The sequence below is a fragment of the Azospirillum brasilense genome (genome assembly GCF_005222205.1).
GTDB classification, from domain to species: Bacteria; Pseudomonadota; Alphaproteobacteria; order Azospirillales; family Azospirillaceae; genus Azospirillum; species Azospirillum brasilense_G.
This window is the reverse complement of the sequence record NZ_CP032346.1, coordinates 112,537-225,227: the sequence shown is the minus strand read 5'-3', so window position 1 is coordinate 225,227 and position 112,691 is coordinate 112,537. Positions and strand designations below refer to the sequence as shown.

The following is a 112,691-nucleotide window of genomic DNA, read 5'->3' as shown; positions in this document are numbered from 1 at the left end:
TGCGCGCCGTCCTTCAGCGGCATCAGCTGCACCGGCCACAGCAGGATTTCGCGAAACCGGCGCACGCGGATCGGGCTCTCGTCCATGGCGCCCCTCCCCCTTGTCCTTCTTTTCCCACATCCTAGCAGAGTCCAATCCGGCGAGAACGCGGCACCAAGGGGGCAGTGCCGGGCGTTCGCGCCATCCCCATCGGCCCTGACCATTAACCAGGACGAAAGCCCGGCCCTGTTAGCGTCCCCCGTTCAGACCATGCGCCGGAGGAGGATTCATTTGCCGATGACGCGCCGGATCGGGCTGTTCCTGCTTGTGGCCGGGCTGGGAACCGCCACACCCGCCCTGGCCGTGGATGCCCCCGTCTCCGATGCCGTCTGCGCCGGGGAAGGCCCCGGGCAGCGCTGCACCGTGTCGGCCGTCCAGCCCTTCGCCGACAACCGCGGCGGACTCGGCGAGCTGAGCATCAGCGCGGTGCGCGACGCCGCCTGCACCTCCCTCTACATCGTGTTCGACGAGCCCATCGCGCTTGCCCACCCCGTCACCCTGGCGGTGGACGGCGCCCCGCCGCAGCGCTTCTACACGCCGCGCCAGCTATCCGACCTCGCCGACGCGCTCGACGCGGGACCGCAGGCCGGCGCCGCACCGGAGGCGGCTCCGCCCGAATTCGCCCGCTTCCTGGCCCAGGTTGCCGCAGGCGCCATCGCCGACGAGGACGCCGGGACGGAGATGCTGAGCCGCTTCGCCGCCATCAAGGAGCCGCGGCGCATCGGCCTGACCTGCGGCCCGATGGAGCGCCTGATGCCGCTGATCCGCTCCAACCGCCCAGTGAGGCTGGAATTCCAGAGGCAGGCCAACGGCGCGACCCAGGTCTATCACTGGCCGCGGCTTGATCGGCGGACCGTGGAGTTCCGGCTCGGCGGCCTTCTGGAGGCGCTGGACCGCGCCATGCCCGGCTCCTGATGGCGCCATACGGGTTAACCATTCCGGCCGCTTGACGGCACCCCCTCTTTCCAGTCCGACTCGACCCATGTGGATGAATGGGCGAACCCGGGCCGGGCAAGCGGGTGTGCGACTTGAGTGCGCGCGCCGTCATCCCCATCCTGTCAAGGCAGGACCCACCCATCGAGAACGGAGGAGAGCGGAGCGTGTTCGGCTTTGCGCGCAAACTGTGGTCGGACCCGGAACCCGTCGCGAGCCATGTGCCGCGGGGTATGCGCGTCTACGCGGTGGGCGACATCCACGGACGCCTGGATCTGCTCGACCAGTTGCTGGCGCAGATCGACCGCGACGCGGCGAGCGGCGCCGACCTCGTCAAGTATCTGGTCTTTCTCGGCGACTATGTGGACCGCGGTCCGGACTCCGCGATGGTCATCGAGCGGCTGTGCCGGGAACCGCTGCCCGGCTTCGGCGCCATCCACCTGCGCGGCAACCACGAAGCCGCGATGATGGACTTCATCGAGAAGCCCGAGGCCGGGCCGGACTGGCTGGAGTATGGCGGGCGGGCAACGCTGGCCAGCTACGGCGTTCCGGCACCCGTCGAGGGCGCTCCACCGGAGCATGTGGAGGAAGCCCGCCAGCGCTTCGCTGCGGCCCTGCCGCCCCATCACCGGGCCTTCCTGGCCGGGCTGCGCTCCAGCGTGGCCATCGGCGACTATCTGTTCGTCCACGCCGGAATCCGCCCCGGCCTGCCGCTGCATCGCCAGCGGGACGAGGATCTGCTGTGGATCCGGCGGGAGTTCCTGACCTCCCACCTCGACCACGGCAAGCTCGTCGTGCATGGGCACACCATCGTCGAGCAGCCGGACGTCCGCTCCAACCGCATCGGCATCGACACCGGAGCCTACGCCTCCAACCGGCTGACCGCGTTGGTCCTGGAGGGCGGGGAGCGCCGCTTCCTCTGCACCGTCTGACTCCCTACGGAGCGGCCTGACGGCGCCAGTCCTTGAGGAAGTCGAGGAAGGCGCGCAGCGCCGCCGGGGGCTGGCGGCGCGACGGGTAGTAGAGGAAGGGGCCGGGGAAGCTCTGGCTCCAGTCCTCCAGCACGGCGACGAGGCGGCCGGCGGCGATGTGCTCGCGCACATACTCGTCGAAGGTCATCAGGAACCCCAGCCCGTCCAGTGCCGCCCGCAATTGGATGCCGGTGTGGCCGGCGTGGAAGGGGCCGCCGGGCTGGATGCGCACGATGCGCCCCTCCTTCTCGAATTCCCAGGGCGGGTGGGCGCCGCTGGCGTAGACGGTTGAGACGCTCGGCTTGCCCAGGAGATCCTCGGGCCGCTCCGGCACGCCGAAGCGGTCCAGAACGGCGGGCGCCGCGCACAGCACGAAGCGCTGCGGCGGGCCGAGCGGCACCGCGATCATGTCCTGCGCCAGATGTTCCTCGTAGCGCACGCCCGCGTCATAGCCCTGCGCCACGATGTCGATCAGGGCGATGTCCACGGTGATTTCCAGCTCCACATCCGGAAAGCGGGTCAGGAAGGGCGTGACCATCGGGGCCAGCACGAGATCGACCGCCGGGGCCGGCGCGTTGATGCGCAGCCGCCCCGCCGGCCGCCCCTGGCGTTCCCGCAGGTCGGACAGGGCGCCGGCCACCTCGCCCAGCGCCGGTTCCAACCGGCGGAGAAGCTGCTCCCCGGCCTCGGTCGGGGCGACGCTGCGGGTCGTGCGGTTCAGCAGGCGGACGCCAAGATGCTCCTCCAATTCCCGCATCCGCTGGCTGAGGCTTGAGACGGACACCCGCTGCTCCAGCGCCGCGCGGCGGAAGCTGCGGTGGCGGGCGACGGCGGCGAAGGCTTGCAGGTCGCGCAGGTCGGTGTCGTCCATTCCCCCGGTTCCGATTGTTCGATGCAGTGAACAGCCCGTTCGGCATTGTCCAGCTTATCGGATCAATGGCGCCGGGTCATCATCCAGGGCGAGGCGGCGCTGGAACGGCGCCGCGACGGACGGAGAGGATCAGGAACATGGAACAGCGCACGCTGGGGGCCGCCGGCCCCGTCAGCTCGGTCATCGGTCTCGGCTGCATGGGCATGTCGGACTTCTACGGCCCCGCCGACCAGGAGGAGAGCATCGCCACGATCCACGCGGCGCTCGACGCCGGGATCACCCTGCTCGACACCGGCGACTTCTACGGCATGGGGCACAACGAGCTGCTCATCCGCGACGCCCTGCGCGGGCGCGAGCGCGACGGGCTGCTCATCAGCGTGAAGTTCGGCGCCCTGCGCGACCCGCAGATGGGCTGGAACGGCTACGACTCCCGCCCGGCGGCGGTGAAGAACTTCCTGACCTACTCGCTGCGCCGGCTGGGGGTGGACCACATCGACATCTACCGCCCGGCGCGGCTCGACCCGAGCGTCCCCATCGAGGACACGGTGGGCGCCATGGCCGACATGGTGAAGGCCGGCTACATCCGCCACATCGGCCTGTCGGAGGTCGGCCCGGACACCATCCGCCGCGCCGCCGCGGTGCACCCGATCAGCGACCTGCAGATCGAATATTCCCTGATCTCCCGCGGGATCGAGGAGGCCATCCTGCCCACCTGCCGGGAGCTTGGCATCGGGGTCACCGCCTACGGCGTGCTGTCGCGCGGCCTGATCAGCGGCCACTGGAGCAAGGGCCGGACGGGCCAGGACTTCCGCAGCCGCAGCCCGCGCTTCCAGGGTGAGAATCTGGACCGGAACCTGGCGCTGGTGGAGCGTCTGCGGGAGATCGCCCAGCGCATCGGCGGTTCGGTCGCCCAGGTCGCCATCGCCTGGGTGGCGGCACAGGGCCACGACATCGTCCCGCTGGTCGGCGCCCGCCGCCGCGACCGTCTGGCCGAGGCGCTGGGTGCCCTGGACCTCGCCCTGTCGACGGAGGATCTGGCGCAGCTCGCCGAAGCCCTGCCACCCGGCGCCGCGGCGGGCGAGCGCTACCCGGCGGCGCAGCTCGCCCATATGGACAGCGAGACGTACAAGAAGCGCTGACCCTAGCCCCCACCCCGGCCCTCCCCCGCTTCGCAGGGGAGGGAGAAACAAGTCCCCTCCCCTGCGTCAGCGGGGGAGGGTTAGGGAGGGGGCACCGGGGCACCGTTGCCCGCGCCTTACCCCTCGACCTGCACCACGCGCAGGTTGTTGGTGGTCCCGGCCTGCGCGAACGGAATGCCGGCCACCACGACCATCTGGTCGTTGGCCTTCGCGAAGCCCTGCTCCCTGGCGAAGGCCAGCGCCCGCTCGACCATCTCCTCGTAGGTGTGGATGTCGGCGGACAGGACGCTGTGCGCGCCCCACAGCAGGGACAGGCGGCGCGACACCGCGGCGTGCGGGGTGATCGCCAGGATCGGCACCGCCGGGCGGCGGCGGGCGATGCGGGCGGCCGTGGTGCCGCTGGAGGTGTAGGCGACGATGGTCGATGCGTGGATCACCTCGGCCAGATCGGCGGCGGCGGCGGCCACCGCGTGGGGCGCGGTCTGCTCCTCGCCGGGGTCCGAGGCGTCGATGATCGAGCGGTAGAGCTTGTGCTGCTCGGTGCTGCGGATGATGCGGTCCATCATCTCCACGGCCTCCACCGGGAAGGCGCCGCTGGCGGATTCCGCCGACAGCATCACCGCGTCGGCGCCGTCATAGATGGCGGTCGCCACGTCCGACGCCTCGGCCCGCGTCGGGGTCGGGGCGTTGACCATGGAATCGAGCATCTGCGTCGCCACGATCACCGGCTTCACGGCGAGGCGGCAGGCGCGCACCAGCTCCTTCTGGCGGCCCGGCACCTCCTCGTGCGGGATCTCGACGCCCAGGTCGCCGCGGGCGACCATGACCGAGTCCGACAGGCGGATGATGTCGTCGATGCGGTCGAGCGCCGCCGGCTTCTCGATCTTCGACATCAGCCCGGCGCGGTCGCCGATCAGCCCGCGGGCCTCCAGCAGGTCCGCCGGCTTCTGCACGAAGGACATCGCCACCCAGTCGACGCCCAGCTCCAGCCCGAAGGCGAGGTCGACGCGGTCCTTGGCGGTCAGGGGCGACAGCTCCAGCACCGTGTCGGGCAGGTTGACGCCCTTGCGGTTCGAGATGGCCCCGCCGATCACCACCTTGGCGTCGATGTAATCGTCGCCCAGCCCGGTCACGGCGACGCGCACGCGCCCGTCGTCGATCAGCAGATTGTGGCCCGGCATCACCGCGGCGAAGATTTCCGGATGGGGCAGCGGGATCGCGGTCTTGTCGCCGTCGGCGCCGGACAGGACGAAGCGGATCGATTCGCCGGCGGCGACGGTGATCTTGCCGTCACGGATGGTGCCGACGCGGATCTTCGGTCCCTGCAGGTCCTGAAGGATGCCGATGGGGCGGCCCATCTCGGCCTCCAGCGCGCGGATGGCGGCGTGGACCTTGGCATGATCCTCGTGCGTCCCATGGCTGAAATTCAGGCGGAAGGTATCGACGCCGGCCAGGAACAGCCGCTTCAGCATCTCGGGGGTGTTGCTGGCGGGACCGACCGTGGCAACGATCTTCGCGCGGCGGTGACGACGCATATAATTTCGGCCTCTTGGGGCCGCCTCCTTGATGGAGTGTCGAACGGCGGGCATGCCGGGTGGGAAGCGGGCGGTCCTGGAACCGCCCGGCTGCCGTTCACATTGGTGGATGAGCGCCCGCTGACAACCACCAGGGCCGCAATAATGCCCGTCTGTGGCACAGCCGCCGCCGGCGGAAAGGTCGCCGCGCCCGTTCGTACACCCAATCATCACCGATCCGTCACCGAACGGTCACGCAAGGACGCTATCACTCGCGCCGGCTGAGCACGCGCCGTGGATTCGACCACCGCGCGCGGCTTCCCGCCCTTCGTAAGACACCCTCGACATCGACCGCATCATCATCTCAGGGAGCGTGACCATGCCGACCCGCCAAGGGCTGTTGGCAACCACGGCGCTGCACGGCTGCGTGGGCCTTCTGCTGTTCGTGTCCAGCCCGGCGCTGGCCCAGTTCGCGGTGACGGGGGGAAGCACGGTCACGGGGTCCCAAACGCTGTCCGGCAGCCAGACGGGCACCGTCGCCGTCGGCGGCACGCTGCAGACCACCGGCGCCGCGGTCACGCAGAGCGGGACGGCCAGCAACGTGGTGCTGGACAACGCCGGCACCATCCGCTCGACCGGCGGGCGCGGCTTCGACACGTCGGGCGGCAACACGGTGCGGACGCTGACCCTGACCAACCGGGCCGGCGCGCTGATCCAGTCCGACGCCAACGACGCGGTCCGCATCAACACCAACATCATCAGCGGCGGAGTCACCATCGACAACGCCGGCGCCATCCGCGCCGCCGCCCCCACCGATCCGGCGAGCGCGGTGCAGGGCCAGGCGCTCGATCTGCGCACGATGAACACGGCGGGGGTGCCGCTGACCGTCGTCAACCGCGCCACCGGCGTGATCGAGGCGCTGAACGACGACGCGCTGCGGCCGGGCCTGAACGCGGCCATCGACAACGCGGGCGTCATCCGCAGCTATGGCGCCAACACCAGCGGCGGCGCCAACGGCACCGCCGACGCGATCGACGCCGGCGGGCGGACCGGCGTGACCGTGACCAACCGATCGGGCGGTCTGATCTCCGGCGCGCGGCACGGCATCACCGCTGACACCGACATCACCGTCGTCAACGAGGCCGGCGGCACCATCGTCGGGCGCAACGGCTCGGGCGTCGGGTCGGACGGCAACGGCACGGTCATCAACCGCGGCCTGATCTCCGGTGACTATGCCGGGGTGGGCAGCATTTTCAACAGCAGCGGCGTCGCCTCGACCAACGGCGATGGCGACGGCGTGGACATCGATTACATCGGCACCATCGTCAACGAGGGGACGATCCGCGGCACCGGGGCCGGCGGAGTCGATTCCGGCGGGCGCCCGAACGGCGCCGACGGCATCGCCATGGGCGGCGGAACCATCACCAACAGCGCCAGCGGCGTCATCTCCGGCACCGGCCACGGCATCATGGTGGACGACGGGGCGGAGGGGGCGGCCTATGGCGCCACCACCATCACCAACGCCGGGCGGATCGAGAGCCGCGACGGCCCGGCGATTACCCTGATCGGCCCCTACGCCAACACCATCACCAACTCGGGCACCATCGCGGGCGGCGGCGGCGATCCCGTCGCCATCGCCTTCGGCGCGGGCAACGACCGGCTGGTGATCCGGGGCGGCGCAATCACCGGCAAGGTGCTGGGCGGCGGCGGCACCGACGCGCTGGAGGTCCAGCTCGGCAGCGGCGGGCGATACGTCATCGGCGCGCGGGACGTCTACCGCGGCTTCGCCACCGCGACGGTCGGCAGCGGCACGCTGGTGGTCGACGGCCCGCTGGCGCTCGGCAGCGCCCTGACGGTCGCCAGCGGCGCCACGCTGTCGGGCACCGGCACCATCACCGTCCCGGCGGCCACCGTGGCGGGCACCGTGATGCCGGGCGACGGCGCGTCCGGAACGCTGGCGGTGGCGGGCAACCTCGCCTTCGCCGCCGGCTCCCGCCTCCAGGTCGGCATCGACCCCGCCGGCAACGCCACGAAGCTGGCGGTCGGCGGGGCGGCCACGCTGTCGAACGGCGCCACCGTCCAGGTGACGGCGGCCGACGGGCTGTACCTGACCGGGCGCAGCTACGAGATCCTGACCGCGTCGGGCGGCGTGACCGGCCAGTTCGGCGCCGTCGAGCGGCTGAACCCGGCACCGCTCGGCGGCGGCACGCTGGCGCTGAGCCAGACCGGCACCGCCGTCCTGCTCCAGCTCAATCCCGGCAACCCGTTCAACGGGCTGCGCAACAGCGTCAACATCGCCAACATGGACGTCGGCTTCGCCATCGCCGGGGCGGGCAGCACCGACAGCCTGACGCTGGAAGGAACCTCCACCGTCCGCGCCGACGTCACGAACCTCGCCCAGTTCCAGATCGGCACGAGCACCGGCACGGCGACGGGCGTGACGCTGGCCTCCGGCACGCAGTCGGTCGCCGCAACGACGGTGAAGGCGAACGCCCAGCTTGCCGTCAACACGCGCCTTGCCAGCCCGACCGTCACCGTGGAGCGTGGCGGCCTGTTGTCGGGCGGCGGGCGGATCATCGGCGCGCTGAGCAACGCCGGCACGCTCAGCCCCGGCACCTCGCCGGGCGTCCTGACCGTCGAGGGCGCCGTCACCAACGCCACCGGATCGACCCTGCGCGTTGAGATCGACGGGCCGACCGCCGGAACCGGCGCCGGCTTCCACGATCAGGTGGTGGTCTCCGGCACGCCCGGCACCTTCGCCGCCGGCGGCACGCTGGCACCGGTCATCCGCGGCATCAGCGGCGACGCCACCAACGCCTTCACGCCGCGCCTCGGCCAGGGCTTCACCATCGTCACCGCCAGCGGGGGCGTGACCGGCGCCTTCGCCGGCATCGCGCAGCCCGCCAGCGGCCTGCCCGCCGGAACGCGGTTCGACACCGTCTACGGCACCAACGCCATCACCCTCGCCGCCACACCGGTCCGCTACGGCCGGCTGGCGGCGGCGGGCGTGTCGGCCACGGCGAACCAGTCGGCGGTCGGCGCCGCGCTGGACGCCGTCCGCCCGGCCGCCGGCACCCGGCCGTCGGACGCGGCCAAGCCGCTGTTCGATGCCCTCTACCCGCTGTCCGGCCAAGCCATCCCCGCGGCGCTCGACAGCCTGGGCGGCGCCGTCCATGCGGAGGCCGTAACCGCTGCCCGCGATTCCGCCCGCCTGTTCGGAGACGCGGTGCAGGGCCGCATGGCCGCGCTGCGCGCGGACGGCCTCGCCAAGTCCATCGCCCCCCTCGCCCCCCTGGAGGCGGAGCGCGGGACGGCGCTCGGCCTGTGGGCGCGGGCGTTGGGCCGCTTCGCCAATTCCGACGGCGACGGCAACGCCGCCGGCTACCGGCAGCGCGGCGGCGGCATCGCGCTTGGCGCCGACCGCGACCTCTCCGATGATCTGACCGCCGGCGCCGCCTTCGGCTACCAGCGCACGGCGGTTGATGTGCGGGGCAGCGGCGACCGAACGGACATCGACGGCTACAGCGCGGCGCTCTACGGCACCTACCGCGTCGGCGCGTGGTTCGTCGATGCCCAGGCCATGTACGGCTTTGGCCAGTACGACAGCCGCCGCGTCCTTCAGTTCGGTTCTCCGAATGCCGTGAACCGCAGCGCCCAGGGCGACAGCGATGGCCACGGGTTCGGGGCCGCCGTCGGCACCGGCTACGCCGTCACCTGGAACGGCGCCCGCATCGAGCCCTTCGCCGGGCTCCGCTTCGACCGGGTGACCCGCGACGGCTTCACCGAAACCGGCGCCGGCGCGCTGGGCCTGTCGGTGGACGACACCGACCTGAGCACGCTGCGGACCAGCCTGGGCCTGCGGACGAGCTGGCGCCTGAAGGCCGGCGAAGTGGCGCTGGAGCCCGAGTTGCGTGCCCGCTGGGACCACGACTTCCTCGACGTCGCCGCGCGCAGCGGCGCCCGACTGCTCGGCGCCTCCTACACGGTGTCGGGCACCCAGCCGGGGCGCGACGCCGCGGTGCTGGGGGCAGGCCTGACGGCCGATCTGGGCAACCGCTTCCAGGCCTATGGCAGCTACGACGCCGACTTGCGCCGCGACGCCACCGGTCACGCGCTGAGCGCCGGCCTGAGCTACCGCTGGTGACCGGTCAGGCGTTGAGGTGGCGGCGCAGCGCCAGCGCGGCCTGCAGGACGGCGTCCTGCGCGCGATCGACCAGCCGGGTCGCGGTGGCGAAGGAATGGGGCAGCCCGTCATAGACGGCGAGCCGGTGCGGAACCCCCGCCTCGGCCAGCCGCTCCGCCAGGCGGAGCGTGTCGTCACGCAGGCAGTCGAGGTCCGCGGCCAGAAGGAGCAGCGGCGGCAGGCCACGCAGGTCTGCCAGTAGCGGAGCGGCGCGCGGATCGTCGGGGGTGGCGTCGCCGAGATACTGCCGCCAGTACCAGCGCATCCGCTCCGTGGTCAGCCCGTACCGCCCGTCGCCGAATCGGCGGTGCGACAGGGTGTCGAAGTCATGGGCGAACATGCCGTAGAACAGCAGCCCGAAGGACACCCGCGGCGCTCCCGGCGCGCGGGCGGCCAGGGCGAGGCCGAGCGCGAGGTTGGCGCCGGCGGAATCGCCGCCCACCGCGATCCGCTCCGGGTCGATGCCCTGCGCCGCCCCGGCCGTGGCCACCCAGCGCAGGGCGGCCAGCGCCTCCTCATGCTGGTGCGGGAAGCGGCGCTCCGGCGCCAGGCTGTAGCGCACCGCGCAGACCACGGCGCCGGCGTGCCGGGCGAGCAGCCGCAGCAGTCCGTCGTGGGTGTCCACGCTGTTCACGACGAAGCCGCCGCCGTGGAAATAGACCAGGACAGGCAGGCGCTCCGTCCCGCGGCCCGCCGGGCGGTAGAGCCGCAACGCCAAGGGACCGGCGGGGCCCTCCGCCGTCACCTCCATGACGTCCGCGGGAAGCGGCGCGGGTCCGTTCAGAAAGGCGTGGTAACGCTCCGCCGCCGCGCGGGCCTCGGCGAGCGGAAGGCTCAAGGGATCGGCGGGGGCGGCGCCGAGGCGGACCGCCGCCTCGTTCATGGCGATCACCTGCGGATCCAGGCGGTCCGCAGCGGACCGCAAGATCGTGTCCGGCATGACATCCTCCTTCTCGACCGAAGCGACGGCGAACGGCCGCGCGGACCGGGAGCGGTGCCGGTCAACCGGAGACGGCTCCGGATGCCGGGCGGAAATCAACACTGGACAGCATGATAGACGCTATAAATCTATCATGCAAATATGTTTTATATTCATGAATAACATTTATTTGTCGTTTTATACAGAAAGCCGGTTTTCTACGCTGCGACGGGCGAGGGCCAGCGCGGCGTCCGCGCACTGGCTGCGCAGTTCCGGAACCGCCGTCATTTCCCAGAAGGGCGCGCGGCTGACCGGGCCGAGCGCGAAGAGGCGCTCGGACACCGCCCCGCCCTCCCCGATCAGCGCCCCCTCCTCGGTGACGTCGAGGCCGAGGCGCAGCGGGTCGGGACGGGCCAGACCCTGCTGGAGCAAGGCGCGCATCAGCGGATGGCGGATGCGCCCGAAGTCGCACTCGGTGCCGGTCGCGTTGACGATGGCGCCCACCGTGCGTGTCCAGAGCGCGTCTTCGGCGCCCCGCGCGCGGACCGTCGCCTCCACCCCCTCGGGGGTCAAGGCCAGAGCCTGAAGACGCCCGGCCCGGACGGTCAGCCGCCCGCTCTCGCGCAGCGCCTCGATCCGGGCGGCCACCTCCGGCGCCATGCGGTGGCGGTGCACCTCCCAATAGGGCCGGGCGTGGCGCAGGAAGCGCTGCCGCTCCTCCAGCGGCAAGTGCTTCCAGATCAGCGGGTGGAAGGGCCGCAGGGAATCGAAGGCGGCCCGCCAGTCCAATCCCTCCTCCCGCGCGCGACGGACGTCGGCCTTCAAGGCGATCAGCACGTCCAGCACCGTGCCGGGCATCGTCTGGGGATGGACGAAGCTCTTGAAGGGGCGCGTCTCCAGATGGGTGGTGGGCAGCAGCCCGCGGCGCGACAGCGCCAGGATCGGGCCGCGATGGCCCTGGTTCTCCAGGGACAGCACCACATCGACCATCGTCAGCCCGGTGCCGAGGATCAGCACCGGCGCGTCCGGATCGATGGCGGCGACGGCCTCCCGGTTCCAAGGATCGCCGATGAAGCGCTCCGACGCGAAGACCTCCGGCGCCGCGACGCGCGGCGGCGAAGGCGGAAAATGCCCGACGCAAAGCACCGCCCGGTCCACCGTGAGGCTCGTCCCGTCGGCAAGGCGCAACCGGACTTCGCCCTCCACCGCCGCATCCACCACCTCTGCCCGCACCGTGTCGAGCGTCACATGGGCGGGAGCTTCCGCCTGGGCCTCGCGCAGCACGTCCTGGATATACTCGCCGTAGAGCCGGCGCGACACGAAGGCGTGGCCGCTGGGCGGCACGTCGCCGCCGAGGTCCTTCGCCCACAGCCAGCGCAGGAAATGGCGCGGGTCGTCGGGATAGGCGCTCATGTTGTAGGCGCGCACGTTCAGCAGATGCGCGGCGCTGTCGGTGGAATAGGCCAGCCCGGTGCCCAGAGTGCCGGCGCGTTCGATCAGATGGATGCGCGTCGGCTCCTCCGCCTTGCGCAGAAGGTGGGCCGCCAGGATACTGCCGGTGAAGCCGGCGCCGACGATGGCGATGCTGTGCGCGGTGTCGTGGGACGGCATGCTCATCGTTCCTCTCCCTGTGTCCAGCACCCCGCAGGGCGCCCCCGAATTGCCATCATTAGAGCACCATGAATCCCTATTTAACAAGTTGGCATTTGCCGTATCGTGTGTGCTTTCATACCCCACACGTCGCAAACCACTCGTTAAATTTGTTGATTTTCCGCTCGACCATCAGGACCCGGACCGCAGAATGACCATGGGCAAGCGTGCATCTTTCGTCGTCGGAATCACCGACCACATGATCCCCCCGCCGGACCTCGAGGCGGCGGTTCTGGACGGCTGCGCCGAGGTGGATTTCCTCGACACGCGCCGCGAAGAGGATCTGGACCCGGAGCGTCTGGCCCGGCTGGACGCGCTGCTGGTGTGGAGCACCCGCATCGGTCCGGCGACGGTCGCCAAACTGCCGCGCTGCCGCGTCGTCGTGCGGTTCGGTGTCGGCTACGACAAGGTCGACGTGGCGGCGCTGGACGCCGCGGGCATTCCCTTCTGCAACAACCCGGATTACGGGACGGAGGAGGTGGCCGACCACGCCGTCTCCCTGCTGCTCTCCCTGCAGCGCCGCCTGTGGGAGCATGACGCCCGCGCCCGCGGCTACAGCACGACGTGGCAGGCCAACACGCTGACGCCGCTGCGGCGCTCCAGCGCGGCGACGGTCGGCGTCGTCGGCGTGGGGCGGATCGGCACTGCGGTGGTGAACCGGCTGAAGCCCTTCGGCTACCGCATCCTCGGCTACGATCCGCAGCAGCCCGCCGGGCACGAGAAGGCGGTCGGCTACCGCCGCGTTCGCCGGCTCGACGAGCTGCTGGCCGAATCCGACATCGTGACCTTCCATTGCCCGCTGACGCCGGAAACCCGCGGCCTGATCGACGCGGACTTCCTGGCGAAGCTGAAGCCCGGCGCCCTTCTGGTGAACACGGCGCGCGGCGAGATGTTCGCCGGGCTGGACCCGCTGGAGGCGGCGCTGCGCAGCGGGCAGGTCGCCGCGGTGGGGACGGACGTGCTGCCGACCGAACCGCCCGCCCCTCACCCGCTGCTGGACGCTTGGCGCCGGCGGGAGCCCTGGCTGGAAGGCCGTCTCGTGGTCACGCCGCACAACGCCTTCCATTCCGACGAGGCCGCGATCGAGATGCGCCGCAACGCCGCCGAGACCGCCCGTTTGTTCCTGGAGGACGGGGTCCTGCGCAACCGCATCCTGCCCTGACCCCACCCGGTCAGCCCCCCAGGAAGACCGGAACGTCGAGGCCGAGCGCGCCCCCGATGTCGTGCAGGGCGCGCACGGTGTCGGGGTCGAGCGTGATGCCGCGCTCCGCGGCCAGAGCCCGGCTCCGCCGCTCCGGCCCGCCGGGCACCAGCACGCCGTCACCGCCTGGGACCGGCGGGGTGTCCTGGATGTGGTCCAGCACCGCGTCGGTCAGCGCCTGCCAGCCACCGTTCTCCGTGTCGGATACCCGCGCCGGGTCGATCAGGAAGGCCAGCGCGTTGTTCACCACCCGGCCCGGACGGAGGTTTTCCGGCAGGGCCGGCAGCCCGCCGGCCAGCGCCCCGGCGAGGATCTCGCAGGCCAGCGCCAGCCCGTAACCCTTATGCCCGCCAAAGGGCAGGATGGCGCCGGTCGGGTCGCGGAACATCACGCCGGGGTCGCGCGTCGGCGCGCCCCGCTCATCGATCAGCAGGCCGTCGGCGACCTCCTTCCCGGTGGCCGCGGCGACGCGGCACTTGTTGGCCGCCACCGCGCTGGTCGCGAAGTCCAGCAGGAAAGGCGGATGGCCCGGTGTGGCGGGAACGGCAATGCAGATCGGGTTGGTGCCCAGCCGCGGCCGCCCGCCGCCATGGGGGGCCGCCAGCGGCCGGCTGACCACGTTGACGAAGAAGACCCCGATCAACCCCGCGTCGATGCACTGCTCGCCGTAGGAACCGACGCGCCCGATGTGGTGGGCGTTGCGCAGGGCGAGCACGCAGGCCCCGCCCGCCTTGGCCCGCGCGATGGCGAGGTCCGTCGCCTCCCGCGCGATCACCTGCCCATAACCGACCTCCCCGTCCACCACCAGGAACGGCGCCTCGTCGCGGACGACGCGGGCGTGGCGGTTGGGTTGCAGATGGCCCAGCTCCAGGCTCTTCGCGTAGACGGCGATCTGGCACACCCCGTGGCTGGCGTGGCCGGTGGCGTCGGAGTCCACGAGGTTGGCGGCGACGATGGCCGCCTCCTCCGGGCTGCTGCCGGACCGCTGCAGGATGGCGTCGAGCAGAGCCACCAGACGGTCCGCCGCGTAAGGACCACTCATCCTCAGAACACCGAGTAGTCGATGGGCTGGTGGCGGTCGAGCGTCCGGTGGACGGGCGGCAGCGGGTATTTCAGCCCGGTCGCGCAGTTGAACAGCACGGCGCGCTCGTCGCGGCCCACCCGCCCGTCGGCCAGCGCCTGCTTGTAGGCGGCGTAGGTGGCGGCGCCCTCCGGGCAGAGCAGGAAGCCTTCCTCCCGCGCCGCCTCGTCCAGGGCCGCCTGGATGGCCTCGTCGGGCACGGCGACGGCGAAACCGCCGCTCTCCCGCACCGCGCGCAGGATCAGGAAGTCGCCGACCGCCTGCGGCACGCGGATGCCGGACGCGATGGTGTGGGCGTCCTGCCAGCGCGGCGCGTGCTCCTCGCCCGCCTCGTAGGCGCGGACCATCGGGGCGCAGCCGGCGGCCTGCACGGCGACCATGCGCGGGCGTTTGGAGCCGATGAAGCCGATGGCCTCCAGCTCGGCAAAGGCCTTCCACATGCCGATCAGCCCGGTGCCGCCACCGGTCGGGTAGAAGATGACGTCCGGCACTTCCCAGCCGAGCTGCTCAGCCAATTCCAGACCCATGGTCTTCTTGCCTTCGATCCGGTAGGGCTCCTTCAGGGTGGAGACGTCGAACCAGCCGGCCTTGGCCTTGCCCTCCCCCACGATCTTGCCGCAGTCGTCGATCAGCCCGTTGACCCGGTAGACCGTGGCGCCCTGGAGTTCGATCTCCGAGACGTTGACCTCCGGCGTGTCCTCCGGGCAGAAGATCGTCGTCTTGATGCCCGCCCGCGTCGCGTAGGCGGCCAGCGCCGCGCCGGCGTTGCCGTTGGTCGGCATGGCCATGTGCGTGATGCCGAAGGCCTTCGCCATGGACACCGCCATGACCAGCCCGCGCGCCTTGAAGGAACCGGTGGGCAGACGCCCCTCGTCCTTGACCAGCAGTTCCGCCGCCCCCAGCTTCGCGGCGAGCTTGGGCAGCGCGACCAGCGGGGTCACCGCCTCGCCCAGGCTGACGATGTCCTGCACCCGGCGCACCGGCAGCAGCTCGCGATAGCGCCACAGGTCCTGCGGGCGTTCGGACAGCGCGTCCTTGGTCAGCGCGCCGCGCACCCCCTCCAGGTCATAGCGGACCAGCAACGGCTTGCCGGCCTTGGACAGGTTGTGGACGGTGTCGGCCTCGTACCGCTCGCCGGTGTAGGCGCATTCCAGATGCGTGACGAAGGTCGGGCGCTCGGTGGTCAGGTTGCTGTCGAAAGGCACGGATGGATTTCCTTGCTGAAGAATCCCCTCTCCCGCCCTGGGAGAGGGTGCCCGCAAAGCGGGAGGGTGAGGGTCGCGCAAGGATCGAACCACCGATCCTCGCCGATACCCTCACCCTCCCGCCACGGAGCGGCGGGTCCCTCCCTCTCCCGGGGCGGGAGAGGGGATTTGGTTGCTAGCGGACCATGCCCCACTTGCGGACGGTGTGGGTCTCGATCCAGCGGAAGACGACGTTCTCGACGACGAGGCCGATCAGGATGACGGTGACGAGGCCGGCGAACACCTTGTCGATGTACAGCTCGTTGCGGTTCTGGAAGATGAACCAGCCCAGCCCGCCCTTGCCCGACGAGACGCCGAACACCAGCTCCGCCGCGATCAGCGTGCGCCAGGCGAAGGCCCAGCCGACCTTCAGCCCGGTCAGGATGGCCGGAAAGGCCGCCGGAATCAGCATGGTGACGACGTAGCGGATGCCGGTCAGCCCGTAATTCCGCCCGGCCATGCGCAGCGTCTCCGACACCGAGGTGAAGCCGGCGTGGGTGTTCAGCGCCAGCGGCCACAGCACCGCGTGGACCAGAACGAAGGTCAGGCTGACCGCGCCCAGCCCGAACCACAGCATGGCGATGGGCAGCAGCGCGATGGCCGGCAAGGGGTTGAACATCGAGGTCAGCGTGGACAGCACGTCGTTGCCGATGCGCGTGGACACCGCGAAGCTGGTCAGCAGCACGGCCAGCACGACGGCGATGGCATAGCCCTTCAGCAGGACCGACAGCGACACCCAGGCCATCGACAGCAGGTTCTCCCGCCAGATGCCGTCCCACAGCGCCGTGACGGTGGCGGTGAAGGTGGGGAACATCAGCGGGTTGTTCTGCCACGTCGCGGCGACCTGCCAAAGCAGCGCCACCGCGGCCAGCACGGCGAAGCGGCGGAGCGCGGTGATGTTGCCGATCCGCTCCCACAGGGACAGCGGGCGGGCCACGTCGCCGATGGGGCCGGTGGTGGCGACCGTCCGTTCATACTCCGGGCGGACGGGGGGCACGCGGCGGCCTCGCGGCGCCAGGGACAGGCCGGTCATGACGGCACCCCCTTCACCGTTTCCACCTCGTCGGCGAACAGCATAGTGTGGATGCGCTGGGCGGTGTCCTGGAAGGCCGGGCTGCCCACCGCGAAATGGTCGTAGCCGTCGCAGTTCAGCTCCGCCTTCACCTGTCCGGGGTGCGGCGACAGCACCAGGATGCGCGAGCCGACGACCAGCGCCTCCTCGATGGAGTGGGTGACGAACAGCACGGTGAAGCGCAGATCGTCCCAGAGCTGAAGCAGCTCCTCCTGCATCTTGCGGCGGGTCAGCGCGTCCAGCGCCGCGAAGGGCTCGTCCATCAGCAGGATGTCCGGCTCCATGGCCATGGCACGGGCGATGGCGACGCGCTGCTTCATCCCGCCCGACAGCATGTGCGGATGCACGTCGGCGAACTTGGACAGGTTCACCCGCGCGATGCAGTCCAGCGCCTTCTCCTCGGCCTCCCGCCGCGTGGCCTTGCCGCTGGCGAGCAGGGGGAACATCACGTTCTGCTTCACAGTCTTCCAGGGCGGAAGCTGGTCGAACTCCTGGAAGACCATCATGCGATCCGGCCCCGGCCCGCTCACCGCCCGCCCGTTCAGACGGATGGCGCCATCCACCGGCGCCAGGAAGCCGCCCACCGCTTTCAGCAAGGAGGACTTGCCGCAGCCGGACGGCCCCAGCAGGACGTAGCGCTCCGCCTGGAACACCTGGAAATCGACGCGGTAGGTCGCGGTCACCAGATGGCGGCGCGTCTTGTACTGGAGCGTCACGCCGGACACGTCCAGCAGAGGGCGCTCGGACACGCCGGCGCTGCCCACACCGGCCAAGTCGAGGCTGGAGGTGTCCAGGCTGGCGGGATGGGTGAAGGCGTTCATCGGCTCAGCTCCCGGTTTCGCCGTGCAGGTCTTCGAAGAACAGGTCCTTCCAGGAGGCCGGCTTGTTCTTCATGGCGCCGACCTTGTGCATGAAGTCGGCGAAGGCCCCGACGCCGGCGGGGGCGACGGTGAACTGGTTGTCCGGGTCGTCGAGGATGCTGACCACGAAAGCCTTGTCGAGGTCGCCCCGGTTCTGCGCCAGATAGATGTCCGCCGCCACGGAATGGTCGGCGTTGATGACGTCCATCGCCTCCTTCAGCGCGCCGAGGAAGGCCTGATAGGTCTTGGGATTCTTGGTCCGGAAGGCTTCCTTCGCCCAGATCAGGTTGAAGGTGTGCGGCCCGCCCAGCACGTCGTAGGAGCTGAAGACCTTGTGGATCTTCGGGTCGCGGAGCTGCTGGTACTGGAAGGGCGGGCTGGAGATGTGCCCGGTGATCTCCGACGAGCCGGACAGCAGGGCGGCGGTGGCGTCGGGATGCGGCAGCGAGACGGTCAGCTTGTCGAGCGCGTCGAACTTGCCCTCCCCGAACTCCTTCTCCACGGCCATCTGGAGCACGCGGGCCTGGACGCCGACCTTCACCGCCGGCAGGGCGATCTTGTCCTTGTCGGTGAAGTCCTTGAGCGTCTTGACGTTCGGGTTGGTGGTGGTCAGGAACAGCGGCATGCTGTTCAGGGCGGCGATGGCCTTGACGTTGGCGTTGCCCTTGGTGCGGTCCCAGATGGTCAGCAGCGGACCGACGCCCGCCGAGCCGAGATCGATGCTGTCCGACAGCAGCGCGTCGTTCATCGCCGCGCCGCCGGAGAGCTGCACCCACTCCACAGTGACGTCGAGCCCCAGCTCCTTGCCGTGCTTCTCGATCAGCTTCTGGTGGCGCAGCACATGCAGCGGCAGATAGCCCAGCCCATACTGTTCGGCGATCCGTATCCGGCCTTCCGCCGCCGCCGGACCGGCCAGCGCTGCGGCGGCGAGCCCCAGACCGGCCAAGGCGCAGAGCGCGTGGCGGATGACACGTCCAGGATGGAACATACGAACCTCCGAAAATTTTACCTAATCTCTAGTAGGAAAATGACACCATGATTCCACGAATGATTCAACAGGGAAAATAGGCATTAATCACAGTATATATATGTTATTTATGGCCGCAAAAAGATGCGAAGCCGGCAGGCTCGTCTGCCGGCTTCGCGACAATCCGGTGCGACACGGGGGGCGTGGACCGCCCATGCCGCACCAGACGACCGTCAGGCGGCGAGGCTCGGCTTGCGGCCGAGCACGCGGGTCACGCTGGGACGGCCATCGACGCCGACCACCACATTGCCGGCCACCGTCGTGCGGCGGACGACGCGGGGACGGTCGCCGTAATCGTCCACGGCCCGGTGGATGGTGGCTCGGTTGTCCCAGATCGCCACGTCGCCCGGCGACCAGTGCCAGCGCACCGTGTTTTCCGGACGGGTGGCGTGGTCGGTGAAGATGCCGATCAGCCGGTTGGAATCGGAGGTGCCGAAGCCGACCAGCCGTTGCAGGAAATGCCCGACCAGCAGCGTGCGCTCGCCGGTGACCGGATGCACGGACACCAGCGGATGCTCCGTCTCGTAGACGGTGGAGGTGAAGACCTCGTTGAAGCGCTTCAGCCCGTCCTCGCGGACGTTTCCGCGGTCGCCCACGTAATCGTACTGGTTGGTGTGGATCGCCCGCAGCTTGTCGGCCAGTTCGCGCAGCGGCTCCGGCAGTTCAGCGTAGGCCGCCGCCGTGTTGCCCCACAGCGTGTCGCCGCCGCGGTCCGGCAGTTCATGCGGGCGCAGGATGGTGATGCTGGGATAATCGCCGAGGAAGGTGATGTCGGCGTGCCAGGAACTGGCGCGTTCCCCGCGGGAGCCGTCCACGTCCAGGATGCCTTCGGTCCCGCTGAGCGACGGGACGGTCGGATGGCCGACCAGGCTGCCCCACAGCCGCCCGAACGCCTCCTGCCGGGCGTCGTCGATGTGGTGCTGATCGCGGACGAAGATCACCTTGTACTCGTGGACGGCGTCCTGGATCGCCTTCAGCACCGCCGGGTGCAGATCGCCGGACAGGGTGACGCCGCGCAGTTCGGCGCCGATGTTGCCGTTGATGGGCTTGATGTCGAAACCGCTGGGAAGGCTCATCGGACAGGCTCCTTTGGGAAGACGGAAGGAACGGACACGCGGAAAGGCGGGTGGAAAGGCGAACGGGAAGCGGCTGGCCTCAGGCGGCGCGCAACCAAGCGAGCAGCGCGACGGCGCCGAAGGCCAGCAGCACGAAGGCCACCGACAGGCTGTGGAGACGCCGCAGATCAAGCGACGGGTCGGTCTCGCCGGTGTCGGACATCAGCAGCCACAGCGCCATCGCCTCGGGAAACGGCAGGCAGACCAACTCCTCCGGCGGCTCACGGTCGTTGGCCATGGATCAACTCCCCGTTTCGCTGTGCAGGATCGGGAGGGTGTAGTCCTTCCACGAGGCCGGCTTGGTCTTGATCGAGCCGACGCGGTGCATGTAGTCGGCGATCACGCCCGTGTTGTGCGGGATCTGGGAATAGCTGATGTCGGGGTTGTTCAGCAGCGCCACGACCTCGTCCTGGGTCAGTTTGCTGCGCTCCTCCGCCAGATAGATGCGGGCGGCCTCGGCCTTGTCGCGCTCGATCAGCGCGAAGCCGTCGCCCATCGCCTTCACCACGGCGGCGGTGAGCTTCGGGTTCTCGTCGTAGAATTTCTGCGTGGTGTAGCTCAGCACCAGCGTCGCCTCGCCGATCACGTCGCGCGAATTGAAGATGCGGTGGACGTTCGGGTGGGCGAGTTGGAGGGTGCCGTAGGTCGGCGTGGTGACGTGGCCGGTGATCTCCGTCTTGCCGGAAACCAGCGCCGCTGTGGCGTCCGGCGGGCTCAGCGGCGTGGTCAGCGCTTCGAAATCGTAATGATGCCCCGGCCCGAACTCCTTCTCCGCGGCGATCTGAAGAACGACCGAGTTGATCGAGACCTTCACCGCCGGCACCGCGATGCGGTCCTTGTCGGTCAGGTCGCGGATGCTGCGGACGTTGGGGTTGTTGCTGTTGATCCAGAAGGCGGAGGAGTCCAGCCCCGAGATCGCCTTCACGCCGATGCCGCCCCGTGTCCGGTCCCAGGCCGCCAGAAGCGGCGAAATGCCGGCGGAGACGATCTGGGCGTTGCCGCTCAGCAGCGCGTCGTTGGCGGCCACGCCGCCGTTCACAACGAGCCAGTTGACCTTGACCGGCCCGATCCCCTCCGCCGCAGCGTATTTTTCAATCAGCCCCTGGTTCTTGGCGACCATCAGCGGCAGATAGCTCAGCCCGTACTGGATGCCGATGGTCAGCTCCGTCGCCTCGGCGCGCGCGCCGCCGGGAGAGCCGAGCGTCAGACCCGCCGCCAGGGCCAGGCCGAGAAACACCCTTCCTGCGGTGGAACCGATGCGTTTCACCTCCGCTGTCATTGAAGCCTCCCAAGAAAGCGCGCTGGGGTTGATCCATGCCCCAATCACACCAACCTCATGACGCCTCGTCAATATAAATCTACTTTTTTAATAGATTTATAAATCCGTTATATACATTAAAATTACGTTTTTTATGGAATCGGTTGCGCCGGACGGGCGTGGCGGCCTCGTTTCGGTCGCCCTTGATGAGCGCGATTGGTGGGCTGGAGGACAGTGCGGTGGGGAACCAAGGGCCAGGACAGTTCACGTCCATCACGGCGGCAGTCCGGCGTGGGAGCGCCATGTCGGCGTTGCTGATGGCAGGCTGCGCCAACCTCAGCCCGCCATCGCTGACCACCCTGGATCGGCCGAGCCCGAATCCGTGCGACCAAGTCGTTGCGCCATTCTTCACCGAGGTGCGGATACCGGTGTCCAAACTGCGTTCGCTCACCGAGGGTCCACCGAGATGAGATGATGTGGTGGACGGCACCTACGGCGCAAAAGAAGACTTCGTGTTGATGGTTGGTCGGGCGCTTTCATGTGTCCGGCCTGTCGTAGCGACGGCTGACCGTGTCGTCATCCCGTCTCTCAGAACTGCCAATTTGCAGGGACCCAGGCGTAGCCGCCGTCGGTCTTGAGCATCCGGCCGAGGCCCGGGAAGGGAAAATGGAAACCCAGCACCGGAATGCGGTCAGCGGCCGCCCGGTCGAAGATGCGCCGGCGCGAGGCGAGCGCGGTTTCCTTGTCGCGGTCGGGTCCGGGACGCCAGGGATTGTCGACGTTGACGATCGGGTGATAGGCAAGGTCGGCGGTCAGCAGCAGCTGGTCGTTTCCGGAATGGACGAGGAAGGTCGCCATGCCCGGCGTGTGCCCGGCGGCGACGATCGTCGTAAGGCCCGGCACGATCTCCGCACCGGCTTCGTAAAGCTCCACATCGTCCCTGACGGGTTCGAGGCTGCTCTTGATCGCGGCGGCGAAGCGCAGGCGGAAATCCTCCGGAACGGGCATGTAGGACAGATCCGGATCGTTGCGGACGAAGAAATCCCAGTCCGCCCTCGGCACGAAAACGGTGGCCCGGGGGAACGCCCGGCCGCCGCTTGCGGTCCTGAGATTGCCGACATGGTCGGGATGGGTGTGCGAGATCACGATGGCGTCGATGTCCGCAGGACCGAGCCCGATCGCCGCGAAGTTCTGGAAAATCCGCCCGCCGTTCGGCCCCATCGTCGCGCCTGCGCCGGGCTCGACGAGGATGCGCCGCCCACCGGTTTCGATCAGAAGGGTGTTCAGATTCAGCGTCATGTGGTCCGTCGGCAGGAAGGCGCGCCGCAGCACCTCCTGAAGCTCCGCTTCGGGCGCATCGCTCGCGTAGACGCGGGGTGGACCGCCGATCACGCCGTCGCTCAGCACCGTCGCGCTGATGTCGCCGACCCGGAAACGGTAGTGGCCGGTGTTGCCGGTCGCGGGCGTCGGCGTCACCTGCGCGGACGCGACTCCACCGCTGCCGGAAACGAACAGGGTCGATGCGCCGACGGCCGCGGACAGCATGATCCTGCGTCGGTTCAGAGTGGGAGCGTTCATCGGTGTTTCCTTCCGAGTGGGGGCGCCCGCATCCAGCCAGGGAACCGGGAGTGACCGGTGATGGGCGGCGTTCGGGCGCGACAATCAACCGCAGATCGACCATGACACCGTATGATTGCGCTGATAAGCTCGATAAATGTGATCGGCTTGATTAGGTCTGCTTCGCAATGAACCCCCTTCGCTTGGACAGCTTCGACGTGTTCGCGGCGATCGTGCGCTGTGGCGGCTTCCGCGCGGCGGCGCTCGAACGGGGCGTCTCGTCATCAGCCTTGAGCCAGACGATGAATGCCCTGGAGGAGGCTCTCGGCATCCGGCTCCTCAATCGGACGACCCGGAGCGTGTCGCCCACGGAGGCCGGGCAGCGCCTCCTCGATCGCCTGGCCCCGGCGCTGAGCGATATCCAGCTGGCGATCGCCGAGGTCGACGAGTTGAGGGACAGCCCGTCGGGAACGCTGCGGATCAACGCGCCGGCGCCCGCCGTCGATCACCTCCTGTGCCCGCTGGTCTTCGACTTCATGGACGCCTATCCCGAGGTGAAGATCGAGATCATCAGCGATGCCGCGGTGATCGACATCGTGGAGCAGGGGTTCGATGCCGGCGTCCGCTTCGGCAAGCAACTGGCGCAGGACATGATCGCGGTCCCGTTCGGGCCGTCGCTCCGATACGCGATCGTCGCGTCACCGGATTACATCGCGCGGCATGGCCAGCCGGTGACGCCGCATGCCCTCGTCGAGCATGACTGCATCAGGCGGCGATTTCCCGGCGGCACGCTCGTCACGTGGCGGTTCGCCCGTGGGGGCGACGCGCTGGAGGTCACGCCCGCCGGGCGGCTGACGGTCAGCACGGTGCACAACGAGCTCCAGGCCGCCCTGGCCGGCCGGGGCATTGCCCACGTTCTGGACGACTATGCGAAACCCCATGTCCGGGATGGTCGGCTGGTGGAGCTTTTCCCGGAGTGGAGCCCCACCTTGCCGCACTGGTATCTGTATTACCCGAACCGCCGCCTTCCGAGCGCGGCCATGCGGGCGTTCCTCAATCACATGAAGGGCTACGACTGGCGGGCCGGGGATCAGGCCAGTTTCTGAACGACGGTCGCGATGCTGGAGCCCAGGTCACCCAGCGTCTTGACCGTCGAGCCGTACTCATCCGCGTATTTCTTGAGGATCGTCTTCCAGTCGGCGTTTGGAATCGCGTCGTAGGTGGACGGGTCGAACGCCCGCCGCGCTCCGTCGATCATCGCGTCCAGACGCTTCAGGTCGGCGCGGGCTCCATTCAGCAGAGGTGTCAGGCGGTCGATCAGATCCTTGTACTGCTTTACCTTCTTGACGAGAGCCAGGATGGAGGCATCCTCGGTGACGGCGATTCCCTCGATCTTCTTCTGACTGAGGATGCGCTCCACGTCTTCGTATTTGGCCTCCGCCGCCCGAAGCTGCCGTTCCAGCTTGTTCACCGACTCCGCCATGAGGTAGCGCCGGCTCTCAGCCCGCTCGACCACCTTCATCGCGTCCTGCGCGCTGCTCCGGTGCTTCGCCACGGCGCTTTGCAAGGCGACCACCTCGTCCGCGCCGTCGTTGAAGCTGTCGTAGGCGGCCTTCCCTTCCTTGACCACGTCGAGCGTGATCTTGGCTCCCGCCACGACCAGCGGCAGCGCCGCGCCCCCGGTCAGCACCGTGGCGGTGATGGCGAGAGCCGTCGCCGTCAGAGCGAGAGCGATCTTTCCCACCGTCTTGGCGTAAACCTTCCACTTCATGTCTTCGAGCATCTTGCGCACGGCCGCGTCCAGGCCGGCGAAGGCCTTTTTCACGATCAGCTTCATGACCGTCGCGATGCCGCCGACGATTCCGCCGAAGCGGTCGGCGGCCCGCTGCTCCATGGTGTCGTTGATCGTGTTCAGAAACAAAAACAGGTTGCGGCCGTCGATCTCGTGCTTTGTGATCTTTTGATCCCAGGCCTGGATCTGCTTCTTAATTTCGGCGACCGTCTTTTCTTCGGTCTTCATCAGTTCCTGAATGGCGTCGCGCACATTCTTGTTGAAAAGATCGACGACCTTCTTCGGCATCGGCTTTCCCGATGGGTCCGTTTTCGGAGAGTCCCAGGAAAACTCGATGTCCACCTTGTTGTTGTTTCCGGAAAATTCGAAATATTTGTATTTCCCGTAGTCATAGGAGAATTTTATCGACTGGTCCGCCATGCTGTCCATCCTCCACCGCAAAATGTCGCAAGGCGTCGCCCAGTCGGGAAGACGGCCATGGCCACAGGGTGAGGCCCCGATGAATATGGGGGAAGACGAATTGTCTCCAGTTAGGATCGAACCAGTTTGCGACCCCAACATTTTTGCGCGGGATGATGCCTCGGGGCTTGGTTGATCCGATGGCCGGCGATCCACCGGGTGGCGCGCGCGTAACGAAACGCGCCGTGCCATCGTCACGGGCGCGCAGGCCATGGACCGGAATGGACCCTAGCTAGCCGTATGCGTCCCGCATAATAGTTGGGCATCAGCCAAAGCTCAGATTGAAACGCCCCCTTGGAAACCGCCGAAAGCGCATTCTATTCTGAACATATTACACCAATAGTTGATGCTCTACAGGCGATGTGATATAGCGATAGCGATACTCTACCCGGTAAGAGATGCGGACATGCCATCTGCCAGAATTCGCCATCAGGAAATTTTTTCCGCGCTCATGCATTCTGCATATCTTCCTGCGGAGGTGCCTCCAGCTATAACTACGAGACACTTTGCAGCATATTGCAAAGTAAATTACAATTCAATCAAGTCAAAAGAAACGTCCGTACTCTCAAAAATTGTTACTAGATTCGATAAATTCAATGTTCCCCGAGAGAATCAAACTAGGCGAGACTTAGCCCTTGTTCATCCAGCCTCTCAAGCAAGAGTATCGATGGTAATTACTAAAAATCATAGAGAAATTAGGACGATAATTGGCGAATCGCAAATTAGCTTGTATAATCCAGAACCAGATTTGAAGAATTACAGGGCGTTCAAAGGCGTCTCTTTTGCCAATCTTGATAAGAAAAGAAGTGATATTGCCCGTAGGTCTTGCTACGTACTCTCGGCTGACATTTCACGATTTTTCTATACAATATACACTCATTCCATTCCTTGGGCAGTTTTGGGAAAGACAAAGGTTAAGGAATTAATGAACGGAGGAAAAAAAGGAAAGAAAGGTGGCAAACCTTTCCATTGGACCGATGAGCTTGACCGTGCACTTCAATCGTGCCAATCGAGGGAAACTTTCGGCATACCCGTCGGCCCAGACACATCAAGAATAATCGCCGAGGTGCTGCTCAGCGGAATTCACAACGATGAAGGAGTGGCTAAATCAATAGGCGGCAGACCTGGCTTCAGGCTCGTCGATGATTTTTTCATTGGATTCAACTCAGAACTAGAATGCGCTAGCACCCTAACGTCCCTTCGGAATGCATTGTCAAACTACAATTTGCAACTCAACGATGACAAGACTGCGCTTAAGCCCTCTCAAGCGATCTTTATGGATCGCTGGCGATACGAATTAATGCAGCAGCGGATTCGGCAAGAAGACGCCAAGTCACAGGCTAATGATATTAGAAAACTTACTGATCTTGCTCTATACCACGCTCACTCTCTAGGCAACTCGTTCCCAGTAAAATGGATTGTCCAGAAACTAATATCAATTCAGTATGATGATGGGAATTTTGGACTTATACTTTCTACCCTTCTCCGGCTCTCCAGAGAGTTCCCAGTATGCATAAGCCATGTTGCAACATTTATAATTAATAATAAGAAAAAATGCCAGGGGCCACTTGCTATTAGCCTTATTCATGAATGGCTGAGCGTGGTATTCAAGACACACGCTCGCCACAGCCACGATTTTGAAGTGGCATGGGCATTGGTAATTTGTGGAGCGCTTAAGATTAAGGTATCTCGCGCAGAGTTTTCTGACTATCACAGTTCAACCTGCTCTGCGGTGTACGCTATACTTGGACTTCTTAACGAGAAAGGACTTCTCAAGGAAAAATTTGCTGCATTTAATTGGCGAGCCACTGTGAAGAAGGAAGGAATAGACGGTGAACATTGGCTCGTGTACTATGAAAGCGTTCGCAGGAAGTGGACAAAAGATAAGCAAATGGTGTCTAATGTAAAAAATCATCCATTTATGTCAGATTTACTAAATAATGGTGTTACTTTTTTAGATGATACAATATTTGGCGACGTGTCAATCAATCTTGCCAAACGGAGAATCCGAAAAATCAACTCTATGCTTATGATCCATGATGAAGATCATATGGATGAGAGTTCATTCGGTTTAGCCAGCATGTGAACACATGTTTATCTCGAAAATTTAATATTGAGCTTGGATTGGACCATGCGGCCTAGGTCCTGTTCTCAAACCCTGAGTCAAATCCGGATGGCAGCGATGTGGACCATGACAAGGTAGTTTGCAGCGAGCTTCTGATAGCGGGTGCCGATGCGGCGGAATTGCTTGAGTCGGTTGATCAGGCGCTCAATGGCGTAACGGGAGCGGTACGCAGCCCAGTTCACCAGGGTGCAGGGCTCTGGCAGGAGGGCAGCGGGATGTCCGCAACGATCCTACGGCTGCGCAGATAAGTGCGGTTGGCTTGGCCGGAGTTGACGTGGTCGGCAACCACCCGCTCGGATCGTTGTCGCGGCTGCACACCCGCCACCCCGGCGAACCGCGAGCGCTTCCATCAGCACCGCCAACGCGCTCTGGTCAGTTTAGCCGTGGCTCAGCACGAAGGCGAGCGGTTGGCTATGGCGGTCGGCCCGCAAGTCGTTCTTGATTGATCCGCCGGCCGCACGATCTCCCCGGTGGACCACGCGGCCGAGGACCAGAGCGGACCCTAGAGCAGGTCCTCGATCCGGATCGGCAGATGCCGGATTCTCTTCCCGGTGGCGTTGTGGACGGCGTTGACGACGGCCGCCGCCGCGCCGACCATGGCCACCTCGCCGAGCCCTTTGACGCCCGACAGGTTGAGGCGGGTGTCCGGCTCGTCAATGAAATCGACGTCGATGGCGCCGATGTCGGCGTTGACCGGCACGACATACTCGGCAAGGTCGTTGTTGAGGACGCCGCCGAACCGCGGATCGATCTCGGCGGCCTCGCGCAAGGCGGCGCCGATGCCCCAGACCACGCCGCCCCGGACCTGGCTTTCCGCCGTGCGGCGATTCATCACCCGCCCGCAATCGGCGACGCTGACCACCCGCCGGACCCGCACGCGTCCCGTCGACGGCTCGACATGGACTTCGGTGAAATGCGCGATCCAGCTGAAGGCCAGGAAGTCGGGGTATTCGGGGCCGGTCACCACCGGCATGCCCCGGCGCAGCTGCTCGATCGCCTGCCGGTCCTTGCCGAGCGGCACGGTGTCGACCGACACCTCCAGATAAGGGCGGCGGGTCCGGGCGAGCTGAACTGGGACGGGCTCATCCGACAGCGCCGCTCCGGTCAACTGGATCAGCTCCTCGCGCAGCTTCAAGGCGGCGGCCCGCGCTGCCGGGGCAGCGCTTCCCGCGCCCCAGGAGCCCGCGGTGAGATGCTGAGGGGCGTGGCCGGTGTCGCCGATCCGGATGTCGAGCTTATCGGGGTCGACGCCGAGGACGTCGATCAGCTCCGCGGCGATGACGCTGCGTATCCCCTGCCCCATCTCGTGGCCGGACGTGGCGATCCGGCATTGGCCGCCGGCCGAGAGCCGCAGCGTGGTGACGGAGGGCGTCATCGCGGCCTTGTAGCTGCCGCAGGCGACGCCGAGGCCGATGCGGTCGCCGTTTTCGGCGACCAGGGCGCCCGGCTGGTTCGTCCAGCGGTCCCAGCCGAACAGCGCGGCCCCGCGCCTCAGGCAGTCCGCGAGATGGCGGGACGAGAAGGGTTTGCCGGTGATCGGGTCACGCTGGGTGTCGTTGGCGAGACGCAGCGCGACGGGGTCCATGCCGAGCGCCCCGGCGAGTTCGTCGAGCGCGCATTCGGTGGCGTGGCTGGCCGGATGTTCGTGCGGGGCGCGCTGGTGGCCGGGGGTCTGGGTGTCGACCCGGACGATGCGCTCGCTTCCCCGCCACGCGCCATAATCATACATGCGCGGCGGATTGGCGCCGTGATCGCTGGCGAAGCCGTCGTACCGGCTGTTCTGCTGCACCGTTTCATAAATGCCGGCGAGCAGGCGGCCGTCACCGTCCGCGGCGAGCCGGACGCGATGCCGGCTTTGCGGGCGGTAGGACGCCGTGTGGAACAGCTGGCCCCGCGGCATGACGAGCTTGACCGGGCGGCGCAGCAGGAGGGCGGCGCTCGCCACCAGCACGCTCTGCTCCTGGACGCCGTTCTTCTGGCCGAACCCGCCGCCCGTGAAGGGGCTCACGCCGCGCAGCGCCTGCGGCTCCATCCCCATCATGCCGGCCAAGCCGCCGGCAAAGGCCGCGGCGGACTGCGTTCCCTCGTAAATACGCAGCGTGCCGTCCTCGAACACGGCGGTGGTCGAGATCAGCTCGATGGGGTTGTGATGCTGCTGGGGATGCCGATACTCCACATCGACGACGTGAGCGGCGTTGGCGAAGGCGGCCTCGGCATCCCCGGACGCGAGCGGGCCGGCGGCCTCCGGCTCGGGACCCGCAAGGTCGTCGTCCATCCGCGCGCTGAAGGGCTCCCCGGCGTAGCGCACCGTCACGGCTTCGGCGCCTTCGACCGCCGCCTCCAGCGTCTCGGCGACCACCAGGGCGACCGGTTCGCCCCGGTGGCGGACCTGCGGGGCGGTCATGGGCTGGTAGCCCTTTCCCGGCTGCCCGTAGGCGCCGCGGGCTGCGGGTGTCGTCCGGATCTGCGAAAAATCAACATGGGTGAAGACGCGCACGACGCCCGGAACCTGGAGGGCCGCCGCCGTGTCGATGGACAGGATCCGCCCCTTGGCGATCGTCGCCGGCACGGTCATCGCGTGGAGCAGCCCGGGAAAGGACTGGTCGGCGGCGTACAGGGCACGGCCGAGCACCTTTTCATGGGCGTCGATCCTGGGACGGTCCGCGTTGCGGTTCGGCGTCATTGGCTCTTGCTCCCGGCGATGATGATGGCGTCGGCAAGGGTCCGCGCGCCGAGTTCGATCTTGAAGGCGTTGTGGCGGCCGGCCCGGGCCTCGGCGAACGCCGCCCTGGCGGCCTCCAGCGCCCGTTCGCGATCCAGGGTTTCCCCGCGCAGGAGTGCCTCGGCGGGACGCGCGCGCCAGGGCACGGTGGCCACCCCGCCGAGCGCCACATGCGACTGCCGCACGCGATCGCCGTCCATCTCCAGCGCCACCGCGGCGGACACCAGCGCGAAGGCGTAGGATTCGCGGTCGCGCACCTTCAGATAGGTGGAATTCCGACCGGCGGCGGTCTTCGGCACCGAAATGCCGGTGACGATCTCCTCGCGGCCGATGGTGAATTCGAGGTGAGGCGTCTGGCTGGGCGGGCGGTAGAGTTCGGCGATCGGGATCACCCGGGTTCCGTCGAGGCCCTGCAGCTCGATCGCGGCGTCCATCGCCATCAGCGCGACGGGCCAGTCCCCGGGCGACACGGCGTTGCACGCCGCGCTCGCCCCCAGCACGGCCTGGGACCGATCCAGCCCGCCGACGGCGGCGCAGCCGGAGCCCGGCTCCCGCTTGTTGCACGGGTAGGCGCCGTTCGCGCCGTTCCGGAAATAGGGGCAGCGCGTCCGCTGCAGCAGGTTGCCGCCGACGGTCGCCATGTTGCGCAGCTGCTGGGAGGCCGCCTTCGACAGGCTCTCCGCCAGCACCGGATAGTCGTCGCGCACGACCGGGTGCTCGGCGACGTCCGCCATCAGCGCCGCACCACCGAAAAACAGCCGGTCGCCGCCGGTGTCGATGCGGTCGGCGCCATCGAGGTCGGCGATGTCGATCAGGTGCGCCGGCTTCTCGATGCCGAGCTTCATCAGGTCGTAGAGATTGGTGCCGCCGGCGATGTAGCGGGCGCTTTCGCCGGCCGCGACGAAGGCCTCGATCGCCTCACGGGCCGTTCGGACCTGGACGTAGGACAGGGGCTTCATGGCTCAGCTCCTCTCGATCTGGGGAGCGGCCTGTTCGATCGCCGCGACGATGCCGACATAGGCGCCGCAGCGGCAGATGTTTCCGCTCATGTATTCCTTGATCTGCTCCGGCGTCGACGCGTGCCCCTCCTTGACGCAGGCGATCGCGGCCATGATCTGGCCGGGCGTGCAGTATCCGCATTGCAGGGCGTCGTGATCGATGAAGGCCTGCTGCATGGGATGAAGACCGTTCGCCCCGGCGATGCCTTCGATGGTGGTCACGTCGCGGCCGTCGGCCTTGGCGGCCATGGTCAGGCAGGAGGCGACCCGGCGGCCGTCCATATGGACCGTGCAGGCGCCGCATTGACCGTGGTCGCAGCCCTTCTTCGCGCCGACGAGGCCCAGCCGCTCGCGCAGCAGGTCCAGCAGGGACGCCCGGGCATCGATGTCCAACGCCGTCGGGCGGCCGTTGACGCGGAAGGACAGGTGGACCGTCATGCCGTTCTCCGGTGAGGGTTGCGGAGCGGCTTGCTGGGCGAGCCCGGCGGTGGGCAGCATCGCGCCGGTCAACGAGACGATGGTTCCGGCCTCCAGAACCTGCCGGCGGGTGAGGTCGAAAGGTTGCCTGTCTTGCGGGTCCGACATCGGAACTCCCTCAGTGATTGCACCATGTTGGCCGCCAGCCGCGGGCGGACGGGCGCCTCGGGATCGCAGGTCATTGAGAGTGGTTCGCGATGGCTGGGGAAATAAGGCGCCGCATCCTGATCGGACTGGTAAGCTGCGCTTTGCAATCAAGCGGGGCCGGCGATGCGGGCCGCGCCGACGGGCGTTCACGAGGCCATTCGGGCGGCGAGCATCGTCGGCGAATGGTGCGCGGTCAGCCCGGTGACCGGCGGGCTCCGTCCAACGGCCTCATTGGACGCGCGTCCACTCGATCCGGATGCGCGTACCGTCTGGCCGTTGAAAATGTTCCGTCATGCGGTCACCGGCCACGATGAGTGTGAGTTGGTCCCGGGTGCGGGTGCTGCCAACCCAGTTCGGAAACGTCGCTCCCTCAACATGATTGCCGCTGAATTCACCTTTTTCATCAACGGTGTAGGTGCCAAAGAACCCGATGTTGCGCGACATCGCGGAGCGGTTTTCGTCATCGGTTCCTTCGCCGCGGGCGTCCGAGGCGAAACGCGGGGTGTCGGCATCGGTGAGGACTTCCACGAACCGCATGTCCGGGGTGAAGACGAGAAGGCCGTTGGGCCTCGCTCCATAGGCCGGAATGTTTCGACCGTCCGGATCGATTGTCGCCGACAGCATCCTCCACGTGCCGACCACTTGGTTTTCCGCTTCCGGCTGCGCAAACGCTGGAGCAGAGGCGAGGCCGATGGCGAGAGCGACGGTTGCGGGTCGTATGAACATGATCCTGTCCTTCACGGGTGATGATGCTTGGGGGCTTTGCCGGTCGCCGCCGGTCAGAGATCCGGACGATCGGCGGACATCGCCACCTCCCGCTGTGCCTCAAGAGCCGCCAGCCGCGCGGACAGGGCCTGCGAGATCGATGTGTAGGCGGTGCTGCCCAGCGCCAGGCGCAAAGGCGGCGTCGCGCTGTCGGCCGCGGCGATCATCGCCGCCACGGTTCGCGCGGCATCGCCTTTCAGCACGAAACTGCCATCGCCGATCGCGCGCCGGATGGCACCGGCGGGTGTTCCCTCATAGTCGGCCATCGCATCGGCACGGACGAGGTTGGCCGCGAAGTTCGTGCCCGTCGGGCCGGGCTCGGCGATGATGAACGCGATTCCGAAGGGCGCCACTTCCTGCGCGACGGACTCGATGAAGCCTTCGATGCCCCACTTGGTGGCGTGATAGAGGCTGAAGCAGGGGTAGGCGATTTGCCCGCCCTCGGAGGACACCTGCAGAATGCGCCCGCCTCCCTGCCGGCGGAGGTGGGGCAGCGCGGCGCGGATCAGCTGGATGGAACCGGTCAGGTTGGTGGCGATCTGCCGGTCGATCTGCGCGTCCGTGAGTTCCTCGGCCGCGCCGAACAGGCCGTATCCCGCGTTGCTGACGACCACGTCGATCCGGCCGTACCGTTGAAAGGCGCTGTCGACGGCCGTTTGAAGGCCGGCCCTGTCCGTCAGATCGAGCCGAACGACCTCAAGCCTTCCGCCATACTGTCGCTGCAGGTCGGCCAGAGCGTCAGAGCGCCGCGCCGTGGCGATCACCCGGTCGTTCCGGGCGAGCAACGTCCGCGCCATTTCAAGACCAAGGCCCGACGACGCGCCGGTGATGAACCATGTTTTCGACATGCGGATTATCTCCTGTTCCGGTCATTCCCAATGTGGACCGGGACCATTGGCGCGATAAGATCGCCAGCGTGGGATGATTTGGTGAGGAAATTCGACGAATGGACCGCCCCAGTCTGAACGATCTGGCGGCGTTTGCCGCGGTCGCCAGCCACCGCAGCTTCCGCAAGGCCGCCGACGCGATGGGCGTGTCGCGTTCGGCGCTCAGCCACGCGATCATCGGGTTGGAAAGCAAGCTGGGCATCCGCCTGCTGAACCGCACGACGCGCAGCGTGTCGTTGAGCCAGGCGGGCGCCCGGTTGCTCGCGCGGCTCGATCCGCTTCTCCAGGATCTCGATCAGGCGCTTGACGCGCTGTCCGAGGAGCGAGGGGCGCCGAGCGGAGAGTTGCGGATCAATGCGAACAAGAGCGGCGCACGCATCCTTCTCCAGGTCGTCGTCCCGAGATTTCTCGAACTGTATCCCAGGGTCGAACTCGATCTCGTCTCGGAAGGCCGGCTGGTCGACATCGTCGAACAGGGCTTCGACGCCGGCGTCCGCCTTCTGGAGGCCGTCCCGCAGGATATGGTCGCGGTGAGGTTCGGCGGTGACGTCCGCTTCATCGCCGTGGCCGCTCCGTCCTACCTTCAAGGCCGGGAGCCCCCCAACACGCCCGATGATCTGCACGCCCATTCCTGCATCCGCCAGCGACTGTCCAGCGGGAAACGCTACCGGTGGGAGTTCTCCAAACGCGGCGCCGAAATTGCGGTCGACGTCCCGGGGACACTCACCCTCGACGACAACGACCTCCTGGTCGAGGCGGCCGCCGCCGGGCACGGCATCGCCTATGTGCCGGAACACTTCGCCCGATCCTGTCTGCAAGCGGGGCGGCTGGTCACCCTTCTGGATGACTGGTGCCCGCCCGTCCCCGGCCTCGCGCTCTACCACCCGCGCAACAGGCACGTGCCGTCGCCGCTTCGTGCCTTCATCGACCTGCTGAAGGACATGGACCGGGCAGAATGGACGCGAGGCACCACAGCCGCAAGCGGAGCGTGATCGCACCGGATCAGGCGTTGACAGCGGGCTTCCAGTTCCAGGGGAGGAGATCAGCGAGGCGGCCGACGGGGGAGCCGTTCGCCCTGCGCTCCACGGCGTCGCGCAGGCAACGGGCGAGGTGGTCCCGGACCTGTTCAGCCGCAATCCGGTTGGGTGGGCGATGCGCGGCCACCTGCGCAGCGCATTGCCAAGACGCCTCGGCGGAGCAGCGCAAAGCCTTGAAAGAGCACGGCATCACCCAGTCGATGGGCCGCAAGGGGAACCGCTGGGACGACGCGCCGATGGTAAGCGTCGTTGGACGTCTGAAATCGGAACTCGTCCACCATCGACGCTACCCGACACGCGAAGACGCCAAAACGATGCTCAAAGCGCCGTTCACCCCTCGCGGTGGAACGTCCTGCAATCGTTCAGGACACAGCAGAGGTGATCGAGGAACGCTTCGGCCAGCGGCGGGAGGGAACGCCCCGTCTTGCGGATGACCCTGACGGGACGAGAAAAGCCGACCATATCGATGGGGCGCGAACGCAACGCCGGCTCAGCGGCAATCTCGCGCGCGGAGCCCGGCAGGATCGTCAAGCCCAACCCCGCCCGCACCATGGCGATCGCCGTCATCATATAGGTCGCCTCGCAAACCGGCTTGGCGATCCGTCCGGCGGAGAGGAACGCCTCGTCGACGATCTCGCGGACGCTGGTCGCCGGGTCCATCAGCACCAACGGCACCTCGGCAAGCGTCTCGATGGTCACCCGCGGAAGATCGCCAACGGCGTGGCCTTGCGGGAAGACGATGTGCATCCGGTCGCGCACCTCCAGCACCGTGTCGATGTCCTGCCCCTTCGCCTCGCCCCCGGTGATTCCAAGATCAACCTCCTCCGACCGGACGAGCCCGAGCACGCGGCTGGCGATGACGTCCTTCAGGACGAAGGTCACGCCGGGATGACGCTCACGGAAGGACTGGATGGCGTCGGGCAGCACCCCCGCCGCGATGGTCGGCAGCGCCGCCACGCGCACCACCCCGCGCCGCATGGCGGCGATCTCATGCGTGTCGACCACCACCGCGTCCAGGTCGTGGACCATGCGCTGGAACACCGGAAGCAGTTCGCTGCCGATGCGGGTCAGCTCGACGGAGCGGGTGTTGCGGTCGAACAGCTTGACCGCCAAAGCCTCCTCCAGCCGCCGGATCTGCACCGTCAGGGTCGGCTGGGCGACGTGCAGCGATTCCGCCGCCCGCGTGAAGCTGCGGGTCTGCGCGGCGGCGAGGAAGGCGCGTATCTGGCGGAGGCTGAGATCCATAGCTCAACTCTATTACTGGCATTGAATCAATTCAATTGTTTGTGCGAACAATCTCGGCAAGGATAATCTGCATACAGCGGAATTCAGCCGCCCGCCGGTGCGACGCGCCGGAGCGGCCGAACCGGAACGAACAAGAATGCAGGGGGGAGACCATGCCAGCCTCGATCACCGGCGGCGCCGACGCCGCCATGGGCGCCGCCATGGGCGCTGCCGCGTCCCGCGCCATCCCTTCGCCGCGCTGAGGACCGTCGATGCACCGCATCAGGATCGGGTCCGGCGCCGGCTATTCCGGCGACCGCATCGAACCGGCCATCGATCTCGCCGAACGGGGCGGCCTCGACTACCTCGTCTTCGAATGCCTTGCCGAGCGGACGATCGCCCTGGCCCAGCAGGCGCGGCAGCGCGACCCCGCCGGGGGGTACGACCCGCTGCTGACGGTGCGCATGACCGCCGTGCTCGGCGCCTGCCGGCGCAACGGGGTGCGGCTGATCACCAACATGGGAGCGGCCAACCCGCTCGGCGCCGCCGAGGCGACGCGGGCCGTCGCCCGCTCCCTGGGGCTGGACGGGCTGCGGATCGCCGCCGTGACCGGGGACGACGTGCTGGCGGTCGCGCGGGAACTCGACGTCGCGCTGGAGGACGGCGGCACCCTGCGCGGTCTCGGCGACCGTGTGATTTCGGCCAACGCCTACATCGGCGCCGGCCCCATCGTCGAGGCGCTGGCCGCCGGCGCCGACGTGGTCATCACCGGACGGGCCGCCGACCCGGCCCTGTTCCTCGCTCCGATGGTCCATGAATTCGGCTGGCGGATGGACGATTGGGACGCGCTGGGGCGCGGCACCATGGCCGGGCATCTGCTGGAATGCGCCGGGCAGGTGACCGGCGGCTATTTCGCGGACCCCGGCGTCAAGGACGTGCCGGAACTGGCCCGGCTGGGCTTTCCCATCGGCGAGATCGACGCCGACGGCACGCTGGAGCTGACCAAGCTGCCGGGAACCGGAGGCTGCGTCACGCCGGCCACCGTGAAGGAACAGCTTCTCTACGAAATCCATGATCCCGCCCGCTACTACCAGCCGGACGTGGTCGCCGACTTTTCCGCCGCCCGCGTCGAGGGCGACGGGCCGGACCGGGTGCGCGTCCATGGCGGGCGCGGCGCCGCGCGGACCGGGCTTCTGAAGCTGTCCATCGGCTACATCGACAGCTGCATCGGCGAGGGGCAGATCTCCTACGCCGGACCGGGAGCGGTCGAGCGCGGGCGGCTCGCGCTGGACATCGTGCGCGAGCGGCTGGCCCTGACCGGCGTGCGGACCCAGGAATTGCAGTTCGACCTGATCGGCCTCGACGCGCTGCACGGCGACCGGCTGTCGCGCGGCCACGCGCCCTACGAGGTCCGCCTGCGGGTGGCCGGGCGGACGGCCACGCTGGAGGAGGCGGCCCGGATCGGGAACGAGGTCGAAACGCTCTACACCAACGGCCCGGCGGGCGGCGGCGGCGCCTGGAAGTCGGCGCGCGAGATCGTCGCCGTCGCGTCCGCCCTGCTGCCGGAAAGCGCCGTGCGCACCACGGTCACCCTGCTGGAGGCGTAAGGCATGAAACTCCGGGACATCGCGCACGCCCGCTCCGGCGACAAGGGCAACATCTCCAACATCTCGGTCATCGCGCTGGACGAGACCGACTACCCGTTCCTGGCGGAGCATCTGACGGCCCAGAGCGTCGCCGCGCATTTCCAGGGAATCGTGACCGGAACGGTGACCCGCTACGAGCTGCCGACCCTGGGGGCGCTCAACTTCGTGCTGACCGGGGCGCTCGGCGGCGGGGTCACCCGCTCGCTCGCCCTGGACGCCCACGGCAAGGCGCTGAGTTCCGCCCTGCTCGATCTCGAACTGCCGAACCGCAACCGGCAGAACAACCAATATGGAGGGGAACGCCCATGACCAAGAAGAAGACAGCGTCCACGAATACGGCGCCCGCGCGTCGGCGCCTGACGGCGCTCCTGGGCGCCGCTGCCGCCGTCCTCATGACCACTTCGCTTCAGGCCCAGGCCGCCGACCCGATCAAGATCGCCTACAACGGCGACATCTCCGGCTCGCCGTCGGCGGAATCGGGGCAGATCGGCGTGCTCGGCATCGGCGCCGCCGTAGAGGACATCAACAAGCGCGGCGGCGTTCTGGGCCGTCCCCTGGAATTCCTGGTCCGCGACGACCTGGGCCAGCCGCCCAAGGCGATCCAGAACATGACCGACCTGATCGACCGCGAGAAGGTCTCGGTCGTCTTCGGCCCGACCAACTCGGGCAACGCCCTGGCCTGGAAGCACATCGCCAACCAGAAGCGCATGCCGGTGCTGGTTTCCAGCGCGTCGAGCACGGCCATCACCGAGGGGCCGGCGAGCGGCAACTACCTGTTCCGCGTCTCCATGGTGGACCGCGAGCAGGCCGCCGCCCTGCTGGCCTACGTGAAGAAGAACCCCGAGGCGAAGGCGGTCGGCTTCTTCGTGGAGACGACCGGCTACGGACAGGCGGGGCTGAAGGACCTGGAGCAGATCGCCGCGCTGCACGGCATGAAGCCGGTCTCCATCGAGAAGTTCGACGCCCGCGACACCGACATGACCTCGCAGCTCTCCAAGGCCAAGGCGGCGGGGGCGGACACGCTGGTGGTCTGGGCGCAGGCGGCCCCGCTCGGTCATCTCGTGCGCAGTATGGAGAAGCTGGACTATTTCCCGAAGGTCTTCACCACCTGGGCGGCGTCCTTCAGCGGCTTCCCCGAGGTCGCCGGGCCGAAGCTGATGGAGTGGCCGGTCTTCCTGACCACCTCCAGCGAGCGCAAGTCGGCGGAGGCGGACTCGCTGTTCGCGCGGATCGGACCGAAGCTGGCCAACCCGTCGATGTTCTGGGCGGCGTCGCAGGCCTACGACACGGTCCTGCTGTGGGCCGCGGCGGCCGAGCAGGCCGGCGACACCAAGGGCGAGGCGGTGCGCGCCGCGCTGGAGTCCCTGAACAAGCCGGTCGCCGGCATGGTCAAGACCTACGACAAGCCCTTCTCCGCCACCCAGCACGAGGGGCTGACGGCGGCGGACTACCACTGGTCGCGCTGGAAGGACGGCAAGGTCGTCGATTTCAACGACCCGGTGCTGGCCGGGCTGCAACCGGCGGACTTCAAGAAGTGACGCGGCCCGCCAACCGTCACGGAGGGTGACTCATGCTGCAAGCCATCATCGGCGGGCTGACGCTGGGCAGCGTCTACGCCCTGATCGCCCTCGGCTTCAACCTGACCTACACCACCACGCGGACGCTGAACTTCGCGCAGGGTGACTTCGTGTCGGTCGGCGCCTTCGTCGGGCTGGGAACGGTGGGGGTGCTCACCGCGGCGCTCGGCGCCGACGCGGTCGGCTATGTCTGGCTCTACGCGCTGGCGGCGGTCGCCGCGGCGCTGGCGATGGGGGTGCTGGGGCTGCCGCTGTATCTGGCGGCGATCCGGCCCTTCGCCGGCAAGCCGGGCATGTCCTGGGTGGTCAGCACGATCGGCTTCGGCATCGTCCTGCAAAGCGCCGCCCTGTCGGTGTGGGGGCTGGGGGCGCGGATGCTGCCCGCCCCCTTCGGCGACGAGGTGTTCCGCGTCGGCGAGGCCGGCTTCCGCTCGCAGGAGTTGGTGGTGCTGGTCCTCGCCTTCGCCATCCTGGGGGCGTTCGACCTCGCCATGCGCCGCACGGCCATCGGCCGCTGCATGCGGGCGGTGGCGCTGAACCGCGACGCCGCCGCGCTGATGGGCATCGACGTGCCCCGCGTCATGGCGATGGCCTTCCTCGCCAGCTCGGCGCTGGCCGGGTTGAGCGGGGTGCTGGTCGCGCCGATCCTGTCGGCCTCCCTCTTCATGGGGGTCATCATCGCCCTGAAGGGCTTCTCCGCGGCGATCATCGGCGGCCTGACCAACCCGCGCGGCTGCATGGCCGGTGGCCTGCTGATCGGTCTGGTGGAGTCCCTCACGGCCCTGTGGAGCGCGCAATGGCGGGAAATCATGGTCTTTCTCCTGGTCATCCTGGTGCTGGCCATGGCGCCCAACGGCCTGTTCGGCCGGAAGCTGGTGGAAAAGGTATGATGGAGGTGTCCACATTCCGGCCGGCGGTCCGCCGCTCCGCCCTGCTGCGGGCGGCCCCGGCCCTGGGCATCGGCGCGGCGCTGGTGGCGCTCGCCCTGACGCTGAGCAACGATTTCTACCTCTACGTCGCCTTCATGGCCGGCGTTTACTACATCTGCGCCTCCGGTATGAACGTGCTGGCGGGCTACGCCGGGCAGAAGTCGCTCGGGCAGGCCGGACTGTTCGCAGCGGGGGCCTACACGGTGGCCCTGCTGACGACGCGGCTGGAGATTCCGCCGGCGCTGGCGCTGGCCGCCGCACCGCTGGTGGCCGCCGCGGTGGGGGTGCTGATCGCCCTGCCGTCGCTGCGGGTGAAGGGACCGAGCCTCGCCCTGGTCACGCTGGCCTTCGGGCTGGTGGTGGAGAAGCTGGTGACCGAATGGACCGACCTGTTCGGCGGCGCCCAGGGCATCTACGGCATCGCCCCGCTGGCGCTGGGGGACGAGCCCTTCGCGCTCAAGCACTGGGTGGTCCTGGTGATCGTGCTGGGGGTGGCGGTCCATCTCGCTTTGTCCCATCTGCTGAACGGGCGGTTCGGGCGAGCCCTTCTGGCTTTGCAGAGCGACGAGATCGCCGCGGAGTGCGCGGGCATCTCGGTCTACCGCTACAAGACGCTCGCCTTCGTGCTGGCCGCCGCGCTGTGCGGGCTGGGGGGCGCGCTGGTGGCGCAGCAGAACCAGTATTTCAATTCCGACTTCGTGACCTTCCACCTGTCGGTCTTCATCCTGCTGCTGGTGCTTCTGGGCGGGGCCGGCAACATCTACGGTCCCATCGCCGGTGCGGCGATCCTCACGTTGACCGAGGTGTTCCTGGCGCAATGGCCGTCGGTGCAGCACTTCATCTACGGGGCGATGCTGCTGTTCGCGCTCTACCTGATGCCGACGGGCGTCGCCGGCGCGATCGCGCGCGTCCTGCCCCGCCGGTCGGCGGCGCTGGACGGGCTGGAAGTTCCCCCCTTGGTGGCGATGGAGCGCGGCCGGGCGGAACCGTCCGCCGGTCCCCTGCTGGCCGGTCCTCTGCTGGAGGTGGCCGACGTCAGCAAGGCGTTCGGCGGCGTGGTGACCGCCGACAAGGTCGGGCTGCGGCTGCACGCCCACCGGGTTCATGCCCTGATCGGCCCCAACGGCGCCGGCAAGAGCACCCTCATCAACATCCTGACCGGCGTGATCTCCGCGGATTCCGGGACGATCCGGCTGGCCGGTCAGGACATCACCCGCGGCACGGCCCACGCCCGCGCCGCCCGCGGCATCGCCCGCACCTTCCAGAACCTGCGCCTGTTCGGCTCCATGACGGTGCTGGACAACGTGCTGATCGGCGCCCACGCGCGGATCGGCGTGACCGGGCGGGAGGAGGACGCCGTCGCCAAGGCGAAGGCCGTCCTGGACTTCGTGGGGCTGGGCGAGCACGCCGGGGCGCTGGCCGGCAGCCTGCCCTACGGCCTGCAACGCCGGGTCGAGCTGGCCCGCGCGCTGGCCGGCGACCCGGTCCTGCTGCTGCTGGACGAGCCCGCCGCCGGCCTGAACCCGCGGGAGACCGCCGAGCTTGGGCAGCTCATCAAGCGCATCGGCCAGCTCGGCGTCGCGGTGCTGATGGTGGAGCACGACATGGGGCTGGTGATGAGGATCTCCGACGAGATCGTCGTCCTCGACCGGGGCGTGGTGATCGCCGAAGGCGCGCCTCGCGACATCCAGACCAACCCCCGCGTCATCGAGGCCTATCTGGGACGCGAGGACAGCCCGGAACCGGATGGGCCGGAACCGGATGGGCCGGAATCGGACGAGCCAAACCCGGACCAGGAGGAGCGCCCATGCTGACCGTCGCCGACCTGAGCGTCTCCTACGGGCCGATCCGCGCCTTGCGCGGGGTGTCCATCCGGGTCGGGGCCGGCGAGATCGTCGCCCTGATCGGCGCCAACGGCGCCGGAAAGAGCAGCCTGCTGCGCGGCATCACCGGTCTCGTCCCGGCGGCGGGGCGGGTGACCTTCGACGGCCGGCCGATCGACGGGCTGAGCACCCCGCAGCGCGTCGCGCTGGGCGTCGCCATGGCCCCGGAGGGACGGCAGATCTTCACCGACCAGACGGTCCACGAGAATCTGCTGCTCGGCGGGCATCTGCTGCGCGGTCAGCCGCAGCGGATCGCCGCCAACATCGACCGCTTCTACGCGCTGTTTCCCCGGCTGTTGGAACGGCGCGACCAGATCGCCGGCACGCTGAGCGGCGGCGAGCAGCAGATGCTCGCCATCGCCCGCGCCCTGATGACGGAACCCAAGCTGCTGATCCTCGATGAGCCCTCGCTCGGGCTCGCGCCCATCATCACCGCCGACATTTTCCGGACGCTCGTCGGCCTGCGCCGGGACGGCATGACCATCCTGCTGGTCGAGCAGATGGCCAACCAGGCGCTGGCCATCGCCGACCGCGCCTATGTGCTCGAAGGCGGGTCGATCGTGCTGGAGGGCGCCGCCGCCGCGCTGCGCCGCGATCCCCGCATCCGAGAGGCCTATCTCGGCGGCGACTTCGCCCATCGCGCGGCCTGACCGGCGGCGCCTGTCCCAATCGGCCGCCGACCGGCGGCGCCTGTCCCAATCGGCCGCCGACCGGCGGCCCAGCCACACTCCAAATTCGGATGCCCACCATGTCCCTGCCTTCCTACGACTGCTTCATCGACGGCCAATGGCGCCCGGCCCATTCGCGCGAGACGCTGGAGATCCTCGATCCCGCCGACGGCGCCGTCCTCGCGCGCATCGCCCGCGGCGGCGCGTCGGACATCGACGAGGCCGTGCGGGCCGCGCAGGCGGCGCTGCCGGGCTGGGCCGATTGCGTGCCGGTGCAGCGCGGCCGCGTCCTCCACGCCATCGCCCGCCGCATCCTGGAGGAGCAGGACCGCCTCGCCCGCATCGAAAGCCAGGACACCGGCAAGCCGCTGGCCCAGGCCCAGGCCGACGCGGTCGCCGCAGCGCGCTTCTTCGAGTATTACGCCGGCGTCGCGGACAAGGTGCTGGGCAGCTCCATCCCGCTCGGCCCCGACTACGCCGACTTCACGGTGCGCGAGCCGCTGGGCGTGACGGCGCAGATCGTCCCCTGGAACTACCCGTTGCAGATCGCCTCCCGCGGGCTGGCGCCGGCGCTGGCGACCGGCAACACGGTGGTCCTGAAGCCGGCCGAGCTGGCCTGCCTCAGCGTGCTGGAGCTGACCCGCATCTGCCACGAGGAGGGGCTGCCCCCCGGCGTTCTGAACGTCGTTCCGGGCCTCGGGCAGGAGGCGGGTTACGCCCTCGCCGCGCACCCCGGCGTCAATCTGGTCGTCTTCACCGGGTCGGTGGCGACCGGCGCCCAGGTGATGCGCACGGCGGCGGACAACATCGTCCCGGTTCTGCTGGAGCTGGGCGGCAAGTCGCCGAACATCGTGCTGGCCGACGCCGACCTCGACGACGCGGTGCCGGTGCTCCTGAAGGCGGCCTTTCCCAACTCGGGCCAGACCTGCTCGGCCGGGTCGCGCGTCCTGGTGCAGCGCGCCCGGCACCGCGAACTGGTCGACCGGCTGGCGGCGCTCTGCCATGGCCTGAAGGTCGGCCCCGGCCTGCAAAACCCGGACATCGGCCCGCTGGTCAGCCGCGCCCAGCAAGGCAAGGTGCTGGACTACATCGGCATCGCCCGCGACGAGGGAGCGGAGGTCATCACCGGCGGGACGCCCCTGCCCGGCGCCGACCTCGGCCGCGGGAACTTCGTGTCGCCGACGCTGCTGGACGGCGCGCGCCCGGAAATGCGCGTCCATCGGGAGGAGATCTTCGGCCCGGTCCTGACCATCCTCCCCTTCGACGAGGTCGAGGAGGCGGCGGCGCTCGCCAACGCGACCGACTACGGGCTGGTCGCCGGCATCTGGGGCCGCGACGTCGGCGCGACCAACTGGCTGGCCCGCACCGTCAAGGCGGGGCAGATCTTCATCAACTGCTACGGCGCCGGCGGCGGCGTGGAGCTTCCCTTCGGCGGGTACCGCAAGTCCGGCTTCGGGCGTGAAAAGGGCCTCGACGCGCTGCTGTCCTACACGCAGGTGAAGAACATCTGCACCCGCATCGCCCTGCCCCGCCGCTCCTGAGCCCTTCCGCACCACGAGGCCCCCGCCATGTCCTCCCCCGCCATGTCCTCCTTCCCCGTTTCCTCCTTCTCCTGCCCGACGAAGATCCTCTTCGGCGTCGGGGCGCACGAGCAGCTTCCCGACGTCCTGCGCGAATGGAACGCCACACGCCTGTTCGTCCTGCTGGACCCGGCCCTGGCCGACAGCGTCATCTTCCGCCGGATCGAGGCGCTTCTGACCGGCAACGGCGTCGCCCTGTCCGTCTTCACCGGCATCGAGCCGGAACCGGGCGACCGGACGGTGCAGGCCGCCTTCGAACGCTGCCGGGAGCAGGACGCCCAGGCGCTGCTGGCCATCGGCGGGGGAAGCACCATCGACGTGGCGAAGGCGGTGGGCATCCTGATGACCAACGGCGGCCGGATCGCCGATTATGAGGGGATCGAGAAGTTCGCGATCCGCCCGCTGCCGCTGATCGCCGTGCCGACCACCGCCGGCACCGGGTCGGAGGTGTCGGGGGCCTGCGTCATCACCGACACCGAACGCAAGACCAAGATGGCCATCCGCCACGCGGCCTTCAGCCCGGCGCAGGTCGCCATCCTCGATCCCCTCGCGGTCGGCTCCATGCCGGCCCATGTCGCCGCGCATGCGGGGATCGACGCCTTCGTGCACGCCTTCGAATCCTACCTGTCCAAGCGGGCGACGGTCTTTTCCGACGCCGTGAACCTGCACGCGATGACGCTGATCGCCGGAAGCATCCGCCCCTTCGTCGCCGACCGGACCAACGTTCCGGCGGCGCTGGACATGCTGTGCGGGTCGGCGCTGGCAGCGATGTCCTTCGGCGTCACCGGCCTCGGCAACGTGCATTGCATGGCGATGTCGGTCGGCGCCCTCTTCCCCGTTCCGCACGGCCTCGCCAACGCGGTCTGCCTGCCCTACGCGGCGGCCTTCAACGCGCCGGCCAAGCCGGAGCGCATGGCCCGGGTCGCCGGGATCCTGGGGATGGACACCGCCGGCCTGTCCCAGGAGCGGGCGGCGGAGGTCGCCGTGGACGGCCTGCGGACGCTGTGCGCCGATCTCGGCATTCCGCCGCGCCTGCGCGATGTGGGCGTGACCGAGGATCGGCTGGACGAGATGGCCCGGCGCAGCTATGCGGCCGACTACAACCGCTGGAATCCGCGCCACACCAGCGAGCCGGACTTCCAGGACCTGTTCCGCGCGGCCTTCTGATCCGAAGCGGGCGGACCGCCGCCGTGGCCGCCCGCTTCCCGTTCCCGCGGGATTCCCATGATCCGTTCCTCGCTGAGCCGGCTCCTCCTCATGTCCGTCCCCTTGCCCGACGGACTCCACCACGGAGCGGAGGCGTTCGGAGGCGGCTTGCGGCCGTTTCCAGGAATGCGGCGGCGGCGCAGCGTCGCGTCACGGCGCTGAGCGCCGCTCGCCGTCGGCCATCTGCGGCGGCGGAATGGCAAGACCGGCCTTGCGGAGGCCGTCAACGATCCGGACGATGGTGTCCGGGTGGATGTTGCGTCGTTCGAATTCAGGGATCGCCTTGACCGGGAAATTCGGGTCGAGCCGCAGGATCTCGGAGACCGCCTTCGCCGCCTCGGCCCGGTTTCCGGTCTGGCCGTGTATCATCGCCAGCGCGACATGGCCGAGAATGACCTCGCGCCCCAGATTGGCCCGCCGCATCTCCTCGAGCGCGTCGTCGTAGCGGCCGTTCACGTAATGATAGGTGGCGATCACGATGCGGTACCAGCTCGGCTGCGCCGGGTTGCGCGTGAAGGCCTCGCGGATCAGCGGAATTCCGCGCTCCCAGTCACCGGTCAGGCTGTAGCAACGCCCCAGGTCGGCGAGGATCGCGCTGTCGTTCGGGTTGAGCGCGAGCGCCCGTTCGTACGCGGCGATGCTGCGCTGCGGCTCGCGGCGCATCCACCAGGCAAGCCCGAGTGCCTGATGGGAAAACGCGCTGTCCGGAGCCAGCGACACCGCGCGCTCGGCCAGTTGCAGCCCGTCATCGACCGGATTGCTGGGCGCCGGACCGGTGTTGAAGCCGAGCCGGGCTTCGTCGATGGTGACCATGGCGAGCGCTGCCCAGGCTTCCGGGTAGCCGGGGTCGTTCCTGGTCGTCCGTTCAAGACAATCCCGCACCTCGGCATGGAGGGCGGCGCTGAGCTGGCGCCAATATTGACGGGTGCGCAGAAGGCAGGCATAGGACGACAGGTCCTGTGGCGCGTGCTGTTCGTTCAACCGCGCCTCCTCGCGTTCGATCACGCCGTCCGATTGCGCCAGGGTGCGGGCGACCTGGACGGCGATGTCGTGGCGCAGATCCAACAGCCTGGTCGGCGTGACGGCGCGACGGAAACTGTCCGACCACAGGTAGCGGTGATCCTTGGCCGCGATCAGCGTGGCCGTGACCTGGATGTAATCACCGGTTTGAGCGACGCTGCCCTTCAGCAAATAGTCGACGCGGGTGGTCGGCACGGCCTCGCGCAGGGCCGGCGCCGAAGGGTAGCGGAAGCTGGTGTCGGCGCCGAAGACCAGAAAATCGTCGAAGCGGATAAGCGCCGCGACGAGGTCCTCGGTGATGCCGTCGGCGACGAGGTCAAGCGTCGGGTCGCCGGAACCGTTGGCGAAGGGCAGAACCAACAGGGCCGGTCCGCGCACCGCTCGCTGTGGCGCGGCGGGCGCCGCGGCGCGCTCCGACGCGATCGTCGAGGGGGCGGGAGCGATGCCGCGCCACCCGACGAAAAGCCCCAGACCGACCACGGCCAGGATCGTGACCATGGCCGCGACGGCCAGCCAGCGGAGCGGACGGTCGATGCCGTGCCAATGGAGCAAAGACGCGCGCAGCGGAGCCAGCCTGTCAGGGGATGGCGCCGAAGCCTTGCCGGACGCTTCGTCCGGAAGGTCGGTCCCGGCCGCGACCGGCGCCAGGGAGAACTGGGGGACGTAGCCGCCCTTGGGAATGGCGATGCGAAGCGGGTCGGTGGCGCCTTCGGTCAGATAATAATGTTCCAGGGAGCGGCGAAGACGGCCAGCCTGGATACGGACCACCGGATCGAGCAGCGGATCGAAGCTGGCGTCACGGTCGAACACATCCATGGCGATGGTGTAGGCCTTGATGCGCTTGGCGCGTCCAGCCAGGGTCTCCTGCACGATGAATTGCAGAAAGCGGCGTCCACGGGCGGAGCCACGCAGGCTGCGGCTGGCCAGAACGCGCGCCAGCGCCGCATCGATGAGCGGTGCGGTGATGGCGGAGGCGGATAATTTGGCGGTCTGCGGGTCGTCGGAGGCGTGAAGCACGAGCGCCCTCCATCCGTTAGGTCCATCCGGCAGCCGTGCCAACAAGGCAAAGCGGTTGCTGCATCACGCGGCCCATGCCTGAACGGCCGATACCAGCCAAGCCCCCGAAGCCGCAGGCGCCATGATCAGGACGCGCATCGCACAACATCGATAAATTCATTCGAATGCAAATAGGATTTTTCCACATGAACGGTGAGCACGATCATTGCAGAAAATGCGCATGACAAGGGCATGAGGCATTTTAAGCCAAAGAAATGGCGACTGGAACACTTACTGACGGTATAAGTGCTTTACGCCCACGCCTTGGCTGCGTTACTTCGTTCGGAATCATAGCCAGTCATCTTTTCGTGTGGCACGGGAATCCGTTCTGTTTACCTGTTACGGTATCAAAGCCAACCGTTTCACCCTTCAAGCCGGCGGGCAACCCGGTGCAGGTTGCCCTGGGGCAAAGCCCGGATCAAAGGCAGGCAGCCCGGCGTTCTTCCGGAACCGGGGAGACCAGCCCATGTCCGACAAGCTACGGCACGTCGTGGAGCGATTTCCGGACTTGGAGGGGGTGATCAAACAACACAGCGCCGACAACCGGTTCTTTCGCAGCCTCTGTGAGGATTACGGAGAAGCCGTCGAAATTTTGCGGGGATGGGAGGCGTCGAACGGCGGCCGACGCTCGAAACGCACCGGTGCGTGCCGCGATCTCATCGCGGACCTCGAACAGGAAATCCTGCTCGAACTCCAGAACCGGATCGACGGTGTATGACCATCCGCTGAGCCTGCCGCCGAGCCTGTCCAAGGATACGTCAGTCCCGTCACGGATCACACTGAACAGCCGTCCGCGAGGATGATGAGCATGGCGAAAAAACTGAAGACCACCCATCGCCTGGAGTGCGCGCAACCAAAGCTCAAGCGGCGGGACTACGAAAGCGCGCTTGCGGAGCTTCATGTCGAACTGGTGAAGCTGCAACAGTGGGTTGTCCACAAAGGCGTGAAGGTCTGTGTCGTCTTCGAAGGGCGCGACACCGCCGGCAAAGGCGGAACCATCAAGGCCATCACGGAGCGCGTGAGCCCGCGCGTGTTCCGCGTCGTCGCCTTGCCGACCCCGACCGAGCGCGAGAAGTCGCAAATGTACATCCAGCGCTACATCCCCCATCTGCCGGCCGCCGGGGAAGTCGTCATCTTCGATCGGAGCTGGTACAACCGCGCCGGGGTCGAGCGGGTGATGGGCTTCTGCACCGAGGAACAGGCGAAGCGGTTTCTCGACGCCGTTCCGCAAGTGGAGAAGGCCATCATCGAGTCCGGGGTGATTCTGCTGAAATACTGGCTCGAAGTCAGTCCGAAGGAGCAGACGCGCCGTCTGCAGGCACGGATCAACGATGGGCGGAAGATCTGGAAGCTGTCACCGATGGATTTGAAGTCCTACGGCCACTGGTACGACTATTCGCGCGCCCGCGACGACATGTTCGCCGAGACCGACACCGCCTGGGCGCCGTGGTTCGTCGCGCGGTCGGACGACAAGCGGCGGGCGCGCCTGAACATCATCCGCCACATGCTCGACCACATCCCCTACGAAGAGCTGCCCAGGGAAGCCGTGAAGCTGCCCAAGCGCCAGGACCCGGACGGCTACGAGAATCCCAACTACCCGTTGAAGGTCATTCCGGAGCTGCAGTGGCCCACGGGGTGACACCGACCGGCAATCCGGGTCAGCGCCGCCGAACGGACCATCGGCGAGCGGACCACAGGCCGGCAGCGAGGATTCCGGCCGCCACGGCACCCAGAAGGGCGAGGTCGCCGATATCCGACCGTGGAAGCCGGCCGCTCTCCCACGCCGCGCGGACCTTCTCCAAATCCTCCCGCAGCGACGGGAGGGGGAGCGCGGCGAGGTCCTCCACCGGGAGGGACCCCAGAATGCGCCGCGGGTCCGCCGCCGCCCGCCAGCGGCTGTCCAACGGCAGGGCCTCGGCGAGCCGGCCGACCTCCCCCTCGTCCGTGAAGAATTGCGGATCGAGCGTCAGCGGGAACAGGGTCGTCTCGCCCCGCATGCGCAGCTCGATCATCGCGTTCACGTCGTTGCAGACGCCCAGCGCGAAGTAGCCGCCGAACGGCAGCTCCGGATGGCGCCGCTTGACCGCGTCGTAGGCGCGCAGGATGGCGCCGGCGAGGCGGATCACCTCCATCGCCTCCTCCCCGCGGTAGCGGTGCGCCACCCTGCCCATGACCCAGGCCTGATCGCGCGTCACGCTCGGGCGGAACACGGCCTGGCCGTCGATTCCGAAATAGAAGGACAGGTCCGCGTTGACCACCGGGCCACGGACGACGAGTTCGTGCTGGGAATGGCTGACCGGAACCAGAAGGTTGCGGTCGGTCCCGGGGACCGGCAACTGGGTGTCGATCCAGAACGGCGTCAGGACGTCGCGGCCCTGATAGATCAGGTCGCCGAAATTGGCGAAGTAACGCGAATCGCGGACCTCCACGTCGTGACCGCTCCGCACCAGGGCTTCCATCAGGGCGCGGGGCGTGTCCAGCGTTTGGCCGTCAGTTTGGCCGTCAAGGGCGACCCGGTGGCGCTCCCCGCCGTCCGGCGGGTTCAGGGAGAGGCGGTTGAGCAGCTCGGCCAAACGCAGGCCGTCGGCGTAGCGCTCGGCCAGCGCGGGATCGACACGGTCGCCGACTTCCAGCCCGAAGCCCAGCGGGCGCAGATAGGCATCCGGCGCCGGAGGGGTGCCGGCGGCAGGGATGCCCAATTCCTCCTCGACCGCTTCCCCGGCCGTCGCGGCCTCCGGAGCGAGGCCATCGTCGCCGGACCGGTCCATCACCGCCCCGGCGAGCCGCACGGACCGGCCCATTCCCTGCACCGTCAGCCCGGGAAACCGGTCCAACCCCTCGAAATCCTTGCCGAGGATCATCTCGCGCAGCCGCTTGATCTCGTCCGGCCCGAGAATGCCGCCCGCCTTCGGATCGCGCCCGAGGCGCCGGTACAGGGCCTCCACGAAGTCCGGGTTCCGGGCCAGCTCGGCCATGACCTGCGAGACGGGCAGCCATGGCGCCTCATCCGCCCGCGGGTCCGCTTGCAAAGGCGCACAGCACAACAGGGTGCCGGACAGGAGGAGAGCCGAAACGGCGCGCCCCAGGCCCGTCATGGGGGCCATGATCACCGGGTCCGGCTCGCCACGCGCGGGGCGCTGGCGTCCGGCGGTCCGCACTCGTTGCGTTTCGTGCAGGACTCATCCCAATGCAGGAGAAGGATGCGGCGCACCTCCTCGATCGTGCGCGGATCGGACTGCGTCGAGTGGCCGGAACGCACGACATACTCGGACTCGACCCCCTCGATGTGGGCGCTCTTGTACTCCACGACGCCATCGTCGCCGGTTTCGACCGGTCCATCGCCGCGCACCGCGATGATCGAGTGCGCCTTGACCCCCGTGGCGATGGGCGTGCGCGCCAGGGTCTGGACCAGAAGGCTGCCGGGGGTCATGGCATAGACGCTGCCAAAGCCGGTTTGTCCGGCAAGCGTGGTGCTGGCGTCGCCCAGCCTGCCGATTTCCGAACTCACTCTCAGGAGACGCCCCGGCAATCGCACCAGGCTCGCGACCAGATGGCTGATGCGGTTGCCGGCGACATAGCTGCCGCCGTGCGGCGTGGCGATGAAAACGAGGCGCTTGACCGACGGAACCGGCTTCACGAACAAGGCGTTTGTCAGCAGGTCGCGCGTGTCCTGGTCGACCTGAAGCTGGTCGGGCGGTATGCGGAACACCGCGTTCCAGAATCGGGCACCCGTGTCCACCGCCGTCATCTTGGTCAGCAGGCCACCCTGGCTGTGCCCGATGACGACCATTTCGTGCAGCGCCGGTTCCCGTCCGGACGGGTCCAGGGTGGACACCGCCTCCTGCAGCGCGTCGCGCAACAGCAAGGCGGAGTAGGGAACGGGATTGCCCGTCTCGTAGCTGAAGAACCAGAACTGGAAACGGTCGCGGATGCGCGGATCGCTTCTCAGATCGTTCAGCATCTCGGCCCAGCGCACCGGGCTCGATGCCGTGCCGTGAACGAAGACGACGGGAATGCGGCCGGGCCGGTAGGGTTCCATCGCGACGAGGCGGGACGGCATCTTGTCCAGCAGGCCGCCGCGCAGGAAGCCGCCGAACTCGAATTCCCAGACCGGCATCCCATCCAGCATGTAGGCCAGCGTTGCGGTGTGCTCGACCTCCAGCGGCACCGGTTGGCGGTCGATCAGCACCGCTTCGGTTTCTGACGCGGGGTAGAGTTCGAGTTGCGCCCGCACCTGCCCGCCGGTGATCTGACGCCGGGGATCGGGGATGCGCAGCAGCGCGGTCACCGGCGTCTTGACGCGTGGGGCGACCTGGAAGCCCTTCGCCAGGGTGCCCTGCGTGGTTCCCGCCGCCAAGGGGGCGCCGATGCCGGGCTGGCGATAGCGGGCGTCGAGGCCATGAATCTCCAGCTCGGCGACCGGAAAGAAACCGGTCAGCTGGCGTCCGCCCCACACCAGTTCCCGGGGATCGAGGGTCACGTCCAGCTCGCCGAACGGCAGCGGATGGCGCGCCTCCCGAATGGCGATGCCGGTTCTGTCCTCCGTTGCCAGCCCGGAGGTCAGGCCACGGTTGTACAGGTCGGTGGCGAGGCGGAACCGGGGGTCGTAGGGGCTGGGCGGCTGGTCCACCCCTCCCGGAAAGAGAAACGCGTAGGCGTAGAGGGCGGCCGCCAGATAATAGGGCTGCCCTCCCCGCTCCTCGGCGTGCAGGAACGACATCTCGGCCAAGGCGAAGACCTCGTCGGCGCCGCCATGCCCCTGCGCGACCACCCCGCGGAGGTCGGCCATGGCGTTTTCCGGCTGCGTCAGGAAGCGGTCCACCAGGGACCACCGGCGCAGCACGTTGTGGGTCGGGTCGCTGAGCGCGTGCGCCGACAGGACATTGTGCGTGAGCTGCTGGTGGACGGTGACATGATCCACGCGTTCGACGCTGACCGCCGTCGCGCATCCCCCGGCAAGGAGCGTCCAGGCCAGCAGGACCGCGACGGCGAGGCCTCGCGAAAGGCAGGGCCGCCTCATCCCGCAGCCTCCTGCCCCCTCTCCCGCACCGCCCGTCGCCACCGGCTGGGCATCCTGGCTTGCGTGCACTCCCATGCCCTCCGCCTGTGCTTTCCGCCCACGCTCTTCAACGGCGTCCGCGGCGAGCGCCGTTCAGAACCAACTCTTGCGCGCCGGCTCGATCGACACCGCGAGGGCTTCGCTGACGACGGCGGTGATCGTGTCGCCGACCTTCAGCGAGGGGAGCTTCGCCTGACGGGCGGGGTCCGTCACGTTGACGGTGTAGACCTCGCCGCCGTTGGGATTCACGAGGTCGAGGCTGTTCGCGCCGAGGTCGATCCCGACCACCAGCCCGCTGAGCCGTATCACCTGCACGCCGATGCCGCCCGGCGCCTCGACCGAGCGCGCGACCGTCTGCTGCACCTCGTCCTCGGGCACGGGCGTGCCGGGCTGGGACACCATGAAGGCGACGGAGCGGTAGAACTGCGCGTCGACGGTGTCTCCCACCTTCAGCATCTCCAAGCGCACCGCCGGCCCGGCCATGACGGTGACCGGCGTGCCCGACCGTCCGGCGAGCGTGACCTTCCGCTTGGCCGCGTCGATGGCGGTGATTTTTGCGTGGAGCGTGACGGCGGCGCTTTCGGGAATGACGTTCGTCAGGACGGGTCTGCCCTGCGCCGCCGCCGGGTGCGGAGCGATGGCCGGGGCCAGGAGCGCGCCGCAGAGGATGCCCACTGCGGTGGCGGTGGCCGTTGGCAAGGTTGCACGACGCTTCATGCTGTCCTCCTGTCTTGCCCGGCATGCCGCTGCGCCGCCTATGGAGTGCGAAGCTGGAACGCGGGCTTGGGACCTCCGGTGTGGCGCGTTGCTGTCCACAGCCAAGTCCTGTAGCCCGGCGGGCCGTCCCTGACGAGTATTCTACGGTAGCCTGGATTTCGCTGGTCTCCGCCGTCGGGCCAACTGTCTGGGACAGGCCCGCCACGGCAAAGAGCGTAAACGTCGGACGGCTTTCGCGGCCTTGGTTACCGTAACGGATGTTACGGTAGCGTACTTGGCACGATGGCGGTGTCCGCCGTCCTGCGCCGCCCCCATCGCTCCCCATCGCTATGGACGATTGCCTTCAGGACAACCGGCCACGGGGGGCATGACGGTCGGGCGGGGTCTCCGTCCAACAGGGCCCCGCCCCGCCCCGGGCGCCCCCCACGCGGCCAGCGTCCTCGCGGGCGCACCGGCAACCCGTGGCTGCGATACCGTAGCGGCCTGAATCGACCGTGGCTGCTACTTTCAATGGCCCCATCCGATGATGCTCAATGATCCCAGGCCTTTCACCGATGCCGCCGGTGCGGCATCCGGGGCGAGCCCGGGGCAAGAGGCCGGGGCAGGAGGGGTGTCGATGAACGGACCCAGGTGGCTGATAAGGTCGGCGCTGTGCCCGCTGCTCTGCGCCTTCGCCCTGGCCGGGCCGGCCTTCGGGGCCGAGGCGCCGCCGTCCGACGGCCCGCCGCAAGCGGTCGAGCAGGGCGAGCCGGAAGACCCGCCGATCGACGACGAGGCGATGACCGTCCTGACGCGCATGGCCGACACGCTCGCCCAGGCCCAGCGCTTCACCGTGACCATCCGGGCCAGCTACGACGTGGTTCAGGACACGGGGGAGAAGATCACGTTCGGGGAGCGACGCGCCGTCATCCTGAACCGTCCCGACGGGCTTCGGGTCGAAGCGCAGGAAAGCGACGGCAAGCGGTCGCTGGTGATGTTCGACGGCAAGGCGATCTCCGTGCTCAATGTGGACGAGAACGTCTATGCGCAGATCGAGCGGGCCGGCACCATCGATGACACCGTGCGCTATCTGGTCCAGGATCTCCGGGTGCGGCTGCCGCTGGCGCTGCTGCTGGTCAGCACGCTGCCCGATGAGCTGGAGCAACGCCTTCAAACGCTCGACTATGTGGAGCGGGACACGCTCACGGCGGTGCCAACCGATCATCTGGCGGGGCGGACCGAGGACGTCGACTTCCAGATCTGGATCGCCGCCGAAGGCCCGCCTCTGCCGCAGCGCGTGACCATCACCTACAAGGGTGACGAGGGCGAGCCGCAATACCGGGCCGACTTCTCCGATTGGAACCTCAACCCGGACGTCCAGCCGGCGCAGCTCGCCTTTCATCCTCCGGAGGGTGCGGAGCGCATCCCGGTCATGATCCGTGTCCGCCGGACCGCAGCCGGCAGCGCGGAAGGAGCGCCGAAATGAACAGATCGTCACGGATCGCTTTTTCCATCGCCGCATCCCTGCTTGTGGTGGCCGGATCGGTCGCGGAGGCCTACGCCCGCGGCGGTGGTCGCGGCGGCGGCGGCCGAGGAGGCGGCGGCGGAGGGTTCTCCCGGTCCGGTCCGGCGGCGGGGGGCGGCTTTTCCGCCCAACGTTCCTCGGCGGGACGATCGACGGCGGGGGTGGGAGCCCGTCAGGCCGGCGCCACCCAGCGGTCGAGCCAGCGGGCGGCCTCTGCGCAGACGGCGTCCCGGCAGTCCGGCGCCACGGAGCGTTCCGCGCAGCGCGCCGAGACGCAGCAGACGCGCACGGAAGCCCGGGCCGACACGCGCAGTTCCGCCCAGCAGGAGCGGACCGAACGGCAGGGACAGCGGCAGCAGGGCCAGACCGAGCGCACGGAAGCCCGCCAGCAAGGCCAGACCGAACGCACCGAATCGCGGGCCTACGCGGCGCAGAACATCGCCAACGACTGGGACGGTCATCACTATGACGACGATGACGACGATTGGGGGTGGGCCCTTGCGGGTGCTGCGGTGGGGGCGACCGCCGGCTACATCGCCGGTGCCGCCACGGCGGGTCCCAACTACGTGACGGTGCTTCCCTGCACCCCCACCGTCGTGCCGTACGGCGGCGTCAGCTACTACGGCTGCGGCGGAACCTGGTACAACCGCAGCTATGTGAACGGAAGCGTCACCTACGTCACCGTCACCCCGCCTCCCGGATACTGACCGTTCCGGGCGAGGTCATGGCGCGGGCGTGTCAGCCTGTCGATCCGTCAATCCGCGATGTCCCGGCCATCAGGGGCCGAATGCGTGCGATGACGTGGTCGACATGCGCGCGCACCCGCGGCGCGAGATCGCTCCAATCCTCCGGCTCCTCACCGAGATAGGCCGCTCGGGCGTGCTCCAGAACGCGCCGATGCTCCTCGGGCAGACGCGCGAGTGCCCAATCGGCGGCCCCATCCTTCGGGAGGATCTCGCCGGTCGCGAGCGTCGTCCAAATCCGCGCCAGGGTCAGCAGCCCGTTCCGTCTGTCGTCCCCCTCTTCGATACCCGGAATCAGGATCGGCACCATGTCCACCATGGCTCGGACAAGATCCGCTCGCGGCACCGGATCGAGGACTGCGGCGACGGGCGGGCCAAAGAGCGGCAGGGCTCCGCGACGGGCCGTCTCGATCAGGACGGCGACATCGGGATCCCGGCATGGCCATTCGGGCATGTCGCCCCGCTCGAACTCGGCACGCATCCATTCGCCGTACTGAAGCTCAAGACTGCCTGGGTGGCGCCATGGGATCAGGGCCGGGCGGGCGAGGATGGTGAGTTCGATAGGGCGGCCCGGCCCGCCGACGGCGGTGCGTCCCGAGATCGGCAAGAGCTGACGGATGATCGCGACGCGCTCGTCGTCCGACAACGATCGATCGGTGACGACGAGGATGTCGAGATCGCTGTTCAGGCGCAGGCCACCCGCGACCGCCGAACCATAGAGATACGCGGCCAAGGCAGCGCCGCCGAGAACGTCGCGAACGACCGACGCAGCGGCAACGGTCTGCTCGCAGGATCGTGGTTCATGCGCCAGGAGCGGTATCATCGCGATCAGAATGCCAGCCGCACCGCAGAATGACAACGGCTGGCCGGGCTCCGCGATCGTCCTTCGCCCGGTCGTTGGCGATGCCCGTGACGAGGGCGCGCTCGCCGTCCAATGGAATCAGCGGCATGGCGAAAACGTCCCCGTCAGCGCACGATCAACGCGGGTCACTGGGTGCCGCTTCGCTGCGTGGACCCCTGCTGGACGCCGCGCTGGTAGGCGGAGGCCTCGGTCCGCTTGTGATAGTCGTAGAGCAGACCGCCGGCCAAACCGGCGCCCGCGCCGATGGCGGCACCCATGCCGGCGTTGCCGGCGATGGCGCCGATCAGCGCCCCGCCGGCAGCGCCACCGGTCGTGCCGGTGAGCGCGCGCTGCTGGGTCGGGGACATGTCGGAGCACGCCGCAAGGGGAAGCGCGACGACGGCGACGCGGAGGAACTGTGAGGGTTTCATGGTCTTTCCCATCCTGGTTGGCCCATCCTGGTTGGCCCATCCCGGTCGGCCCATCCTGGTTGGCCTTTGATCGAAGGCCGTGGACCGCGGCGGAGGAAGCGGATGCCGGCGGGATCAGGCGCGGCAGGGGTAGCGCTGGGACAGGAAGCGGAACAGCCCATCCACCGGCGGCGTGTCCATCAGCTTGGGATTCTGCTTTGCCCAGGCGACGAAGGCGGAAACGGCGTCGTTGCGCGACGGCGGTGGCGTCGGCGCGCACACCAGCTGGCGCTTGCCTTCGGCGGCCGCCACGACCTGATGGTACTGATAGGCGCCGACGGCGAAGCCATGGCAGAAATGGAGCGCCGCGATGCCGGTCGGGTCGTTCGGCGTGGCTTCGCACAACCGCACAAGGTCGCCCGTGGTCCGGACCTGAAAATTCGTTTCCGTGGGGCTCGGCCCCATCTGCGCGTTCGCGGCGGTGATCACCGTCGCCGTCAGGGCAACGGCCAGAGCGACCTTGGTTCGGTGTTTCATGGTTTGCTCCCAGCGCTTTTTGTGGGCGGCTTTTCAGAGGCGGTTTTTTCAGGGACAGGAGACGCCTTCCCGACGAACCGGCCGGCCCGATGCGAAATCGACGGACAGCCGATCGGCTGGGCGAGGTGCACAGGTCGGGAGAACAATTTAACCCGCAAGACACTGTGCTTTGGAAGGTAGCATTCCTCCAAGCCAAAGCGCAGTCATGCTACGGTAACGCCCACCGTATCGGTCATGGGATGAAGGCTGTTTTCTGTCCATGGGTCGATAATCGGACAGTATTTACGGCAACTCGAGGCGCGTTGCTTTATCAATCAAAAAAAAATGTGCGAAAATTTTAACCTATATTAGACAAAGAGCATTTGGTTTGGGTTTTCCGAAATGTGCATCTCATTCATGGGAAAAACCCGAAGCCGGAGTCCCCGCCGGAAGACGGTGCCGTCGCGCTGTTTCGGGGATGAGCGATCAAGACAGCGTGGCCTGATACGGTAACAGTGCCAACAGTTGCATGCTTCAACGCGGCGGATGATGCGGTGCAGTATTCCGTGCGTCGCAGTATTCCGTGCGTCAATGCCGGCGCCTTGGCCCCTTACGTTCTCATCCTGGGTCGGTATCCGCGGCGCCTCGGTATCCGCAGCGCCAATGCCGCACTGCATTCGCGGATGCACAGAAGCCGGTCGGCACGGCGAACACACAGCCGGCACAGGAGCGTACAGCCAAAGAGGACATGTGATGAAAAATCGGCAGGTGCCTCCCCTGACGGAACAACCGCCTCTGGCAACCTGGTTTTCAGCTTGGACCTCGGCATTTCCCTTTCTTGGCCCCTTCGCCGAACCCGCAGAAAACGGTGCCGCAGCAAAAGCGGCAGGGACAAAGCCGGCCCGAACAAAACCCGCCGGGGCAAAGTCGGTCGGAGAGACGGCGGCCGGGAATGACGCGGACGGTTGGCCAACGCCGGCCTTTCCCAACCCGTTCAACATTCCCAACCCGTTCCAGGACGCTTTCGACTATGGCGTCGACGCCATGCAGCGCTGGGTCCTGTTCCTGGACGTCCTGCGGCGCCGCGGCGACCAGTTCATGGACCACGCCGACAAAGGAAAGCCGCCCGTCCTGACCTTCCCGTACGAGGTCGTGATGGAGGGGCGGAAGTTGAAGCGGCCCTGCAATTACATGCTGCTTCGCATCCTGCCGGACCCCGCCGTCGGCACGGACCCGGCCAAGCGCCCGTTCGTGATCGTCGATCCGCGCGCCGGTCACGGGCCCGGGATCGGCGGCTTCAAACCGGACAGCCAGATCGGCACCGCCCTGCGCGCCGGCCACCCCTGCTATTTCATCGGTTTCCATCCCGAACCGGAGCCGGGCCAGACCCTGGCCGACGTGGGTGAGGCCGAGGCCTTCTTCATCGAGCATGTCGGGAAACTGCACGACGGCGCGGGCGGCAAGCCGTGCGTGATCGGCAATTGCCAGGCGGGCTGGGCGGTGATGGCGCTGAGCGCGGTCCGGCCCGACCTGATGGGGCCGATCATCATCGCGGGCTCCCCGCTGTCCTACTGGGCCGGCGTGAAGGGGCGGAACCCGATGCGCTACCTCGGTGGGCTTTATGGCGGCTCCTGGCTCGCCGCTCTCGCCAGCGATCTCGGCAACGGCCGCTTCGACGGTGCGCATCTCGTCGGCAACTTCGAGAAGCTGGACCCGGCCAACACCTATTGGAAGAAGGCGTACAACCTGTACGCCCATATCGACACGGAAGCGGACCGTTACCTCGAGTTCGAAAAGTGGTGGAGCGGCTTCTTCCTGATGAACGGGGAGGAGATCGAGGCGATCACCGATGAGCTGTTCGTCGGCAACAAGATGACCAGCGGCGGCATCGTCCGGAACGGGCGCCGGCTGGATTTGCGGAACATCCGCTCGCCCATCCTGGTCTTCGCGTCCTTCGGCGACAACATCACGCCGCCGCAACAGGCGCTGGGCTGGATCCTCGATCTCTACAGCGACGTCGAGGACATCCGGGCCCACGAGCAGACCATCGTCTACAACCTCCATCACGACATCGGACACCTGGGCATCTTCGTGTCCGGCCGCGTCGCCCGCAAGGAAACGTCGGAGTTCGTCGAGAACATCGACTTCATCGACCTGCTGCCGCCCGGTCTCTACGAGATGATCCTTCAGCCGAAGGACCCCAACGTTCCCGGCGCCGATCTGGTCGCGGGCGATTACGTCACGCGGTTCGAGCCGCGCACGCTCGACGACATCCGCGGGCTTGGCGGCAACACACCGGAGGACGACCGGCGCTTCGCCGCCGTGGCCCGCATCTCGGACATCAACAAGGGGCTGTACGCCACCTTCGCCCGGCCCACCATCCAGGCGGCCGTCAACGAGCCCTTCGCCGAATGGCTGCGGATGATGAACCCGGCGCGCAGCCAGTATTACCTGTTTTCGCACCTCAACCCCTTCATGGCGCCGGTCGGTCCCATGGCCGACTGGGTGCGCGAGCACCGCCGCCCGGTGAGCCCGGACAACCCGTATCTGAGCGCGCAGAACCGCATCTCGGACGAGATCGTGCAGGGGCTCGACCGCTGGCGGGACGCGCGGGACGGCACCGTCGAACGCCTGTTCATGGGCCTCTACAACGCACCGCTCCTTCAGGCTCTGGTCGGGCTGGCCGCGCCGGGCGAGGACGCGCGGCCGCCGCACGTCCGCGACGAGGCGTTCGAAGCCCTGGTCGAGAAGCGGATGGCCGAGATCATGGGCCGCGTGGAGGAGGGTGGGATGCGGGAGGCGCTGTTCCGCGTCCTGATCCACGCGCGGCGCGGCGAAGGCGCCCTCGACGAGCGCGCCTTCCAGATGCTGCGGAAAATCCGCGAGGAGCATCCCGGCACCCAGCAGCTGTCCGTGGACGCCGTCCGCGCGGTCTTCCGCGAACAGGTTTTCCTGATGCTGATGGACGAAGACACGGCGATGAGCGCGCTGCCGAAGCTCCTGCACGGCGAGAAGGAGCGCAAGGAGGTGATGGCGCTGGCGGAGCGCGTCCTGGAGGCCTCCGGGCCGCTGACCCCAGACCAGCGCGCCCGGCTGCGGCAGGTGGATGCCCTGCTCCACAACAAGGAGGAGCGCATCGAGGCCGAGCGCGAGCCGCCCCTGCGCGTGCTGCCCGGAGCCGGCGGAGCGTCGCTGGCCGAGGCCGCCTCCGACATCAGCCGGGCGGACGCGCCGTCCAGGGCGATGGGCACCGCGAAGGCCAAGTGAACCCGGCGCCGAGACAAGAGGCTGACAAGCAACAAGGGAAACGCGTCATGAGCAACATGGACCAGACCAGGGCGGCCGCGGCCGTCCCCGACATCGGCGACGACCTGATCTCGCCCGACGAACTCCGGAAGCTCACCGAGGAGCACGAGATGGCGCTGCTCCAGGAAGCGCTGGAGCGGGAAAAGAAGCACATGAAGGAACAGGACACCGTCCGCGAGGCCTTCATGAACCAGCACGTCCGCCCCGACGCCAAGGAGCGGTTCACGCGCGCGGTGCGCGACGCCGCCTCGCGCGGCGTGAAGGAGATCCAGGTGGCGCGCTTCCCGAGCAGCTACTGCACCGACGGCGGCCGGGCGATCAACAATTTCGAGCCGGATTGGCCGAACTCCCTGACCGGCTACGCCCGCGAAGCCTACGAGGTCTTCGACAAGAACCTGAGGGCCAAGGGCTACAAGCTGCGGGCGCAGATCCTGGACTATCCCGGCGGGATGCCGGGGGACGTCGGGCTGTATCTGCGCTGGTGAGGAGGGCGCGTCATGGCCGGCAGCCCGCCACCGTCCGCCCATCGGCATGAAAAGTACGAACGGCTGGTCGCCGCGTGCCGCGAAATCCCCGCCGTCTCCACGGCGGTGGCGCACCCCTGCGACGCCTCGTCCCTGGGCGGCGCCGTCGACGCGGCCCGTCAGGGCTTCATCACCCCGATCCTGATCGGTCCGGCCGCGCGCATCCGCGCCGTGGCGGGCGAGTCCGGCCTCGACATCGCCCCGTACGAGATCGTGGACGTGCCGCACAGCCACGCCGCCGCCGCCACGGCCGTGGAGCTGGTGCGCCAGGGGCGTGCCCAGCTTCTCATGAAGGGAAGCCTGCACACCGACGAACTGCTGCGCGAGGTGGCCAGGAAGGACAGCGGGCTGCGGACGGAGCGGCGCATCAGCCACGTCTTCATCATGGACGTGCCGACCTACGCCAAGCCGCTGTTCATCACCGACGCCGCGGTGAACATCGCGCCGACCCTGGAGGACAAGCGCGACATCATCCAGAACGCCATCGATCTGGCGCGGGCGCTGGGGAATCCCCAGCCGAAGGTGGCGATCCTGTCGGCGGTCGAGACCGTCAACCCGAAGATCCCCTCCACCGTGGAGGCCGGCGCGCTGTGCAAGATGGCCGACCGGGGGCAGATCACCGGCGGCCTGCTGGACGGGCCGCTGGCGCTCGACAACGCCATCAGCCCGGATGCGGCGAGGATCAAGGGCATCGCGTCTCCGGTCGCCGGGCAGGCCGACATCCTCGTCGTGCCGGATCTGGAGGCGGGCAACATGCTCGCCAAAAATCTGACCTTCCTGGCGAACGCCGATGCCGCCGGCATCGTGCTGGGGGCGCGGGTGCCGATCGTGCTGACCAGCCGGGCCGACAGCGTCATGACGCGCATGGCCTCCTGCGCCGTGGCGGCGCTCTACGCGCACCGGCAGCGGCTCGAGCAGCCGGTGAAGGGGTGAGGGCGCCATGAGCGGTCCCGAGAAGGAGAGAGGCGCCATGTCCTGGTCATCGTCTTGGTCATCCAGAGCGGCGATCGTCGCCGGCCTTCTGCTTCCCGGTTGCGAGCAGCCGGCGCCGCCGCCGGCCGAGGCGACGCTGATCCGCGCGTTGCCGGTGCAGGTCAGCCAGTTCGACCGCACCGCCGCGCTGACCGGTGAAATCCAGGCCCGCCACGAGAGCAACCTCGGCTTCCGCGTCAGCGGCAAGGTGGTCGAGCGGCTGGTGGAGGTCGGACAGGCGGTCACGTCCGGCCAACTGCTGGCGCGGCTGGACAACCAGGACCAGACCAACGCGGTGCGGTCCGCCGAATCCGACGTGGCGGCGGCGCAGGCCGCCGTCGAGCAGAGCCGGACGCAGGAGGAGCGGCAACGCTCCCTGCTCGCCAACGGCTTCACCACCCGGGTCCAGTACGACAACGCCCAGAAGCGCTTCCAGCAGGCGCAGGCCGAGCTGAACTCCGCCGAGGCGCAGCTGGGCTCGGCCCGGGACACGCTGTCCTACACCGAACTGCGGGCCGACCGCGACGGGGTCATCACGGCGAAGGCGGCGGAGCCCGGCCAGGTGGTCGCCGTCGGCCAGACGGTGCTGCGGCTGGCCGACCCGAACGAGCGGGAGGCGGTCTTCCAGGTGCCGGGCGCCAGCATCCGGCTGGAAGGGCGGGAGGGCCTGCCGCCGGTCGAGGTGCGGCTCGTCAACGATGCCAAGACCGTCACCGAGGGCACGATCCGCGAGGTGTCTCCGGGGGTCGATCCGGTGACCCGGACCTACACCGTGAAGGTCTCCCTGCCCAACGCCCCCGACGCCTTCCTGCTGGGCTCCTCGGTCGTCGGGCGGGCCAAGCTGCCGGCGCGGCCGGTGGTCAATCTGCCGTCCTCGGCCCTCTTCCAGACGGGGAACGGGGAGCCGGCGGTGTGGGTCGTGGCGCGGCCGGCCGACACGGTGAGCCTGCGCCCCGTCTCCGTCCTGCAATACGACACCGGCACGGTCACCGTCTCCAGCGGCCTCGTCGATGGCGATCTGGTGGTGGTCGGCGGCGTCCAGAAGCTGCGGCCGGACCAGAAGGTCACCATCAAGCAGGGGAGCGGCGCATGACCCGCATCGCGCGACCAACCACGCGGCCCCCAACCAGGTGGCCCTCAACCATGTGGCGGCCGCCCGCGAAGCCGCTTCTCGCCGCGCTGCTGGCGCTGGCCCCCACGCTGACGGCCTGTCAGCCGCAGGGCGGCCATCACGCCGACGCGGCGCCGGTGATCCGCCCGGTGCGGACCATCACCGTGGAGCCGGTGACCTTCCGGATGGGCGGTTCCGCCACCGGAACCATCGAGGCGCGGGCGGACGCCGATCTTGGCTTCCGCATCGCCGGAAAGCTGATCGAGCGCAAGGTCGATGTGGGCAGTCTGGTCAAGGCCGGCGACGTGCTGGGGCGGCTGGACGACCAGGACCAGCGCAACGCGCTGCGCACCGCCGAGGCGAACCTCGCCTCCGCCAAGGCCGATCAGGTGCAGGCGCGCAACGAGGAGTCCCGCAAGCGGGAACTGCTGGCCAACGGCAACGCCCCCCAGGCGCAGTACGACGCGGCGCTGCTGGCGATGCGCACCGCCGACGCCAAGGTCGTCGCCACACAGGCGGCGCTGCAATCGGCCCGCGACCGGGTCGGCTACACGGAGCTGCGGGCGGACCGCGACGGCGTGGTGACGACCATCGGGGCCGAGCCCGGACAGGTGGTCGAAGCCGGGCAGATGGTGGTGCGCGTCGCCCAGCCGGAGGAGCGCGAAGCCGTCTTCAACGTCGCCGAAACCGGCATCCGGGCGGCGCCGAAGGACCCGGTGATCGACGTCTCGCTGGCCGGCGCACCGGACATCGTGGCGGTCGGCCGCGTCCGCGAGATCTCGCCCCAGGCCGATCCCGTCACCCGGACCCACACCGTCCGGATCGCGCTGGACAACCCGCCCGACGCCCTGCGCCTCGGCGCGACCGTCATCGGACGCCTGAAGCAGCCGCCCGCCCCGGTGGTCGAGCTGCCGGGAACGGCGCTGTTCGAGGAGGGCGGGCGGAGCTTCGTCTGGCTCGTCGATCCGAAGGCCCAGGCCGTCCGGCGCCAGCCGGTCGTGATCCGGCCCAGGGATGGTGATGGCCCGGTCATCGTCACCGAAGGCCTGACCCGCGGCGACGTCGTGGTCACCGCCGGCGTGCACAGCCTGAGCGAAGGCCAGCGGGTCCGGTTCAACCAGAAAATCGAAACGGCGGCGGCACCATGACCGGCTTCAATCTCTCCGAGTGGGCCCTGCGCCACCGCTCCTTCGTCTGGTACCTGATCATCTCGCTGACGGTGGCGGGCGGCATGGCCTACATGCGCCTCGGCCGCGAGGAGGACCCGGCCTTCACGATCAAGACCATGGTGGTCCAGGCCAACTGGCCCGGCGCGACCATCGAGGACACCATGAAGCTGGTGACCGACCCGATCGAGAAGAAGCTGGAGGAGATCCCCTATCTCGACTACGTCAAGAGCTACACCAAGCCCGGCATCTCGGTCGTCTACGTCAACCTGAAGGACTACACGCCGGCCGAGGCGGTGCCCGACCTGTGGTATCAGGTGCGCAAGAAGATCGCCGACATGAAGTCCACCCTGCCGCAGGGCGTGCAGGGGCCGGCCTTCAACGACGAGTTCGGCGACACCTTCGGCACCGTCTACGCCTTCACCGCCGACGGCTTCAGCTACCGCGAGCTGAAGGACTATGCGGAGACCGCAAGGGCCGATCTGATGCGCGTGCCGGACGTCGGCAAGATCCAGTTCGTCGGCGTCCAGAACGAGCGGATCTACCTCGACTTCTCGACCCGCAAGCTGGCCGCGATGGGGATCGACCGCGAGGAGGTCATCGCCGAGCTTCAGGCGCAGAACGCCGTGGCTCCGGCCGGCGTGGTGCAGGCGGGCGACGAGAAGATCTCGGTCCGGGTCAGCGGCGCCTTCACGTCGGAAGACAGCCTGCGCGCCATCAGCCTGCGCGCCAACGACAAGTTCTACCGGCTGGCCGATCTGGCGGACATCCGGCGCGGCTACGCCGACCCGCCGTCGCCGCTGTTCCGCTACAACGGACAGCCGGCCATCGGGATGATCATCTCCATGGCGGCCGGCGGCAACGTTCTGACCTTCGGCGAGGGCATCCGCGAGCGGATGCGGCAGGTCGAGGCGAACCTGCCGGTGGGCATCGGCGTCCACCTCGTCGCCAACCAGTCGGTGGTGGTGGAGGAATCGGTCGCCGGCTTCACCAAGGCGCTGAAGGAAGCCGTCGTCATCGTCCTGGTGGTCAGCTTCGTCAGCCTGGGGCTGCGCGCCGGGCTGGTGGTGGCGACCTCCATCCCGCTGGTGCTGGGCATGACCTTCATCGGCATGGAGTTCTACGGCATCACGCTCCAGCGCATCTCGCTGGGCGCGCTGATCATCGCGCTCGGCCTGCTGGTGGACGACGCGATGATCACCGTGGAGATGATGATCACCAAGCTGGAGGAGGGCTTCAGCCTCGATAAGGCGGCGACCTTCGCCTACACCTCCACGGCCTTTCCCATGCTGACCGGCACGCTGATCACCGTGGCCGGCTTCATCCCCATCGGCTTCGCCCAGGGCGGTGCGGCGGAATACTGCTTCACGCTGTTCGCCGTGGTGGCGATGGCGCTGCTGTTCTCCTGGATCGTGGCGGTCCTGTTCGCGCCCCTCATCGGGGTGAACGTGCTGCCCAAGACCATGAAGGCGAAGCATGGCAGCGAGCCGGGGCGCCTGATGCGGATGTTCCGGGGCAGCCTGCGTCTGGCCATGCGGGCGCGCTATCTGGTGATCGTCGCCACGCTGCTGCTGTTCGGCCTGTCGGTCTTCGGCCTGCGCTTCGTCCAACAGCAGTTCTTCCCCGCTTCCGACCGCCCGGAGCTGCTGGTCAATCTGACCCTGCCGCAGACGGCCTCGATCCGGGCGACCGAGGAGGTGGTGGACCGCTTCGAGAAGGTGCTGGCGGCCGACCCCGACGTCGAGAAGTGGAGCTTCTACGTCGGCCAGGGTGCGGTGCGCTTCTACCTGCCGCTCGACGTGCAGCTGGCCAACGACTACTTCGCCCAGGCCGTGGTGGTGACCAAGGGCTACAAGGTCCGCGAGGCGGTCCGCGCCCGGCTGGAGAAGGTGCTGAACGAGGATTTCTCCGACCTGAACACGCGGGTCAGCCCGCTGGAGATGGGGCCGCCGGTCGGCTGGCCGATCCAGTACCGCGTTTCCGGACCCGACGTGGGCGAGGTGCGGGCCATCGCCGCCCGGATGGCCGACACCATCGGCACCAACCCCTACACTCTGCTGGTCAACTACGACTGGAACGAGCCGTCGAAGGTGGTGCGGGTCGATGTCGACCAGGACAAGGCCCGCCTGCTGGGGATCAGCTCCAAGTCGCTCAACCAGGCGCTGAACGCCACGGTGTCGGGGGCCGCCTTCACGCAGGTGCGCGACGACATCTACCTGATCGACGTGGTGGCCCAGGCGACCAACGCGGAGCGCAGCTCCATCGAGACGCTGCGCAACCTCCAGATCGCCATTCCGGACGGCCGCACCGTGCCGCTGGGCGAGGTCGCGACCATGCGCTACGACCTGGAGCAGCCGGTGGTCTGGCGGCGGACGCGCCTGCCGACCATCACCGTCCAGGCCGATCTGGTTCCCCCGCTGCAGGCCGCGACGGTGGTGCAGCAGCTGGCCCCAGCGGTGGACGAGCTGCGGCGCAGCCTGCCGCCCGGCTACTCCATCGAAGCGGGCGGCACGGTGGAGAACAGCGCCAAGGGCATGGCCTCGATCACCGCCGTCTTCCCGATCATGATCTTCGTCATGCTGCCCATCCTGATGATCCAGCTGCAAAGCTTCCAGAAGCTGTTCCTGGTCATCAGCGTGGCGCCGCTCGGCCTGATCGGCGTCGTCGCGGCGCTGCTGCCGACCGGCACGCCGCTTGGCTTCGTCGCCATTCTGGGCGTGGTCGCGCTGATCGGCATGATCGTCCGCAACTCGGTCATCATGATCGCGCAGATCGACGAGCATCTGGAGGCCGGGGAGCATCCCTGGGACGCCGTCATCAACGCCACCATGCACCGCGTGCGGCCGATCCTGCTGACGGCGGCGGCGGCCAGCCTGGGCATGATCCCCATCGCGCCGGAGGTCTTCTGGGGCCCCATGGCCTACGCGATCATCGGCGGCCTGATCGTGGCGACCCTGCTGACGCTGATCTTCCTGCCGGCGCTCTACGTCGCCTGGTTCCGGATCCGCGAACCGGCGGCGGAGGAACGCGCCAAGCCCCGCTACGACGAGGCCATGCACCCGCCGGGCCCGGCGCCGACCAAGGGGGTGACGAGCGGCGTGTGACCACCCGCGCCCTCACGGGAACACAAGCTGAAGGGAACGGAAACCGTGGCGGACTTCATTCACGACCGGTTCATGCCGCGCGCCGACGCCCCGGAGTCCCCGGAGCGGCACGAGATGAGCTATGTCCGCAAGGCGCTCGTCCTGTCGATGATGCTGATCCTGGTGATCGGCTGCTTCGTCGTGCTGCGCCCCTTCATCGCGGCGATCCTCTGGGCCGTCATCCTGACCTTCAGCACCTGGCCGCTGCATCGGCGCATCGAGCGCGCTCTCGGCGGCCGCACGACGCTGGCGGCGGCGATCATGACGCTGGCGATCATGGCAATTCTCGTCGGGCCCCTGGTCGCGCTTGGAATAAAGCTGTCGGAGAACATCATCCGGGTCTTCGAAACGGCTCACGCGGCCATGGACCGGGGCCTTCCACCCCTGCCGGGCTGGCTGGCCGGCCTCCCGATCCTCGGGGAGCGGCTGCAGGAGGTGTGGAGCGTGCTGCTGAGCGGCGAAGCCAATCTGCGCACGACGCTCCAACCCCATTTCGGCCAGATCCGCGACTGGGTGCTGGCAAGCGGCGAGCATCTTCTCTCGGGAACGTCGCTGATCGCGCTGAGCGTCCTGATCGCCTTCTTCCTCTATCGGGACGGCCGCACCGCCGTGCGCCGGCTGCACAGCATCGTGGGGCGGATCGCCGGCGCCCGTGCGCGGCAGTCCCTCGACGTCGCCGCCGAAACGATCAACGGGGTCGTCCATGGCGTGCTCGGCACCGCGCTGGTGCAAGCTGTCGCCGCCACCGTGGGTTACTGGATCGCGGGGCTTCCCGGCGCCCTGCTCCTCGGCTTCATCACCTTCTTCCTGACGCTGGTGCCGATGGGACCGGCGCTGATCTGGTTGCCCGCCGCGATCTGGCTGGCCAGCCAGGGCCGCACCGCCATGGCGATCTTTCTGGTGGCCTGGGTCGGCCTGCTGGTCGGCAGCCTCGACAACATCCTGCGCCCGATCCTCATCGGTCGAAGCAGCGATCTTCCCTTCATCATCATTTTCCTGGGCATCGTCGGCGGTCTCATCGCATTCGGCCTGATCGGCATTTTCCTCGGGCCGACGCTGCTCGCCGTGGCGTACGGCCTCATCCGGGAATGGAGCGGGGGAAACGAGCCGGGCGACGCCGTGGCGGAGTAGGCGCCCTCGACCGAAAAACTCAGGAAGGGTGCCGTCACCTGGACGGTGCCGGCCCAGCGGTCATGTGGTTCCTTTCCCGGACGTCGCCGTGGCGCAGGACGATCCGGCCAAGCTGGTCGAGCTGTACCGCCGGCGGGGCGCTCAGGTCGTGGCGCTGCCGCAGCTCGACAACGAGACCCGGGCCGCCCCCCGGCGTCCGGGCGGTCGAGCCGGCGAGGGCCGGCAATTGCATCTCCTGGGGCGCGCCGATCGTCTCGGCCATCGTCCAGGTGATGTTCGGGGCCGTGCTGCACCGGGTGCTGGCCCTACCGGCCGAAGGGATCGACCCGAACGCCGCGCTGACGTCAAGCCCGCTAAGAGCCGCGGCACCGGCGGTGGTGTCCTACCGCGTCGGCGCCAGCGCCGGCGGCGCGGTGAAGGGCAAACGGCTGTGGAAGTGAGGGGCCGGTGTGGGCGCCCTCCAAAGGCGGGTCGGCAGCCCCATGATCCCACGAGGCCTCCAAGCTGGCTCATCCCACCTCCGCTCTCAACAGGTCCCATCGCCCCACAGCTGGCGCCCCCGTTGGGGTAGGAACCGATCCGATCCGGTCTGGCTCGGACGGGCGGAACCGACGCTGGGACCGGCCGGAAGGGCATCGCGCAATGTCCGCAAGGAACCATCGCCCGGGCATGAGGTTGAGCGGCTTGATCGTGTCCGGCTTTTGCGCTGCGCCAGCCAGCTTTTGACGCCGATCCCATTGGGAACGCCAAGCCGACACCATCCCCATCGAAGACTGAGGAGCACGAACATGGTGATCAAGGAAGGCGTGTACCCGACGCCGCACGCGACCCCTCACCCGACGGCCGCGGCCGATGTCGGGGTGGAGGTGCGCCCCGGCGTCCATCGCCGCGTGTCGTGGGCGGCGGTCTTCGCGGGCGTCGTCCTCGCCCTGGCGATCCAACTGCTGTTGAGCATGCTGGGGCTGGGCATCGGCATGACGACCATCGACCCGTCCGCCGGACGGGAGGGCTTGCCGCAGGCGAGTTCCTTCGGCATCGGCGCGGGCCTCTGGTGGACGGTCAGCTATATGGTCGCGCTTGGTGTCGGCGGCTATGTGGCGGCTCGGCTGGCCGGCGTGGTCGTGCGCGGTGATGGCCTCATCCACGGCCTGCTCACCTGGGCCTTCGCCCTGCTGATCAGCGCCTATCTGGTGACCACCACGGTCGGCAACGTCATGGGCGGGGCGTTGAGCGCCTTGGGTAACGTGACGTCCGGTGTGACCCAAACCGTCCAGCAGGTCGCGCCCAAGGTGGCGGAAGCGTCGGGGGTGTCCGCCGAGGACCTGCGCAACCGGGCCGAAGATCTGCTGCGCCCTGCCGACCAGCAGCGCAGCGGCGCCGATGCCCGCACCCAGCTGGTCAATGCCTTGACCACAATGGCCCGCGGCGGACCGGAGGCCGACCAAGCGCGGCAGCAGGCGGTTTCGTTGATCGCGCAGCAGGCCGGGATTCCCGAGGATCAGGCGCGCCAGCGGCTTCAACAGGTTGAGCAGCAATTCGGCCAAGCCAAGCAGCAAGCGACGCAGACGGCGACGCAGGCGGCCGAGGCGACGAGCAACACGCTGTCCTCGGCCGGGATCTGGGGGACCGTCGCCCTGCTGCTCGGCGCCGCAGCGGCGGCGCTTGGTGGGCGCATGGGCACGCAGCGGCGGGAGTCTGTGGTCGTTGCCGATTGACGACACGATGCGCGTCTTGATGCTTTGTTAACCATACGGCGACATGGTGCCAGCGCTTGGAGGCATCATGTCGCTTTTCTGGTTTTGCGCCTGCGCATACTTGCTGTTCAGCGCCGTCGGACTGCTTGAGGCCGATATCCGGGTCAAGCCGGGGGCATCGCCCTCGACTGCGCAGATCGTCTGGACAACACTCAGCTTCGCCCTGGCGTATCCCGCCAGCGCCGCCCTCCGGTGGATGGCGGCACGAACCCGAAAGTAGGGCTGGGGGTGGTCCGTACAGGGCCAGCATGCAGGGCCTTCATCTGCACACCCGAACAGGCCGGCTGCCTGAACGCTGAAACTCGCAAGCAAAGCCCCCTGCCGGATGTTCGCGAACCCAGTCCACATCGCCTTGAGCGGGAGACCGTCGAGCCCTTGGCGGCGTTGAAACGCCACCAATCCTCACAGCTTTGCCTCTTCGCCGCACAGACCGACACATAGAATCATCGCGTGGGATGGGTTCAGACCAGCAACCTTCTAACAATATCAGCTGGGTGGAAGGGTGCACGCAAGCGCCGGAGCTGATGGCGATGCGGTCATGCCCGGTCGTGTCTTCCGGTCTTGCGGGCTTGATCTTCGAACAGCACCCGGAATGGCTTGCCCCGTGAGCCTGGCACCTCACTGAGAATCAACGCGAAATCCACGCCGTCCAGAGACAGCGTGTGCAGGATCTCCGTGACCTGGAAGGTGAATGGCGTTCCATTTTCTTCGAACTGAACGCTGTCACCCCGGTTCGGTGGCAAGCGGAACGCCTTATCGCTCCAGATGGGTGCCTCTCCTTCGCGGATGAGGAGGCAACGGCACTGAATGCTCACAGCTTCTCTCCAACAGAACAGGAATATGCAAGCGACGGGACGCCCGGATTAGAAGACGAGCATGTAGACAACAATCATCGCAATGATTGCGAGCGGTAGGCTTATCCCAAGAACATACCGGCCGACGTGCTTGATGCTGCCTTGGCGGGCCTGCGTGGCCGTCCGAGTGGGGGGAGTTCTCTCATCCATTATGACGTCCCAGCCTCTCTCAGGTAAGTTTCTGACGCTCAGAAGCCATGCACATCCTCTGCCGTTCCAACGAACGGACAGGGCCTGAGGCGGCCTCCTCTTCGTCAACATCCATGGCCAGCGGTGGTTTCATGCTTCTCCGGATTGCTGTGTGACGCACGCCTCCGGCACGCGCCGCCGCGGCAAAACAGGGTCCGACGTCTGAGTTCTGCCCTGCGCGTCATCGCGGACGCAGAGGAGTTGCAAACGTCATGGCTCATCAACGGGTCATCGCCGAGCGCGACAACGACGAGGCCGTACACGGAGCGGCACATGGAGCGGCGCTTGAACCGCGCGCGTCACGAGTTCTGCACTCGGACCAGGATTTTTCCGACCGCCTTGCCGCTATCCTGGAACGCGTGCGCTTCGGCCACCGCGTCGAGGTCAAATGTCTTGGCGATCCGCGGAGCGTATGCCCCGGACGCGGCGCAGGCGGAAATCTCCTCGGCCGCCTGCCGCATCGCGGCCTCCGGCATGGTGTAGACGTAGACGAAACGGAACGAGAAGCCGCCCAGCAGAACCGGGAAGAACGGGATCGTGAGAGAAGCCTGCGGCGATTTCGTCGAATAGGCCGAGATGACGCCGTCGCGCGCGAGACAGCCGATCGCCACGTCGATGTTGGCGGAGATGTCGACGTCGACGATGCGGTCGACGCCGTGGCCGTCGGTCGCAGATCTCACCGCCTGGGAAACGTCTTCCTCATGCCTGTTGACGACGAGATCGGCACCGGCCGCTCGTGCGACATCCGCCTGTTCGTCGCGGCCCACCGTCGCCGCCACCCACGCCCCCGCCCATTTCGCAAGAAGGATCGCCGCGTTGCCCACGGCGCCCGCTCCTCCCTGGACGAGAACCCGCCTGCCGCGCAGGTCGCCGTCCGCGAACAGGCACCGGTGGGCGGTCATCGCCGGGACGCCGAGGGACGCACCGATCGCGAAGGACACATTGTCGGCAAGCCTGACGGCCTGCACGGAAGGCACGACGACGAATTCGGCCGCGGTACCGAACGCCCTCCCCGTCTGCGCCATGTAGATCCAGACCCGTTCGCCGATGCGTTCCGCAGGCACGCCGGGGCCGACATCGTCGATGACGCCCGCTCCGTCCTGATGCGGGACGATCCGTGGGAACGGCATGGCCTTGCCTCCGAAACCGGTCCTCGTCTTGATGTCGGAAGGATTGATGCCGGAGGCGACCACCCTCACCCGGACCTCCCCGGCTCCCGGCGTTGGATCGGGCAGGTTGCCGATGGTCAGCACCTCCGTCGCAGTTCCCTGTCGGTCGTAGAAGGCGGCCCGCATGATGATTCACCTTTCGAATTTGCGGCTTCCAGCTAGGCGCGACACAGGCGAACTTGCAAGTAGGCAACCATTTTGCCTATAGGGATAGAAAGTACACCATCGGAGCGATCAATGACAGTTGGCCGGAAATGCCCCGTCGAAACCACCGTCGACGTCACCGGGGGCAAGTGGAAGCCGATGATCATCTACCGCCTCCTCGACGGTCCGCGCCGTTTCGGCGAGCTGCGCCGCTTGGTCGGAGACCCGAGCCAGAGGTCTCTCACGATGCAGCTCCGCGAACTCGAGGCCGACGGGATCGTCGCCCGCGAAGTCTTCGCCGAGGTCCCTCCGCGCGTCGAATATTCGCTCACTCCGTTCGGGCAGACGCTCGCGCCCGTATTGATGGCTATGCGGGACTGGGGCGTTGCGTTTCAGGAGCGGCGCCTGTCCACCAAGGGCTAGCCCACATCCCGCCGAACGGTTCCAGAGTTCGCCGAAAACCGCGTCGCATTCGCGATTAAGGAAGGCCCGTTCGCGCGCAGCGAGGCCGCGGCCATTGAAGTCGTTCCTCTCGGCGATTGCGTCTTTGCCGTGAGCTGGAAAGAAGCAAGCGGGGCCACGGTTAAAAACGTCCAGAACGAGGATCGCGGCGGCGTCCACTCATTCGTCACACGGCCCGACGGAGAATTTCTTCGCACGGCTGGCCCGATCGAGGTTCCCCGCCCCGCCGACCGCATCTCCGACGCGCGTCGCGAGCGCAACAAGGCGCTGGTGGTCAAGGCGATGACCACGCTGCTCCAACGTCGCGCCCCCTCGACGGTCGAGCGGCTCTATGCACCGGACCATGTCCAGCACAATGCAATCATCCCGCAGGGCCGCGATGCGCTGAAGTCGCTCGTCGCCGGTTTGTCGTCCGATGTCTATTACGAGCCAGGCCTGACCGTCACCGAAGGCGATTTCGTCGGCATTCACGGCCGTATCCACGGCTGGGCCGACACGCCGCAGATCGTGGTCGATCTCTTCCGGGTGGAGAACGGCAAACTCTCCGAGCATTGGGACGTGCTGTCGGCGGGAGGCCGCCGGCCTGACTTGGAGGCAGGTTGACCGCCCTGCCCCACTTCCTGGGTTCCGACGCGCTGTTCCGGCACGGAAAGGGTGCGCGGTATCTCAACGTGTCGTCGCGGTTTCGGGAGATGCTGCGGTCGGCACAAAAACCGGCACACCGGCAACGGTTTGTCCTGGGTCGCTGCCCAAGGAAACCGCCGGATCAGGCTGCTAACTCACTGATCTGAAAGAAAATGGCGGAGGGGATGGGATTCGAACCCACGATAGGGGTTTGAGCCCCTATAACGGTTTAGCAAACCGCCGCCTTCAGCCTCTCGGCCACCCCTCCTGCCGGGGCGGCGCTCTGTGGCGCCGCTGGCGTGGGTGCGTTCTAACGATCCGGATGGGGCCTGTCAACGCTTACTCTCCAAAAATGTGATCGCACCGAGAAAGATCGAAATCTGTATAAAATTTTATGTACTTTTTAGAAAATCAGAGGTAGCTTACCACCGGAACGCGATAGCAATCTTTGGTCGGGGGGGACGCCATGAGCCTGTCACGCCGCTGCGCCGAAACGCTGATCGATCTGGTGGAGATCAAGCTGAGCTGTCTTGAGGTCACCGACCGCGAGGACATGCGGGAAAAGGAGCTGCTGCTGCGCTGCGTTCAGGAGCTGAAAGCCGAAGTGCGGGGCGAAAGCGGCGCCACGGCCGCCTTCGCCCCGCCCAAGCGGCGCGGCCGCCGTCCCAAGCATCTGCAATTCCGGGACCTTCACGTCTGACGTAGCCCTGCGGCCACAGGGCTTCCGTTAGACCGTCACCACCGGTCCCGGTTCGGACGACGGAGCGGCCGCCGGGGCCGTCTCGCGCGCGATGCGGCGCGGCAATCGCAGGGTGAAGCCCGTGCCCTGCCCGGCCACCGACCGCACCGCCACCGTACCGCCCAGCACCCCCGTGACCGTGCTGTGCACGATGTGCAGCCCCAGACCCGAACCGCCCTCGCCCCGCTTGGTCGTGAAGAAGGGCTCGAAGACCTTCGGCAGATGATCGTCGGGAATGCCGGACCCGTCGTCGGAAAAGTCGATGACGACGTGATCGTCGCCATCGGCATGGGCCGTGATGCGGATGGTTCCCCGCTGGTCCTCGCCATAGGCGTGGATCAGCGCGTTGATCACGAGGTTGGTCAGCACCTGGCTCAGCGCGCCGGGAAAGCTGTCCATCTCCAGCCCGTCCGGACAGTCCACCTCGACCGCCACCAGCGTGCGCTTCAGGCGGGGCCGCAACGAGAACAGCACCTCGTCGACGTAGGTGCGCAGATCGAAGGTCCGCCGTTCGCCGGAGGTCTGGTCCACCGCCACCCGCTTGAAGCTCTGCACCAGCGCCGCCGCCCGGTTCATGTTCGACACCAACAGGCGGGCCGCCTCCGTGACCGAATCCAGATATTCGGCCAGGGTGGTTTTCTTCAGTGTGCCCGAATCGAAACGGGTGTGCAGGTCGCGGGCCTGTTCGGCGATGTGGCTGGCCGCGGTGAGGCCGATGCCGATGGGCGTGTTGATCTCGTGCGCCACCCCGGCCACCAGCTGCCCCAGGGAGGCCATGGCTTCCGCCTGGATCAGGCTTTCCTGGGCGGCGCGCAGCTCGGCCAAGGCGTGCTCCGCCTCGTCGCGGGCCGCCGCCATGGCGGCCTCCGCCGCCTTGCGGTCGTTGATGTCGTAGAGCCAGGTCAGCAGCGCCGGCTCCCCGTCCATCTCGATCTCGCCCCAGCTCGACAGCACCCAGACGATCGTTCCATCCGGCTTGCGGAAGCGCACCTCGGCGTCGCGGAAGGGACCCTCCCGTTCGAAGCGGTCGATCAGGGCGCGACGGTCGGCGGGATCGGCGTAAAGCCGCTCGGCGGGCATCGGCAGCAGGTCGTCGCGCGACCGTCCCAGGATGATCTCCGACTGCGTGTTGCAGAACACCAGCAGGCCGTCGCGGCGCGTGATGTTCACGGCGATGGGACTGGCCTCCAGGATCCGCAGCAGCCGCTCCTTGCCGGCGCGGACCTCCTCCTCCTGGCGGCGGCGCTCGGTGATGTCGGTCATGATGCCGACGTAGCGCACCGCCCGGCCGGAGGCGTCGCGAATCGCCCGCCCCTGCGCGGCGATCCACATCCAGCCGCCATCGGCGCGGCGCAGACGGTAATCGTAGGCATAGGCCTCGGTCTCGCCCCGCAGATGGGCATCGATGGTCGTCAGCACGCGCTGCCGGTCGTCGGGATGAAGGCGAACGTCCCAGAAGTCGGCGGGCATCGCCGGTGGCTCGGCGTAGCCCAGCATGCGTGGAAAGCTGTCGGACCACCAACAGGTGCCCCGCGGGATGTCGGTGTCCCACACCGCCGCCCCGGTGGCGTCCAGGGCCATTTCCAAGCGGTCGGCCAAGTCGCGACGAACCGCGTCGGCCTTCTTCTGCTCGGTCAGATCATAGAACCAGCTGATGTGGCAGCGTTGCCCTTCGAAGTCGATGACGGTCGAACTGAGCGACCCCATGCAGGTTTCGCCGTCGCCGCGGCGCAGCAACACCTCCTGACCATCGAAGAGGCCATCGGCGTAAAGGCGATCGATGGCGGTCCGGCGATCCCGCGGGTCATGATAGAGCGGCCACATGCCGTCGCGCTGCAACTGCTCGCCGCTGACTTTGAAACAGGTGGCGGCGCTGGGGCTGTGATAGAGGTTCTCGCCGTCGCGCGTGTTGATGAGAACACCAATGGGGGCGGTGTCCAGAATGGCGCGCAGCCGTTCCTCCGTCGCCACGGCGGTGTGAGCCGGGTCCTTCGCGGAGGGCCTTGCCCCCATGCGCCGCGCCGCCAGCAAACCGGCGAGAAATCCGGCCAGGAGACCGGCGAACAGCGCAAGCAGCGCCACCGTCAGCGAATCTGCAATCATTGGGCCTCCCGCCGGCCCCACTTGAAACCGACGGGAGAACAAAATCAACGGTTATGACGCCGCACCATGCCTTGGCGCGGCGTCACAACCGTTTCAAGTCAGCCCTTCAGCTTGGCCGTCAGGATTTCGTTGACCAGGGCGGGGTTGGCCTTGCCCTGGGTCGCCTTCATGACCTGACCGACGAAGAAGCCGAACAGCTTGTCCTTGCCCGACTGGAACTCCGCCACCTTGTCGGCGTTGGCGGCCAGAACGGCGTCGATGGACGACTCGATGGCCCCGGTGTCGGTGACCTGGCGCAGGCCCTTCTTCTCGACGATGTCGGCGGGCTTCTCACCGGTTTCGAACATCGCCTCGAACACCTCCTTGGCGATGCGGCCGGAGATGGTGTTGTCAGCGATCAGGTCGATCAGGCCACCGAGATTCTCCGCCGAGACGGGGCTCTCCTCGATCTCCTTGCCGGCCTTGTTCAGATAGCCGAACAGCTCGCCGGTGACCCAGTTGGCGGCCAGCTTCGGGTCGCGGCCCTTGGCCACCGCCTCGAAGAAGTCGGCGCGGGCCTTCTCCGACACCAGCACGTTGGCGTCGTAGGGCGACAGCTTGTACTCGGCTATGAAGCGGGCCTTCTTGTCGTCCGGCAGCTCCGGCAGGGTGCGCTTGATGTCCTCCACCCACGCCGCGTCCAGTTCCAGCGGCAGCAGGTCCGGATCGGGGAAGTAGCGGTAGTCGTGCGCCTCTTCCTTGGAACGCATGGAGCGGGTCACGAACTTGGTCGTGTCCCACAGGCGCGTCTCCTGGTCGATCTTGCCGCCCTCTTCGATGATCTCGATCTGGCGGCGCGCCTCGTACTCGATCGCCTGCATGACGAAGCGGATCGAGTTGACGTTCTTGATCTCGCAGCGCGTGCCGAAGGGCGCGCCCGGCTTGCGCACCGACACGTTGACGTCGCAGCGCATGGAGCCTTCCTCCATGTTGCCGTCGCAGGTGCCGAGGTAGCGCAGGATGGAGCGCAGCTTGCGCACATAGGCGCCGGCCTCCTCCGCGGTGCGCATGTCCGGCTCCGACACGATCTCCATCAGCGCCACGCCCGACCGGTTCAGGTCGATGTAGGTCTTGGCGGGGTGCTGGTCGTGCAGCGACTTGCCGGCGTCCTGCTCCAGATGCAGGCGCGTGACGCCGACCGTGCGCGAGGAGCCGTCCGGCAGGTCCAGAACGATCTCGCCCTTGCCGACGATGGGCTGCAGATACTGGCTGATCTGATAGCCCTGCGGCAGGTCGGCGTAGAAGTAGTTCTTGCGGTCGAACACCGAGTGCAGGTTGATCTGCGCCTTCAGCCCCAGGCCGGTGCGCACCGCCTGCTCGATGCAATGCTCGTTGATGACGGGCAGCATGCCGGGAAAGGCGGCGTCGACGAAGCTGACCTGGCTGTTCGGCTCCGCGCCGAAGGCGGTGGCGGCGCCGGAGAACAGCTTGGCGTTCGAGATGACCTGGGCGTGGACCTCCAGCCCGATCACGATTTCCCAATCGCCCGTTTCGCCCTGAATGTACGACATCGGTCTCTTCTCTCGTCCGGCTCAGGCCATGAACGGCGGGGTGGCGGTGACGGCGGCGGCCTTCTCGATGACCTGACCGACGCGCAGGACGGTCTCCTCATCGAAGGGCCGGCCCAGGAGCTGCAGCCCCAGCGGCAGCCCGTCCGACCCGACGCCCGCCGGAACCGACATGCCCGGCAGGCCGGCCAGCGAGGCCGGGACTGTGAACACGTCGTTGAGGTACATCTGGATCGGGTCGTCCATCTTCTCGCCGATGGCGAAGGCGGTGCTCGGCGCGGTCGGCGTCAGGATGACGTCGCACGTCTTGAACGCCTCGTCGAAGTCCCACTTGATGCGCGTGCGCACCTGCCGGGCCTTGTTGTAGTAGGCGTCGTAATAGCCCGCCGACAGCACGTAGGTGCCGATCAGGATGCGGCGGCGGACCTCCTTGCCGAAGCCGGCGCCGCGGGTGTTCTCGTACATGTCCTTTAGGCTGGCGCCCTCGACCCGCAGGCCGTAGCGCAGCCCGTCGTAGCGCGCGAGGTTCGACGACGCCTCGGCCGGAGCGACGATGTAGTAGGTGGCCAGCGCGTACTTGCTGTGCGGCAGGCTGATCTCCACCGGCTCGGCGCCGGCCTGCTTCAGCCATTCGATGCCCTGGTCCCAGATCGCGGCGATCTCGGCGGGCATGCCCTCCACCCGGTACTCCTTGGGAATGCCGACCTTCAGGCCGCGGATGTCGCCGGTCAGCGCGGCGCGGAAGTCCGGCACCGGCAGGTCGACCGAGGTCGAATCCTTCGGGTCGAAGCCGCACATCGAGCGCAGCATGATCGCCGCATCCTCGACCGTGCGGGTCATCGGGCCGGCCTGATCCAGCGAGGAGGCGAAGGCGACCACGCCCCAGCGCGAGCAGCGCCCGTAGGTCGGCTTGATGCCGACGATGCCGGTGAAGGCGGCGGGCTGGCGGATCGAGCCGCCGGTGTCCGTGCCGGTGGCGCCCAGCGCGGCGCGCGCGGCCACCGCCGCGGCCGAACCGCCCGACGAGCCGCCGGGAACGATCTGGCGCGACCAGTTGCCGACCTCGCCCGGGCTCCACGGGCTGATCACGTTGCCGTGGTGGGAGGTGATGTTGGCCGAGCCCATGGCGAACTCGTCCAGGTTCACCTTGCCCAGCATGACGGCGCCGTCGCGCCACAGGTTGCTGGTGACGGTGGACTCATACTCCGGCTTGAAGCCGTCGAGGATGTGGCTGGCCGCGGTGGTCGGCACGCCCTTGGTGCAGAACAGGTCCTTCACCGCGATCGGCAGGCCCTCCATCGGGCCGGCCTCGCCCTTGGCGCGGCGGGCGTCGGACGCCTTGGCCATCGCCAGCGCCTGCTCCGGCGTCTCGGTGATGAAGGCGTTCAGCGGGCGGATCGTCTCCACCGCCTTGACGTGGGCCTCGGTCAGCTCGACCGCGGTGAATTCCTTCTTGGCGAGGCCGTCGAGGGCCGCCGCCATGGTCAGATGCGTAAGACCGGTCATCACTCGACCACCTTCGGAACGACGTAGAAGCCTTCGGCCGTCTCCGGGCCGTTGGAGAGGACGGCGTCGCGGTAACCGCCATCGGTCACCTCGTCCTTGCGGCGGCGCAGGGTCTGCGCGGCCACGCTGGTCATCGGCGGCACGTCCTGCGTGTCGACCTCGCCCAACTGTTCGACGAAGGTCAGGATTTGGCTCAGCTCACCCGCCAGGTGATCCAGTTCATCGTCCGGCACCTTGATGCGGGCCAGATGCGCGATCTTGGCCACGGTGGCCTTGTCGAGCGACATGCCTTCCACTCTCTTCCGAAACGTCTGGAAAAACGGCTTGGAAGCTATCACCCGAATTCTATTACCGCAATGATTCAGGGATATCCCTTCCAGCGGCGCGCGCCCGCGGACCGGGGGCAATGAGTCCCTGCGAGAAGGGGATGCGGCATGGTTGGGCGCGGCTTCCCTATCAAACGGCTCACCATACCAATTGAATTTTCATCAAGGGGACCCTGGCGCACCCAGCCCGGCATGCCCCCGATGACGGCATCACCGACGCTGGTGAACCGTCCTTTCCTTTGGCATCGGCTCCTTTGGCATCGGCTCCTTTGACATCGGCGTGGCGGGCTTCGCCGCCGTGGCCCTGTTCAACACCCTCGCGTTGACTCGGCTGAGCGATCCGCAACAGGAGGGGATGCAGCGGGTCGCCGGCGCACCGACCAACGGCTACGCGCCGCAGCACGACCAGCAGCGGAGGACCGTTCGCCGGAACGCCGAACTCCACATCCGCAAGACCGCCGATGTGATGGACATGTCGGAGAAGCGGCGGTGGGCGGGTAGGCGTCGGGCAACGTCCAGAGCCGTCGCCCAGGGCACCACCGACACCGAGGGCCGGGCCGGGTCACCCGTCGCCGCGCCCTGCGGCCCAGCCCTCCCGGTCGAGGCGCAGGGTGAACAGGGCGAGCCGGTCGCCCCAGGGCGCCTTGTGCTCCTCCACGGCGATCGGGGCGAACCCCAGGGCGGCGTAGAGAAGAAGTCCCGGCGTGTTGGTGTTGAAGCAGCGCAGCCGGAGCTCCGGCAAGCCGTGATGGACGAAGGCTCGATCCATCATGGTGGACACCAGATGCTTCGCCACACCCGACCGCCGTGCCCAGGGCGCCACGCTGACGTTGCCCAGGCTGGCGGTTCGCCCCGCCTCGAAAATCGCGAAGTTCGCGTAGCCGACCACCTCGCCGCCGCGCAGCACCACCGTGGGATCGCGGCGCACGGCCAGGGAGTCGCGCACCTGTTCCGGAGTCAGCGGCCACGTCGCGCGGGGAAACAAAAAATACAGCTCCTCCCGGTCGCGGGCGAAGCCGCAGATGCGCGGGATGTCGGCGTCCGCCAAGGGGCGGTGGCTGAGTGCGGCGGAACCCGGAACGGGGGTGGCGCTGGGCATGGATGAACTCCGGAATACGTATGTGACACAATAAGCGTGTGGAAATGGGACACAAGCCGCCTTTCGGCGGGGTCAGCGCATCGCCCGACATCGCCGCCGGGCTTGCCGTTCCGGCTTGCGGCTTCTATGGTTCGCGGCATGATCCACACGCTTCCCGAACTGGCCGCCCGCCTGGGCCGGGGCCAGCGCCTGCTCGGCCTCGACGTCGGCACCAAGACCGTCGGCATGGCCGTGTCCGACCCGAACTTCGTCGTCGCCTCGCCGATCGGCACGCTGAAGCGCACGAAATTCACCCAGGACGCCCGCGAACTGTCGCGGACGCTGCGCGATTACGGGATCGGCGGGCTGGTGATCGGCCTGCCGCTGAACATGGACGGGTCGGAGGGGCCGCGCGCCGAATCCACCCGCGCCTTCGCCAAGAACCTGATGGAGCGGTCCGACCTGCTGGGCTGGGACGCCGAGATCGCCTTCTGGGACGAACGGCTGTCGACCTCCGCGGTCGAGCGTTTCATGATCGGCGAGGCCGACATGACCCGCAAGCGCCGGGACGAGGTGGTGGACAAGATGGCCGCCGCCTACATCCTGCAAGGCGCGCTCGACGCGCTGGCCCACATCCGCCGCCAGGAGCGTGAGCAGCGGGAGCGCGACGAGGACGACAGCGACATTGGCGGCGAGAGCGGCGGCGGGGACGCCTGACGGCGCCATGCTGCCCATCGCCGGGGCGCTGGCCCCGATCTTCCTGCTGATCCTGTTCGGACAGGGGCTGCGCCGCCGCGCCGTGATCCCCGAGTCCGCCTGGCCGTCGCTCGACCGGCTGACCTATCTTCTGTTCTTTCCCTGCCTGATCGTGGACGAGCTGACGCGGACCGACCTGCGCGCGCTGTCCATGGGGTCCATGGGCGGAACGATGGCGGCTGGGGTTTTCGCCGGCGCCGCCCTGGCGCTCGCCGTGCGGCGACCGATCGGGCTGGACGGACCGGCCTTCACCTCGATCTTCCAGGGGGCGATCCGGCCCAACACCTATGTGGGTCTGGCGGGGGCCAGCGCGCTCTACGGGTCCGCCGGGCTGACGCTGACGGCTGTGGGCATCGCCGTTGTGGTGCCGCTGGTCAACCTCCTCTGCGTCACGGCGATGGTGCGCTATGGGCGCGTGGCGGACGGCACGCCGCAGCGCAGCGGCGGCGGCGCGGTCGTCTCCGGCATCCTGCGCAACCCGATCATCATCGCCGTCGCCATCGGCGCCGCCCTGAACCTGGGAGGAATCGGGCGGATTACGGTGATCGCGGACGTGGTGGGCATCCTGGCGCGGGCCGCCCTGCCCATGGGGCTGCTGTCGGTCGGCGCCGGGCTGGACCTCGCCGCGGCGCGCGGCGCCGGGCTCGGCGTGGCGCTGTCCAGCGTCCTGAAGCTGCTTCTGGTTCCCGCCGCGACGGCGCTCGCCGGGCTGTGGCTGGGGGTAGACGGGCTGCCGCTGACCATCGCGGTGCTGTTCAACGCCCTGCCCTGCTCGGCCAGCTCCTATGTCCTGGCCCGGCAGATGGGCGGCGACCATGCTCTCGTGGCCGGCATCATCACCGTCCAGACCCTCGCCTCCGCCGCCACGCTGCCGCTGGTCGTCGCCTTGGCGGGGTGACGGTCCTCCGCCGTTCATGATCCGTTAAGCGCCGACCGCAAATACTACCCTGGATAGTTTTATCACGGGGTTTTCGCAGCCATGACCGTGGTCCCGACAGCGCCTCTCAGCCGGACCCCATCAACGGCGGTCTCGGCCAAAGCCACAGGCTTGCCCCCGGTTGCGGCGGTTTCCCCGCCGGCGGAACCCTCCACCTCCGGGCCTGTGGACACGGTCAGCCTGTCCGCCGAGGCGCAATTCCGCATGAGCGGCGCGACCAGCTTTTCCGTGACCGCCGATTCCCTGGCTCGCGCTGAAGCGGCGGCAAACACGGTTCCTGGACTGAACGCGGACGCCGAGCGCTTCACCCCCGAAGCGATGGCGGCGCATGCGGCGTGGCGGGAGAAGCACACGGAGTATCGAGGCAAGGTGCGTGATCTCGTCAACCAGACCTTCGGTTTGGACGCGGACCGGAACGGCTGGTCGGCGGGCGGAGCCGCGCTGACTGCCATAAGGAACCTTGCGGAAAAGAATGGACTGATCGAACCGGAGATGCCGCCGGCGGTGGCCAGCATGCTGCAGACGACGGGTGGAAGCATGTGGACCGGCAAAGGCGGAAGCACCGGCATGTTCGACATCACGTTCCTGCCGAATGGCGCGGAGACAGGCGGAAACCTTCGCATCCTGTTCGACAGCGGCAGGAAGGCCAGTGCCGACACGTCCCTGGTCGATTTGAAGACGGGCGGCACGAACGCTCAGGCCGCCCTGTCCGACATCCGCACCTCGGCGCTCGGCGCGTTGCTGGACAGCGCGGGTGGCTGGACTCCAAGCAGCCCGGCCAACGCCTACGCCATCACGAACGGCACGGATGGGCGCGGCGGCGTCGTTGGCATGGTCATCGCCCACGGCGTGGATGACGACGCCAAAGAGCGTTCCGCGACCATAGTGAGAACCCTTCAGCGCCTCATCAGCGCGAACACGCCCCACCCCAGATAGTCGCGGGTGTAGGCGGCGTAGCGCCCGGGCTCCGAGGTCAGCTTGTCCCGGACATCGGGCGCGAGTTCGTCGTCGGGGTTGGCGTCGAGCCACCGCCGCATGGTGAGCCACTTCGCGGCCTCGTAGCGGTCCCAACCGTCCTGGTCGGCCAGCATCATTTCAACGACGTCGCAGCCGAGCCGGCGAAAGGACGCGAGAAGGTCCGGCAGCGTGAAGAAGTCGGAGATCGCGTTGGCAAGACACCCCTTGGCGACCTCGTCCGTCGGCGGCAGGCGCCGCCAGAAGGGCTCGCCGATGAGGATGATCCCGCCGCCGCGCAGGCTGCGCTCCAGCAAGTCCACCGTGCCGGCGACGCCACCGCCGATCCAGGTGGCGCCGACGCAGGCCGCCACCCCGGCCTTTTCGTCCGACACATAGCCCGCGGCATCGCCGTGGATGAATTCGACCCGGTCGGCGACGCCGAGTTCGACCGCACGCAGTTTCGCCTGCGCGGTGAACAATTGGCTCATGTCGACGCCGGTGCCGACGATGCCGTGATCGCGCGCCCAGCTGCACAGCATCTCGCCCGAACCGCTGCCGAGGTCGAGCACGCGCGTCCCTGCTTCCAGACGCAGCGCCGCGCCGAGCGTGGCGAGCTTCTCAGGCGTGATCGGGTTGTGGATGCGATGGGCGCTTTCCGTGATGTTGAAAATCCGCGGAATGTCCATGGCCGCACCCTCCCGACGACGTCAGTAATTTTATTCACAACCCGAATAAGTCCGGCTGAAAATAGTCGTGTGGGGGCAGGTTACCACGTTTCCATTCCCCATTTCCGGGCTCCCGAACCGCAGCAACGACCTGCGACGACGTGTCCAACGGCTTACGGCGGCTCGGGAGCGCCCTGGGGAAAGCGCTCCAGCCCGTCGTCAATCATGTAATAGTCCGCCTTGTCCGCCACATGAATGTGCCGCAGCGTGGCGAGCCCGGTCGGCTGGTCCAGGCTGCCGGCGGCCACGTCGAACAGGTCGGACTCGTCGCCGCTCCAGAACAGCGACGACCCGCAACGCGCGCAGAACCCGCGCCGCGCCTTCGCCGAGGAGCGGTACCAGGACAGGACACAGTCCGCATCGGACACCGCGACCGTCTCGCGCGGAATGGTGATGTAGGCGCCGAAATGGCCGTGGAAGCGCCGGCACTGGCCGCAATGGCAGTTCACCACCCCCATGGGTCGCTCGGTCACCGTGTACCGGACGGCGCCGCACAGGCAACCGCCAGTCAACGTCGCGCCGTCGCTCATGACTCAATCCTCCGTGGGATCGTTGAAGAGGGTCTGGTTGCCGGGCTCCGTGCTGGTCCGGCGGAGCAGGCCGTCGTCGCACAGGCTGTAATAGTCGCCCTTGAAGTCCACCCAGATGTGACGGTCGGCCTGCAGGCCGGTCGGTTCGTCCAGGCTGCCCGCCGTCGCGTCCATGCGCGGTTCCGCCAACGGGTCCCAGAACAGGCCGGTGCCGCAGCGTGAACAGAAGCCCCGCCGCGCGCGTTCCGACGACGCGTACCAAGCCAGGGTACCGTCCGCCACGAGGCGCAGGGCTTCCCGCGGGAAGGTGGTGTAGGCGCCGACATGGCTGTGCTGGCGCCGACACTGGCCGCAATGGCAGAAGGACACCGGCGACGGCCGCGCCATGATCTCATAGCGCACGCCGCCGCAGGCGCAACCGCCGCTCCAGACCCGCCTGTTACCGCCGTCAGCCATGGGGCCATCCGTCATGGGGTCAGCCCTGCCAGAAGGGCTTGTCGGCTTCGGTCACCGCGTCGGCGCGGGACAGGCCGATGTCCTGCAGCAGATGGTCGGGCAAGGCCTCCAGCGCGCGCCGCTGGCGCCGCCGCTCGTTCCAGGTCGCCACCGTGTCGAACAGGGTGACCAGCGCACCGCCGATACCCTGGCCGGGCCGCTCCTGCGCGTCGGTGCGGGTGTTCATGCTGCCGTTCATGCTCTGGGACATCGCTGCGTCTCCTCTTGTCTCCGGTCACCGTCGGGACCAGTCGCCCGACGTTCCGAACTGTGTTCCGTGAGGGGAGGATGGGCCACCCGGTCCTTGCGCACAAACGACGCTTTCTCATAGTTTGGATTAGGAAAACTAATCCGAAGCCCATTTCCCGGAGTCGCTCCATGGCCCGCCGCCTGCCACCGCTGAACGCCCTGCGCGCCTTCGAATCCGCCGCCCGGCACCTGTCCTTCACCAAGGCGGCGGAGGAGCTTCACGTCACCCAGGCCGCGGTCAGCCACCAGATCAAGGGGCTGGAGGAATGGTTGGGCATGCCGCTGTTCCGCCGGATGAACCGCGCGCTGATCCTGACCGAGACCGGGCAATCCTACCTGCCGCCGGTGCGCGACGCGCTCGACACGCTGTCGCACGCGACGGAGCGGCTGTTCCGCATGGACGGGTCCGGCGCGCTGACCATCTCCACCATGCCCAGCTTCGCCGCGAAGTGGCTGGTCATGCGGCTGGGCCGCTTCCAGGCCCGCCATCCGGAGCTGGAGGTGCGGCTGCACACCACCCCGCAGCTCGTCGACTTCAGCCAGCAGGACGTCGACATCGGCATCCGTTTCGGCGCCGGCAACTGGCCCGGCCTGCGCTGCGATCGGCTGATGACCGAGGACATCTACCCGGTGTGCAGCCCCTCGCTCCTCACCGGTCCCCGCCCCCTGCGCTGCCCGGAGGATCTGCGCCACCACACGCTGCTCCACGACGACTACTTCATCACCTGGGGCACCTGGGGCGAGGCCGCCGGGATCGCCGGCCTGGACCACGCCCGCGGCCCGCGCTTCGACGATTCGGCGCTGCTGCTCCAGGTCGCGGCGGAGGGCGGCGGCGTGGCGCTGGCGCGCGGCGTCCTGGTGGCGGACGACGTCGCCGCCGGGCGGCTGGTCCGGCTGTTCGACGTCCATCTGCCGGGCAACTACGCCTACTACGTCGCCGCCCCGCCCCATTACTTCTCGCGCCCGAAGGTGAAGGCGTTCCGCGACTGGCTGTTCGAGGAAGCCGCCACCGATCCTACGGACGCTCACAGCCGGACCTTGCCCGCGGCGGAGTCCGCCACAACCTCTTCCCCAGACGCCTGAACAGACGCCTGACCGGGAAAGGTTGCGCCATGACGCCCGCACGTCCGCTCGCCCTCGCCGCCCTGCTGTCCGCTTCGCTGGCTTGGCCCGCCGCCGCCCACCATGGCTGGGGCGGCTATGAGTCGGACAAGGAGATGACGCTGACCGGCACCGTCCAGCAGATCGCCTTCAACAACCCGCACGCCATGCTGAACCTCCAGGCCGACGGCAAGGTCTGGCACGTCGTGCTCGCCCCGCCCAGCCGCATGAGCACGCGCGGCCTGCCCGCCGATTCGATCAAGCCCGGCCAGACCGTGACGGTGGTCGGCTACCCCGCCAAGTCCGACCCGGCGGAGCTGCGGGCGGAGCGCATCACCACCGCCGACAAGACCATCGAACTGCGCTGACGGCGGCCCCCGCGCCCGGTCGCAGCATGGACCACGATCTCGCCCCCACCGGCCCCGGCTGGCTCGTCGCTCTGGAGACCTCCGGGCTCGGCGAGTCGCTGCGCCAGTCGGTCTGGCTCTACCCGCTGGTCGAGATCACGCACATCCTCGGATTCGCGCTTCTGGTCGGGGCGATCCTGGCCTTCGACCTGCGTCTGATGGGGATCCGTGCGCCGCTGCTGCCGGCGGATGCGCTGGCGCGGCTGCTCCTGCCGGTGGCGGTGACCGGCTTCGCGCTGGCGATCCCCACCGGCCTCCTCCTCTTCACCACGGAGGCGACGGCGCTGGCCGGCAACCCGGCCTTCCTGGCGAAGCTGGCGTTGATCGGGCTGGCCCTGCTGAACATTCTGGCCTTCCACCGGCTTGCCGGCCGTCGGATGGCGGACTGGAGCCTGTCGGACCGGCCACCGCCGGGAGCCCGGTTCGCCGGCGCCGCCTCGCTCGCGCTGTGGGTCGGTGTCCTGGCCTGCGGGCGGCTCATCGCCTACCTTTAAAAAGGTCATAGGGCGCGCTTGCGGGCGTCCGGGACCGCTCCTATAGTCGCGGCCCATGACCGGATCGCCCCATTCCACGACGGTTTTCCCGCACCGCCACCTCCTTGGCATCGAGGGGCTGACGGCAGGCGAGATCACCACCATCCTCGACCTCGCCGACGGCTACGTCGAGCAGAACCGCCAGCCTTCGAAGAAGTCGTCGCTCCTCGACGGGCGGACGATCGTCAACCTCTTCTTCGAGAATTCGACCCGCACCCGCACCAGCTTCGAGCTGGCCGGCAAGCGGCTCGGCGCCGACGTCATCAACATGTCGTCGGACGGCAGCTCGGTGAAGAAGGGCGAGACGCTGATCGACACGGCGATGACGCTGAACGCCATGCACCTCGACGCGCTGGTCGTTCGCCACGCCGATTCGGGGGCGGTGAAGCTGCTGGCCGACAAGGTCAACTGCTCGGTCATCAACGCCGGCGACGGCCACCACGAGCACCCGACGCAAGGGCTCCTGGACGCGCTGGCGATCCGCCGCCGCCTGGGCAGCCTCGACGGTCTGATCGTGGCGATCTGCGGCGACATCCTGCACAGCCGCGTCGCGCGCTCCAACATCCATCTGCTGAACGCCATGGGCGCGCGGGTGCGCTGCGTGGCGCCGCCGACGCTGATCCCCTCCCAGATCGACCGGCTGGGCGTCGAGATCCACCACTCCATGGCGACGGGCCTGAAGGACGCCGACGTGGTGATGATGCTGCGCCTCCAGACCGAGCGGATGAGCGGCCAGTATGTCCCTTCGACCCGCGAATACTTCTACTTCTACGGACTGGACTACGAGAAGCTGGCGGTGGCGAAGCCGCACGCGGTGGTCATGCATCCCGGCCCGATGAACCGCGGCGTCGAGATCGACTCGGAGGTCGCCGACGACCTCAAGCGCTCCATGATCCTCGATCAGGTGGAGCTGGGCGTGGCCGTCCGCATGGCCGTGCTCGACCTTCTCACCCGAGACCGCCGGGGCACCGATGTCTAACGCCAACGCCCGCGTCGCCTACCGCAACGCCCGCCTGCTCGACCCCGCCAGCGGCCTGGACCAGCGGGGCGACCTGCTGACCGAAGGCGCGAAGATCGCCGACTTCGGCCCGTCCCTGTTCGCCGACGGCGTGCCGGAGGGGATCGAGGTCGTCGACCTCCAGGGCCAGTGCCTCGCCCCCGGCCTCGTCGACATGCGCGTCCTCATCGGCGAGCCCGGCGAGGAGGAAAAGGACACCATCAAGAGCGCGTCGCGCGCCGCGGTGGCCGGCGGCATCACCGCCGTGGTCCTGCTGCCCAACACCGACCCGGTGACCGACGAGGTGGCGAGCCTGGAGTTCATCGCCCGGCGCGCACGCGAGGTGCGTCTGGTCAAGGTCTTCGCCTACGCCGCCGCCACCCGCGGGACCGAGGGCAACGAGATCACCGAGATGGGCCTGCTGTCCCGCGCCGGGGCCGTGGCCTTCACCGACGGCACCAAGGCGATCGCCAGCGCCAAGGCGATGCGCCGCGCGCTCAGCTACGCCCGCACCTTCGACAAGCTGATCGTCCAGCATCCGGAGGAGCCGAGCCTCGCCAGCGGCGGCATGATGAATTCGGGCGAGCGCGCCACCCGCCTCGGCCTCGTCGGCATCCCACGGGAGGCCGAGATCATCATGATCGAGCGCGACCTGCGCCTGCTGGAACTCTCCGGCGGCCGGCTGCACTTCGCCCACGTCACGACGGGCGAGTCGGTGGACCTGATCCGCCGCGCCAAGGCGCGCGGGCTGAAGGTCACCTGCGACACCGCCCCGCACTACTTCGCCCTGACCGAGACGGACGTCGGCGACTACCGCACCTTCGCCAAGGTCTCGCCGCCGCTGCGCGGCGAGATGGACCGGCGCGCCATCGTGGAAGGTCTGGCCGACGGCACCATCGACGCCATCGCGTCGGACCACACGCCGCAGGACCAGGACCAGAAGCGCCTGCCCTTCGCCCAGGCCGCCTGCGGCGTGATCGGGCTGGAGACGCTGTTCCCGCTGACCCTGGAGCTGGTGCACAAGGGCGCCATGCCGCTGCTGAAGGCGCTGGCCTGCGTGACCGTGAAGCCGGCCGAACTCCTCGGCCTGCCGCTCGGCCGCATCGCCAAGGGGGCGCCCGCCGACCTGATCGCCTTCGACCTGGACGTGCCGTGGAAGGTGGACGTGGCGGCCTTCAAGTCGAAGTCGAAGAACAGCCCCTTCGAGGACCGCCCCGTCCAGGGCCGTCCGCTGCGCACCGTGGTGGACGGGCGCACCGTCTGGCAGTTCGAGGGCTGATCCGGTGACCCTCCTGATCTCGGCCCTGCTCGGCTACCTGCTGGGTTCGATTCCCTTCGGCTTGGTGCTGACCCGGCTGGCCGGGCTGGGCGACATCCGCAAGATCGGCTCCGGCAACATCGGCGCCACCAACGTGCTGCGCACCGGCAACAAGCCGCTCGCCGCCGCCACCCTGATCCTGGACAGCGGCAAGGGCGCCATCGCCGCCCTGCTCGCCCTCGCCTGGGCGGGGCCGGAGGCCGCGGTCTTCGCGGCGGGCGGCGCCATGCTGGGCCACAGCTTCCCGGTCTGGCTCGGCTTCAAGGGCGGCAAGGGCGTCGCGACGGCGCTCGGCGTGCTGCTGGCCGTGTCCTGGCCGGTCGGCGTGATCGCCTGCGCGACGTGGCTGGCGATGGCCTTCCTGTTCAAGATCTCGTCGCTGTCGGCCCTGACCGCGCTGGGCCTCAGCCCGATTTTCGGCTGGATCTTCGGCGGGCCGCTGGTGGCGGGGCTGTGCCTGTTCATCGCGGTGCTGGTCGCCATCCGCCATTCCGCGAACATCCAGCGCCTGTTGAAGGGCGAGGAACCGAAGATCAGCTTCGGCAAGAAGAAGGCCTGATCGCCCCCCGCTCAAGCCTTCAGGAACACCTGATCCATCGCCGCCAGCAGTTCCCCCGCCAGGACGGGCTTCCTCAGGATCACCAGCGGTCCGCCCTCCCCGTCCTGCAGGCCGGGGATTCCATCCTCGGGCGGGGAGGCGGACAGGACGACGATGGGCAGGGTCGGCCGCTTCAGGCGCACCTGCCGGATCATCGCCTCGCCACCCAGCCGGGGCATAACCAGATCGGTGATGACGGCGTCGAAGGCGCCGTCGGCCAGGGCGCTCAAACCGGCCTCGCCGTCCGTCACGGTGGTGACCGTGCAATGGGCCATTTCCAGCATGCGGGCCATCGCCATGGCGGTGAGCGAATCATCCTCCACGAGAAGAATGTTGAGCGGCCTCGCGAAACGCACCGGTAACCTCCACGGGTGGCAAACGGGCCGACACATTCTACGAAGGCCGGTGTCTTCGCTCCTGCAAAAAAGTGTGGCGGCGTGCGTTATTTAGGACGCCGGCTTCCCCGTTCCAGGGGGCGGCGCCCGGCGGGCCGGTTTCGAGAAGGCGGTGACCGAACCCGCACCACGGGCCTTGCGGCGGCTCGACCAGCGGTATTGCGGGTCGTCGGCGATCAGGTGCAGATGGTCGGAGATGCGGTTGCGCTCCAGCCAGCCGAGGGCAGCCTCCAGCTCCGACAGTGTCATCTCCGACCGCGCCTTGTTCATGCAGCGCTTCAGAACGGCGTTGTAGGTGTGGTAGCTGACCGGCCCCTCGGCGACGAGGTTGTTGTCCTGGTCCTCGATCACCTGGGCCGCCACGATCTGGCCGATGCGCTGGCGCAGATGATGCTCCACCGCGCTGGGCACCTGCACCCCGTCCTTCGCCGGGGAGGCAGCCGGCGGTCGGTCGGGGGCATCGTGCCCAGGCGATAGATTGCCGAAATCGGGGCCGGGAGCCACCACGGCGAAGCGCAGGGCGGTCGCGTTGGATTCCAGCGGGATGATCTCCGGCTCCGCCTCCACCGTGCGCTCGAAGGGCAGTTCGTGCTGGCGCCGGGTCTTGACCATGGCCCGCGTGCCCTGCTGCGTCTCCACCATCTGGCGGAAGCGCTCGAACATCATGTCGGAGGGGTGGTAGATCACCGCCCGCTGCTGCTCGTAGGCGCCGGCGTGGGGATCGACCCGGGTGGCCCGCGCGATCGCCTGCTCCAGCCAGGGACGGGAGCGGATGTGGGTCAGGCAGGCGACGTGCGAGATGGCCGGCGCGTCCAGCCCCTCATAAGCCATGGCGACGGACACCAGCACGGCGGGTTCCGGGCGCAGGCGGAAGGCGGCCACCACCTCCTGCGCGTCGCGCCGTTCGGAAATGGCGATCTGCGCCATCCGCGCCGCCTGGGCGCCGGGCATCCAGCCGCGCAGCGTGTCGAGGTAGTTGCGGGCGGTCTCCTGGTCCGGCGCGATCACCAAAAGCTTGCCCAGCCCGGCACCCTCATGCCCGGAACCGGTCCCCGCCGCGCGCCGCTTCGCCCGGTGCTCGCGGCAGGAGCGGTAGGCCTCGCGCAGCATGGCCTGGGCGAAACCGGTGCGCAGCGCGGTGAACAGGGCGTCGCGGGTGTTCTCCCCGGCGCGGGACAGCGCGTCGACGCTGCGCGTCGTCCGCTCCGCGTCCAGCCATGTCGCGGTGCCGTCCATCGCGCCGAAGGTCACCGGCAGGATCGCCTTCTCGGCCAGCGCCTGCCGCCGCGAATAGCCGACGATCGCCCAGCCCGGCGCCTTGAAATCGATCTCGCGCACCCGCCGCACCCCCGTCGGCGCGCGGTAGGGCAGCCAGAGGATGGGGCGCCCGTCCGCCCGCTCCAGCGTGCCGCTCATCAGCAGCCGGGCGGCGGCGCTTTCCAGAAGCGGCAGGATGGAGCGGCTCCAGGCGGTCTCATCCTCCGCCATGGTCGCCGTTCCGGTGTCGGCGACGGCGGGCAGGTGATGCAGCTCGTCCACGGCCAGCAGGTAGCGGTGACGGCGGAACTCCTGAAGGTGCAGGTCCGGAGCCGCGGCGACCGCCTGATAGGTGGTCACATAGCCTTGCAGGCCACGGCAGGGATCGCGTCCGTTCTCCGCCGCCCGCAGCGCGATCCCGTGGCCCAGCGCCTCGCGCCAGCGCGGGTCGGCGAAGGCTTCCTCGGCCTGCCGGCGCAGGCTGTCGCGCGGCACGATCCAGCAGATGCGGTCGATCAGCCCGGCCCGCATCAGCGCCGCCCCCATGATCACCGGCAGCAGCGACTTTCCTCCACCCGGCGTCACCGCGGCCAGAACGTCCCGCACGTCGGTCTGCCGCTGCGCGATGGCCGCGGCGACGCCGGCGACCATGGTCTGGTGGCTCCTCAACGCTGGCATGCCGGCCTGACGCCCCTCCCTGACGGTTTTGCGCGGTACGAACCGGCAAGGCTAAGCTACGGGGAGTCATCGGGTCACGGATTCAATCGTAGGTAAGCATCCCCCAAAGGAGGGGGGCCGCTCGCCAAAGGAGTCCGAAGAAAAGCTGCCGGATGCGCTTCGGTCTGGGCGCGGCCTGGGCTTCGTGGTACACGAATTGTTCTTTTGAAAAGACCCCAACGAGAAGAGCAAGGAGGGCACCAGGAGATGAGCAGCCGGCCGCAGGCGGTTTCCACCCAGCATGTCGAGAACGAGCGCACCCGCGTCACCGAATGGCGCCTTGTGCCGGGGGCCGAGACCGGCGCCCACGTGCATGGCTACGACTATGTGATCGTTCCGGTGACGGCCGGCGCCTTCACCATCGTCGATCCGGACGGCAACGCCCGCCAATTCCCGCTGGAGCCGGGACGCTCCTATTTCCGCAAGGCCGGCGTCAGCCACAACGTCATCAACGACGGCGACAGCGACATCGTCTTCGTCGAGGTCGAATTCCTCCAGCCCGGCTGACCCCTCACGACCGATCCAAACGACCGATGCACCGCGGCTCCACCATGTTCGACTATGGCCAGGACGGCGACGAGCCGCTTCCCGACGCCGTCATCCGCACCGGCGGGCCGCGGTCCGTCCAGCATCTGCTGCTCTCCCTGTCGCCGGAGAACCCGCTCTACCTCTACGCCGACGCGGCGGACGCCGGGGGCGGCGCCTATTACCGGGATTCCCGCGAGGTCTGGCAGTCGCTCGCCGACGGGGAGGGCCAGCGCTGGCGCTGGTTCGTCGGCAGCCAGGGCCGCGTCGTCGAGGCCGCGCCCGGCGACGTGCACGGCCTCCGCCGCGCCGCGCCAGTCGCCCTGACCATCACCTGGTACAGCCTGCCGGACCGCGAGAGCGTCGGGCGGGTGCGCAACGCCCTGCGCGCCATCGGCGCCACCTGCACCCGCGGCCCGGCGGGCTGAAACCGCCTCCGCCTCGCGAAGGCGCGTGAACGCATAGGCGCCATGTCATTTCGGAATCCCTCTTGATCAGGCCGGGATTGTGTGGGCGCGACTTCTGTCCTAGTGTTAGGAACCAGGAATCCGGGAGCATCCGACAGAGTGGCCGTCACCCAGGCACAGCCTTCGCGCGTTCTGACGCCCTGTGCCTCATCGCTCGTTCCGCGGTGACCGCCCATGATGGCCTCTTCCCACATGATCGTCGGCGGGGCGGCGTGGTTCTACGCCTCGGCGCGATTCGGCCTGCCCTTCGACGTGGTGGCCTTCGGGGCGGCGGTGGTCGGGTCGCTGGCGCCGGACATCGACCATCCCAAATCGACGCTCGGCCAGTTGATGCGGCCGCTGTCGAACATCATCTCGGCCGTCTTCGGGCATCGCGGCGTCACCCACTCCACGCTGGCCATCGCGGGATGCTTTTGGGTGCTGCACGAGTACGCGGACTACTCGCACCTGATCCTGCCCTTCCTGATCGGCTATCTCACCCACCTGGCGGGCGACCTGCTGACCCCGGCGGGGCTGCCGCTGCTCTGGCCGATCAAGCGGCGGCGCAACTTCGCGCTGCCCATCCTGAAGACCGGGGGATTCTCCGAACAGCTGGCGGTCACGCTGCTGGCCGGCTGGATGATCTCCGGCCTGTTCTCGGCGTCCTGGCCGGGTCTGCCTTTCGACCGCCTGCCCTTCGAGAACTGGATGGCGATGGACCGCCCCTGGCGCTCCGCCGTCGTCGCGGCGCAAGGATTCCTTGGGGAGGAAGGGCGGGAACGCAGCGCGCCGCCCATCCCCGCGCGCAAGCCCGCCGAGCCGGCGAAGACCCGGCCATTGAAAGGCTGAGTCATGAGCGCTTCGGTTGTGCTCTAAATGTAACGGTCAACGACTCATCCTTGCTTTCTGTTTCGTCAAGCTTGTCACATTTCGTCATAGAGGCCGCGAAAATCTGTCTTTGTCACCGCTTAGCGATTCGTTAGGCTTTTTAGGCATATTCTAACAACCATATCCAATCGATCTTAGATTGAATTTTCACACGCATCGATGCGGACGGGTCCGACCATGGCAAAGCTCCGGATGTCGAAAGAGACGCAGGCGGCCGACGGCGTGCCGCCCGATGCGGCCACGGCGATTCCGCTCCAGCTCGCCCTGCCCGACCTCCCCGGCGGACAGGACAAGAGCCTGAAGCGTGTGTCCGACGTGCTGGCCCCGCTGGACCATGGGCAGAAGCTCCAGCTCTACAAGATGATCCGCGACGGGTATCTGGAGGACATGGCCGAGCCGGTCGCCCAGATGCTGGTCACCATGCTGAACGGACGGCGGTCGGAGCACGCGCGCCGCGTCTGGACCGGGCTGTTCGACGCGCTGATCCTGCGCGACGATTCCCTGCTGACCAGCGGAATTCGGCTGGCCGGCGCCCTGCATCTGGCGGACGTCAGCGCCTGGTGGTTCGCCCTGGCCCCGCGCATGGAACCGCTGGTCAGCCGCGTCCAGGAGACGGTGGCCCGGTTCGCCAAGGACCAGCCGCTGAACGAGATTTTCGCCTCCTCCGAAGCGCAGGTCTGGGCGGACGAGTTGCGCCAGCGGAGCCTTGCCGTTCTCGCCCGCCTGCGCGCCACCCCCGCGGAGGCGACCGCCTTCCTGGCCGAGGTGTCCGGCTTCCGCGCGCAGATGTTGAAACGCCACGGCGTGCGCCAGCGCGAGGGCGTCGCCCGCGCCGAGCTGGAGCGGATGGAGACCATCCTCCAGGCGGCCCCCGCCTGGGCGGGCCAACCCCTGCCGTCGCTGCTGCACGGCGACCCGGTGCGTCTGGCGCGGGAAATGGCGCGGCGCGGCGACTGCAATCGCGACGGGGCGGCCATGTTCGCGGTGGCCGGCCTGCACCGGCGCGACGACGCCGCCCTGGCGATCCGCCTGTTCGAAGCCTTCCCCGTCGCCGTGGCGAAGGACGCGATCATCGGCCGGCTTCTGGTCGCCGCGGAGGCGCTGAAGGCGACGCTGACCGGCAGCTTCCTCAACAAGCCCGGCCTGCTGGTGGCGGACGCGGTGGACGACCGCGACCATCCCTCGGCCCAGCTCCAGCATTTCCTGGCTTGGTACGACGCCGTCCACGCGCTGGAGCTGGACACCACCGACCGCGAACGCAACATGGTCCATCAGGCGTTCCGCGAGCTGAGCAACGCGGTGCACGAGGACCTCGCCCCCGTGCTGGCGCGGCGGATCGAGGCGCTGACCATGCACAGCGTGCTCGACCCGCTGATCGAGCGCGTGCGCTTCGTCAACGAGTTCCAGGCGCAGCTGGCGCGGCGCGGCATCGTGTCGTCGGGCAAGCCGTGGCGGGCCGAGGACGGCAACCACGTCGCCACGGTCTTCCGCCGCCTGTCCTCCACCGGCGCCGCGGAAGGGCTGCGGACGCTCGGCCAGCTCGCCGATCTGGCGGACATGCTGAGCTATCCCATCGAGATCACCGCGCTCGACATCGCGCTGGCCGGGGTGATCGAGGCGGCGTTGCGGCAGCAGCAGGCGTTCGGCGCTGCCGAAACCCGCCTGATCGACCGCGTCATCGCCGTGTCGAGCGACGAGCGCAAGCGCTGCCGCTGGTGGGTCGCCCCGGAGGTCGTCACCCTGCTGGACGCCGCGGAAAAGTCCGGCATCGCCGGAACCGCGAAGAAATAGCGGCGAGCCGCCGGCCCCCATCCTTTCAGCGTGTGCCAAGGACGCGGCATCTCCGTTCCCGGCTTGTTCATTTCGATAGCGGAACGGCGGTGCCAACCTCCTGTTGTCCGGACATGTGAAGTCGGCGCAGCCCGTTATCATGGCGGCGTCCGGCGCTCCCCCGCAGATCCGGAGTCTCCATGGCACAGCTCAAGGCCAGCCTGCGCCCGGCCCACGCCCCGCCCCCCGAACCGATTCCCGTCACGCTGAACGTCAACGGCGTGGAGCGAGCGCTCCACCTCGCCCCCTGGACGACGCTGCTCGACGCGTTGCGCCTGCATCTCGAGCTGACCGGCACGAAGAAGGGCTGCGACCACGGCCAGTGCGGGGCCTGCACCGTCCTGGTGGACGGGCGGCGCATCAACTCCTGCCTGACGCTGGCGGTGATGCAGGACGGCCGCAAGGTCACCACCATCGAGGGGCTGACCACCGGCGACGCGCTCCATCCCCTCCAGGAGGCCTTCATCGAACATGACGCCTTCCAGTGCGGCTACTGCACGCCGGGCCAGATCTGTTCGGCGGCCGGGCTGATCGCCGAGGGTAAGGCCAGCACCGACGACGAGATCCGCGAATTGATGAGCGGCAACCTGTGCCGCTGCGGGGCCTATCCCAACATCGTCGCGGCGATCCGGCAGGCCATGGCCACCGCCACCCCGAAGGCGGAGGGCGCGCCATGAGATCCTTCACCTATTCCCGCGCCGACAGCGCGGCGGACGCGATCGGGCGGGCCGGCGCCTCCGGGACCGCCTTCGTCGCCGGGGGAACCAACCTGCTCGACCTGATGAAGGCCGACGTGCTGCGGCCCGAAGGGCTGGTCGACATCTCACACCTGCCGCTGGACCGGATCGAGGAGACGGCGGAGGGCGGCCTGCGGCTGGGCGCGCTGGCCCGCAACGCCGACACCGCCTACGACGAGCGCGTGCAGACCCGCTATCCCATGCTGTCCAAGGCGATTCTCGCCGGGGCCTCGGCGCAGCTCCGCAACATGGCGACCAACGGCGGCAACCTGCTGCAACGGACGCGCTGCTACTATTTCTACGACACGGCGACTCCCTGCAACAAACGGGAGCCGGGGTCGGGCTGCGGCGCGATCGGCGGGGTGAACCGCATCCACGCCATCCTGGGCGCCAGCGAGCATTGTATCGCCGTCCACCCCTCCGACCTCTGCGTCGCTCTGGCGGCGCTCGAAGCGATCGTCCAGGTGACCGGGCCGAAGGGCGAGCGCAGCATTCCCTTCGCCGAGTTCCACCGCCTGCCCGGCGACCGGCCGGAGATCGACACCGTCCTGCGGCCCGGCGACCTCATCACCTCCATCGACCTGCCGGCCAAGGGCTTCGCCGAGCATTCGACCTATCTGAAGATCCGCGACCGCGCCTCCTACGCCTTCGCGCTGGTGTCGGTGGCGGCGGGGCTGGAAATGGATGGCGGCACCGTCCGCGACGCCCGTCTGGCGCTGGGCGGTGTCGCCCACAAGCCCTGGCGCGACCCGGAGGCCGAAGCGGCCCTCATCGGAAAACCCGCCACGCCCGACCAGTTCCGCGCCGCCGCGCGCGTTCTGCTGCGCGACGCCAAGGGGCACGAGCACAACAGCTTCAAGATCGAACTGGCCGAGCGCGCCATCGTCCGCGCCCTGACCGAAGCCGCCGACCGCAAGGGAGCGCACCGTCCATGATCGCCATTCCCAGCATTCCCGGCTTCCTGACGGAGCCCAACGGCCCCATCGGCAAGCCCGTCAGCCGGGTGGACGGGCGCAAGAAGGTGACCGGCAACGCCCATTACGCGGCCGAGTTCACCCTGCCGGACCTCGCCCACGGCTATATCGTCTCCAGCGCCATCGCGCGCGGGCGGATCACCCGCATCGACACCACGGCGGCGCTCGCCCTGCCCGGCGTCATCCACGTCTTCACCCACGAGAACCGGCCGAGCCTCGCCTGGTTCGACCGCAAATGGAAGGACGACGACGCGCCCAAGGGGACGCCCTTCCGCCCGCTCTACGACGCGGAGATCCACCACGCGCTCCAGCCGGTGGCGCTGGTGATCGCCGAGAGTTTCGAGCTGGCCCGCTACGCCGCCCGCCTCGTCCACATCGAGTATGAGGCGGCTCCCCACCAGACCGATCTGCGCGCCAACCGCGCGAACACCTTCACCCCCGGCAAGGACAAGGGGGGGTTCCAGCCCCCGCCGAAGCCCCGCGGCAACCCGGAGCAGGCCTTTCTCGACTCGCCCGTCCAGGTGGATTCGGAGTTCACCCAGGCGGCGGAATACCACAACCCGATGGAAATGCACGCCACCACCGTCCTGCACCACGACGACGGCACGCTGACCGTCCACGACAAGACCCAGGGCGCGCAGAACTGCCACACCTACGTCTGCAACGTCTTCGGCCTGGCCAAATCCGCCGTTCGGGTGATGTCTCCCTTTGTCGGCGGCGCCTTCGGCTCCGGCTTGCGGCCGCAGCATCAGCTCTTCATGGCCATGCTGGCGGCGACGCAGTTGAAACGCTCCGTCCGGGTGGAGCTGTCGCGCCCGCAGATGTTCAGCTTCGGCCACCGGCCCGAAACCATCCAGCGGGTGGCGCTGGGCGCCGACCGCGACGGCACGCTGCGGGCGCTGATCCACGAGGCTGTGCAGGAAAGCTCGCGGAACGAAAACTATGTGGAGGTCGTCGTCAACTGGTCGGGCCAGCAGTACAAGTGCGACAACGTCAGGCTGGACTATAAGCTGACGCGGCTGGACGTGCACACGCCGCTGGACCAGCGCGCGCCGGGAGCGGCGACCGGTGTCCCGGCGCTGGAGATCGCCATGGACGAGCTGGCCTGCAAGCTCGGCATGGACCCGCTGGAGCTTCGCCTGAAGAACTACGCCGAGACCGATCCCAACACCGGCAACCCCTTTTCCAGCAAGGAGCTGCGGGCCTGCTTCCAGCACGGGGCGGAGCGCTTCGGCTGGGCCAAGCGCAGCCCCGCGCCGCGCTCCATGCGTGACGGGCGGGAACTGGTCGGCTGGGGCATGGCGGCGGGCGTGTGGGACGCCATGCAGGGGCAGGCCGCCGCCAAGGCCGTCCTGGGCGTCGACGGAAAGCTGGTGGTGTCCAGCGCCACCGCCGACATCGGCACGGGCACCTACACCGTCATGACCCAGATCGCCGCCGACGTGCTGGGCCTGCCGATCGATGAGGTGACCTTCTGCCTGGGCGATTCCTCGCTTCCCACCGCCCCCATCGAGGGTGGGTCCTGGACCGTCTCCACCGTCGGCTCGGCGGTCAAGGCGGTGTGCGACCGGGTGCGGTCACAACTCATCGCATTGGCCGGGAAGCTGGAGAACAGCCCGCTGAAGGGCGTGGCGGAGGAGGATGTGCTCCTTGCCGACGGGCATCTGGTCGCCCGCGACGACCGGGCGCGGCGGCTGGCCATCACCGACGTGATGCGCGGCTCCGGCACCCTGTCCATCGAGGAGGAGGCGCGCGCCCTGCCCTATCTGCTGGCGCGGGCGCGGCACACCTTCGCCACCCATTCCGCGGTCTTCGTGGAGGTCCGGGTGGACGAGGATCTCGGCACCATCCGGGTGTCCCGCGTGGTCAGCGCCATCGCCGCCGGCCGCATCATCAACCCCAAGACGGCGCGCAGCCAGATCCAGGGCGCCGTGGTCTGGGGCATCGGCATGGGGCTGGAGGAAGAGGCCTTCACCGACCACCGGCTGGGCCGTGTGATGAACCACGACTACGCGGAGTATCATGTCCCGGTGAACGCCGACGTGCCGGAGATCGACGTACTGTTCGTCGAGGAGCATGACGACAAGGTCAACGCGTTGGGCGCCAAAGGAGTCGGCGAGATCGGCATCGTCGGCGTCCCCGCCGCCATCGCCAACGCCATCCATCACGCGACCGGCGTGCGCGTGCGCGATTTCCCGATCACGTTGGACAAGGTGCTGGCGGGGCTGCGCTGACGAGGGCGGGGGCACGCGACGGGCCCCCACCCAACCCTCCCCCGCTTTGCAGGGGAGGGCTTTTCTCCTCCCCCTGCGAAGCGGGGGGAGGTCGGGAGGGGGGCCCGTCGCGACCACCTCCCAAACCACCCGCCCCCCTTACGCCGCGGCGACGGCCTCGACCGGCGCCATGCGGATCAGGTAGTCGAAGGCCGACAGGGCGGCCTTCGAGCCCTCGCCCATGGCGATGACGATCTGCTTGTAGGGCACCGTCGTCGCGTCGCCCGCGGCGAAGACGCCGGGGACGGAGGTCTGGCCGCGCGCGTCCACCTCGATCTCGCCGCGCGGGCTCAGCGCCACCGAGCCCTTCAGCCACTCGGTGTTGGGCACGAGGCCGATCTGCACGAAGATGCCTTCCAGATCGATCCGGTGCACCTCGCCGGTGTTGCGGTTCTTGTAGCTGAGGCCGGTCACCTTGATGCCGTCGCCATGCACCTCGGTCGTCAGGCCCGAGGTGATGACGCGGACGTTGGGCAGGCTGCGCAGCTTGCGCTGGAGCACCTCGTCGGCGCGGAGCTGGCTGTCGAACTCGATCAGCGTCACTTCCGCGACGATGCCCGCGAGGTCGATGGCCGCCTCGACGCCGGAGTTGCCGCCGCCGATGACCGCCACGCGCTTGCCCTTGAACAGCGGGCCGTCGCAGTGCGGGCAGTAGGCCACGCCCTTGTTGCGGTACTCGTCCTCGCCGGGGACGCCCATCTGGCGCCAGCGGGCGCCGGTCGACAGGATCACCGTCTTCGACTTCAGCGAGGCGCCGTTGGCGAGCTGGACCTCGATCAGACCGCCCGGACCCGCGGCGGGGATCAGCTTCTCCGCCCGCTGCAGGTTCATCACGTCGACCTCATACTCCTTGACGTGCTGCTCCAGCGCGGTGGCCAGCTTCGGCCCCTCGGTGTGGGACACGGAGATGAAGTTCTCGATGGCCATGGTGTCGAGCACCTGACCGCCGAAACGCTCCGCCGCGACGCCGGTGCGGATGCCCTTGCGGGCCGCGTAGATCGCCGCCGCGGCGCCGGCCGGGCCGCCGCCGATCACCAGCACGTCGAAGGCGTCCTTGGCCTTGATCTTCTCCGCGTCGCGCTGCGAGGCGCCGGTGTCGATCTTGGCGAGGATCTGCTCCAGCCCCATGCGGCCCTGGCCGAACGGCTCGCCGTTCAGGAAGATGGACGGGACGGCCATGATCTTGCGCGATTCGACCTCCTGCTGGAACAGCGCGCCGTCGATGGCGACATGCTTGATCCGCGGGTTCAGAACGCTCATCAGGTTCAGGGCCTGCACCACATCGGGGCAGTTCTGGCAGGACAGCGAGAAGTAGGTCTCGAAGCTGTACTCACCCTCCAGCGCCTTCACCTGCTCGATGACCTCCGCCGACTCCTTGGAGGGGTGGCCGCCGACCTGCAGCAGGGCGAGGATGAGGGAATTGAATTCATGGCCCATCGGCAGGCCGGCGAAGCGGACGCCGATGTCGGTGCCGGTGCGCTTGATCGCGAAGGAGGGCTTGCGCGCGTCGTCGTCGGTGCGGACGAAGGTGATCTTGTCCGACAGGGACGCGATGTCCTGCAGCAGAGCCTGCATTTCCTGCGACTTGGCGCCGTCGTCCAGGGAGGCGGCCAGTTCGATGGGCTGCGTGATCTTGTCGAAATAGGCCTTGAGCTGGCCTTTGACGTTGCTATCCAACACGGCGAGGGCTCCCGAAAGTGGTTTTTCGAAGCGAGCCCGGTGGCGCCAGGGCGGGTCCGGGCAGCAGAGTGTCTTTGAACAGACTTTTTTTGAACGGATGAAGGCCACTCGTGATCCGGGCCCGGAATCGATCCGGGCCCGAAGCCGTGGCGCCGCGGCCGGCGTGGCCGCGGCCGAACCGTCCGGCCGCGGTTGCGGCCGGCGGTTCCCAGAGGATCAAGCCGGAGAGGCTTAGATCTTGCCGACGAGGTCGAGCGACGGGGCGAGCGTCTTCTCACCCTCTTCCCACTTGGCCGGGCAGACCTCGCCCGGGTGCGAGGCGACGTACTGGGCGGCCTTCACCTTGCGGAGCAGCTCGCGAGCGTCGCGGCCGATGCCGCCGGCGGTGATCTCGACGATCTGGATCTTGCCGTCCGGGTCGACGACGAAGGTGCCGCGGTCGGCGAGGCCCTTCTCCTCGATCAGGATCTCGAAGTTGCGGCAGATCGTGCCGGTCGGGTCGCCGACCATGGTGTAGGCGATCTTGCCGATGGCCGGCGAGGTGTCGTGCCAGGCCTTGTGGCAGAAGTGGGTGTCGGTCGAAACGCTGTAGATCTCAACGCCGAGCTTCTGGAACTCGCTGTAGTTATCGGCCAGGTCTTCCAGCTCGGTCGGGCACACGAAGGTGAAGTCCGCCGGGTAGAAGAAGACGACCGACCACTTGCCCTTCAGGTCGGCGTCGCTGACGTCGATGAACTTGCCGCCCTTGAAAGCGGTCGCCTTGAACGGCTTAATCTCGGTGTTGATCAAGGACATGATTTCTCCATCAGTCTGAATGATTGGAGCAAGCGTCACTCCGGTGTCCTGCCAACCTGGCCCCGTCTCCCCATTGGTTTCCCAAATGGGCTACCGGTGCCGCGGCATCCCTGCCGGAAGTCTGCTCCCCCCTCGTTGGTCGCTTGACACCAGGGAAGTTAGGGGCAATGGGTCAGCGATGGAAGCGAAAAATACCAATCGCTTTGATCGATAAAACCGATTATTGTGCAGTGCATGAAGCCCCTCCCCACGTTGCGTCAGCTCCACTACCTCGTCGCCGTCGTCGATCGCTGCCATTTCGGCAAGGCGGCCGAGGCCTGCCTCGTCAGCCAGTCGACGCTCAGCGCCGGCATCCAGGAATTGGAGAATCTGCTGGGCGCCCCGCTGCTGGAGCGCACGCGGCGCACCGTCCTGCCGACCCCACTGGGCCGCGAGATCGCCGACCGCGCCCGCCTCGTCCTGAAGGGGGCGGAGGAGCTGGTGGACATGGCCCGCTCGGTGGAGGACCCGATGTCCGGGCCGCTCCATCTGGGCGTGATCCCGACCATCGGCCCCTTCCTGATCCCCCGCGTGATGCCGGCCCTGCGCGACAGCTTCCCCAAGCTGAAGCTGTTCCTGCGCGAGGACCAGACCGCCCGGCTGCTCGACCGGCTTGAGTCGGGGGAGCTGGACGCGGCCATTCTCGCCCTGCCCTATCCGTCCGGCGACGTGGAATCGATCGACATCGCCGAAGACCGCTTTTCCGTGGTCTGCACGCCCGAGCACCGGCTGAGCGACGTCACGACGCCCCGCCCCTCCGACGTGGCGCTGGAGGATCTGCTGCTGCTGGAGGATGGGCACTGCCTGCGCGACCACGCGCTGGCCGCCTGCTCCATGGAGGGGGCGCGGCAAAGCGCCGCGTTCCAGGGCACCAGCCTGCACACGCTGGTTCAGATGGTCGCCAACGGGCTGGGGGTGACGCTGCTGCCGCAGATGGCGCTCGACTCGGGGATTCTTCGCGGTTTGGATGTGGTGGTCCGCCCGCTGGGCGGGGAGCGGCCGTTCCGCCGGATCGGGCTGGTCTGGCGCCGCACCTCCGGCCGCAAGGAAACCTTCCGGCAGCTCGCCGCCGCCCTGAAGACCGAGATGTCCCGCGACAGCGGACCGCAGGCCCCCGCCAACGGCGACGCCAGCGTGCGGACCGCCGCCTGACCCGGAATCAGAAGGCGTAGGTCATCACAAGATACAGCAGCGCCTCGCCGTCGCCCACGTTGCGGTAGGCGTGGGGGGCGTCGGCGTCGAACTGGATCGTGTCGCCCTCCTCCAGCCGGTGGGTGCCGTCGCCGGTCTCGATCTCGACCGCGCCGCGCCCGACCAGGATGTTCTCCACGGTGCCGATGGTGTGGGCGTCGGCCCGCTCGTCGGTGCCGGGGGCGAGGCGCAGCTCGTAGAACTCCACCTGCCGCTCGCCGTGGAAGGGAAACAGCGCCCGCGAGCTGAACCGCCCGTCGCGCGAGGCCAACGGCCGGCTGTCCGCCCGCCGGATCACCGTGGTCCCGCCGCTGCCCCCGCTGCTGAGCAGGCTGGAGAAGGGCACGTCGAGCGCGCGGGCGATGGTCCACAGGAAATCGATGCTGGACGGCCCCCGCCCGGCCTCGACCGCCGTCAGCTCCGCCCGGCTGTTGCCCGACAGCTTGGCAAGCGCGTCGACGGACAGCCCCTGGCGGAGCCGGAAACTGCGGATGTTCTCGGCGATCACGGCAGTCAGCGGGTTGGCGTCGCCGTCCGCCGTCCGGGAGTCCGTGCTCCGGGGGGTCGATGTCGTGCTCATGGTGTTTGGCCCTCCCGTTCCATCACTGCGTGCTCTTGTCCTGGGCTTTAAAGCGAACTTCCGTTCGCTTTAGATTCACATCGCCTCACTTGCCGGCGGGCTTCGGCCACATGTGCGGCCAGGGCCGCCGTCGCGGTCCAAAGCGGATTGCAATCCGCTTTAGCGGGGCGCCGACTGGAGCTGGTCGAACAGGGCGCCCTCCGCGAAATGGGTCGCCTGGGCCTTGCGCCACCCACCGAAGACGTCGTCCACGGTCACCAGAGCCACCGGCGAGAAGCGCCCGGCGTATTGCCGCGCCAGTTCGGGATGGCGGGGCCGGTAGAAGTTCCGCGCGGCGATCTCCTGCCCCTCGCGGGTGTAGAGATACTGCACATAGGCTTCGGCCACCTTGCGGGTGCCCTTGCGGTCGACCACGCTGTCCACCACGGCCACCGGCGGCTCGGTCAGGATGGACAGGGACGGCACCACAATCTCGAACTGGTCGGCGCCGAACTCCTGAAGCGACAGAAAGGCCTCGTTCTCCCAGGCCAGCAGGACGTCGCCGACGCCCTTGCGCGTGAAGGTCAGGGCGGCCCCGCGGGCCCCGCTGTCCAGCACCGGGACGTGCCGGTACAGCTCGGCGATGAATTCCTTGGCCTTGGCCTCGTCGTTGCCGCTGGTCTTCAGCGCGTAAGCCCAGGCCGCCAGATAGTTCCAGCGCGCCCCGCCCGAGGTCTTCGGGTTGGGGGTGACCACCGCCACGTCCGGCTTCACCAGATCGTCCCAGTCCTTGATCTGCTTCGGGTTGCCCTTGCGGACCAGGAACACGATGGTGGAGGTGTAGGGGGAACTGTTGTTCGGCAGGCGGGTCCGCCAATCCTTGGCGATCAGCCCGGCGTCGGCAATGGCATCCACATCGTAGCCCAGAGCCAGCGTCACGACATCGGCGTCCAGCCCGTCGATGACCGAGCGCGCCTGCGCGCCCGATCCGCCGTGCGATTGGCGGATGACCACCGTCTCCCCCGACGCGTCCGCCCAGGTGCGGGCAAAGGCCGGGTTGAACTCCTCGTACAGCTCCCGCGTCGGGTCGTAGGAGACGTTCAGGATCGTGCTGCGGACCGCGGCGCTGGCGGTCGCCAGGGCGGCCAAGGTCACCAGCCCGACGGCGATGAGGCTCTGGCTGACGCGCGACGGCATGAACGGATTCCCCAAGGCTTGCGTTTGGCGGCGGTAGGCCATGAGGGGCATTGAACATCAACTATCCCTATTGGGCAAGTCGCCTTTTGAAATGACATATGTGATTCATAAAAATGAAGCCGTATTTTATCAGCTACATTATGTGAAATAGAGGAAGGCGGTCCGTTCCGCGGACCGAACCGCGTTTCACGCTGTTGTTGGGCCATGCGGACAAAGCGTTTCCACCGATCCCATCCACTTCTGGCCACCGCCTTGGCGCTTCTGGCTCTCGCGGGATGCGAAACCTACGACCCTGGGAACCCGTTGATCGGGCGCTGGACGCTGATCGCTCCCATCGGTCTGGGCACCGCCGATGCGGAAGCGGGGGGTATGGGCATGGCCCTGGGAACCTACGAGTTCCGCCGGTCCAGCATGAGGATGCGCGGCCTGGGGTTTGAACAGCCGGTGAGTTATTCCGTGTCAGGCAACACCGTCACCGTCCTTCCGGAAAGCTTCGGGCCGACCCTCGCCATCGAACTGATCGATTCCGACACGGCACGGCTGAAGGACCCGCTGACCGGCGGCCTGATGACGCTGCGTCGGGTCCGGTAGACCCACCGGCCCGGTTAGTTTCGTTTGGAGTCTCAGGCCTGCTTGGCGTCGATGATGCCGCGGCGGATGGCGCGGGTCTTGGTGAAATGATCCTGCAACTGCTCCCCCTCGCCCCAGCGGATGGCGCGCTGGAGAGCGGTCAGGTCCTCGGTGAAGCGCTGGAGGATTTCCAGGACCGCTTCCCGGTTGTTCAGGAACACGTCGCGCCACATCACCGGATCGCTGGCGGCGATGCGGGTGAAGTCGCGGAAACCGCCGGCCGAGAACTTGATGACCTCCGACTTGGTGTCGTCCTCCAGGTCGGACGCCGTGCCGACGATGGTGTAGGCGATCAGGTGCGGCAGGTGCGAGGTGATCGCCAGCACGCGGTCATGATGGTTGGCGTCCATCAGTTCCACTGTGGAACCGATGCGGCGCCACATCGTGACCACCTTGTCCACCGCGCCCTCGTTGGCGCCGGGCGGCGGGGTGACGATGCACCAGCGGCCCTGAAACAGGGTGGCGAAGCCGGCCTCCGGCCCCGAATGCTCGGTGCCCGCCACCGGGTGTCCGGGAATCAGATGCACGCCGTCCGGGATGTGCGGACCGACGTCGCGCAGCACCGCCTGCTTCACCGAGCCGACGTCCGTCACGATCATGCCGGGGCGCAGCAGCGGCCCGAGCTGTTCCCCCACCTCGGCGAAGGCGCCGACGGGAGTCGCCAGGATCACCACGTCGGCACCCTCCAGCGCTTCCGCCAGATCGGTGGTGGCCCGTTCGACGATGCCCAGTTCCATCGCCTTGGCGCAATGTTCGGGGCTGCGGTCCGCGCAGACGACCTGACGCGCCACCCCGTAATGCGTAAGCGCCCGCGCCAGGGACGAACCGATCAGACCCACGCCGACGATGGCGACGCGGTCGAACAGGGGAGTGGCCAAGGTGGCGGCGGTCTCGCTCATGATCTCAGGGCACCGGCTGCGGATGGTTTGCAGAACGCCCCGCTATAAAGCACCAAGGCGCCCTATGACCAAGGGAAAGTTTGCCCGGCCGCCTCGTGAGGAAACGCGCGCAACGGTGCGATCCCCTCTCCCGTCCCGGGAGAGGGTGGCCCGAAGGGCCTCTCGCACTGGCCGAAGGCCAGCGCTGACGGCGTCAGGCGGATGCCGATGGCATCCGCTGAGAGCCGGGTGAGGGTAGCGCAAGGATCAAGGCGCTGATTCTTGCCTACACCCTCACCCTCCCACCGCTTCGCGGCGGGCCCCTCCCTCTCCCGGGGCAGGAGAGGGGAAACCACTGCGGCCTTACGCCGCCAGGAAATCCTTCAGCGCCCGCACAACCTCGCGCATCTCGGCCTCCGTGCCGATGGTGACTCGCAGGCAGCTCGGCAGGCCGTAGGCGGGCATCTGGCGGACCAGGATGCCGCGGCCCTTCAGGAACAGGCGCGCCGCCTCGGCGTCGTCCTTGCCGGCGGTCTGGCCGGCGAAGTCGACCAGCACGAAGTTCGTCACGCTGGGATGGGTCTTCAGGCCAAGGCCGTGGACCTGCTGGACGAACCACTCCCGCCATTCGGTGTTGTGGCTGCGCGAGCGCTCCAGGAACTCGGTGTCCTCCAGTGCCGCCACGCCGGCGATCTGCGCCGCGGAGGAGACGTTGAAGGGACCGCGCACGCGGTTCAGCACGTCGGCGATCCCCGCCGGGCAATAGGCCCAGCCGAGCCGGACCGAGCCCAGCGCGAAGATCTTCGAGAAGGTGCGGGTCATCACCACGTTGGGGAAGCGGTCCACCAGCTCCTGCCCCGCCGAATAGTCGTTGTGGTTCATGTACTCGGCGTAGGCCGCGTCGATGACCAGGATGGCGTTCTCCGGCAGGCCGGCGTGCAGGCGGGCCATCTCGTCGGCGGTGATGTAGGTGCCGGTCGGGTTGTTCGGGTTGGCGACGAAGACCAGCCGGGTGCGCGGCGTGACGTGGGCCAGCAGCGAATCCACGTCGGTGGTCAGGTTCGTCTCCGGCGCCTGGACCGGGGTGGCGCCGACCGACTTGGCGCCGATCGGGTACATCAGGAAGCCGTGCTGCGAGTACAGCACCTCGTCCCCCGGCCCGGCGTAGGCGCGGATCAGCAGGGCGATCAGCTCGTCGGAACCAGCGCCGCAGACCACGCGGTCGGCGTCCAGGCCGAAGCGCTCGGCGATGGCCTTGCGCAGCTTGGCGGAGCCGCCGTCCGGGTAGCGGTGCAGCTCGCCCGCGGCGGCCTTGTAGGCCTCCACGGCGCGCGGGCTCGGGCCGAGCGCGCCTTCGTTCGAGGCGAGGCGGATGTGCCCCGCATGCTCGCCGCCGACATAGGGGGCGATGTCGAGAATCCCCGGGCGGGGCGCCGGGCCGTTGTTCGGCTGGGTCATGTCAGGTCTCAGACCTTGCGGGCATTATTGGAAAGACGAGGTGGAGAGATGGAGCGGGACGGCGTAGCCGCCCACGATGTTGATCCGCACCGGGATCTCGCCCAGCCGGCCGGCGAAGGCGGCCAGCCGCGGGTCGGTGTGGTCGACGAAGTCGGCGACCTCGACCAGATGGATCGACGGGCCGGACGGGTCGCGGGCGTGCCAGGTGCAGAAATAGGTCGGGGCGAGGCCGCTCGTCTCCAGATGGTCCTTGAGCCGGCCGCGGCTGAGGTCATGCCCCAGCTCGATCCCCAGCAGGGTGCGGTCGTCGCCGGTCGGCTCGTGCGGAACCAGCGCGATGGCCAGCGCGTCGCGGTCCTCGCCGCGGGCGTTGCCGCGCCCGGCGAAGGGCAGCCGCGCCACCACGCGCGGCGTGCGCGCGTCGGACGACACCAGGAAGCGCCACCAGGGGTCCGCGTCGTCCTCCGCCGGGTAGGGAACGACGCCGACGGTGGCCGTGCCCTCCGACACCGCGCGGATGGCCGCGGCGGGGGTGTTGACGGCGGTCATCGGAACGACGCTGCCGAAATGGTCGCGGGCCACGTCCCAGAATCCGCGGCGGTCCTCCGGCGCGTAGACCGCGACGGCGAAGGGGCCCTGGAGCCGGGTGAAGGCGGTGATCATCTCCCGCCACATGCGGGCGACGGCCATCGCCGGAAAGGAGCCGGCGTGGCGCGCCATCAGGCGGCGCAGGATGACCGCCTCGCGCGCCGGGCGCAGGTAGATCGGGGTCTGGGGGTTCCCGCTGACCTGACCTTCCGCGGCTTCGATCTGGCTCTTCACGACGCCGACACGCTCCACCACCGCGGCGCGGCGCATCAGCAGGTCGTGGATCGTATCGTCGATGTGATCGATCTCGCGGCGCAGATCGTCGAGCGGGGACTTGGGCGGAGGCATGGGGCGGGAAACCGTCAAATCCAGGGCGAATCCAAAGCCGGATAGTAGTAGTCCGCAAGCGCCGCGAAATCAAAGAAAACGTTGACACTCCCAACCGCCGGTCCGTAGCTATGAACTCCCCTTTTCCGGAGGCCTCCGACCCGTCATGTCCGCGCCGAACCCCGCCGCCGCCGTGCCTGCCGCCGTGCCTGCCGAGCCCGCGACGATGCCCGGCCACCGGGTCACGCTCGGGGTGGACCGGCCCATGCGGCTGGACAGCGGCGCGGAGCTGGGTCCCTTCGAGGTCGCCTACCAGACCTACGGCGCGCTGAACGCCGACCGGTCGAACGCCGTCCTGATCTGCCACGCCCTGACCGGCGACCATTACGTGCTCGACCAGCATCCGGTGACCGGCAAGCCCGGCTGGTGGGAGATGCTGGTCGGACCCGGCAAGCCGGTCGACACCGACCGCTATTTCGTCATCTGCTCCAACGTGATCGGCGGCTGCATGGGCTCCACCGGCCCGAAGGAGACCGATCCGGCGACCGGCAAGCCCTACGGCCTCGGCTTCCCCGTCATCACCATCGGCGACATGGTGCGCGCGCAGAAGCTACTGGTGGAGCATCTCGGGATCGACCAGCTCTTCTGCGTGATCGGCGGCTCCATGGGCGGCATGCAGGTCCTGCAATGGGCGGTCGCCTATCCGGAGTCGGTGTTCGCCGCGGTGCCGATCGCCACGGCGGCCCGCCACTCCGCGCAGAACATCGCCTTCCACGAGGTCGGCCGGCAGGCGATCATGGCCGACCCGGACTGGGCCGGCGGCAACTACCTGCTGGAGGGCACCCGCCCCCACCGCGGGCTGGCGGTGGCGCGCATGGCCGCGCACATCACCTACCTGTCGGAGCCGGCGCTGCACCGCAAGTTCGGGCGCAACCTGCAGAACCGCCAGACCGTCACCTACGGCTTCGACGCCGATTTCCAGGTGGAGAGCTATCTGCGCCACCAGGGCATCACCTTCGTCGAGCGGTTCGACGCCAACTCCTACCTCTACATCACGCGGGCGATGGACTATTTCGACCTCGCCGCGGATTACGGGGGCGGCACCCTGTCCAACGCCTTCCGCAGGGACGGCAAGGGCACGCCGGTGCGTTTCTGCCTGGCCAGCTTCTCCAGCGACTGGCTGTTCCCCACCTCCGAATCGCGGGCCATCGTGCACGCGCTGAACGCGGTGGCGGCCAACGTCAGCTTCGTGGAGATCCGCACCGACAAGGGCCACGATTCCTTCCTGCTCGACGAGCCAGAGTTCCATCAGGTGATCCGCGGCTTCCTGGACGGCTGCGCCGAGCACCGCGGCCTGACACGACCCTCCAGACCATGACATGCCGGCCATGAGCCCCCTCGACGACAAGCAAGCCGCGGCCCACACCGCCTCCGGCAACGGCATCCGCTCCGACCTCAAGCTGATCGCGGAGATGGTGGAGCCGGGAAGCCGCGTGCTCGACGTCGGCTGCGGCGACGGCGCCCTGCTGGCCTTCCTGTCCCGCCGGAAAGGGGTGGACGGGCGCGGGATCGAGCTGTCGATGGACGGCGTGCACCAGTGCGTGGCCCAGGGCCTGTCGGTCATCCAGGGCGACGCCGAGACCGACCTGAAGGACTACCCGCCGGGCGCCTTCGATTACGTGATCCTCAGCCAGACCCTCCAGGCGATGCGGGAGCCGCGGACGGTGCTGGAGACGATGACCCGCATCGGGCGGCGGGCCATCGTGTCGGTCCCCAACTTCGGCTACTGGCGCATCCGTGTGCAGCTCCTGCTGACCGGGCGCATGCCGGTGACGGAAAAGCTGGGCTACCAGTGGTGGGAAACGCCCAACATCCATTTCTGCACGATCAAGGACCTCGTCGTCCTGGCGGAGGAGATGGGCATCCGCATCGAGCGCTGCATGATCGTCAACGGCGCCGGCCGGGTCACCGGCCATGCCCATTCCGGGCTCGCCAACCTGCTGGGCGAGCAGGGCGTCTTCCTGCTGCGCCGGGACTGACCGGACCCCGCCGCTTCCCGGCGATGCAACCCCTGCCCCGCTGGCGCTGTTGAACAGGCAAGGTCCGTTCAACAACCGTCAGCGGGAGCCACGCACCATGCGCCTCGTCCCCTCCTCCATCCTCGCCGCATCGGCCGCCGCCCTGCTGCTGTCCGGCGGCCCTGCGTCGGCGCAGACACCGCAGGCGTCACCGGACGCCGCCCGCCCTCCGCTGATGACGGCGCCCCGCCCGGACGACACCCCGGCCACCCCGCCCGCGGCCTCGCCGGAGGGACTCGGCGGCGACGCGCCTTCCGACGAAATGAAACGCGCCGCCCCCTCCGTCGCCGCGATTCCCCATCTGCTGACCCCGGAGGAGGCGCGGACCCTGATCGGCAAGGAGGTGCGGACCCGCGACGGCCAGCCCGGCGGCTCGATCAAGGATTTCACGCTGGACGGCAGCGCCGCCGCGATCGAACGGATCGTGCTGGCCCCCGCCGAGGGCAGCGGAGCGGACGGGAAACTGCGGTCCCTGCCGGTCAGCATGCTGCGCACCGACATCGCGGGCGCGGCCGCCGGTGCCGACGGCTCGACACCGCCGACGCTGGACCTGCCGGCCGCTGAACTGGCGCGGGCGCCGGAATTCACCTATGGCGAAGGCGTGAAGACGGTGACAGGCCAGCCGCAATAGCGGCTCAGGCCCCGTCCTCTGCCTCACGGAGCAGGTCGAGCACGAGCCGCTCGCCGTCCGGCCAGGGGCCGTAGCCGGCGGCGGTGTTGATGTGCTCGAGGTCGCCGCCGTCGATGAAGTCGGCGCCCCACCCCACCGCGAAGCCGCAGGAGCGCGCGATCGCGGCGTAGGGATCGTTGCGGCTGGCCAGCACGACCGTGCGGAAGGGCAGCGGGTCGCTGGGCACCGGGGCGAAGCCGTGGACCTCGGGTGGCGTGTGCTCTGCCGACTCAACGTCGGGCGGCGCGACCAGCAGGGCGGCGGCCACCTTGCCGACCGACGACCCGTTGCGCACGCCCCAGTGGGCCACCGTCATGCAGCCCAGGCTGTGGGCGATCAGGACCACCGGCGCAGACGCCGCGGCCACGGAGTCCTCCAGAGACCGCACCCACCCCTCCAGGACCGGCGCGTCCCAGTCGGCCTGCTCGACCCGCGCGAAGGACGGGTGGCGCCGCTGCAGCCAGCTTTGCCAGTGATCCGGACCGG

The 112,691-nt window shown here is 68.2% G+C and carries 104 protein-coding genes, 1 tRNA gene and 1 pseudogene (2 of these 106 only partly in view); 54 read left to right on the top strand and 52 right to left on the bottom strand.

From position 1 onward, the window contains the following. A protein-coding gene (locus tag D3869_RS15075) for a CorA family divalent cation transporter (protein WP_137140825.1) crosses the window boundary here: on the bottom strand, positions 1–86 show its beginning. 1,576 nt of this gene lie to the left of the window's left edge; the window shows 86 of its 1,662 coding nt (coding positions 1–86); it begins with the start codon at positions 84–86; the stop codon falls past the left edge of the window. Positions 87–276: 190 nt separating this feature from the next. On the opposite strand from D3869_RS15075, the gene D3869_RS15070 reads away from it, so the two are divergent. Beyond that, positions 277–954, top strand: a complete 678-nt coding sequence (locus tag D3869_RS15070; RefSeq protein WP_137140824.1) for a hypothetical protein — start codon at positions 277–279, stop codon at positions 952–954. Positions 955–1,139: 185 nt separating this feature from the next. Further along, on the top strand, positions 1,140–1,904 hold the full coding sequence (locus D3869_RS15065) for a metallophosphoesterase family protein (RefSeq protein WP_137140823.1): 765 nt from the start codon (positions 1,140–1,142) through the stop codon (positions 1,902–1,904). Positions 1,905–1,908: 4 nt separating this feature from the next. Here the strand turns inward: D3869_RS15065 and D3869_RS15060 are convergent, their stop codons facing one another. After that, positions 1,909–2,814 (bottom strand): LysR family transcriptional regulator, encoded by a 906-nt coding sequence (locus D3869_RS15060; protein ID WP_137140822.1) that lies wholly within the window; start codon positions 2,812–2,814, stop codon positions 1,909–1,911. A 137-nt stretch (positions 2,815–2,951) separates the two neighbouring features. Between D3869_RS15060 and D3869_RS15055 the strand changes: the two genes are divergently transcribed. Further along, the gene (locus D3869_RS15055) at positions 2,952–3,953 is read left to right on the top strand and encodes an aldo/keto reductase (protein WP_137140821.1); all 1,002 of its coding nucleotides are present in this window, start codon (positions 2,952–2,954) and stop codon (positions 3,951–3,953) included. A 116-nt stretch (positions 3,954–4,069) separates the two neighbouring features. Here D3869_RS15055 and pyk read toward each other — a convergent pair whose 3' ends face one another. Further along, entirely contained in the window at positions 4,070–5,488 is a 1,419-nt protein-coding gene (gene pyk, locus D3869_RS15050) for a pyruvate kinase (protein ID WP_137140820.1), read from the bottom strand. 358 nt (positions 5,489–5,846) lie between these two features. On the opposite strand from pyk, the gene D3869_RS15045 reads away from it, so the two are divergent. Further along, on the top strand, positions 5,847–9,611 hold the full coding sequence (locus D3869_RS15045) for an autotransporter domain-containing protein (protein WP_137140819.1): 3,765 nt from the start codon (positions 5,847–5,849) through the stop codon (positions 9,609–9,611). Between the two features lie 4 nt (positions 9,612–9,615). Here the strand turns inward: D3869_RS15045 and D3869_RS15040 are convergent, their stop codons facing one another. Then, complete coding sequence (locus D3869_RS15040; RefSeq protein ID WP_137140818.1) at positions 9,616–10,590, bottom strand: alpha/beta hydrolase; 975 nt, start codon at positions 10,588–10,590, stop codon at positions 9,616–9,618. Positions 10,591–10,767: 177 nt separating this feature from the next. Next, positions 10,768–12,186 (bottom strand): FAD/NAD(P)-binding protein, encoded by a 1,419-nt coding sequence (locus tag D3869_RS15035; RefSeq protein ID WP_247895861.1) that lies wholly within the window; start codon positions 12,184–12,186, stop codon positions 10,768–10,770. A 184-nt stretch (positions 12,187–12,370) separates the two neighbouring features. On the opposite strand from D3869_RS15035, the gene D3869_RS15030 reads away from it, so the two are divergent. After that, a complete protein-coding gene (locus D3869_RS15030; RefSeq protein ID WP_247895860.1) occupies positions 12,371–13,381 on the top strand; it encodes a C-terminal binding protein in 1,011 nt (336 codons plus the stop codon). A gap of 10 nt (positions 13,382–13,391) precedes the next feature. Here D3869_RS15030 and D3869_RS15025 read toward each other — a convergent pair whose 3' ends face one another. The 10 genes from D3869_RS15025 to D3869_RS14980 all read right to left on the bottom strand — a co-directional run bounded on the left by D3869_RS15025 (position 13,392) and on the right by D3869_RS14980 (position 22,655). Then, positions 13,392–14,462 carry a malate/lactate/ureidoglycolate dehydrogenase gene (locus D3869_RS15025; protein WP_137140817.1) on the bottom strand — a complete coding sequence of 357 codons (1,071 nt, stop codon included), beginning with the start codon at positions 14,460–14,462 and terminating at the stop codon, positions 13,392–13,394. 2 nt (positions 14,463–14,464) lie between these two features. Next, positions 14,465–15,706: a threonine synthase gene (locus tag D3869_RS15020; protein ID WP_137140816.1), complete on the bottom strand. Its 1,242-nt coding sequence runs from the start codon at positions 15,704–15,706 to the stop codon at positions 14,465–14,467. A gap of 175 nt (positions 15,707–15,881) precedes the next feature. Continuing rightward, the gene (locus D3869_RS15015; protein WP_137140815.1) at positions 15,882–16,778 is read right to left on the bottom strand and encodes an ABC transporter permease; all 897 of its coding nucleotides are present in this window, start codon (positions 16,776–16,778) and stop codon (positions 15,882–15,884) included. Further along, positions 16,775–17,638: an ABC transporter ATP-binding protein gene (locus D3869_RS15010; RefSeq protein WP_247895859.1), complete on the bottom strand. Its 864-nt coding sequence runs from the start codon at positions 17,636–17,638 to the stop codon at positions 16,775–16,777. Before D3869_RS15010 ends, D3869_RS15015 begins: the two co-directional genes overlap by 4 nt. Before the next feature lie 4 nt (positions 17,639–17,642). Continuing rightward, positions 17,643–18,665 carry an ABC transporter substrate-binding protein gene (locus D3869_RS15005; protein ID WP_137140814.1) on the bottom strand — a complete coding sequence of 341 codons (1,023 nt, stop codon included), beginning with the start codon at positions 18,663–18,665 and terminating at the stop codon, positions 17,643–17,645. A 212-nt stretch (positions 18,666–18,877) separates the two neighbouring features. Further along, positions 18,878–19,780, bottom strand: a complete 903-nt coding sequence (locus tag D3869_RS15000) for a TauD/TfdA dioxygenase family protein (RefSeq protein WP_137140813.1) — start codon at positions 19,778–19,780, stop codon at positions 18,878–18,880. 79 nt (positions 19,781–19,859) lie between these two features. Continuing rightward, positions 19,860–20,057 (bottom strand): hypothetical protein, encoded by a 198-nt coding sequence (locus tag D3869_RS14995; RefSeq protein ID WP_137140812.1) that lies wholly within the window; start codon positions 20,055–20,057, stop codon positions 19,860–19,862. 3 nt (positions 20,058–20,060) lie between these two features. Then, a complete protein-coding gene (locus D3869_RS14990; protein WP_247895858.1) occupies positions 20,061–21,098 on the bottom strand; it encodes an ABC transporter substrate-binding protein in 1,038 nt (345 codons plus the stop codon). A gap of 79 nt (positions 21,099–21,177) precedes the next feature. Then, on the bottom strand, positions 21,178–21,528 hold the full coding sequence (locus D3869_RS14985) for a hypothetical protein (protein WP_137140811.1): 351 nt from the start codon (positions 21,526–21,528) through the stop codon (positions 21,178–21,180). Between the two features lie 137 nt (positions 21,529–21,665). Then, on the bottom strand, positions 21,666–22,655 hold the full coding sequence (locus D3869_RS14980) for an MBL fold metallo-hydrolase (protein ID WP_137141964.1): 990 nt from the start codon (positions 22,653–22,655) through the stop codon (positions 21,666–21,668). A 167-nt stretch (positions 22,656–22,822) separates the two neighbouring features. Between D3869_RS14980 and D3869_RS14975 the strand changes: the two genes are divergently transcribed. Next, a complete protein-coding gene (locus D3869_RS14975) occupies positions 22,823–23,740 on the top strand; it encodes a LysR family transcriptional regulator (RefSeq protein WP_137140810.1) in 918 nt (305 codons plus the stop codon). On the opposite strand, the gene D3869_RS14970 is transcribed toward D3869_RS14975, so the two are convergent. Further along, positions 23,725–24,846, bottom strand: a complete 1,122-nt coding sequence (locus D3869_RS14970) for a hypothetical protein (protein ID WP_137140809.1) — start codon at positions 24,844–24,846, stop codon at positions 23,725–23,727. The two genes, D3869_RS14975 and D3869_RS14970, sit on opposite strands and share 16 nt — an antisense overlap. A 445-nt stretch (positions 24,847–25,291) precedes the next feature. Here D3869_RS14970 and D3869_RS14965 point away from each other — a divergent pair, with 445 nt between their 5' ends. Next, positions 25,292–26,971, top strand: coding sequence for an RNA-directed DNA polymerase (locus tag D3869_RS14965; RefSeq protein ID WP_175426503.1), 1,680 nt, complete (start codon positions 25,292–25,294; stop codon positions 26,969–26,971). Between the two features lie 541 nt (positions 26,972–27,512). Here D3869_RS14965 and D3869_RS14955 read toward each other — a convergent pair. The 5 genes from D3869_RS14955 to D3869_RS14930 all read right to left on the bottom strand — a co-directional run bounded on the left by D3869_RS14955 (position 27,513) and on the right by D3869_RS14930 (position 32,967). Beyond that, positions 27,513–29,693 carry a xanthine dehydrogenase family protein molybdopterin-binding subunit gene (locus tag D3869_RS14955; RefSeq protein WP_137140807.1) on the bottom strand — a complete coding sequence of 727 codons (2,181 nt, stop codon included), beginning with the start codon at positions 29,691–29,693 and terminating at the stop codon, positions 27,513–27,515. Continuing rightward, complete coding sequence (locus D3869_RS14950) at positions 29,690–30,691, bottom strand: FAD binding domain-containing protein (RefSeq protein WP_137140806.1); 1,002 nt, start codon at positions 30,689–30,691, stop codon at positions 29,690–29,692. The genes D3869_RS14955 and D3869_RS14950 overlap by 4 nt, the downstream gene beginning before the upstream one ends. Before the next feature lie 3 nt (positions 30,692–30,694). Next, positions 30,695–31,315: a (2Fe-2S)-binding protein gene (locus D3869_RS14945; RefSeq protein ID WP_137140805.1), complete on the bottom strand. Its 621-nt coding sequence runs from the start codon at positions 31,313–31,315 to the stop codon at positions 30,695–30,697. A gap of 267 nt (positions 31,316–31,582) precedes the next feature. Beyond that, the gene (locus D3869_RS14935) at positions 31,583–32,080 is read right to left on the bottom strand and encodes a lipocalin-like domain-containing protein (RefSeq protein WP_137140803.1); all 498 of its coding nucleotides are present in this window, start codon (positions 32,078–32,080) and stop codon (positions 31,583–31,585) included. 53 nt (positions 32,081–32,133) lie between these two features. Further along, positions 32,134–32,967 (bottom strand): SDR family oxidoreductase, encoded by an 834-nt coding sequence (locus tag D3869_RS14930; protein ID WP_137140802.1) that lies wholly within the window; start codon positions 32,965–32,967, stop codon positions 32,134–32,136. A 98-nt stretch (positions 32,968–33,065) separates the two neighbouring features. On the opposite strand from D3869_RS14930, the gene D3869_RS14925 reads away from it, so the two are divergent. Next, positions 33,066–33,998 (top strand): LysR family transcriptional regulator, encoded by a 933-nt coding sequence (locus tag D3869_RS14925; protein ID WP_137140801.1) that lies wholly within the window; start codon positions 33,066–33,068, stop codon positions 33,996–33,998. A gap of 375 nt (positions 33,999–34,373) precedes the next feature. Here the strand turns inward: D3869_RS14925 and D3869_RS14920 are convergent, their stop codons facing one another. Further along, positions 34,374–35,288: a LysR family transcriptional regulator gene (locus tag D3869_RS14920; RefSeq protein ID WP_137117438.1), complete on the bottom strand. Its 915-nt coding sequence runs from the start codon at positions 35,286–35,288 to the stop codon at positions 34,374–34,376. A gap of 251 nt (positions 35,289–35,539) precedes the next feature. Here D3869_RS14920 and D3869_RS14915 point away from each other — a divergent pair, with 251 nt between their 5' ends. From D3869_RS14915 to D3869_RS14880, 8 genes are all read left to right on the top strand, one after another. Continuing rightward, positions 35,540–36,874, top strand: a complete 1,335-nt coding sequence (locus D3869_RS14915; protein ID WP_137140800.1) for an acyclic terpene utilization AtuA family protein — start codon at positions 35,540–35,542, stop codon at positions 36,872–36,874. A gap of 3 nt (positions 36,875–36,877) precedes the next feature. Continuing rightward, entirely contained in the window at positions 36,878–37,222 is a 345-nt protein-coding gene (locus tag D3869_RS14910) for an AtuA-related protein (protein WP_094304007.1), read from the top strand. Beyond that, positions 37,219–38,451: an ABC transporter substrate-binding protein gene (locus D3869_RS14905; protein WP_137140799.1), complete on the top strand. Its 1,233-nt coding sequence runs from the start codon at positions 37,219–37,221 to the stop codon at positions 38,449–38,451. The genes D3869_RS14910 and D3869_RS14905 overlap by 4 nt, the downstream gene beginning before the upstream one ends. A 32-nt stretch (positions 38,452–38,483) precedes the next feature. After that, positions 38,484–39,380 carry a branched-chain amino acid ABC transporter permease gene (locus D3869_RS14900; protein ID WP_014199347.1) on the top strand — a complete coding sequence of 299 codons (897 nt, stop codon included), beginning with the start codon at positions 38,484–38,486 and terminating at the stop codon, positions 39,378–39,380. Continuing rightward, positions 39,380–41,233: a branched-chain amino acid ABC transporter ATP-binding protein/permease gene (locus D3869_RS14895; protein WP_432613429.1), complete on the top strand. Its 1,854-nt coding sequence runs from the start codon at positions 39,380–39,382 to the stop codon at positions 41,231–41,233. Before D3869_RS14900 ends, D3869_RS14895 begins: the two co-directional genes overlap by 1 nt. Beyond that, positions 41,227–41,952: an ABC transporter ATP-binding protein gene (locus D3869_RS14890; RefSeq protein ID WP_137140797.1), complete on the top strand. Its 726-nt coding sequence runs from the start codon at positions 41,227–41,229 to the stop codon at positions 41,950–41,952. The genes D3869_RS14895 and D3869_RS14890 overlap by 7 nt, the downstream gene beginning before the upstream one ends. Positions 41,953–42,050: 98 nt before the next feature. Next, positions 42,051–43,511, top strand: a complete 1,461-nt coding sequence (locus tag D3869_RS14885; RefSeq protein WP_137140796.1) for an aldehyde dehydrogenase family protein — start codon at positions 42,051–42,053, stop codon at positions 43,509–43,511. Positions 43,512–43,538: 27 nt separating this feature from the next. Then, entirely contained in the window at positions 43,539–44,717 is a 1,179-nt protein-coding gene (locus D3869_RS14880) for an iron-containing alcohol dehydrogenase (protein WP_137140795.1), read from the top strand. 189 nt (positions 44,718–44,906) lie between these two features. Here the strand turns inward: D3869_RS14880 and D3869_RS14875 are convergent, their stop codons facing one another. Beyond that, positions 44,907–46,838 (bottom strand): tetratricopeptide repeat protein, encoded by a 1,932-nt coding sequence (locus D3869_RS14875; protein WP_137140794.1) that lies wholly within the window; start codon positions 46,836–46,838, stop codon positions 44,907–44,909. Between the two features lie 460 nt (positions 46,839–47,298). Between D3869_RS14875 and D3869_RS14870 the strand changes: the two genes are divergently transcribed. Further along, complete coding sequence (locus tag D3869_RS14870) at positions 47,299–47,550, top strand: hypothetical protein (RefSeq protein WP_137140793.1); 252 nt, start codon at positions 47,299–47,301, stop codon at positions 47,548–47,550. Positions 47,551–47,640: 90 nt separating this feature from the next. Next, on the top strand, positions 47,641–48,471 hold the full coding sequence (gene ppk2 / locus D3869_RS14865; protein ID WP_137140792.1) for a polyphosphate kinase 2: 831 nt from the start codon (positions 47,641–47,643) through the stop codon (positions 48,469–48,471). Positions 48,472–48,490: 19 nt separating this feature from the next. Here the strand turns inward: ppk2 and D3869_RS14860 are convergent, their stop codons facing one another. The 3 genes from D3869_RS14860 to D3869_RS14850 form a co-directional block, all read right to left on the bottom strand. Beyond that, entirely contained in the window at positions 48,491–49,936 is a 1,446-nt protein-coding gene (locus tag D3869_RS14860; RefSeq protein ID WP_137140791.1) for a hypothetical protein, read from the bottom strand. Positions 49,937–49,938: 2 nt separating this feature from the next. Further along, positions 49,939–51,852 carry an esterase/lipase family protein gene (locus tag D3869_RS14855; protein WP_137140790.1) on the bottom strand — a complete coding sequence of 638 codons (1,914 nt, stop codon included), beginning with the start codon at positions 51,850–51,852 and terminating at the stop codon, positions 49,939–49,941. A gap of 132 nt (positions 51,853–51,984) precedes the next feature. Further along, positions 51,985–52,608, bottom strand: a complete 624-nt coding sequence (locus D3869_RS14850; protein WP_137140789.1) for a hypothetical protein — start codon at positions 52,606–52,608, stop codon at positions 51,985–51,987. A 616-nt stretch (positions 52,609–53,224) separates the two neighbouring features. Between D3869_RS14850 and D3869_RS14845 the strand changes: the two genes are divergently transcribed. Both D3869_RS14845 and D3869_RS14840 read left to right on the top strand, forming a co-directional pair. After that, on the top strand, positions 53,225–54,073 hold the full coding sequence (locus tag D3869_RS14845) for a DUF2092 domain-containing protein (RefSeq protein ID WP_137140788.1): 849 nt from the start codon (positions 53,225–53,227) through the stop codon (positions 54,071–54,073). Next, positions 54,070–54,819: a hypothetical protein gene (locus D3869_RS14840; RefSeq protein WP_137140787.1), complete on the top strand. Its 750-nt coding sequence runs from the start codon at positions 54,070–54,072 to the stop codon at positions 54,817–54,819. Before D3869_RS14845 ends, D3869_RS14840 begins: the two co-directional genes overlap by 4 nt. A gap of 31 nt (positions 54,820–54,850) precedes the next feature. Here the strand turns inward: D3869_RS14840 and D3869_RS14835 are convergent, their stop codons facing one another. The 3 genes from D3869_RS14835 to D3869_RS14825 all read right to left on the bottom strand — a co-directional run bounded on the left by D3869_RS14835 (position 54,851) and on the right by D3869_RS14825 (position 56,643). Next, positions 54,851–55,678 (bottom strand): aminoglycoside adenylyltransferase family protein, encoded by an 828-nt coding sequence (locus D3869_RS14835; protein ID WP_137140786.1) that lies wholly within the window; start codon positions 55,676–55,678, stop codon positions 54,851–54,853. A 164-nt stretch (positions 55,679–55,842) separates the two neighbouring features. After that, positions 55,843–56,127: a glycine zipper family protein gene (locus D3869_RS14830; protein WP_137140785.1), complete on the bottom strand. Its 285-nt coding sequence runs from the start codon at positions 56,125–56,127 to the stop codon at positions 55,843–55,845. A 114-nt stretch (positions 56,128–56,241) separates the two neighbouring features. After that, complete coding sequence (locus D3869_RS14825; protein WP_137140784.1) at positions 56,242–56,643, bottom strand: Rap1a/Tai family immunity protein; 402 nt, start codon at positions 56,641–56,643, stop codon at positions 56,242–56,244. Positions 56,644–57,666: 1,023 nt separating this feature from the next. Between D3869_RS14825 and D3869_RS14820 the strand changes: the two genes are divergently transcribed. Genes D3869_RS14820 through D3869_RS14790 form a run of 7 tightly spaced genes read left to right on the top strand, consistent with a single transcriptional unit; the run spans position 57,667 to position 67,975 of the window. Then, positions 57,667–59,889 carry a DUF3141 domain-containing protein gene (locus D3869_RS14820; RefSeq protein WP_247895857.1) on the top strand — a complete coding sequence of 741 codons (2,223 nt, stop codon included), beginning with the start codon at positions 57,667–57,669 and terminating at the stop codon, positions 59,887–59,889. Positions 59,890–59,936: 47 nt separating this feature from the next. Next, positions 59,937–60,413 (top strand): hypothetical protein, encoded by a 477-nt coding sequence (locus tag D3869_RS14815; protein ID WP_137140783.1) that lies wholly within the window; start codon positions 59,937–59,939, stop codon positions 60,411–60,413. 12 nt (positions 60,414–60,425) lie between these two features. Further along, positions 60,426–61,385 (top strand): bifunctional enoyl-CoA hydratase/phosphate acetyltransferase, encoded by a 960-nt coding sequence (locus D3869_RS14810; protein WP_137140782.1) that lies wholly within the window; start codon positions 60,426–60,428, stop codon positions 61,383–61,385. 37 nt (positions 61,386–61,422) lie between these two features. Continuing rightward, positions 61,423–62,517, top strand: coding sequence for an efflux RND transporter periplasmic adaptor subunit (locus D3869_RS14805; protein WP_175426501.1), 1,095 nt, complete (start codon positions 61,423–61,425; stop codon positions 62,515–62,517). A gap of 50 nt (positions 62,518–62,567) precedes the next feature. Then, positions 62,568–63,683, top strand: a complete 1,116-nt coding sequence (locus tag D3869_RS14800; RefSeq protein WP_137140780.1) for an efflux RND transporter periplasmic adaptor subunit — start codon at positions 62,568–62,570, stop codon at positions 63,681–63,683. Next, a complete protein-coding gene (locus D3869_RS14795; RefSeq protein WP_137140779.1) occupies positions 63,680–66,805 on the top strand; it encodes an efflux RND transporter permease subunit in 3,126 nt (1,041 codons plus the stop codon). Before D3869_RS14800 ends, D3869_RS14795 begins: the two co-directional genes overlap by 4 nt. Positions 66,806–66,850: 45 nt before the next feature. Further along, positions 66,851–67,975 carry an AI-2E family transporter gene (locus tag D3869_RS14790; RefSeq protein ID WP_247895856.1) on the top strand — a complete coding sequence of 375 codons (1,125 nt, stop codon included), beginning with the start codon at positions 66,851–66,853 and terminating at the stop codon, positions 67,973–67,975. 34 nt (positions 67,976–68,009) lie between these two features. Here D3869_RS14790 and D3869_RS14785 read toward each other — a convergent pair whose 3' ends face one another. Beyond that, on the bottom strand, positions 68,010–68,237 hold the full coding sequence (locus D3869_RS14785; protein ID WP_137140778.1) for a hypothetical protein: 228 nt from the start codon (positions 68,235–68,237) through the stop codon (positions 68,010–68,012). Between the two features lie 7 nt (positions 68,238–68,244). On the opposite strand from D3869_RS14785, the gene D3869_RS33090 reads away from it, so the two are divergent. Together D3869_RS33090 and D3869_RS14780 are read left to right on the top strand one after the other, a co-directional pair. Then, positions 68,245–68,415 carry a hypothetical protein gene (locus D3869_RS33090; protein ID WP_175426500.1) on the top strand — a complete coding sequence of 57 codons (171 nt, stop codon included), beginning with the start codon at positions 68,245–68,247 and terminating at the stop codon, positions 68,413–68,415. Between the two features lie 348 nt (positions 68,416–68,763). Next, entirely contained in the window at positions 68,764–69,690 is a 927-nt protein-coding gene (locus D3869_RS14780) for a hypothetical protein (protein ID WP_137140777.1), read from the top strand. Between the two features lie 575 nt (positions 69,691–70,265). On the opposite strand, the gene D3869_RS14775 is transcribed toward D3869_RS14780, so the two are convergent. Together D3869_RS14775 and D3869_RS14770 are read right to left on the bottom strand one after the other, a co-directional pair. Continuing rightward, entirely contained in the window at positions 70,266–70,544 is a 279-nt protein-coding gene (locus D3869_RS14775) for a hypothetical protein (protein ID WP_247895855.1), read from the bottom strand. Positions 70,545–71,071: 527 nt separating this feature from the next. Then, complete coding sequence (locus D3869_RS14770) at positions 71,072–72,067, bottom strand: NADPH:quinone reductase (protein ID WP_137140776.1); 996 nt, start codon at positions 72,065–72,067, stop codon at positions 71,072–71,074. Between the two features lie 111 nt (positions 72,068–72,178). On the opposite strand from D3869_RS14770, the gene D3869_RS14765 reads away from it, so the two are divergent. The 3 genes and pseudogenes from D3869_RS14765 to D3869_RS34750 all read left to right on the top strand — a co-directional run bounded on the left by D3869_RS14765 (position 72,179) and on the right by D3869_RS34750 (position 73,150). Beyond that, positions 72,179–72,508, top strand: coding sequence for a winged helix-turn-helix transcriptional regulator (locus tag D3869_RS14765; protein WP_137140775.1), 330 nt, complete (start codon positions 72,179–72,181; stop codon positions 72,506–72,508). Positions 72,509–72,553: 45 nt separating this feature from the next. After that, positions 72,554–72,745: pseudogene (locus tag D3869_RS34755) on the top strand (MoaF-related domain-containing protein); the annotation flags it as partial. Between the two features lie 84 nt (positions 72,746–72,829). Next, positions 72,830–73,150 carry a nuclear transport factor 2 family protein gene (locus tag D3869_RS34750; protein ID WP_432613428.1) on the top strand — a complete coding sequence of 107 codons (321 nt, stop codon included), beginning with the start codon at positions 72,830–72,832 and terminating at the stop codon, positions 73,148–73,150. A 195-nt stretch (positions 73,151–73,345) separates the two neighbouring features. Here the strand turns inward: D3869_RS34750 and D3869_RS14750 are convergent. Then, a tRNA-Ser gene (locus D3869_RS14750) sits at positions 73,346–73,439 on the bottom strand. Positions 73,440–73,637: 198 nt separating this feature from the next. Between D3869_RS14750 and D3869_RS14745 the strand changes: the two genes are divergently transcribed. Continuing rightward, positions 73,638–73,871 (top strand): hypothetical protein, encoded by a 234-nt coding sequence (locus D3869_RS14745; RefSeq protein ID WP_137140772.1) that lies wholly within the window; start codon positions 73,638–73,640, stop codon positions 73,869–73,871. A 27-nt stretch (positions 73,872–73,898) separates the two neighbouring features. On the opposite strand, the gene D3869_RS14740 is transcribed toward D3869_RS14745, so the two are convergent. From D3869_RS14740 to D3869_RS14720, 5 genes are all read right to left on the bottom strand, one after another. Further along, complete coding sequence (locus D3869_RS14740) at positions 73,899–76,013, bottom strand: PAS domain S-box protein (protein ID WP_137140771.1); 2,115 nt, start codon at positions 76,011–76,013, stop codon at positions 73,899–73,901. 98 nt (positions 76,014–76,111) lie between these two features. Continuing rightward, entirely contained in the window at positions 76,112–77,563 is a 1,452-nt protein-coding gene (gatB, locus tag D3869_RS14735; protein WP_137140770.1) for an Asp-tRNA(Asn)/Glu-tRNA(Gln) amidotransferase subunit GatB, read from the bottom strand. 21 nt (positions 77,564–77,584) lie between these two features. Further along, a complete protein-coding gene (gatA, locus tag D3869_RS14730) occupies positions 77,585–79,066 on the bottom strand; it encodes an Asp-tRNA(Asn)/Glu-tRNA(Gln) amidotransferase subunit GatA (RefSeq protein WP_137140769.1) in 1,482 nt (493 codons plus the stop codon). Beyond that, positions 79,066–79,353, bottom strand: a complete 288-nt coding sequence (gene gatC, locus D3869_RS14725; protein ID WP_014198426.1) for an Asp-tRNA(Asn)/Glu-tRNA(Gln) amidotransferase subunit GatC — start codon at positions 79,351–79,353, stop codon at positions 79,066–79,068. Before gatC ends, gatA begins: the two co-directional genes overlap by 1 nt. Before the next feature lie 601 nt (positions 79,354–79,954). Further along, positions 79,955–80,491: a GNAT family N-acetyltransferase gene (locus tag D3869_RS14720; RefSeq protein WP_137140768.1), complete on the bottom strand. Its 537-nt coding sequence runs from the start codon at positions 80,489–80,491 to the stop codon at positions 79,955–79,957. A gap of 138 nt (positions 80,492–80,629) precedes the next feature. Here D3869_RS14720 and ruvX point away from each other — a divergent pair, with 138 nt between their 5' ends. The 3 genes from ruvX to D3869_RS14705 all read left to right on the top strand — a co-directional run bounded on the left by ruvX (position 80,630) and on the right by D3869_RS14705 (position 83,099). Further along, positions 80,630–81,187: a Holliday junction resolvase RuvX gene (gene ruvX / locus D3869_RS14715; RefSeq protein WP_137140767.1), complete on the top strand. Its 558-nt coding sequence runs from the start codon at positions 80,630–80,632 to the stop codon at positions 81,185–81,187. A gap of 7 nt (positions 81,188–81,194) precedes the next feature. Continuing rightward, positions 81,195–82,124, top strand: coding sequence for an AEC family transporter (locus D3869_RS14710; protein WP_137140766.1), 930 nt, complete (start codon positions 81,195–81,197; stop codon positions 82,122–82,124). Between the two features lie 243 nt (positions 82,125–82,367). Continuing rightward, a complete protein-coding gene (locus tag D3869_RS14705; protein WP_137140765.1) occupies positions 82,368–83,099 on the top strand; it encodes a hypothetical protein in 732 nt (243 codons plus the stop codon). Here D3869_RS14705 and D3869_RS14700 read toward each other — a convergent pair. From D3869_RS14700 to D3869_RS14685, 4 genes are all read right to left on the bottom strand, one after another. Then, on the bottom strand, positions 83,060–83,806 hold the full coding sequence (locus D3869_RS14700; RefSeq protein ID WP_137140764.1) for an SAM-dependent methyltransferase: 747 nt from the start codon (positions 83,804–83,806) through the stop codon (positions 83,060–83,062). The genes D3869_RS14705 and D3869_RS14700 overlap by 40 nt on opposite strands. Before the next feature lie 152 nt (positions 83,807–83,958). Next, on the bottom strand, positions 83,959–84,375 hold the full coding sequence (locus tag D3869_RS14695; RefSeq protein ID WP_137140763.1) for a GFA family protein: 417 nt from the start codon (positions 84,373–84,375) through the stop codon (positions 83,959–83,961). 3 nt (positions 84,376–84,378) lie between these two features. Further along, positions 84,379–84,831 (bottom strand): GFA family protein, encoded by a 453-nt coding sequence (locus tag D3869_RS14690; RefSeq protein WP_137140762.1) that lies wholly within the window; start codon positions 84,829–84,831, stop codon positions 84,379–84,381. Positions 84,832–84,850: 19 nt separating this feature from the next. Next, on the bottom strand, positions 84,851–85,081 hold the full coding sequence (locus tag D3869_RS14685; protein ID WP_137140761.1) for a DUF1127 domain-containing protein: 231 nt from the start codon (positions 85,079–85,081) through the stop codon (positions 84,851–84,853). Positions 85,082–85,248: 167 nt separating this feature from the next. On the opposite strand from D3869_RS14685, the gene D3869_RS14680 reads away from it, so the two are divergent. From D3869_RS14680 to plsY, 6 genes are read left to right on the top strand one after another with little or no spacing between them, the layout of a single operon-like run. Further along, entirely contained in the window at positions 85,249–86,202 is a 954-nt protein-coding gene (locus D3869_RS14680; protein WP_137140760.1) for a transcriptional regulator GcvA, read from the top strand. Positions 86,203–86,231: 29 nt separating this feature from the next. Continuing rightward, positions 86,232–86,588 (top strand): DUF6152 family protein, encoded by a 357-nt coding sequence (locus D3869_RS14675; protein ID WP_137140759.1) that lies wholly within the window; start codon positions 86,232–86,234, stop codon positions 86,586–86,588. A gap of 26 nt (positions 86,589–86,614) precedes the next feature. Beyond that, on the top strand, positions 86,615–87,121 hold the full coding sequence (locus D3869_RS14670) for a hypothetical protein (protein WP_137140758.1): 507 nt from the start codon (positions 86,615–86,617) through the stop codon (positions 87,119–87,121). A 55-nt stretch (positions 87,122–87,176) separates the two neighbouring features. After that, positions 87,177–88,139 (top strand): aspartate carbamoyltransferase catalytic subunit, encoded by a 963-nt coding sequence (locus tag D3869_RS14665; RefSeq protein ID WP_137140757.1) that lies wholly within the window; start codon positions 87,177–87,179, stop codon positions 88,137–88,139. Next, complete coding sequence (locus D3869_RS14660; protein WP_137140756.1) at positions 88,132–89,436, top strand: dihydroorotase; 1,305 nt, start codon at positions 88,132–88,134, stop codon at positions 89,434–89,436. Before D3869_RS14665 ends, D3869_RS14660 begins: the two co-directional genes overlap by 8 nt. 4 nt (positions 89,437–89,440) lie before the next feature. Continuing rightward, positions 89,441–90,034 carry a glycerol-3-phosphate 1-O-acyltransferase PlsY gene (gene plsY, locus D3869_RS14655; protein WP_094305310.1) on the top strand — a complete coding sequence of 198 codons (594 nt, stop codon included), beginning with the start codon at positions 89,441–89,443 and terminating at the stop codon, positions 90,032–90,034. A gap of 11 nt (positions 90,035–90,045) precedes the next feature. Here the strand turns inward: plsY and D3869_RS14650 are convergent, their stop codons facing one another. Both D3869_RS14650 and D3869_RS14645 read right to left on the bottom strand, forming a co-directional pair. Beyond that, entirely contained in the window at positions 90,046–90,429 is a 384-nt protein-coding gene (locus D3869_RS14650; RefSeq protein ID WP_137140755.1) for a response regulator, read from the bottom strand. 90 nt (positions 90,430–90,519) lie between these two features. After that, positions 90,520–92,403, bottom strand: coding sequence for a DEAD/DEAH box helicase (locus D3869_RS14645; protein ID WP_137140754.1), 1,884 nt, complete (start codon positions 92,401–92,403; stop codon positions 90,520–90,522). Between the two features lie 246 nt (positions 92,404–92,649). On the opposite strand from D3869_RS14645, the gene D3869_RS14640 reads away from it, so the two are divergent. From D3869_RS14640 to D3869_RS14610, 7 genes are all read left to right on the top strand, one after another. After that, positions 92,650–92,949 (top strand): cupin domain-containing protein, encoded by a 300-nt coding sequence (locus D3869_RS14640; protein ID WP_137140753.1) that lies wholly within the window; start codon positions 92,650–92,652, stop codon positions 92,947–92,949. Between the two features lie 26 nt (positions 92,950–92,975). Next, a complete protein-coding gene (locus D3869_RS14635) occupies positions 92,976–93,395 on the top strand; it encodes a hypothetical protein (protein ID WP_109070409.1) in 420 nt (139 codons plus the stop codon). A 213-nt stretch (positions 93,396–93,608) separates the two neighbouring features. Continuing rightward, a complete protein-coding gene (locus tag D3869_RS14630; protein ID WP_137140752.1) occupies positions 93,609–94,262 on the top strand; it encodes a metal-dependent hydrolase in 654 nt (217 codons plus the stop codon). Positions 94,263–94,478: 216 nt separating this feature from the next. Then, positions 94,479–96,092 (top strand): hypothetical protein, encoded by a 1,614-nt coding sequence (locus D3869_RS14625; RefSeq protein WP_137140751.1) that lies wholly within the window; start codon positions 94,479–94,481, stop codon positions 96,090–96,092. A 179-nt stretch (positions 96,093–96,271) separates the two neighbouring features. Beyond that, positions 96,272–96,808, top strand: coding sequence for a (2Fe-2S)-binding protein (locus tag D3869_RS14620; protein ID WP_137140750.1), 537 nt, complete (start codon positions 96,272–96,274; stop codon positions 96,806–96,808). Then, positions 96,805–97,803: an FAD binding domain-containing protein gene (locus D3869_RS14615; protein WP_137140749.1), complete on the top strand. Its 999-nt coding sequence runs from the start codon at positions 96,805–96,807 to the stop codon at positions 97,801–97,803. The genes D3869_RS14620 and D3869_RS14615 overlap by 4 nt, the downstream gene beginning before the upstream one ends. After that, the gene (locus tag D3869_RS14610) at positions 97,800–100,076 is read left to right on the top strand and encodes a xanthine dehydrogenase family protein molybdopterin-binding subunit (protein ID WP_137140748.1); all 2,277 of its coding nucleotides are present in this window, start codon (positions 97,800–97,802) and stop codon (positions 100,074–100,076) included. Before D3869_RS14615 ends, D3869_RS14610 begins: the two co-directional genes overlap by 4 nt. A 138-nt stretch (positions 100,077–100,214) precedes the next feature. On the opposite strand, the gene ahpF is transcribed toward D3869_RS14610, so the two are convergent. Then, on the bottom strand, positions 100,215–101,795 hold the full coding sequence (gene ahpF / locus D3869_RS14605) for an alkyl hydroperoxide reductase subunit F (RefSeq protein WP_137140747.1): 1,581 nt from the start codon (positions 101,793–101,795) through the stop codon (positions 100,215–100,217). 231 nt (positions 101,796–102,026) lie between these two features. Then, entirely contained in the window at positions 102,027–102,590 is a 564-nt protein-coding gene (ahpC, locus tag D3869_RS14600; protein ID WP_114857393.1) for an alkyl hydroperoxide reductase subunit C, read from the bottom strand. A 234-nt stretch (positions 102,591–102,824) separates the two neighbouring features. Here ahpC and D3869_RS14595 point away from each other — a divergent pair, with 234 nt between their 5' ends. Next, on the top strand, positions 102,825–103,781 hold the full coding sequence (locus D3869_RS14595) for a hydrogen peroxide-inducible genes activator (protein WP_137140746.1): 957 nt from the start codon (positions 102,825–102,827) through the stop codon (positions 103,779–103,781). A 7-nt stretch (positions 103,782–103,788) separates the two neighbouring features. Here the strand turns inward: D3869_RS14595 and D3869_RS14590 are convergent, their stop codons facing one another. Beyond that, the gene (locus tag D3869_RS14590) at positions 103,789–104,400 is read right to left on the bottom strand and encodes a helix-turn-helix domain-containing protein (protein WP_137140745.1); all 612 of its coding nucleotides are present in this window, start codon (positions 104,398–104,400) and stop codon (positions 103,789–103,791) included. Positions 104,401–104,559: 159 nt separating this feature from the next. Beyond that, entirely contained in the window at positions 104,560–105,576 is a 1,017-nt protein-coding gene (locus D3869_RS14580; RefSeq protein ID WP_137140743.1) for a sulfate ABC transporter substrate-binding protein, read from the bottom strand. Positions 105,577–105,879: 303 nt separating this feature from the next. Between D3869_RS14580 and D3869_RS14575 the strand changes: the two genes are divergently transcribed. Next, positions 105,880–106,167, top strand: coding sequence for a hypothetical protein (locus tag D3869_RS14575; RefSeq protein ID WP_175426499.1), 288 nt, complete (start codon positions 105,880–105,882; stop codon positions 106,165–106,167). A 32-nt stretch (positions 106,168–106,199) separates the two neighbouring features. Here D3869_RS14575 and D3869_RS14570 read toward each other — a convergent pair whose 3' ends face one another. The 3 genes from D3869_RS14570 to D3869_RS14560 all read right to left on the bottom strand — a co-directional run bounded on the left by D3869_RS14570 (position 106,200) and on the right by D3869_RS14560 (position 109,478). Further along, a complete protein-coding gene (locus D3869_RS14570) occupies positions 106,200–107,105 on the bottom strand; it encodes a prephenate/arogenate dehydrogenase family protein (protein WP_137140741.1) in 906 nt (301 codons plus the stop codon). 342 nt (positions 107,106–107,447) lie between these two features. Continuing rightward, positions 107,448–108,542 carry a histidinol-phosphate transaminase gene (hisC, locus tag D3869_RS14565; protein WP_137140740.1) on the bottom strand — a complete coding sequence of 365 codons (1,095 nt, stop codon included), beginning with the start codon at positions 108,540–108,542 and terminating at the stop codon, positions 107,448–107,450. A gap of 24 nt (positions 108,543–108,566) precedes the next feature. Next, positions 108,567–109,478, bottom strand: a complete 912-nt coding sequence (locus D3869_RS14560) for a chorismate mutase (RefSeq protein ID WP_137140739.1) — start codon at positions 109,476–109,478, stop codon at positions 108,567–108,569. 145 nt (positions 109,479–109,623) lie between these two features. On the opposite strand from D3869_RS14560, the gene metX reads away from it, so the two are divergent. The 3 genes from metX (at position 109,624) to D3869_RS14545 (ending at position 112,166) form a co-directional block, all read left to right on the top strand. Beyond that, complete coding sequence (metX, locus tag D3869_RS14555; RefSeq protein ID WP_432613419.1) at positions 109,624–110,835, top strand: homoserine O-acetyltransferase MetX; 1,212 nt, start codon at positions 109,624–109,626, stop codon at positions 110,833–110,835. A 10-nt stretch (positions 110,836–110,845) separates the two neighbouring features. After that, positions 110,846–111,496: a methionine biosynthesis protein MetW gene (gene metW, locus D3869_RS14550; RefSeq protein ID WP_137140738.1), complete on the top strand. Its 651-nt coding sequence runs from the start codon at positions 110,846–110,848 to the stop codon at positions 111,494–111,496. 97 nt (positions 111,497–111,593) lie between these two features. Beyond that, positions 111,594–112,166, top strand: coding sequence for a PRC-barrel domain-containing protein (locus tag D3869_RS14545; RefSeq protein WP_137140737.1), 573 nt, complete (start codon positions 111,594–111,596; stop codon positions 112,164–112,166). A 4-nt stretch (positions 112,167–112,170) separates the two neighbouring features. Here the strand turns inward: D3869_RS14545 and D3869_RS14540 are convergent, their stop codons facing one another. Continuing rightward, positions 112,171–112,691, bottom strand: the 3' portion of a protein-coding gene (locus tag D3869_RS14540; protein WP_137140736.1) for an RBBP9/YdeN family alpha/beta hydrolase. The gene runs 43 nt beyond the window's last position; 521 of the gene's 564 nt are visible here — the last part of the coding sequence; its start codon lies beyond the right edge, outside the window; it ends in the stop codon at positions 112,171–112,173.

Bases quoted from the DNA above. Each gene is read 5' to 3' on its own strand.
- D3869_RS14880 (WP_137140795.1), top strand. From the start codon at position 43,539: ATGTCCTCCCCCGCCATGTCCTCCTTCCCCGTTTCCTCCTTCTCCTGC.
- D3869_RS14700 (WP_137140764.1), bottom strand. From the start codon at position 83,806: ATGGACATTCCGCGGATTTTCAACATCACGGAAAGCGCCCATCGCATC.
- D3869_RS14835 (WP_137140786.1), bottom strand. From the start codon at position 55,678: ATGATACCGCTCCTGGCGCATGAACCACGATCCTGCGAGCAGACCGTT.
- D3869_RS14895 (WP_432613429.1), top strand. From the start codon at position 39,380: ATGGAGGTGTCCACATTCCGGCCGGCGGTCCGCCGCTCCGCCCTGCTG.
- hisC (WP_137140740.1), bottom strand. From the start codon at position 108,542: ATGACCCAGCCGAACAACGGCCCGGCGCCCCGCCCGGGGATTCTCGAC.
- D3869_RS14780 (WP_137140777.1), top strand. From the start codon at position 68,764: ATGGTGATCAAGGAAGGCGTGTACCCGACGCCGCACGCGACCCCTCAC.
- D3869_RS14955 (WP_137140807.1), bottom strand. From the start codon at position 29,693: ATGACGCCGAACCGCAACGCGGACCGTCCCAGGATCGACGCCCATGAA.
- D3869_RS14920 (WP_137117438.1), bottom strand. From the start codon at position 35,288: ATGGATCTCAGCCTCCGCCAGATACGCGCCTTCCTCGCCGCCGCGCAG.
- D3869_RS14705 (WP_137140765.1), top strand. From the start codon at position 82,368: ATGAGCGGCGCGACCAGCTTTTCCGTGACCGCCGATTCCCTGGCTCGC.
- D3869_RS14930 (WP_137140802.1), bottom strand. From the start codon at position 32,967: ATGTCGAAAACATGGTTCATCACCGGCGCGTCGTCGGGCCTTGGTCTT.
- D3869_RS14935 (WP_137140803.1), bottom strand. From the start codon at position 32,080: ATGTTCATACGACCCGCAACCGTCGCTCTCGCCATCGGCCTCGCCTCT.
- D3869_RS14830 (WP_137140785.1), bottom strand. From the start codon at position 56,127: ATGAAACCCTCACAGTTCCTCCGCGTCGCCGTCGTCGCGCTTCCCCTT.
- D3869_RS14810 (WP_137140782.1), top strand. From the start codon at position 60,426: ATGGCCGGCAGCCCGCCACCGTCCGCCCATCGGCATGAAAAGTACGAA.
- D3869_RS14870 (WP_137140793.1), top strand. From the start codon at position 47,299: ATGTCCGACAAGCTACGGCACGTCGTGGAGCGATTTCCGGACTTGGAG.
- D3869_RS14745 (WP_137140772.1), top strand. From the start codon at position 73,638: ATGAGCCTGTCACGCCGCTGCGCCGAAACGCTGATCGATCTGGTGGAG.
- ahpC (WP_114857393.1), bottom strand. From the start codon at position 102,590: ATGTCCTTGATCAACACCGAGATTAAGCCGTTCAAGGCGACCGCTTTC.
- D3869_RS14545 (WP_137140737.1), top strand. From the start codon at position 111,594: ATGCGCCTCGTCCCCTCCTCCATCCTCGCCGCATCGGCCGCCGCCCTG.
- D3869_RS14785 (WP_137140778.1), bottom strand. From the start codon at position 68,237: ATGGCCGAGACGATCGGCGCGCCCCAGGAGATGCAATTGCCGGCCCTC.
- D3869_RS14670 (WP_137140758.1), top strand. From the start codon at position 86,615: ATGGACCACGATCTCGCCCCCACCGGCCCCGGCTGGCTCGTCGCTCTG.
- D3869_RS15060 (WP_137140822.1), bottom strand. From the start codon at position 2,814: ATGGACGACACCGACCTGCGCGACCTGCAAGCCTTCGCCGCCGTCGCC.
- D3869_RS14615 (WP_137140749.1), top strand. From the start codon at position 96,805: ATGAGATCCTTCACCTATTCCCGCGCCGACAGCGCGGCGGACGCGATC.
- D3869_RS14970 (WP_137140809.1), bottom strand. From the start codon at position 24,846: ATGGCGGACCAGTCGATAAAATTCTCCTATGACTACGGGAAATACAAA.
- D3869_RS14905 (WP_137140799.1), top strand. From the start codon at position 37,219: ATGACCAAGAAGAAGACAGCGTCCACGAATACGGCGCCCGCGCGTCGG.
- D3869_RS14980 (WP_137141964.1), bottom strand. From the start codon at position 22,655: ATGAACGCTCCCACTCTGAACCGACGCAGGATCATGCTGTCCGCGGCC.
- D3869_RS14595 (WP_137140746.1), top strand. From the start codon at position 102,825: ATGAAGCCCCTCCCCACGTTGCGTCAGCTCCACTACCTCGTCGCCGTC.
- D3869_RS14860 (WP_137140791.1), bottom strand. From the start codon at position 49,936: ATGGCCCCCATGACGGGCCTGGGGCGCGCCGTTTCGGCTCTCCTCCTG.
- D3869_RS14720 (WP_137140768.1), bottom strand. From the start codon at position 80,491: ATGCCCAGCGCCACCCCCGTTCCGGGTTCCGCCGCACTCAGCCACCGC.
- D3869_RS14660 (WP_137140756.1), top strand. From the start codon at position 88,132: ATGTCTAACGCCAACGCCCGCGTCGCCTACCGCAACGCCCGCCTGCTC.
- D3869_RS14820 (WP_247895857.1), top strand. From the start codon at position 57,667: ATGCAGCGCTGGGTCCTGTTCCTGGACGTCCTGCGGCGCCGCGGCGAC.
- D3869_RS14965 (WP_175426503.1), top strand. From the start codon at position 25,292: ATGCCATCTGCCAGAATTCGCCATCAGGAAATTTTTTCCGCGCTCATG.
- D3869_RS14570 (WP_137140741.1), bottom strand. From the start codon at position 107,105: ATGAGCGAGACCGCCGCCACCTTGGCCACTCCCCTGTTCGACCGCGTC.
- D3869_RS14770 (WP_137140776.1), bottom strand. From the start codon at position 72,067: ATGCGGGCCGCCTTCTACGACCGACAGGGAACTGCGACGGAGGTGCTG.
- D3869_RS14625 (WP_137140751.1), top strand. From the start codon at position 94,479: ATGGCAAAGCTCCGGATGTCGAAAGAGACGCAGGCGGCCGACGGCGTG.
- D3869_RS34750 (WP_432613428.1), top strand. From the start codon at position 72,830: ATGACCACGCTGCTCCAACGTCGCGCCCCCTCGACGGTCGAGCGGCTC.
- D3869_RS15025 (WP_137140817.1), bottom strand. From the start codon at position 14,462: ATGAGTGGTCCTTACGCGGCGGACCGTCTGGTGGCTCTGCTCGACGCC.
- D3869_RS14825 (WP_137140784.1), bottom strand. From the start codon at position 56,643: ATGAAACACCGAACCAAGGTCGCTCTGGCCGTTGCCCTGACGGCGACG.
- metW (WP_137140738.1), top strand. From the start codon at position 110,846: ATGAGCCCCCTCGACGACAAGCAAGCCGCGGCCCACACCGCCTCCGGC.
- D3869_RS14925 (WP_137140801.1), top strand. From the start codon at position 33,066: ATGGACCGCCCCAGTCTGAACGATCTGGCGGCGTTTGCCGCGGTCGCC.
- D3869_RS14710 (WP_137140766.1), top strand. From the start codon at position 81,195: ATGCTGCCCATCGCCGGGGCGCTGGCCCCGATCTTCCTGCTGATCCTG.
- D3869_RS14695 (WP_137140763.1), bottom strand. From the start codon at position 84,375: ATGAGCGACGGCGCGACGTTGACTGGCGGTTGCCTGTGCGGCGCCGTC.
- D3869_RS15070 (WP_137140824.1), top strand. From the start codon at position 277: ATGACGCGCCGGATCGGGCTGTTCCTGCTTGTGGCCGGGCTGGGAACC.
- D3869_RS15000 (WP_137140813.1), bottom strand. From the start codon at position 19,780: ATGAGCCTTCCCAGCGGTTTCGACATCAAGCCCATCAACGGCAACATC.
- D3869_RS14740 (WP_137140771.1), bottom strand. From the start codon at position 76,013: ATGATTGCAGATTCGCTGACGGTGGCGCTGCTTGCGCTGTTCGCCGGT.
- D3869_RS14685 (WP_137140761.1), bottom strand. From the start codon at position 85,081: ATGTCCCAGAGCATGAACGGCAGCATGAACACCCGCACCGACGCGCAG.
- D3869_RS14620 (WP_137140750.1), top strand. From the start codon at position 96,272: ATGGCACAGCTCAAGGCCAGCCTGCGCCCGGCCCACGCCCCGCCCCCC.
- D3869_RS14795 (WP_137140779.1), top strand. From the start codon at position 63,680: ATGACCGGCTTCAATCTCTCCGAGTGGGCCCTGCGCCACCGCTCCTTC.
- D3869_RS14950 (WP_137140806.1), bottom strand. From the start codon at position 30,691: ATGAAGCCCCTGTCCTACGTCCAGGTCCGAACGGCCCGTGAGGCGATC.
- D3869_RS15040 (WP_137140818.1), bottom strand. From the start codon at position 10,590: ATGCCGGACACGATCTTGCGGTCCGCTGCGGACCGCCTGGATCCGCAG.
- D3869_RS14635 (WP_109070409.1), top strand. From the start codon at position 92,976: ATGCACCGCGGCTCCACCATGTTCGACTATGGCCAGGACGGCGACGAG.
- D3869_RS14610 (WP_137140748.1), top strand. From the start codon at position 97,800: ATGATCGCCATTCCCAGCATTCCCGGCTTCCTGACGGAGCCCAACGGC.
- D3869_RS14665 (WP_137140757.1), top strand. From the start codon at position 87,177: ATGACCGGATCGCCCCATTCCACGACGGTTTTCCCGCACCGCCACCTC.
- D3869_RS15005 (WP_137140814.1), bottom strand. From the start codon at position 18,665: ATGTTCCATCCTGGACGTGTCATCCGCCACGCGCTCTGCGCCTTGGCC.
- D3869_RS14590 (WP_137140745.1), bottom strand. From the start codon at position 104,400: ATGAGCACGACATCGACCCCCCGGAGCACGGACTCCCGGACGGCGGAC.
- D3869_RS15015 (WP_137140815.1), bottom strand. From the start codon at position 16,778: ATGACCGGCCTGTCCCTGGCGCCGCGAGGCCGCCGCGTGCCCCCCGTC.
- metX (WP_432613419.1), top strand. From the start codon at position 109,624: ATGTCCGCGCCGAACCCCGCCGCCGCCGTGCCTGCCGCCGTGCCTGCC.
- D3869_RS14885 (WP_137140796.1), top strand. From the start codon at position 42,051: ATGTCCCTGCCTTCCTACGACTGCTTCATCGACGGCCAATGGCGCCCG.
- D3869_RS14815 (WP_137140783.1), top strand. From the start codon at position 59,937: ATGAGCAACATGGACCAGACCAGGGCGGCCGCGGCCGTCCCCGACATC.
- D3869_RS15055 (WP_137140821.1), top strand. From the start codon at position 2,952: ATGGAACAGCGCACGCTGGGGGCCGCCGGCCCCGTCAGCTCGGTCATC.
- D3869_RS14690 (WP_137140762.1), bottom strand. From the start codon at position 84,831: ATGGCTGACGGCGGTAACAGGCGGGTCTGGAGCGGCGGTTGCGCCTGC.
- pyk (WP_137140820.1), bottom strand. From the start codon at position 5,488: ATGCGTCGTCACCGCCGCGCGAAGATCGTTGCCACGGTCGGTCCCGCC.
- D3869_RS14995 (WP_137140812.1), bottom strand. From the start codon at position 20,057: ATGGCCAACGACCGTGAGCCGCCGGAGGAGTTGGTCTGCCTGCCGTTT.
- D3869_RS14890 (WP_137140797.1), top strand. From the start codon at position 41,227: ATGCTGACCGTCGCCGACCTGAGCGTCTCCTACGGGCCGATCCGCGCC.
- D3869_RS14840 (WP_137140787.1), top strand. From the start codon at position 54,070: ATGAACAGATCGTCACGGATCGCTTTTTCCATCGCCGCATCCCTGCTT.
- D3869_RS14560 (WP_137140739.1), bottom strand. From the start codon at position 109,478: ATGCCTCCGCCCAAGTCCCCGCTCGACGATCTGCGCCGCGAGATCGAT.
- D3869_RS14640 (WP_137140753.1), top strand. From the start codon at position 92,650: ATGAGCAGCCGGCCGCAGGCGGTTTCCACCCAGCATGTCGAGAACGAG.
- D3869_RS15045 (WP_137140819.1), top strand. From the start codon at position 5,847: ATGCCGACCCGCCAAGGGCTGTTGGCAACCACGGCGCTGCACGGCTGC.
- gatC (WP_014198426.1), bottom strand. From the start codon at position 79,353: ATGTCGCTCGACAAGGCCACCGTGGCCAAGATCGCGCATCTGGCCCGC.
- ruvX (WP_137140767.1), top strand. From the start codon at position 80,630: ATGATCCACACGCTTCCCGAACTGGCCGCCCGCCTGGGCCGGGGCCAG.
- D3869_RS14845 (WP_137140788.1), top strand. From the start codon at position 53,225: ATGAACGGACCCAGGTGGCTGATAAGGTCGGCGCTGTGCCCGCTGCTC.
- D3869_RS14900 (WP_014199347.1), top strand. From the start codon at position 38,484: ATGCTGCAAGCCATCATCGGCGGGCTGACGCTGGGCAGCGTCTACGCC.
- D3869_RS14580 (WP_137140743.1), bottom strand. From the start codon at position 105,576: ATGCCGTCGCGCGTCAGCCAGAGCCTCATCGCCGTCGGGCTGGTGACC.
- gatB (WP_137140770.1), bottom strand. From the start codon at position 77,563: ATGTCGTACATTCAGGGCGAAACGGGCGATTGGGAAATCGTGATCGGG.
- D3869_RS14850 (WP_137140789.1), bottom strand. From the start codon at position 52,608: ATGAAGCGTCGTGCAACCTTGCCAACGGCCACCGCCACCGCAGTGGGC.
- D3869_RS14915 (WP_137140800.1), top strand. From the start codon at position 35,540: ATGCACCGCATCAGGATCGGGTCCGGCGCCGGCTATTCCGGCGACCGC.
- D3869_RS14805 (WP_175426501.1), top strand. From the start codon at position 61,423: ATGTCCTGGTCATCGTCTTGGTCATCCAGAGCGGCGATCGTCGCCGGC.
- D3869_RS14800 (WP_137140780.1), top strand. From the start codon at position 62,568: ATGTGGCGGCCGCCCGCGAAGCCGCTTCTCGCCGCGCTGCTGGCGCTG.
- D3869_RS14765 (WP_137140775.1), top strand. From the start codon at position 72,179: ATGACAGTTGGCCGGAAATGCCCCGTCGAAACCACCGTCGACGTCACC.
- D3869_RS14910 (WP_094304007.1), top strand. From the start codon at position 36,878: ATGAAACTCCGGGACATCGCGCACGCCCGCTCCGGCGACAAGGGCAAC.
- gatA (WP_137140769.1), bottom strand. From the start codon at position 79,066: ATGACCGGTCTTACGCATCTGACCATGGCGGCGGCCCTCGACGGCCTC.
- D3869_RS14990 (WP_247895858.1), bottom strand. From the start codon at position 21,098: ATGACAGCGGAGGTGAAACGCATCGGTTCCACCGCAGGAAGGGTGTTT.
- ppk2 (WP_137140792.1), top strand. From the start codon at position 47,641: ATGGCGAAAAAACTGAAGACCACCCATCGCCTGGAGTGCGCGCAACCA.
- D3869_RS14645 (WP_137140754.1), bottom strand. From the start codon at position 92,403: ATGCCAGCGTTGAGGAGCCACCAGACCATGGTCGCCGGCGTCGCCGCG.
- D3869_RS14630 (WP_137140752.1), top strand. From the start codon at position 93,609: ATGATGGCCTCTTCCCACATGATCGTCGGCGGGGCGGCGTGGTTCTAC.
- D3869_RS14855 (WP_137140790.1), bottom strand. From the start codon at position 51,852: ATGAGGCGGCCCTGCCTTTCGCGAGGCCTCGCCGTCGCGGTCCTGCTG.
- D3869_RS15010 (WP_247895859.1), bottom strand. From the start codon at position 17,638: ATGAACGCCTTCACCCATCCCGCCAGCCTGGACACCTCCAGCCTCGAC.
- D3869_RS14675 (WP_137140759.1), top strand. From the start codon at position 86,232: ATGACGCCCGCACGTCCGCTCGCCCTCGCCGCCCTGCTGTCCGCTTCG.
- D3869_RS15030 (WP_247895860.1), top strand. From the start codon at position 12,371: ATGACCATGGGCAAGCGTGCATCTTTCGTCGTCGGAATCACCGACCAC.
- D3869_RS15035 (WP_247895861.1), bottom strand. From the start codon at position 12,186: ATGAGCATGCCGTCCCACGACACCGCGCACAGCATCGCCATCGTCGGC.
- D3869_RS14680 (WP_137140760.1), top strand. From the start codon at position 85,249: ATGGCCCGCCGCCTGCCACCGCTGAACGCCCTGCGCGCCTTCGAATCC.
- D3869_RS14975 (WP_137140810.1), top strand. From the start codon at position 22,823: ATGAACCCCCTTCGCTTGGACAGCTTCGACGTGTTCGCGGCGATCGTG.
- D3869_RS14945 (WP_137140805.1), bottom strand. From the start codon at position 31,315: ATGTCGGACCCGCAAGACAGGCAACCTTTCGACCTCACCCGCCGGCAG.